Raw genomic sequence first — 114,641 nt, forward strand, 5'->3', positions numbered from 1 at the left:
TGACAAAAGGATCGCCACCGGCGTGATGCAATAGCGCGGCGCAGGTCACCGACAGATCGGTGACGCGCCAGGTGCGCACCAGATCGCCGAAGTCGATCACTCCCTGCAATTGCCAGTGCCGCTGCGCATCGCGCTGCCAGACGGCGTTGTCGTCGGTGATGTCCATGTGGATCGCCTGCACCGGCAGCTTGTCCTGCAACGGCTGCAGTCGGCGTTCGGCCTGTTCGGCGGCGTCGGCGATCAGGGCACGCTGCGATTCGTCCTTGATCACCGGCAACAAATGACTGATCAACGCACTGGCGTGGCGGGCGTCCCATTGCAGCGTACGCGCCAGCCCCGGATGGTCGAACCCGGCCAGCGCCAGATCCATCTCGCCGCAGAGCCGGCCAAACCCGGCCACCACGTCCTGCCCCAAATGATCGAGATGGGTCAGCGGCTGGCCTTCGATGTAGTCCAGCAGGCGCACATGGACCGCTTCGCCACCGGCTTCCAGCGTCAGCAGATCCTGACCGTCATTGGCTGCAATCACCCGTGGCACATTCACTGCAGAATGCGCCGCGAGGTAGTTGAGGCCGGCATGCTGCGCCTGCAACTCCACGAGGGCGTAATCGCCCCGGCAGATTTTCAGGACGAAGCGCCCGCGCGCGCTGTCCACACGAAAATTAAGATCCTGCTGGCTACCGAGGGGGTGCAGCGTACCGCTGAGCCCGTAATGGTCTGCCAGCCATTGTCGGGCCTGCTCCTGAGAAACCTGCGGGCTGGGCAGACTGGCGCGATGGATCAACGTGGCGAGCGGCATGAAACGACCCCTGAAATTTTATTAGACGCCTATATCGCCATTGCTTCGGCAGATGCGCAACCCCCGCCTTTGCGGCGAGACACAAGTACTTGCGCGGGAACACTCGCGCCCTTTGGCACTTTGCGCAAGAATGGCGCCCATTCACCCCTTTCACTGGAAAACTTCATGAATGTAATCACCACCGAACTGCCCGGTGTTCTGATCATCGAACCCAAGGTATTTGGTGACGAGCGCGGCTTTTTTTACGAGAGCTTCAATGCCAGGGCTTTCCAGGAACTGACCGGGCTGACCCGGCACTTCGTTCAGGACAACCATTCGCGCTCGGAGAAAGGCGTCCTGCGGGGCCTGCATTACCAACTGGAAAACACTCAGGGCAAACTGGTGCGGGTCACGGCCGGTGAGGTACTGGATGTTGCCGTGGACATCCGTCGCAGCTCACCGCACTTCGGCCAGTGGGTGGCGGTTCGTCTGTCTGCCGCCAACCACCGTCAGATGTGGGTGCCGGAAGGTTTTGCGCATGGCTTCGTGGTCCTGAGCGAGTTCGCCGAATTCCTCTACAAGACCACCGACTTCTACACGCCTGCGGCCGAACGAAGCATTCGCTGGGACGACCCGGACCTGGCCATCGACTGGCAACTCGACGAAGCGCCGAAACTGTCGGCCAAGGATCAGGCAGCGGTGTTCTTCAAGGACGCTGACGTCTTTTCCTGAGCGTGGGCATAATGCGCCTGTCATTACAGGCGCATCCGGCACATGAAACCATCTCTCCCCCGCAGACCCCGCTGGCGCAGCCTCGCCCTGCTGGCCCTGTGCCTGGCGCCGCTGCTGTGGCCGCTGGAGCATCTGGCCGAGCGTTACTACCGCAGCGAACTCGCCGGACAAAACCGCCAGACCCTCGACCTCTACGTCGCCAACCTGCTGGGCACCCTGCACCGCTATGAAGTGCTGCCGCAGATTCTCGGCGACCTGCCGGCCCTGCGCGCCGTACTCGGAGCGCCGGACGACGGCGTCACCCAGGGCAATGCCAATCGCCTGCTGAAAAACATCGCCGCCCAGACCGGCGCCGAAGTCATGTACCTGATGGACACCAGCGGCCAGACACTGGCGGCGTCGAACTGGGACAAGCACGACAGTTTCGTCGGGCGCAATTTCTCGTTTCGTCCGTATTTCAGCGAAGCCATGGCCGGGCGTCTCGGGCGTTTCTTCGGCCTCGGCACGACCTCGGCCAAACGTGGTTACTTCTTCGCCGCCGCCGTGCGCAACGGCGAAAAGATCATCGGCGTACTGGTGATCAAGGTCGACCTCGACCACACCGAAAGCCTCTGGGGCAAAACCCCGGAACAACTGCTGGTAACCGACCATAACGGGGTGGTCATCCTGACCTCGCGTCCTGAATGGCGCTTTCGCTCCACGCGTGTCCTGAGCGATACCGAGCGCTCGGCCATCACGGCCATTCAGCCGTACCCGACCCGCGAGCCGCGTCCGCTGAATCTCAGCCCTGACGCGTGGCTGACGCAAACCCATGACATCGCCGAAACCGGCTGGAGCGTGAGCATTCTCGCCCCGCGCACGCTGATCGACCGCCCGGTGCGCACGGTGGTCGCCATCGGGGGGGCGACGCTGTTGGTGGTGATGCTGTTGCTCGGTTTGATGATGCAACGCCGCCGGCATTATCTGGAACGCATCGCCTTCGAAGCCAAGGCCCGCCGCGAACTGGAAGGCCGGGTCGCCGAGCGCACCAGCGATCTGGAAGGCCTCAACCGCCGCCTGAAGCAGGAAGTGCTCGAGCGCGAGCAGGCGCAACAGGAATTGGTGCGTGCGCAGGACGATCTGGTCCAGGCCGGCAAACTGTCGGCGCTGGGCACGATGTCGGCGAGTATCAGCCACGAACTCAATCAACCGCTGGCGGCGATCCGCAGCTACGCCGAGAACGCCGAAGTGCTGCTCGATCATCAGCGCACCGACGATGCTCGCGGCAATCTCAAACTGATCAGCGAACTGACCGGACGCATGGCCTCGATCATCGCCCACCTGCGCGCCTTCGCCCGCCGCGACCGGCATGCCCCGGAAAGCGTGGCGCTGCAACCGGCACTGGACGATGCGCTGGCGCTACTCGCCAAACGCCGCCGAAGCATGGAAGTCGAACTGATCCGCGACCTGCCCGCCGCCACCCTGTGGGTCGAAGCCGGGGAAACCCGCCTGCGCCAGGTGCTCGGCAACCTGCTGGCCAACGCCCTCGATGCGCTGACCGAAAAAGGCCCGCCGCGCAAACTGTGGCTGAGTGCCGAATCCACCGCCGACGGCGTCAATCTGTACATTCGCGACAACGGCCCGGGGTTCTGCATGGAAGCCCTCGGTCGCGCCAGCGAGCCCTTCTACACCACCAAGACCCGCACCCAGGGCCTTGGGCTGGGGCTGGCGATCTGTGAAACCCTGATGCGCGCCTTCGGTGGTGAACTGTCGTTCGCCAACCACAAGCAAGGTGGCGCCTTGATTACCCTGCGACTGCGCGCCGGCGCACCCGGGGTCAGCCTGCAACCGTCCGAGGATCGAAGTGCATGACCATCGACAATCGCATTCAGGTGGTGTTGATCGACGACGATCCGCACTTGCGTCAGGCCCTTGGCCAGACTCTGGATCTGGCCGGCCTGAAAATCCTGCCACTGGCCGAAGCCAAAGGCCTGGCCGGGCAGCTTGAGCGCGACTGGCCTGGCGTGGTGGTCAGCGACATTCGCATGCCCGGCATGGACGGCCTGGAACTGTTGAGCCAGCTGCACGCTCAGGACCCTGAGTTACCCGTGCTGTTGATCACCGGCCACGGCGACGTGCCGTTGGCGGTGCAGGCGATGCGCGCCGGTGCCTATGATTTCCTGGAAAAACCGTTCGCCAGCGATGCGCTGCTCGACAGCGTGCGCCGCGCCCTGGCCCTGCGCCGCCTGGTGCTGGACAACCGCAGCCTGCGCCTGGCCCTCAGCGACCGCAATGAACTGAGCGCCCGACTGGTCGGCCACTCGGCCCCCATGTTGCGCCTGCGCGAACAGATCGGCGCACTGGCCGCAACCAAGGCCGACGTGCTGATTCTCGGCGAAACCGGCGCCGGCAAAGAAGTCGTCGCCCGTGCGTTGCACGACCTGTCGAGCCGGCGCAACGGCCCGTTCGTGGCGATCAATGCCGGGGCACTGGCCGAGTCGGTGGTCGAGAGCGAACTGTTCGGCCACGAACCCGGTGCGTTCACTGGCGCGCAGAAACGCCGGATCGGCAAATTCGAATTCGCCAACGGCGGCACGCTGTTCCTCGATGAAATCGAAAGCATGAGCATGGATGTGCAGGTGAAGTTACTGCGCATGCTGCAAGAGCGCGTGGTCGAACGCCTGGGCGGCAATCAGTTGATCCCGCTGGACATCCGCGTCATCGCCGCGACCAAGGAAGACCTGCGCCAGGCCGCTGATCAGGGGCGATTCCGCGCCGACTTGTATTACCGCCTCAACGTCGCACCGCTGCGCATTCCGCCATTGCGCGAACGCGGTGAAGACGCGCTGGTGCTGTTCCAGCATTACGCCGATGAAGCCAGCGCCCGCCACGGTCTGCCACCCCACGAACTGCAGCCGGCACAACGTGCCTTGCTGCTGCGGCACACCTGGCCGGGCAACGTCCGTGAATTGCAGAACGCTGCCGAACGTTTCGCCCTCGGCCTGGAGCTGGCGCTGGACAACGGTGGCACCGATGGCGGTGGCAGCGCCGTGGAGGTCATCAGCGGTGGCCTGAGCGAGCAAGTGGAAAACTTCGAGAAGTCGTTGATCGCCGCTGAGCTGGCCCGCGCTCACAGTTCGGTGCGCAGCCTCGCCGAAGCCCTGGGCATTCCGCGCAAGACCCTGCACGACAAACTGCGCAAGCACGGGTTGAATTTCGCCGACAGTAATGCCCACGGAGACGAAGCCGAATGAACCGCGACAGCCGCTATCTGGAATCGGTGCTGCATCACGACATTCCGCTGACCCGCGAGATGGGCCTCAAGGTCCTTGACTGGCGCGAGCAACAGTTGAGTCTGCACTTGCCGCTGGAGCCGAACGTCAATCACAAGAGCACCATGTTCGGCGGCAGCCTCTACTGCGGCGCGGTGCTGGCGGGCTGGGGCTGGCTGCATTTGCGCCTGAAGGAGGAAGGCATCGAAGACGGGCACATCGTGATTCAGGAAGGCCAGATCAGTTATCCACTGCCGGTCACCGGTGATGCCACGGCGATTTGCCCGGCACCGGAAGCACTGGTCTGGAAGAGGTTTCTGGCGATGTATCAGCGTTATGGGCGCGCACGGTTGACGCTCAATACGCGGATCGTCAACGCGGGAAGTGATGAGGATGCTGTGACATTTACCGGGCAGTACGTTTTGCACCGTTAAAGATCAAAATCCCCTCACCCTGGCCCTCTCCCGGAGGGAGAGGGGACTGACCGAGAGGTCTTGCGTCAGACATCGACCTGAAAGATCGGCAGCGATTATGGATTCAGTAAAGCTGGCTCAAGCCGGTGAATCTCTCCAGCATCCCCCAATCGGCCCCCTCTCCCTCCGGGAGAGGGCTGGGATGAGGTGTCTTGCGTCAGACATCAAGCTGAAAGATCGGCAGCGATTATGGATTCAGTAAAGCTGGTTCAAGTCGGTGAATCTCTCCAGCATCCCCCAATCGGCCCCCTCTCCCTCCGGGAGAGGGCTGGGATGAGGTGTCTTGCGTCAGACATCAAGCTGAAAGATCGGCAGCGATTATGGATTCAGTAAAACTGGCTCAAGCCGGTGAACCTCTCCAACATCCCCCAATCGGCCCCCTCTCCCTCCGGGAGAGGGCTGGGATGAGGTGTCTTGCGTCAGACATCAAGCTGAAAGATCGGCAGCGATTATGGATTCAGTAAAGCTGGTTCAAGCCAGTGAATCTCTCCAGCATCCCCCAATCGGCCACCTCTCCCTCCGGGAGAGGGCTGGGGTGAGGTGTCTTGCGTCAGACATCGACCTGAAAGATCGGCAGCGATTATGGATTCAGTAAAGCCGGTTCAAGTCGGTGAATCTCTCCAACATCCCCCAATCGGCCCCCTCTCCCTCCGGGAGAGGGCTGGGGTGAGGGGAATCGAGAGTCCGCCCACTTACCCCCGAGCCAGCTCCAGCAATCTGGAACGCCACGCCGCTTTCGCCGGCAGCGCCAGAAAGAATTCATTGAGCAGCGATTCCCGCGCGGGATAACAGAACGCTTCGCCCTGCAGATCCAGCACCTCGCCGCCGGCACCCTCAAGCACGCCCTGTGCCGCTGCGGTGTCCCATTGCGACGTCGGCGCCAGGCGCGGGTAGCAATCCGCCGCGCCTTCGGCCAGCAGGCAAAACTTCAACGAACTGCCGATATTCGCCAGTTGCAGCTCGCCCAGGCTCGCACTCAACCCGGCCAGCAACCGCTCTTGCTCAGGGCTCGAATGCCGACGACTGGCGACCACCGTAAAGGCCTCACCCGGCCCTGGTACGTCGCGCACCTGAATCGACACCGGCGTCCCGTCCTTGTCGCAACGCCAGGCACCCAGCCCGGCGCCGCCGACGTAGAAGCGACCATTGGTCGGCATCGACACCACGCCAAACACCACGCGACCGTTTTCGATCAGCGCGATGTTGACGGTGAATTCTTCGCTGCCGCTGATGAACTCCTTGGTCCCATCCAGCGGATCGACCAGCCACCAGCGCTGCCATCCGGCACGCACGGCTTGCGGAATATCGGCGTCCTCTTCGGACAACACCGGAATGTCCGGATCGAGCGCCGTCAGCCCGGCGACGATCAGATGATGCGCCGCCAGATCCGCAGCGGTCACCGGCGAATCATCGGACTTGGCACTGACTTCAACGCCGACGCGCCAGAACGGCAAAATCGCCTCGCCGGCCTGCAAGGCGAGTTCGACCACCGGCGCCATCAATGGATGGGGAAAATTCATCGACACCTCACTCATGACGTAAAGTACCCGCGCTGCGTCAGCAGATCACGAGTCAGATAAAGCGCGGCCAGTGCGCGGCCTTCGGAGAATTGCGGGTTTTGCGCCAGCGCCGACAGTTCACGCAGGTTGATCTTGTCGACGCGCATCGGCTCGGGCTCATCACCCTCCAGACGCTCTTCGTACAGATCGGTGGCAAGCACCACCTGGATTTTCTGGCTCATGTAACCGGGCGACAATGACAGCTCGGTCAGGTGCTCCAGTTGGCGTGCGCCGAAACCGGCCTCTTCCTTGAGCTCACGCTCGGCCGCCGCCAGCACATCCTCACCCGGTTCGATCAAGCCTTTGGGCAGCGACAATTCGTATTCGTCAGTGCCGCCGCAATATTCTTCGACCAGCACCGCGTGTTCGGCATCGAGCATCGCCACAATCATCACCGCGCCGTAGCCCGCACCTTTGCCGACCAAACGCTCGTAGGTACGCTCCACACCATTGGAGAAACGCAGCTTCAGTTCTTCGACACAAAACAGGCGACTGGTGGCGACGATCTCGCGGGCAAGTACGGTGGGTTTCTGGCGCATGCAAAGCTCCTTGGCGTGAACGCGCTACTATAACGCGGCTTTCCCGATTGTTTATGTCGGATATCTTTCTACCGCTCGAGACGTTGCCATGCCTTCTTTACCGTGGTCTGACATTGATACCGTTCTGCTGGACATGGACGGTACGTTGCTGGATCTGCACTTCGACAATCATTTCTGGCTGGAACACCTGCCCCAGCGTTACGCCGACCTGCACGGGGTGAGCCGGACGATGGCCGAGATGGAATTGCAGCCGCTGTTCGAACGCCACGCCGGCCAGTTGCAATGGTATTGCCTGGATTTCTGGAGTGCCGAGCTGAAACTATCGGTGCGTGAACTGAAGTTGGAAACCGCGCATTTGATCGCGTTGCGCCCGGATGCCGACACCTTTCTGCATGCGATCAAAAACGCTGGCAAGCGGGTGATCATGATCACCAACGCCCACCGTGATTCGCTGTCGCTGAAACTGGAACGGATCGAGCTGGCGCCGTATTTCGAACGGCTGATCAGCTCCCACGACTACGGTTTCCCCAAGGAAAATCCGCAGTTCTGGGATGCCTTGCAGGCAGATATCGACTTTGATCCGGCACGCAGCCTGTTTATCGACGATACGTTGCCGATTCTGCGCAGTGCGCGGCGTTTTGGCGTGGCGCATCTGCTGGCGGTCAAGGAGCCGGACAGCCGCAAAGGGCCGAAGGACACCGCCGAGTTTGCGGCGGTCGAGGATTACCGCGACCTGATCTCAGGCTTGTAAATCCATTGTGCCGAGGAAGCTTGCTCCCTCTGGGGGCCGTTGCGCGGCCCAACGGGAGCAAGCGTCCTCGCCACAAAGGTTTGGCTTTACTTCGGAATACGAAGCTTCTGCCCTGGATAAATCTTGTTCACATCCTTGAGCATCGGTTTGTTGGCTTCGAAGATTTTCTGGTATTGGTTGGCGTTGCCGTAAACCCGCAACGAGATTGCACTGAGCGTGTCCCCGGCCTTCACTTCGACAAACTCGGCGGCCACGACCACCGGCCCGGTCACGGTGATCTTGTCCTCCACACTGCCGATACCGGCAATGTTACCCACGGCCAGCAAAATCTTTTCCTTTTCCTCCTGGCTCGCCACTTCACCGGTGACCGTGACCTTGTCACCGTCGACGGTGGCCTGCACATTCGGATTGCCCAGCCCGACCTTGCTGATGTGTTCCTTCAACTGCTCGCTGGCATTGGCATTACCCGGGGTCAGCAGATCAATCAGCTTCTCGCCGGCTTCTTTCACAAAGCTCAACAGACTCATAGCGCACACTCCTTGATTGGGGATCCAGACGTTCAAGCCTAGACCACATCAGCCACACCCGGTTCCAGGCCGACCAATGACCCTGGCCCCGCGCAAGCGCTAGAATCGCCACCCCTGCCAACACTCACCGGAGCGAAGATGGACATCAAACAGCTGAAATTCCTCATCGCCCTCGACGAAACCCGCCACTTCGGCCAGGCCGCCGCCCGCTGCCACATCACGCAACCGACGTTGTCGATGCGTCTACGCAGCCTTGAAGAAGAGCTCGACCTGCCGCTGGTCAATCGCGGTCAGCGCTTTGAGGGTTTTACCGCGCCGGGCGAGCGCGTGCTGGCGTGGGCGCGTTCCGTGATGGCCGCTTACGACGGACTGCAGGCGGAAGCGGCGGCGTGTCGCGGCAACCTCATCGGCACGTTGCGGCTGGGTGTCGTGCCGCTGTCGAGTTTTGATCCGCTGCCACTGATGCAACGTTTGCATGCGGCGCACCCGAACCTGCGTTTCGAAATGTCGGCGCTGAGTTCCGAGCAGATCCTCGAACACCTGGCGAACAACCGCATCGACCTCGGTGTGTCCTACCTCGATCGCCTGGATCATGAACGTTTCGAATCACTGGCTTTCAGCGAGACCCGCATGGGGCTGCTGTATGACCAGCGCAGTTTTTCCTTCGGCGAGGCAGCGTTGAGCTGGGAAGCGCTGATCGAACTGCCGCTGGGCATGCTGACCAGCGGGATGCATTTTCGTCAGTCCATCGACCACAATTTCCACAGCCGTGGCCTGACCCCGCAGCCACTGTTACAAACCGATGCCGTCCATCAATTGTTACAGGCTGTGCACGGCGGCTTTTGCTGCGCGATCATGCCGCTGGACGGTGGCCTGGAAAAACTCACCGATCACCTGCGCCTGCAACCGATCGAAAACGCCCAGACCCTCGCCCCAATGGGCCTGATCATGCGCCGTGGCGCCCCGCGTTCAGCGCTGGCCGAGGCCTGTTTCGCGCTGTATCAGAAATCACCGGCAAGCACTTGATCGACGACATCTATCAATAGATCGACAGTAGCGATTAGACGCGACAAGTTGCCGCGCCTAGTCTTAACGTTGATCAATCCGTTGGTGATGCCATGAACGCCAAGCGCCCAGCCTGCGCGGCGCCTGCTCTCGAAACGCCCGCGCCCGCCGCCAGCCAGACGTACAGTTACAGCGATCTACCCCTTGTGGAATCGGCCAGCACCGCGCTGGCCGAGGAAGTCGCGTTGGCGATCGCCTACAACGGCATCAGCCAGGCGGTGATGCTGGTGACACCGACGGATCTGGAAGACTTCATCGTCGGCTTCAGCCTCGGCAGCGGCATCATCGAGGACGCCAGCGATATCTATGACCTGCAACTGAGCGGCGCCGGCTCGGCGCAATATGCGCAAGTGACCATTGCCAACCGCGCCTTCTGGAACCTCAAGCAACAGCGTCGGCAACTGGCCGGTACCAGCGGTTGCGGGCTCTGCGGCGTTGAAGCGGTCGAGCAGGCCTTGCCCGACCTGAAGGTCCTGCCCGGTGCACCGCTGCCACCCATTGAATGGCTCGACGGCTTGCGTCAGCGCATCAGTGCGTTTCAACCGTTGGGCCAGCACTGCGGCGCCGTGCACGCGGCGGTGTTCATGAATGCCAGCGGCGAATTGCTGCTCGGCCGTGAAGACATCGGCCGGCACAACGCCCTCGACAAATTGATCGGCGGCTTGATCCGCCAGAAGTTATCCACAGACGGCGGCCTGGCGATCGTCACCAGCCGTTGCAGCCTCGAATTGATCCAGAAAGTTTTGCGCGCCGGCATCCAGACCCTGGTCAGCCTGTCCGCACCCACGGGCCTCGCCGTGCAATGGGCCCGTCGACATAACCTCAATCTCATCCACCTGCCGCAGAAAAGTGCGCCGCGGGTGTATAGCCCCGCGATGGAGAATCAAGCGTGAGCCAACATCATCAAGCCGACCAGAAACCTGTCCCGCGCTACAAACCTTATAAAGGTGCCGCCGGCGGCTGGGGTGCCCTGATCAGTGTGGCCCAGGCCTGGTTGACCAGCGACAACGCGCTGAAAAACCTGCGCATGATGCTCAAAACCAACCAGAACGGCGGTTTCGACTGCCCGGGCTGCGCCTGGGGCGATTCGCCGGAAAGCGGCATGGTCAAGTTCTGCGAGAACGGCGCCAAAGCGGTGAACTGGGAAGCGACCAAGCGTCGCGTGGATGCGAAGTTCTTCGCCAAACACAGCGTGACCTCGCTGCTGGAACAGAGTGACTACTGGCTGGAGTATCAGGGTCGCCTGACCGAACCGATGGTCTACGACGCCGAGACCGATCGCTACAAGCCGATCAGCTGGGACGACGCCTACGCGCTGATTGCCAAACACCTGCAAGGCTTGCCGAGCCCGGATCTGGCCGAGTTCTACACCTCCGGTCGCGCCAGCAACGAAGCGGCGTATCTGTACCAGCTGTTCGTGCGCGCCTACGGCACCAACAACTTCCCCGACTGTTCGAACATGTGCCACGAGGCCAGCGGTGTGGCACTGGCGCAAAGCGTTGGCGTCGGTAAAGGCACCGTGACCTTCGACGACTTCGAACACGCCGACGCGATTTTCGTCTGGGGCCAGAACCCCGGCACCAACCACCCGCGTATGCTCGAACCGCTGCGTGAAGCGGTGAAACGGGGCGCACAGGTGGTCTGCATCAATCCGCTGAAAGAGCGCGGTCTGGAGCGTTTCCAGCACCCGCAGCATCCGCTCGAAATGCTCACCAACGGCGACAAGCCGACCAACACCGCGTATTTCCGTCCGGCGCTGGGCGGTGACATGGCGGTCCTGCGCGGCATGGCCAAATTCCTCCTGCAGTGGGAACGCGACGCACAGAAAACCGGCGCGCCGGCGGTGTTCGACCATGACTTCCTCAACGCCCACAGTGCCAACGTGCTGGAGTATCTCGGGGTCGTCGATGACACGCCGTGGGAACAGATCGTCGCGCAATCCGGCCTGACCCTGGTCGAGATCGAGCAAGCCGCACGCATGTATGCCAAAGGCAAGAACGTGATCATGTGCTGGGCAATGGGTATCACCCAGCATCGCCATTCGGTGCCGACCATCCAGGAAATCGCCAACCTGATGCTGCTGCGCGGCAACATCGGCAAACCGGGTGCCGGCCTGTGCCCGGTGCGTGGCCACAGCAACGTGCAGGGCGACCGCACGATGGGTATCAATGAACGGCCACCGGTGGCGTTCCTCGATTCACTGGAGCGGCGTTTCCAGTTCAAGGTGCCGCGCCACAACGGGCACAACGTGGTCGAGGCGATCCATGCGATGGCCGAAGGCCGCGCGAAAGTCTTCATCGGTCTGGGCGGCAACTTTGCCCAGGCGACGCCGGACAACCCGCGCACGTTCCAGGCGCTGAGCAATTGCGACCTGACCGTGCAGATCAGCACCAAACTCAATCGCAGCCACCTGGCCCACGGCAAGGACGCGCTGATCCTGCCGTGCCTCGGTCGTACCGACATCGACATCCAGACCGAAGGGCCGCAAGCGGTCACCGTGGAAGACTCATTCAGCATGGTCCACGCCTCCAATGGCCAGTTGCAGCCGCTGTCGAACCAGATGCGTTCGGAGCCGGCGATCATTGCCGGCATTGCCGCCGCCACACTGGGCAGCAAACCGGTGGACTGGCACTGGCTGGCGGCCGACTACGGGCGTATCCGCGAGCTGATCGCCGACACCATCCCGAACTTCAAAGACTTCAATGAGAAGATCAAGAACCCGGGGGGGTTCTACCTTGGCAACAGCGCCGGCGCGCGCAAGTGGAACACACCGTCGGGCCGCGCCAACTTCCGCGCGAACCTGCTGCCGAAAGACCTTGTCCACGAACGCACTCGTGCCACCGGGCAACTGCCGGACCTGATCCTGCAGTCGATGCGCTCTCACGACCAGTACAACACCACGATTTATGGTCTCGACGACCGTTATCGCGGGGTCAAAGGCCAGCGTGATGTGCTGTTCGTCAACGAGGCCGACATCATTCGCCTGGGCTTCCGTCCGGGGCAGAAAGCCGACATCGTCTCGCTGTGGGACGACGGTCGCGAGCGCCGGGTGAAGGGCTTCACCTTACTGGCGTTTGATATTCCTGCGGGTCAGGCGGCGGCTTACTATCCGGAAGTGAATCCGCTGGTGCCGCTGGAAAGCACCGGGGATGGCAGCCATACACCGACGTCGAAATTCATTGCGATCCGGCTGGAAGCGGCGAGTGAGAGCGGGTTGATCATGGCCAAGTCCGCTTGATGCGGGGTCAGCACCATTGCTATCGCGAGCAGGCTCACTCCTACAGTTGAACGTGTTCTATCTCTAGGAACTCGGTCACCGCAGGAGTGAGCCTGCTCGCGATAGTGGTCGTCGATTCAATGCAATTCTTTGTACTGTGCACTTTTCAAACGCCCACAAAAAAGGCCGCTTTTTCACAAAAGCGGCCTGTCCGAAGTAGCTAAAGACCGGCAAAAATCGCTTAAGTTCCGCATACAAAACAGTAACTTGCATAATTGTATACAAGTCGTGTTATTCGTCGGATTTCGATTGTCAGCCTTGTTACACAGCCTCAGGATCGGCGCCGTCATCCCTTTGAGGCTCCTCTATGAAGTTCTCCTCGATTCTCTTGTTGTCCCTTGGCCTGGTCAGTGGCTTCGCTTCTGCCGGAGGCACCACCGAAGCAGGTGTGGGCGGCGCATTGGGCGGGGTTCTTGGCTCGGTCGTCGGTCAGTCTTTAGGCGGCAGCACAGGTTCAACCATTGGCGCAGCCTTGGGCGGCGCGGGTGGCAGTGCGGTCGGCGCCGACAAACGCAGCCGTGGCGAAGCCGCCATTGGCGGTGCGTTGGGCGCGGCCGGCGGTAACGTGGTCGGCCGCAGCATGGGCGGCACCACCGGCAGCCTGATCGGCGCCGCAGCAGGTGGCGGCGCCGGTGGCGCGCTGGGCAACTACATGGGCAACAAGAGCGATGACGACGATCGTCGTTACGACCGTCGCCATGATGATCGTCGCTACTATCGTGACGACCACCGTGGTCGCGGCCATGCCTACGGCCACCGCAAGCATCACAAGTACTATCGCCACCGTTAAGGCGAATGCTTGAACAAAAATCGCAGCCCGAGGGCTGCGATTTTTTTTTGCCGTTTACACCACCAGGTATTCCAGTGCCTGCCGCAGTTCAGCGGGAATCGGCACAGGCTGGTTGCTCGAACGGTCGACGAACACATGCACGAAGCGCCCGGCCGCGCAGGCCTCGATTTCGCCGACCTTGAACACCGCCAGCTCGTATTGCACCGAACTGTTGCCCAGCTTGCCGACTCGCAGACCGACTTCGATCAGATCGGGAAACGCGATCGAGGCAAAGTAATCACACGCCGAACTGACCACAAACCCCACCACCTCGCCATCATGAATATCCAGGCCACCGACCTGAATCAGGTAGGTATTCACGGCTGTGTCGAAGAAGCTGTAGTAGGTCACGTTGTTGACGTGACCGTAAGCGTCGTTGTCGTGCCAGCGTGTGGTGATGGGCTGGAAGTGTGGGTAGTCGGTGCGTTGAGGGGTGGACATGGTTGGGCTGACTCTCCTGTTTTTTCAGTGAGGCCGCTTGCCCTCACCCTAGCCCTCTCCCAGAGGGAGAGGGGACTGACCGAGGTGTTTTCTCGAAATACACCGACCTGAACTGTCGAGTCGAACTCGAATGCTGAAACCCACGCAGATCGGCTCCCTTCACCCTCGCACCCCTTGGGGGAGAGGGCTGGGGTGAGGGGGACCGATTTTCGCCGTAACACTAAGCTTGAGCAAACCCCTTGCCCTGCGCGGCCAACTCGCCAATCAACCGCGCCGGTTTCCACTGATCGCCCTGACGCGTCTCCAGCGCCAGCAAGCGCTGATGAATGTCCGCCAGCCCCTGCTGATCCGCCCAGGCCATCGGGCCGCCCTTGTCTGCCGGGAAGCCGTAGCCGTTCAGGTACACCAAATCAATGTCGTGTGCCGATTGGGCGATGCCTTCCTGCAAAATCTTTGCACCCTCGTTGACCAATGCCAGAAGACTGCGCTCCAGGATCTCCTCCGGGCCGATCTCGCGGCGCTGGAAGCCCAACCCTTCGCTGACCTGCAACACCAACGCATCGACCTCAGGATCATGCTCGGCCTGACGACTGCCCGGCTCGTAGTGGTAGTAACCGTTGCCGGACTTCTGTCCAAACCGGCCCAGCTCGCACAAGCGGTTATCCACCTGAACCTCTGGCGCATCCTGGCCTTCGCCGGCCAACTCGCGGGCACGCCACTCCAGATCGATGCCGACCACGTCGTACATGCGGAACGGCCCCATGGCAAAACCGAAACCCTGCAACGCCGCATCCACCTGCTGTGGATAAGCGCCTTCGAGGAGCATCTTGCGTGCCTCCAGCACATACGGATGCAGCATGCGATTGCCGATAAAGCCGTGGCAGTTGCCCGACACCACACTGACCTTGCCCATGCGCTTGCCCAGGGCCAGTGCGGCCTCCAGGACCGTCGGCGAAGTCTGCGCACCTCGCACGATCTCCAGCAATTTCATGATGTGTGCCGGACTGAAAAAGTGCAGGCCCAGCACCTGAGCCGGGCGTCGGGTTACCTCGGCAATCGCGTCGATATCCAGCGCCGAGGTATTGCTCGCCAACAATGCTTTGGGTTTCAACAAGCCATCGAGTTCGCGAAAGATCTTCTGCTTGAGCTCAAGGTTCTCGTACACCGCTTCAATCACCAGATCGACATTACGGATCGCCGCGTAATCCGCCGCTGCACTGACCCGGGCGAGGCGTGCATCGGCTTCAGCCTGATCAATCCGCCCCTGCCGCACGTTGTGTGCGTAAGTGTCGGCTACTGCGGCCAGTGCCTGCTCAAGCATCTGTGGATTGTTATCCACCCATTGCACTGCAACGCCGGCATTAGCCAGGCACATGACAATGCCGCGCCCCATAGTGCCCGCGCCGATCACGGCAGCCTGCTGAATATCGAAGGATGTCTGGCTCATGTTGTTCTCTTGTTGGCGATCCGAAGACAGCCTTCACCATAGTCAGCCAATCAAGCTTTTTGAAGTTTATTACCGTGATGATCGACATTCAGCGGATGGATAAACCCCACTCGCGCCAGCGCCTACACAACGATCAGAGGTGTTCCTCAACCCAGCGGCGCACGTCGGCGTAGGGATATTCCTCGAGCGCCGCATACCCGGAGATCGTCCGCGCCTTGAGCCTGGTAAACAGCGGCACACTGATCCCGCACAGAAACCGTGTCAGCCGCTCCGCCGTCGGAACACTGCCTGCATGCTGTTCATGCTTGTGGATAAAATCACCGCACAGCGCCGGGAAACTTTTATCCACAAGCGACGGCAACTGCGGTGGTGCCGGCAGACGCGCGATGTGGCCATGACACACTGAGCAATGCCCGCACCGCTCGGGCGCCTGGTGATCACCGAAGTACTCGGCCAGGCGATGCCCCAGGCAACGCTCGGTCGAGAACAGTTCAAGCATCGCGTGTATCCGCGCCACTTCGGCTTGTTCGTGGCGAGTGAAGTAAGCATGCAGCTCACCGCTCAAAACAGCGCTGTCGAAGTCACTCTGCAGCACGCTGTAGACCTCGGTCATCTGCTTGCTTTCAAGTTCGATCCAGCCCTTTTCCTGAAAGTAATCCAGGGCCTTCACCACCCGACTGCGCTCAGCGGAATACTGCGTGTACATTGCCTCGAAATTCACGGTCGCCCAGGTACGTGCACGGTTTGAGGTGTGGATGATCGCCGCGACAAAGTCCCTGCGCTCGCCCTCGAAGCGCTCGAGCAATGCCTCAGGCTCCAGCAGGTATTTGAAACGGTACTCGGCGTAATAGGCGTAGCGCGGAGCGATCAACCCGCGCAGCTCCAGCTGCACCAGCAAAGTCTTGAGCGGCAACGCGCGGATGTTGCTCTGATCCGCCAGCGGTCCGAGCAGAAATTCCCATTGCCCCTCAGGCACCGATGCGTGCAATTCATCGAGCACATACCGAATACCGTCACGCTCCGGCGTGTCGCCGTAAACGAAGTTTTCCAGCACGTTGAGGCTGTCGCGATTGGCCAGCACCAGACAATCCGAGGGCTGCCCGTCGCGCCCTGCCCGACCGATTTCCTGGCTGTAGTTTTCGATGGATTTGGGCAAGTCGAAATGCACCACCTGGCGGATGTCGCTCTTGTCGATGCCCATGCCGAACGCAATGGTCGCGACAATGCAATTGGACTGCCCGGCCATGAAGCGTTTCTGGATGGCTTCACGCTGATCATTGGGCAACCCGGCGTGATAGGCCTCGGCCTGTATGCCATTTCGTACAAGGTGTTCGGCGACGTGCTCGGCGGTTTTCTGCAGGGTGACGTAAACGATGCCCGGCTGCCCCTGCCGCTCGGTCATCCATTCCACCAGGCGCCGGCGCTTGTCCTGAGCGCGCACCGGTTCCACCAGCAGGTTGAGATTGGGCCGATAGAAACCGGTGGTCACCACGTCCTCGGCGGCAATGGCGAATCTGGCCTGCATGTCGGCGATGACTTTCGGCGTAGCGGTGGCCGTCAGCAGCAGGGCTTGGGGAATGTTGAACTGGCGCTGATAGTCCGGCAGCTTGAGGTAGTCGGGACGGAAATTGTGGCCCCATTCCGAGATGCAGTGCGCCTCGTCCACCACCAGCAACGAGATCGGCACCTGCTGCAGGAAGTTGCGAAATCGCTCGTTTTTCAGGCGCTCGACCGAGACCATCAGAATCTTCAGCTCACCGGAGCGAGCACGAGCCATGACGTCATTGGCGTCGTCGCGGCTCTGTGCCGAATCGATGCTGCCTGCCGGGATGCCGTGGCGTTGCAGGAACGCCAGTTGATCCTGCATCAGCGCCAGCAACGGTGAAACCACCAGCGTCAGATGCGGCAGCAGCACTGCCGACACTTGATAACACAGGGATTTGCCCGAGCCGGTGGGGAAAATCGCCGCCGCCGAGCGCCCGGCCAATACAGCGCTGATGGCCTGCTCCTGACCGGGTCGAAACTGTGGATAACCGAAAACCTGTTCCAGGGTGTTGTGCATTCGCTGTCACTCCTTTGACCGCTGCCATGCCAACAGCCTAGCGGGCGATCGCAGCGAGTCGAGAAAAGGTCGGGGGGCAAACCAATACGGAATGATACAGCCCCGGACGCCCGGTCACAGACTGAAACAAACGGCCCGATTTGTTTATCGCGGTGTTTTCCGGCACCGCGCTAACGTGCCCGCTTCACTCTCCACATAACGCCAGGACGGCGATATGTACGCAACCTCACAAAGGAATGACCATGTCGAACACACTGAAATTGCCCCTCGCCCTCTTCATCGCGTCGCTGTTGCTGAGCGGATGCATGCCGTTTCCCGGTGACACTCCGGAACTCGCCATTTTCGTGGCAAAGGATGGCGCGTCCCTGGGCTGATTGAGTCAGGGCCGCAACACCGCCACACGCAACTGCTCGTTCAGGATCTGCTCATGCACACGCTGACTGTTGCTCACCCACAGTGTATGGGCAGGGCTGATATCGCCGGTGAACGCTGCCGCCAGTTGCCGCAAGTCCGCGACGCTGCGCACCCTTGGACAAAACACTTGCTCGTCGCAATCGAGGCTGGCAGTGCGATAGGTACTCAGCAAGCGATCCCACAAGCCGTCGCGCACCCGTCTGATCGATTTGAGCTGCACCTGCGCCACACCCAGCCGCTGCTTGAGCCCTGACTCGTCCAGAGCCTCGCTGGCCAGCAACGCCTTGCCGAACATCAGCACTTCGGCACGCGAGGCTGTGTCGACATTCGCCTGACTGGTGAGGGCATCCGGCCAACCGGTTCGATCCAGCTGACTCGACACTGGAGAATTGCCCAACTCAGCGGCAATCACCAAGTGAAAACCACTGACCCACAGCCATACGATCGAGGCCACTCGTAGCCACTGCATACCTAATTCCCTTTAAGCGCGTATCGGACGTTTGGAAATGTCCTACAGATTCTGGCGCGCACCTTACAGCGCTTTTTGGCGAAGTGCCTGAGAAAACCGTAGGAAAATTCTCGCCTAAGGGTTTTGCATTGAGAACCCCATGAAAATGCGTAGGGCAAATGCCCAAACCTCGGAAAAACCCCTACGAAACCTGTCCATTTTGGCCGTCTTGTTTCGCTCTAGGGCGCCCTTCTATAGTGGTCACAGAGGCTGAAGCTACCGATCGGCCGACCTGAGCGAGCCTGTTCAAATATCAGGCGAAGCAACGGTGAAAAGCCTGTCAACGCTTCATCCGGTTCCTGCAAAACACAACGCTATGTCGCCTTTCGCACCAGGGTTGCTCATACCTATAGTCGTGACGGTCGCTGCCAAATCAGCGGCTCGGGCCTGGTCACTCGAATGGAACGTGCATAAGCGTCCGCTGTATGTCGCCGGTATTCAATTGCCTGCAGTTTTATGGCGGCTTTGTTTGGGACACCTTCATTTGAGGATCAAGAACATTGAAAACATGGAATCAATTCACGACCGATCGCTTCCGTCCGCTCGAATCCAACCTCACCGACACCAAGCCTCTGGTCATCGACACAGCCGCCAATCCACAAGACATCCTCGAATGCGCCGTGCAGCGCCTGCGTGCTTCAAGCGACCTGCTACGCACCCTCTACTGCCTCAACTTCAAACAGGCCGATGTCGAAGACATCCCGCACATCACCCACGCTCTATATCTGCTGACGCAGGATGGCTGTGACCTGCTGCAGGTTGCGCAACAGCAAATGCTCAACTGGAAGGCTCCGGCCTGATAACAGTCATTAGTCAGGCTCCCCCCTGAAGCAGCAACTGATCTCGACGAGTTGTTCGAATCAAAGGGAAATTCGCCGCCAACGACCGCCCCTGTACAGAAGAGGCAGAATCGAAGTAACACGAGGAATGGCTGCGGCCTCCGACTACAGCATCGTCCACGCGATCAAAGACCGATGCGTAGAAATGCTGCGAATAATCCAGGCCCGGCAGCAATGGGCCGTGAAAGCTGGGGGTACTGAGAATGCCCCGCCACTCAAGTGGCTTTATTCTGGCTGTTCAGCTCGAATTCTGCGGGAATAATGGCAGTCCACCTGTGAGCACTTTCCACTCGCCCACAAAAAAGCCGCCCCAAGAGGCGGCTTTCTCATCGCTGCAAACCGATCTTACAACTTAGGACCGGCAGCCTTGATCGCGTCGCTCACTTCGAACTTCTTGAAGTTCTCGATGAACAGACCGGCCAGTGCTTTGGCAGCCTCGTCGTACGCAGCCTTGTCAGCCCAGGTGTTGCGTGGGTTGAGCAGGTTGGTTTCAACGCCCGGTACGGCCAGTGGCACGTCGAGGTTGATGGTGTCCAGGTGCTCGGTGGCTGCACCGATCAGTGCGCCGCTCTGGATCGCGGCGATCACTGCGCGGGTGGTCGGGATGTTGAAGCGTTTGCCGACGCCGTAGCCACCGCCGGTCCAGCCGGTGTTGACCAGGTAGACCTTGGAGCCGAAGCCGCGGATACGTTTGATCAGCAGCTCGGCGTATTCGCCAGCCGGACGCGGGAAGAACGGCGCGCCGAAGCAGGTGGAGAAGGTCGACTTGATGCCGCTGCCCGAACCCATTTCAGTCGAGCCCACCAGAGCGGTGTAGCCGGACAGGAAGTGGTAGGCCGCTTGTTCTTCGTTGAGGATCGACACTGGCGGCAGGACGCCGGTCAGGTCGCAGGTCAGGAAGATCACAGCGTTTGGCTCGCCGCCCAGGTTCTTCTCGGAACGCTTGGCAACGTGCTCCAGCGGGTAGGCCGCGCGGCTGTTCTGGGTCAGGCTGACATCGGCGTAGTCGGCGTGCTTGGCGTCGTCGATAACAACGTTTTCCAGCACAGCGCCGTGCTTGATGGCTTTCCAGATGACCGGCTCGTTCTTCTCGGACAGGTCGATGCACTTGGCATAGCAGCCGCCTTCGATGTTGAAGACAACGCCTTCGCCCCAACCGTGTTCGTCGTCACCGATCAGGTAACGGCTTTCGTCGGCCGACAGGGTGGTTTTACCGGTGCCCGACAGACCGAAGAACAGGGTCACGTCGCCTTCTTCGCCGATGTTGGCAGCGCAGTGCATTGGCAGCACGTCAGCGGCCGGCAGCAGGAAGTTCTGCACGGAGAACATGGCTTTCTTCATCTCACCGGCGTAACGCATGCCGGCGATCAGCACTTTCTTCTGTGCGAAGTTGAGGATCACGCAACCGTCGGAGTTGGTGCCGTCACGCTCAGGCACGCACTCGAAGTTGGCCACGTTGAGCACTTGCCACTCTTCACGACCGGCCGGGTTGTACTGCGCCGGGTTGATGAACAGGCAACGACCGAACAGGTTCTGCCAGGCAGTCTGAGTGGTCATTTTCACGGCCAGGTAGTGATCTTCGGCCGCGCCTACATGCACGTGGGAAACGAAATGCTCTTGCGCGTTGTTGAATGCTTCTACGCGAGCCCACAGCGCGTCGAACTTGTCGGCCGGGAACTTGCGGTTGATCGGGCCCCAGGCGATAGCGGCCTGGGTGGAAGGCTCTTCAACGATGAAACGGTCAACCGGCGAACGACCGGTGCGGTGACCAGTGCGAACAACCAGAGCGCCGGTATCGGCAAGCTCGCCCTCACCGCGGTTCAGGGCTTCTTTAACCAGATCATCAACACTCAGATCGGTGTACACGGCGTTATTGGCTTGCGTCATGAGGTTCCCCGTCGGCCAGTGGCCGAGTGTGCTCCAAACGTTTTGTAGTAGAAAGTCGTGCACTACTACCGCGAAAAAAGTGGGCCGGATTATGCCAGAAAAGCCCAAAAAGAGTAGGGTCCTCCCGTCGTAACGGCGAAATTCCGTCGTTACGCAGTGAATTTACCTGCGCTGAACCGTTTTAGTGCCGGGTATCTGACGGCGTGTCGACGCCTGCGCCAGCGAACAATTGAGCGATATCGGCTGCGTCGAACAGGTACTGCTGATTGCAGAACTGGCAATCGATCTCGATATTGCCGCCGTTCTCTTGAACCAACTGCTGCGCATCCTCAAGACCCAGACTGACCAGCGCGTTGCCCGAACGCTCGCGTGAGCAGGTGCAACGGAAGCGCAGTTTCTGCACATCGAACAGGCGCACCTGCTCTTCATGGTAGAGGCGATGCAACACGGTTTCGTTGTCCAGGCTCAACAATTCATCGGCGGTCAGCGTGCTCGCCAGTGCGGTGATGTGCTGCCAGCTGGCGGCGCGCTCTTCTTCGTCTTTCAGACGGTCGGCCGGCAGCTGTTGCAGCAGCATCCCGCGCGCACGACGGCCGTCGGCGAACAGCTTGAAGCGCGTGCCGACCTGTTGCGACATGACGAAATAATTGGTGAAGCACTCAGACAGGTTGTCGCCGTCAAGGTCGACGATGCCTTGGTAACGCTGGCCGATCGTCGGGTCGACGGTCAGGGTCAGGTCGCCGCCCGGCATCAGGTCGGCAAGGGTGGCGTCCGGCGCGATCTGCTCGGCGTTGTAACGCGCCAAGCCACGGATCTCGCGCTCGCTGGAGCATTCGATCATCAGCAGCGGAATCGGCCCTTCGGAACGCGCCTGCAAAATCAGCAAGCCGTCGAATTTCAGGGTGCCCACCAGCAACGAGGCGGCCGCCATCAATTCGCCAAGCAGCTGCGCCACCGGCTCCGGGTACGGGTGCTTGGCGAGGACTTCGGCGTAGCTGCGTTCCAGCGCAACCAGTTCGCCGCGCGTGTCGCTGTCATCGAAGATGAAGCGTTGGGTGTAATCGGTATCCGGTAGGTCGGTCATAGGTCTGGGTATCTGAATGTGATGACAAAATGGTTACAAAACGTGAAAATTTCGTTTCTTGGCACTTTTTTTGGTGCCGATGCTTAGCCATGGGAGGCATTTTATGAACAATCCGGGTTTGTTCCAATCAAGGTGGAACCTCGGCCGGCTGGTTCTGTGTAACGTGGTGCCATTGGCACTACTGGCTTTCTGGTTATGGCCTACGGGCCAGATGCTGTGTGTGATTTTCGACGAGTGGCTGTTCCGCTCGCTCAATGCACCGCTGGCCAGCAACCCGATATGGCTCCACATCTGGGCAATTGCAAGCCTGCGCCCGTTTGACATCGTCGTCGGGATCATTCTGCTGACGTTGTTGATCAAGGGTGACTGGGTATTCAAGGCGATTGATGTGCGTCGCGCGTTCTTTGGTTTTTTCTCGATCCTGCTGCTGATGGTGCTCATCCGCGCGCTGTTTTCCAAGTTTGCCGACCACATGGACTGGCAGCACAGCAGCCCGTCGATGGTGCTTGAAGGCGCAGTGCACATCAGCGACTACTTCCCGCATATGGAAAAAACCTGGGAGCTGAAGGACCGTTCGAGCCAGAGCTTTCCCGGTGACCATGCTTCGGTACTGTTGATCTGGGCCCTGTTCATGGGCGTGTTCAGTCGTACGGTTGGCCAGTTCCTGACCATCTGGGGCCTGGCGCTGTTGTTCATGCTGCCACGCCTGGTAGCGGGCGCGCATTGGGGCCAGGACGATTACATCGGCGGTTTACTGCTGGCGGTGTGGGCATTGGGCTGGGGTTATTACACGCCGTTTGCCTGGCACGCGTCGAATTTCTGGCTGAAGGTGACAGCGCCGATCTTCGCGCTGCTGGGCAAGTTGCCGATGGTTTCGCGGATGAGTGTGGTATCCGCAGCAAACTGACAGTTTTGCGCACTGCCTTGGGCGAGGGAGGAAGCTTGCTCCCTCGCCACAATCATGCGTCGTTACTGTTCCCACGAAATTTAAACAGGTCCCGCCGCTGCTTCTTGCTCGGCTTGCCGTCGGTGCTCACACCCAGAGAACCGGCCTTGCGCATCGCCGCCGCGGCTTCGCGCTTGGCACTACTCGCCTCGGTCTCTGCGTACAGCGTCTGCGCTTCCGGCGCGCCACGACGCACGATCGACAACGCTTCGACCCGAACCGTGCGCACTTCGAACCCGGTGCGGATCTCGAACTCATCGCCGATTCGCGGCTCCTTGCCCGGTTTGCACCGCTCGCCCCGACAATGCACCTTGCCACTCTCGATCGCCGCTTTGGCCAAGGCACGGGTTTTGTAAAACCGCGCGGCCCACAGCCATTTATCGAGACGAACCTTGTCGTCCTCTTCCTGTTTTTGCGCCATATGAATTCCTCGTTCAGCCAGTAGTCGGAACTGTACTACCGATTCTGTCGGGCGCAAGAACCCAGCCCTCCAGATAAACTGAGATCCTGGCCGGTTGACCGGCATGGAGTGATCAAGTGACCAGACTCCCGTCTTCGTTGACCTCGCCCAAAGCGGGTTGCCAGGGTTGCCGGCACAGCGAGCCGCTGGGCTTCGATTTTGCCTTTGCCTATCAGCCCATCGTGGACCTGCGCGAACAGACGGTCTTCGCCCACGAGGCGCTGGTCCGAGGGACGGCCGGTGAAGGCGCGTTGACGGTGTTAGATCAAGTTACAGAAGACAACCGTTACCGTTTCGATCAGCTCTGCCGGACCCGCGCCATCGAAGGTGCGGCCAGTCTTAATATGCAGACACACTTGTCGATCAACTTCATGCCCAACGCCGTCTATCGTCCAGAGTCATGCATACGCAGCACGCTGGAAGCGGCAAAGAAACACAATTTCCCGATCGACCGGCTGATTTTCGAAACCCTGGAAAGCGAGCACGTAGATAACTATCGCCATTTGACCAATATTCTGCGTGAATACCGCGAATTCGGCTTCAAGACGGCCATCGACGATTTCGGTGCCGGTTTTTCGGGGCTGAATCTGCTGGCTGATTTTCAACCGGATCTGATCAAACTCGACATGGCGCTGATTCGCGATGTCGATCAAGACCGTGTCCGTCAGGCTATCGTTCGGGGGATTGTCACAATCTGTGCGGAGTTGGACGTTACAGTCATTGCCGAAGGCATAGAGCGCGCCGGCGAGCGGGACTTCCTGGCGGATTGCGGAATATTTCTGATGCAGGGGTTCTGGTTCGCCAAGCCTGCATTCAAAGCGTTGGCCCAGGTATCACCTGAGGCGTGGACGCGTTAATTGTTGGTTTTTTCCATTGAAGACATTTGACCATTTGACCGTTGTCGGTCTGCGCGAGTGGGTGGCGCTCCCGGATCTGGGAGTTGCGGGCCTGCGCGCAAAAATCGACACCGGTGCCAGCACCTCCAGCCTGCACGCCACAGACATCGAACCGTTCGAACGCGACGGCGAGAAGTGGGTGCGCTTCACCGCGCACCTCGGCACGGTGGTGCAGTTGCGTCACCGGCGTTGCGAAGCACCGCTGGTCACGCGCAAAACCATTAAAAGCTCCAATGGCCATGCCCAGGTGCGCTACGTGATCAGCACCACCCTGGCCTTGGGCGATCGGGTCTGGCCGGTCGAGTTCACCCTCGCCTGCCGCAAGTCCATGCGCTATCGCCTGTTGCTCGGTTCCAAAGCCCTGATCGATGGCCAGCTGGTGGTCAATCCGGGCATCAAATATGTACAAGACAAGCCGGTGTTCCCGGTATCTACCTCCTCCACAGGTGTTGCATGAAGATCGCTGTGCTGTCGCGGAACCCGCGTCTGTATTCCACCCGCCGTCTGGTCGAAGCCGGAACCGAGCGCGGGCATGAAATGGTCGTGATCGACACCTTGCGCGCCTATATGAACATCGCCAGTCACAAGCCGCAGATCCACTATCGCGGCAAACCGCTGGAAGGCTTCGATGCGGTGATTCCGCGGATCGGGGCGTCGGTGACGTTTTATGGTTGTGCGGTGTTGCGCCAGTTCGAAATGATGGGCGTGTTCCCGCTGAACGAGTCGGTGGCCATCGCCCGTTCGCGGGACAAACTGCGCTCGCTGCAACTGCTGTCACGGCGAGGCATCGGCTTGCCGGTCACCGGGTTTGCTCACTCGCCGGATGACATTCCCGACCTGATCGACATGGTCAACGGCGCGCCACTGGTGATCAAGGTGCTGGAAGGCACCCAGGGCATCGGCGTGGTGCTGTGCGAAACCGCGACGGCGGCGGAGTCGGTGATCGAAGCATTCATGGGCCTGAAGCAGAACATCATGGTCCAGGAATACATCAAGGAAGCCGGCGGTGCGGACATCCGCTGCTTCGTGGTCGGCGACAAGGTGATCGCGGCCATGAAGCGTCAGGCCAAGCCGGGGGAATTCCGCTCCAACCTGCATCGCGGCGGCAGCGCCAGCCTGATCAAGATCACTCCGGAAGAACGCATGACCGCCTTGCGTGCAGCCAAGGTCATGGGCCTGGCGGTGGCGGGTGTGGATATTCTGCGTTCCAATCACGGGCCGCTGGTGATGGAGGTGAACTCCTCGCCTGGACTGGAAGGGATCGAGACCACCACGGGCAAGAACGTGGCGGGGATCATCATCGAGCACCTTGAGAAGAACGGCGGGCCGAACATGACCCGCACCAAAGGCAAGGGCTGAAAAGCAGCTTCGAGCGGCAAGTTTCAAGCGACAAGTAAAAAAACACTTTTGCTTGCCGCTTGAAACTCGCCGCTGCTCCTATACCGCATCCCGAGGAAGCATCAACCCCAACGGCAAGCGTACTCGCGCTTCCAGTCCTCCCCCGGAGCGATTGCGCAGCTCGACATTGCCGCCATGCATCGAAGCAATCCGCTTCACAATCGCCAGGCCCAGCCCGGTGCCTTTGCCGCCACGGGCGCGGTCGCCACGGGTGAACGGGTTAAAGATGGCTTCAAGCTCCGCAGGGTCGATGCCCGCGCCACGATCCATCACGCTCAGGACCACGTACGGCGCGCTGGTGTCGCCGGACACATACGCCGCCACCTCAACACTGCCGCCCGCATGGTTCAAGGCGTTGCCGATCAGATTGTTCAGCAGGCGCTTCATCGAAACCCGCCGCAGCGGGAATGGCTGGATCGGCTCCAGACGCAAACGCACCTTCTCTTCATTCTGGTTGTAAGGTGCTGCCACCTCACGCACCAGATCGCTGAGATCCACCTCCTCCACTGACTCATCGCGGCCATCACGAATGAACGCAAGGAACTGGTCGAGAATCGCGTCCATGTCTTCGATGTCGCGCACCATGTCGTCGGTCAGGTCGTTATGATCCCCCATCAACTCCAGCGACAGGCGCAGGCGCGTCAGCGGCGTGCGCAAGTCGTGAGAGACACCGGCCAGCATCAGTTCACGCTCACGTCCCGCCTGTTCGACGTCTTCGGCCATCTGGTTGAAGGCGCGATACACCTCAGTCATTTCACTCGGCGTGTCGCTGATCGGCAGACGCACGCTGCGACCCTGGCCCAGTTGCCGGGCGGCGTACACCAGGCGCTTCAACGGCTGATTGAGCTGGCTGACGAAAATCCACGCCGAGGCGGTCGACAACAAACCGATGGCAAGGAACCAGCCGAGCACGTTCCAGATTTTCTGACCACGCAGCGGGTGTGGATACAACGGCACTTTCAGCCAGCCATCACCGAGGCTCGGCGCACGCACCCACAGCGCTGGCGGCGAGTGCATGCGTAAACGCACTTCGGTGTCGGCACCGAGCTCAGCCTGCATCTGGCGCTGGTAGATCTCGCTGTACGGCCAGTGCTGTTCGCCTTCCGGCACACCGGCACCGACCACCCGGATCAAGGTCGCGGCATCGGCGATTTTTGCGCGGTTTTCCTCGTCAGCCGCCCAATAGGCGCGCAGCGTCAGGGCGACGCCGTGGCTGTATTGGCGATCCACCAGCACGTCCTCGTTCATCAGCAGATAAACCAGGGTCAGCGCCTTGGAAAACAGCACGACGATGAGCACCAGCCAAAGGGTGCGGGAGAAGAAACTTTGGGGGAACCAGACAGGGGTTTTCATCAATAACCGCTACACACTTGCAGGAGCGAGCAATGCTCGCATATTGCGGATTGCGAGTCTGCGGGAATGGCCGTTCGACCCGCCCCCGGCAGACCCGCTCCTACAAATCACCGATCACTTGGTGGCGGCACCATCCGGCACAAACACGTAACCCACGCCCCAGACCGTCTGGATGTAGCGAGGCTTGGACGGATCGGGTTCGATCATCCGGCGCAGACGGGAGATCTGCACGTCGATGGAACGCTCCAGCGCATCCCACTCGCGGCCACGGGCCAGGTTCATCAGTTTGTCGCGGGTCAGTGGCTGACGTGCGTTCATCACCAGCGCCTTGAGTACTGCAAACTCACCGGTGGTGAGCATGTGCACTTCATCGCCGCGTTTCAGTTCGCGGGTAGCCAGCGACAACACGTAATCACCGAAGGTGACATTTTCATCTTCGCTGCCCGGTGCGCCCGGGACCGGTGCGGCCTGGCGGCGCAACACCGCTTTGACGCGCGCCATCAGCTCGTCCGGGTTGAACGGCTTGGCCAGGTAATCGTCGGCGCCCAGTTCCAGGCCCTTGATACGGCTCATCTCATCGCCTTTGGCGGTGAGCATGATGATCGGAATCTGGTTGTTCGCGGCCCGCAGACGGCGGCACGCGGTCAGGCCGTCTTCGCCCGGCAGCATCAGGTCGAGGACCACCAGATTGAAGACTTCACGCGACAGCAGACGATCCATCTGCTCGGTGTTCGGTACGGTACGGGCGCGGTAGCCCTTGCTGACGAAAAAACGTTCCAGCAGGCTGCTCAGACCCGGATCGTCGTCAACAATAAGAATTTTTTCGCCTTCAGCATTATTTACAGTGCTGCTCATTGGATGCTCCTTTTAGCTCGGCGCGCATTATGGCGTAGCTGCCGTTATACGCACCGTGTGCATTGTTAGCAGATTTTTCCTTCACTGCCAGAAAACCGGGGTTTATGCCTACAGACTGCTACACCCCCGAATGACAGAACGCTGGTTATAATGCGCGGCGTTTTGTGCCAGGCAACGTCTGAATCGTTACCGCAGGTGGCCGCGATTTTTTCCGGACCGGCGCAGTAATTGTTCGATTTCACGGGTCAATGGGGAGCCTTTTGACCCAGGCAGCGGCAATTTTCTAGCCGCTCAACCAGACTCCGGGCCTTTATTTCCGTGCCTGCGAGCCTGCTTTCACACTATGTCAGGTGGTTTTATGGACAGCATCAACAGCCGCATCGCCGAGGAACTCGGCGTACGCCCGCAACAGGTCGAAGCGGCCGTCGCGCTACTCGATGAAGGCTCTACCGTTCCCTTCATCGCCCGTTACCGGAAAGAAGTCACCGGCAGCCTCGATGACACCCAGCTGCGTCATCTGGAAGAGCGACTGCGCTACCTGCGAGAACTCGACGAACGGCGCATCAGCATCCTCGCCAGCATCGAGGAGCAAGGCAAACTCACCCCGGCCCTCGAACGCGATATCAAACTCGCCGACACCAAGACCCGCCTCGAAGACTTGTACCTGCCGTACAAGCAAAAGCGCCGCACCAAGGGCCAGATCGCCCTGGAAGCCGGCCTCGGCGAGCTGGCCGACGGCCTGTTCAACGACCCGAATCTGTCCCCGGAAGCCGAAGCCGCACGTTTTGTCGATGCCGAAAAAGGCGTGGCCGATGTGAAGGCAGCGCTCGAAGGCGCCAAGTACATCCTGATGGAGCGCTTCGCCGAAGACGCCAGCCTGCTGGAAAAACTGCGCAACTACCTCAAGCAGGAAGCGACTATCAGCGCTCGCGTGATTGCCGGCAAGGAAGAAGAAGGCGCCAAGTTCCGCGACTACTTCGAGCACGACGAACCGCTGAAAAGCATGCCGTCGCACCGTGCACTGGCGATTTTCCGTGGCCGCAACGAAGGCATTCTCAGCTCCGCGCTGAAAGTCGGCGACGAACTGCCGGGCACCATGCACCCGTGCGAGGGCATGATCGGCCAGCAATTCGGTATCCAGAACCAGAACCGCCCGGCCGACAAATGGCTCGGTGAAGTGGTGCGCTGGACCTGGAAGGTCAAGCTCTACACCCACCTGGAAACCGACCTGCTGGGCGAACTGCGCGACGGCGCCGAAACCGAGGCGATCAACGTCTTCGCCCACAACCTGCACGACCTGCTGCTGGCCGCGCCGGCCGGCCCGCGCGCCACGCTGGGCCTCGACCCGGGCCTGCGTACCGGTTGCAAGGTCGCCGTGGTCGACTCCACCGGCAAGCTGCTCGACCACGCCACGGTTTACCCGCACGTGCCGCACAACAAGTGGGATCAGACCATCGCCATTCTGGCCGCGCTGTGCGCCAAGCACTCGGTGGACCTGATCGCCATCGGCAACGGCACCGCCAGCCGCGAAACCGACAAACTGGCGATCGAGCTGATCAAAAAATATCCAGCCATGAAGATGACCAAGGTCATGGTCTCCGAGGCCGGCGCATCGGTGTACTCGGCGTCGGAACTGGCGGCCAAGGAATTCCCGGATCTCGACGTGTCGATCCGTGGTGCAGTATCCATCGCCCGCCGTCTCCAGGATCCACTGGCAGAGCTGGTGAAGATCGACCCGAAATCCATCGGTGTCGGCCAATACCAGCACGACGTCTCGCAACTGAAACTGGCGCGCGGGCTGGATGCGGTGGTCGAGGACTGTGTGAACGCCGTTGGTGTCGACGTGAACACCGCCTCGGTGGCACTGTTGGCGCGGATCTCCGGCCTCAACGCGACCCTGGCGCAGAACATCGTTGCCCACCGTGACGAACACGGCGCATTCAAAACCCGCGCTGCACTGAAGAAAGTCGCACGTCTGGGCGAAAAAACCTTCGAACAGGCGGCCGGCTTCCTGCGCGTGATGAACGGTGACAACCCGCTGGATTCCTCGGCGGTTCACCCGGAAGCCTATCCGCTGGTGCAACGCATTGCCGCTGAAACCGACCGCGACATTCGCTCGCTGATTGGCGATGCCGCGTTCCTCAAGCGTCTGGATCCGAAGAAATTCACCGACGAAACCTTCGGTCTGCCAACCGTCACCGACATCCTGCAAGAACTGGAAAAACCGGGTCGCGACCCGCGTCCGGAATTCAAGACTGCCGAGTTCCAGGAAGGCGTCGAAGACCTGAAAGACCTGCAACTGGGGATGATCCTCGAGGGCGTCGTGACCAACGTGACCGCGTTCGGCGCATTCGTCGACATCGGCGTGCATCAGGACGGTCTGGTGCACATCTCGGCTCTGTCGGAGAAATTCATCAAGGACCCACGCGAAGCGGTGAAGGCCGGTGACGTGGTGAAAGTGAAGGTCATGGAAGTCGACATCCCGCGCAAACGCGTCGGCCTGTCGATGCGCATGAGCGACACCCCGGGCGAGAAGATCGACGGTGCCCGTGGTTCGCGTCCGGGCTCGGCGCCGCGCCAGTCTTCGGGCAACGCGCCACGCAAGGAATCCGCTCCTGCCACGCCGGTGAACAATGCGATGGCCTCGCTGTTCGCCAACGCCAAGCAGTTGAAGAAACGCTGATGGAGATTCCGTCCGGGCTCGTCGAGAGCGCGTTTTTCAAGCTGTTGGGCTGCCGCCTGCACAGCCTGGAAACCGGGGTGGTGCAAGTCGCCCTGGTGCTGGAACCGGAACTGCGCAACCGCGGCGGCAAGTTGCACGGTGGCGCGCTGTTCAGTCTGGTCGACATCGCCATGGGGCTGGCCTGTTCCAGCACCCACGGCTTCGATCAGCAGAGCGCGACCATCGAGTGCAAGATCAACTACATCCGCGCCGTATCCGACGGCGAGGTGCTGTGCACGGCCCGGGTGATCCACCCGGGTCGCCGCACATTGGTGGTCGAAGCCGACGTGATGCAGGCCGACAAACTGGTCGCAAAAGCGCAAGGCACGTTCGCTGTCCTGTAGCTACTGGTCATCAATTTGAGTTAATTTCGGCGCTGTGTCTGCGGCGTCGAACTTTTCCGCACGCGCAATAGCCAGATTCAAGGAGTGAAGTTGGCGATCGGCACGGGCCTTTACGGCTCAAAAACCAGGCGAAAACGCCAGTTTCAACTTCACCCTTGTAGACCGTCCTGCCCACCCCCATATTGGGGCGACTGACGCGTGAAGGAATCCAAATTGAGCGAACTTCTCAACCGCCGCCTGGCTCTGCTCGGCGAGCGCGCCAACCTCTCTCTGCTCGAACAGTGCCTTCACGGTATCGAACGTGAATGCCTGCGCGTGACCAGCGAAGGTCGACTGGCGCAAACGCCGCACCCGGAAGCCTTGGGTTCCGCGCTGACCAATGAACAGATCACCACCGACTACTCCGAGTCGCTGCTGGAATTCATCACGCCCGCCCTGCCCGACCCGGCAGACACCCTGGCGAGCCTGGACAAGATTCATCGCTTTGCCTACAGCAAGCTCGGCAACGAGTACCTGTGGAGTCCGTCGATGCCGTGCCCGTTGCCGGCCGAGGAAGACATCCCGATCGCCTATTACGGCACCTCCAACATCGGGCAGCTCAAGTACGTCTATCGCAAGGGCCTGGCCCTGCGCTACGGCAAGACCATGCAGTGCATTGCCGGGATCCACTACAATTTTTCCCTGCCGGAAAAGCTCTGGCCGCTGCTGCGCGAAGCCGAAGGTTTCGTCGGCACCGACCGCGATTTCCAGTCATCGTCCTACATCGCGCTGATCCGCAACTTCCGTCGCTACAGCTGGCTGCTGATGTACCTGTTCGGTGCCTCGCCGGCGCTGGATGCAGGTTTCCTGCGCGGTCGTTCGCACCAGTTGGAACAACTGGACCCGGACACCCTGTACCTGCCGTACGCCACCAGCCTGCGCATGAGCGACCTCGGTTACCAGAGCAACGCCCAGGCCGGCCTGACGCCGTGCTACAACGATCTGTCGAGCTACACCGACAGCCTGCGCAAGGCCGTGGCCACGCCGTACCCGCCGTACGTTGAAGTCGGCACGCACAAGGATGGCGAGTGGGTGCAGCTCAACACCAACATCCTGCAGATCGAAAACGAGTACTACTCCAACATCCGCCCGAAACGCGTGACCTACACCGGCGAACGGCCGATCCAGGCGCTGATGGCCCGTGGCATCCAGTACGTCGAAGTGCGTTGCCTGGACATCAACCCGTTCCTGCCGATGGGCATCGACGTCACCGAGTCGCGCTTCCTCGACGCGTTCCTGCTGTATTGCGCACTGAACGACAGCCCGTTGCTGACCAACACCTCGTGCGGCAATGCCACTTCGAACTTCCTCAGCGTGGTCAAGGAAGGTCGCCGACCGGGCCTGCAATTGCAGCGCGACGGACAGCCGGTCGAGCTGAAGACCTGGGCCGCCGAGTTGCTGGAACAGATCGCGCCGCTGGCCGCCCTGCTCGATCAGAGCCACGGCGGCGATGCGCACAGCAAGGCACTGGATGCGCAACTGGCCAAGGTCAGCGACCCGTCCTTGACCCCGTCGGCGCAGGTGCTGGCGGCGATGGCCGAGCACAAGGAAAGCTTCGCGCAGTTCTCCCTGCGTCAGAGCCAGGCCCATGCCGAGTTCTTCCGCAGCGAGCCGTTGGCGGCGGAAGATCAAGCGAAGTTTGAGGAGCTCGCGCGTTCGTCGCTGGCGGCGCAGGCTGAGCTGGAGCAGAACGAGGTGGGGGATTTCGACGTGTTCGTCGGTTCGTATCAGGCGAGCATTCTGGCGATCAGCAATTAAAAGCCCCTCACCCTAGCCCTCTCCCAGAGGGAGAGGGGACTGACCGGGTTGTTGATGCGAAATACGCCGACCTACGATACCGAGTCGAACTCAGGTCCTGAACATCCCCCAATCTGCTCCCTTTCCCCTCGCCCCCTTGGGGGAGAGGGCTGGGGTGAGGGGGCAAAGATCTAATGCCGAACGAATAACTCCGAAACGCCCACAAACTCCCTCGCTCTTAGATTTTTCCGCTCATAAGCTCATTCTAAAAAGTTATTTATTTTTAGATTCTTAGATCATTTAGTCTCCTTTCACGCCGAACCTCGGTAGCCTGATATGGAGCACTCCCCATGAAACTGAATTTCCCGCTGCGCCTGCTGGCCGTGGCCTCTCTGGCTGCCGCGAGCTTTCTGGCGCAGGCTGCCGACCTCACCGTCGCTTACCAGACCACCGTTGACCCGGCAAAAGTTGCCCAGGCCGACGGTGCTTACGAAAAGGCCACCAAGGCCGACATCAGCTGGCGCAAGTTCGACAACGGCGCCGACATCATCGCCGCCATCGCCTCCGGTGACGTGCAGATCGGTTACCTCGGTTCCAGCCCGCTGACTGCAGCGATCACCCGCAAGGTCCCGGTGGAAACCTTCCTCATCGCCACCCAGATCGGCGCCGCCGAAGCGCTGGTCGCCCGCGACGGTTCCGGCATCAAGAGCCCGCAGGATCTGGTCGGCAAGAAAATCGCCGTGCCGTTCGTGTCCACCGGTCACTACAGCCTGCTCGCGGCGCTCAAGCACTGGAACATCGACCCGTCGAAAGTCACCGTACTCAACCTCGCGCCACCAGCGATCATTGCTGCGTGGAAACGCGGTGACATTGACGCCACTTACGTTTGGGACCCGGCACTCGGCGTCGCCAAGGAAAACGGCAAGGTGCTGATCACCTCCGGCGAACTGGCCAAGTTCGGCGCGCCAACCTTCGATGCGTGGATCGTGCGCAAAGACTTCGCCGAGAAGCACCCGGAAATCGTCAGCGCATTCGCCAAGGTTACCCTCGACGCCTACGCCGACTATCGCAAGGATCCGCAAGCCTGGCTCGCCAACCAGAGCAATGTCGACAAACTGGTGAAGCTCTCCGGCGCCAAGGCCAGCGACATTCCGCTGCTGCTGCAAGGCAACGTCTACCCGCTGGCGGCTGATCAGGTGATCACCCTCGGCGCGCCGACCACCAAGGCCATCACCGACACCGCCGCGTTCCTCAAGGAGCAAGGCAAGGTTGAAGCCGTGCTGCCGGACTACGCGCCGTACGTCAGCGCCAAATACATCACCCACTGATCGGGAGTTAACTGCGATGGCCTTGCTACAGCTGGAGCGCATCAGCGCACAGTATCCCGGCAGCCCGGACCCGGTGCTGGCGGACATTTCCCTGACCCTCGGGCCTCAGCAGTTGCTGGTCGCCCTCGGCCCGTCCGGCAGTGGCAAGACTTCGCTGTTGAACCTGATTGCCGGTTTCGTCGAGCCCAGCGCCGGGCGCATCACCCTCGACGGCGTGCCGGTCAAAGGCCCGAGCGCCGAACGCGGCGTGGTGTTCCAGGACGACGCCCTGCTGCCCTGGCAGGACGTGTTGGCCAACGTCGCTTTTGGTCTGGAACTGGCCGGCGTCGCCAGAGACAAACGCGAAAAGATTGCCCGTGAAATGCTGACGCTGGTCGATCTCACAGGGTTTGATAGCCGCCGTATCTGGCAACTCTCCGGTGGGCAGAAACAGCGCGTTGGCCTGGCCCGCGCCCTCGCTGCTGACCCGCGTGTGTTGCTGATGGACGAACCCTTCGGTGCCCTCGACGCCTTCACCCGCGAACAGATGCAGGAGCTGTTGCTGCAAGTCTGGCAGCGCACCGCCAAACCGGTATTCCTGATTACCCACGACATCGAAGAAGCGGTGTTCCTCGCCACTGACCTGATTCTGCTCGCGCCGAATCCGGGGCAGATCGTCGAACGTCTGCACCTGGATTTCGGCCAGCGTTACGCCGCTGGTGAGTCCGCCCGAGCGATCAAATCCGACCCGCGTTTTATCGAAACCCGCGAGCACGTGCTGAGCAAAGTGTTCTCGCAACGCAGCGCCGTTCAGCGGCAGGAGCGCGCATGAGCAGTTACGACGTTTCCGCTGCGGCGGTGAAACCCCCTTCGGTGGCGATTCCCGTGCGGCGCAGCCTCAGCACGCGCTGGATCAGCCTGCTGACCTTGTTCGCCTTGCTGGTGCTCTGGTGGGCGGTGACCGCCAGCGGTTTGATCGAACCGCTGTTCCTCCCACCACCGTCCGCCGTGCTGCAAAAAGGCTGGCTGCTGGCGACCACCGGCTACATGGATTCAACCCTGTGGCAGCACTTGGGCGCGAGCCTGAGCCGCATTGGCCTGGGCCTCGGTTTTGCGATTCTGACCGCAGTGCCGGTGGGCATTGCCATCGGCGCCAACCGTATCGCCCGTGGTGTGCTCGATCCGCTGATCGAGTTCTACCGACCGATTCCGCCACTGGCTTATCTGCCGCTGATCGTGATTTGGTGCGGCATTGGCGAGTTGTCGAAAGTGCTGCTGATCTACCTGGCGATTTTCGCCCCGATTGCCATCGCGACTGCGACCGGCGTGCGCACTGTCGATCCGGCGAAACTGCGTGCCGCGCAGTCGCTCGGCGCCACTCGCGCACAACTGATTCGCCACGTGATTTTGCCCAGCGCCCTGCCGGACATTCTTACCGGTGTGCGCATCGGTCTGGGCGTCGGCTGGTCGACACTGGTCGCCGCCGAATTGATCGCCGCCACCAGTGGTTTGGGCTTCATGGTGCAGTCTGCTGCGCAATTCCTGGTCACCGATGTGGTGGTGCTGGGGATTCTGGTGATCGCCCTGATCGCGTTCGCCATGGAACTGAGCCTGCGCGCCCTGCAACGTAAACTGGTGCCGTGGCACGGCCAGGCGCACTGAAGTCGCCCTTTTAAATCCTTGCAGGAGGGATCCTGCTCGCGATTGCGGAGTGTCAGGCTATGGCTGTTGTGAATGACAAACCGCTTTCGCGAGCAGGCCCGCTCCTACAAAAAAGCTCTATCCCCCGAATTCGAAGAGTAAGACCATGAGCAGCCTGACCATCACCCCCTTAAGCTCGGCCCTCGGCGCACAGATCAGCGGCGTCGATGTCAGCCAGCCGTTGAACCTGGAACAGCGCGACGCCATCGAGCAGGCGCTGCTCCAGTATCAAGTGCTGTTCTTCCGCAACCAGCCGATCGAGCCGCCGCAACAGGCACGCTTCGCCGCGTACTTCGGTGATCTGCACATTCATCCGATCTACCCGAACGTGCCGGAGCAGCCGGAAGTGCTGATCCTCGACACCGCCGTCACCGACGTGCGCGACAACGCGATCTGGCACACCGACGTAACCTTCCTGCCGACCCCGGCGATGGGCGCGGTACTCAGCGCCAAGCTGTTGCCGGCGTTTGGCGGCGACACTTTGTGGGCCAGCGGAATTGCCGCGTACGAAGCACTCTCGGCGCCGATGAAAAGCCTGCTAGAAGGGCTGACCGCCACTCACGACTTCACCCGTTCGTTTCCGCTGGAGCGCTACGGCAACACGCCGCAAGCGCTGGCGCAGTGGGAAGAGGCGCGCCGCAAGAACCCGCCGCTGTCGCACCCGGTGATCCGCACCCATCCGGTGAGTGGACGCCGTTCGTTGTTCGTCAACGAAGGCTTCACCTCGAAGATCAACGAGCTGTCGGAAACCGAGAGCGAGGCGATTCTGAAGTACCTGTTCGCCCACGCGACGCGGCCGGAATTCACCATTCGCTGGCGTTGGCAGAAGGACGACATTGCGTTCTGGGACAACCGCGTGACGCAGCATTACGCGGTAGACGATTACCGCCCGGCGCGGCGGGTGATGCAGCGGGCGACGGTGTTGGGGGATGTGCCGTTTTTTCGCTGAGCCGTTTTAACAGCCAAAAGCCCCTCACCCTCACCATGACCCTCTCCCGGAGGGAGAGGGTCAGGGTGAGGGGCTTTAGAGGTACGCCGACCTGATATTGCTTTGCTGAATCCACAGTCGAAGCAGTTTTTCAGGTCGATGTATGGCTACAGACACCTCGGTCGGCGCCCTCTCTCTCTGCGAGAGCGCTGATGTGAGGGTGACTCACTCCGCCGTCGAAGGCTTCTCCCAAAGATTGATCCCGCCCTCCTGGGCAAACCGGTCAATCTCCGCCAGCTCTTCAGCACTGAAGCTCAGGTTCTTCAACGCCCCGACGTTCTCGATGATCTGCTCTGGCCGGCTCGCACCGATCAGTGCCGAGGTCACCCGCGGATCACGCAGGGTCCACGCCAGCGCCAGTTGCGCCAGGCTCTGACCGCGACGCTTGGCAATCTCGTTCAGTGCGCGCACGTGCGCGATGTTCGCCTCGGACAAGTGCGAGGCCTGCAGCGAACCACCACCCGGCCGATTGACCCGCGCATCTTCCGGCACGCCGTTGAGGTACTTGTCGGTCAGCAGACCTTGGGCCAGCGGGGTGAAAGCGATCACGCCGGTACCCAGTTCGTCGGTGGTGTCGAGCAGATCCTTTTCGACCCAGCGATTAAGCAGGTTGTACGCCGGCTGATGAATCAGCAGCGGTACTTTCCACTCTTTGAGCAGCGCGGCGATCTCGCGGGTTTTCACCCCCGAGTACGACGAGATGCCGATGTACAACGCCTTGCCCTGCTGCACGGCAGTGGCGAGGGCGCTGGCGGTTTCTTCCAGCGGGGTGTCCGGGTCGAAACGGTGCGAATAGAAGATATCCACATAATCCAGGCCCAGGCGCTGCAGGCTCTGATCGAGGCTGGCCAGCACGTATTTGCGCGAACCGCCGCCCTGACCATATGGCCCTGGCCACATGTCCCAACCGGCCTTGCTGGAGATGATCAGCTCGTCGCGATACTGCTTGAAATCTTCACGCAGCAGGCGCCCGAAATTGATCTCGGCGCTACCGTACGGCGGGCCGTAGTTGTTGGCGAGGTCGAAGTGGTTGATCCCCAGGTCGAACGCGGTGCGCAGCAAGGCGCGCTGGGTGTCGATCGGCGTGCTGTCGCCAAAGTTGTGCCACAGGCCCAGCGACAACGCCGGCAGCACCAGACCGCTGCGCCCGACGCGGCGGTAAGGGATGGAGTCATAGCGGTTTTCGGCAGCGGTGTAAGTCATCGAATCCTCTCTTGTCTGTCTTGAATGGGTGTCGACTTCTTCGCGAGCAAGCTCGCTCCCACAGGTAAATGCATTCCAGATGTGGGAGCGAGCTTGCTCGCGAAGGGTGCTACACAAATCTATTGCCGGGTCGGGCAAGGCCCAGGTTCTGGCGCAAGGTCCGGCCCTCATACTCGGTTCTGAACAGGCCACGCCGCTGCAGTTCCGGAACCACGCCATGGGCAAAGTCTTCCAGCCCGCCCGGCAGGTGCGGCACCAGCACATTGAAGCCATCCGCCGCGCCCTGCTCGAACCATTCCTGCAAGCGGTCGGCAATCTGCGCCGGCGTGCCCACCAGGCTGTAATGCCCGCGCCCGCCAGCAATTTTGCGACCGAGTTCGGCGAGGCTCAGGTTCTCCCGACCTGCCAGTTCAGTGAGCAATTTCTGCCGGCTCTGCTGACCGCTTTCCGTCAGTGGCAATTCCGGCAGCGGGCCGTCCAACGGGTACTTCGACAAATCGAAGTTGCCCAGCATACGCCCAAGCAAGGCGACGCCAACCTCCGGTTCGACCAATTGCTGAAACGTTTCACACTTTTCCTGCGCTTCGGCTTCCGTTTGCCCGACGACGACAAAGACCCCCGGCATGATTTTCAGCGAATCGGCACTGCGCCCGTACTTCGCCAAACGGCCTTTGAGGTCGGCGTAAAACGCTTGCGCGCCGGCCAGCGAGGTCTGCGCGGTGAATACCACCTCAGCAGTCTGTGCCGCCAGTTCACGCCCGGTCTCGGAAGAGCCGGCCTGCACGATCACCGGTTGCCCCTGTGGCGAACGCGCCACGTTCAGCGGGCCTTTGACCCGAAAGTGCTCGCCGACGTGCTCCAGCACATGCAGCTTCGCAGGGTCGTAATACTCACCGCTGGCCTTGTCGCGGTGAAAGGCGTCGTCCTCCCAACTGTCCCAAAGCCCGGTGACCACTTGATGAAATTCCCGCGCGCGGCTGTAGCGCTCGGCGTGGCCGATGTGTGCGTCACGCCCGAAGTTCAGCGCTTCGGCGGCGTTGTCCGAGGTCACCAGATTCCACCCCGCACGTCCGCCGGACAGGTGATCGAGCGAAGCGAATTTACGCGCCACGTGGTACGGCTCGTTGTAGCTGGTGGTCGCTGTGGCGATCAGGCCGATGTGTTCGGTCACCGCACTGAGGGCCGAGAGCAGTGTCAGCGGTTCAAAGTGATCGGAGCGGGCCATGCGACTGGCGATGTTTTGAGTCGGCGCGGCAACGCTGTCGGCAACGAACAACGTGTCGAATCTGGCCGCCTCGGCAATCTGCGCCAGACGCTTGTAGTGAGCGAAATCCAGACCGGCATTGGCCGGCACCTGCGGGTGACGCCACGCGGCGACGTGGTGCCCGGTGGCCATGAGAAACGCGCCGAGTTTCAACTGTCTGCTCATCTCAGAAATCCTTGCGCAGTTGCACGCCGAAGTAGCGCTCGTCATCCCGTGGCACAGCGCGATAGATGTAGCTGCCGCCGCTGGCCAGCAGCGGTGAGTAGGACTTGTCGGCGAGGTTCTTGCCCAGCAGCGCCACGCGCCAGCCATTGCTGTAATCGGCCAACGCGACGCTGGCGTTCCAGAGGCCGTAGGCGCCCTGTTTGGTGTCGGCGTTCTGGCTGATGTCGTACTGCACCTCGCTCTGCCAGCTATAGTCGGTGCCGAGTTCGATATCCAGACCGTTTTCCAGTGGAATGGTGTAATCGGCGCGCACGTAACTTTTCCAGTCGGGGCTGAATGGCAGCGGCTTGCCATTGACGTTGCAAGTTGCCGCCGCACCGGCCGGGCAGCTGAACTGGTCGATGCGCGCGCGGGTGTAGGCCAGTGCCCCGGAGAACTTCAATTGCTGGGTTGCCTGTAAGGCGTAATCGAGCTCGACGCCTTCGGTGCTGACACTGCCGGCGTTGATCAGACGCGTCACCACTTGCCCGGCAACGGTGTCGAAAAAGTTCGCCTGGTAGTTGTCGTAGTCGCTGTGGAACACGGCGAGGTTGGTGGTCAGGCGGTTGTTCCAGCTCGTGGCTTTGATACCCGCCTCCCAGGTGTTCGAGGTTTCCGGTTTCAGTGCCTCGGTGTCACGCGGCTGCATGTTGAAGAACACGTTGTACGCCGGGCCTTTGTAGCCGCGCGAGTAGGTCAGGTAGGTGGTGACGGCATCGCTGAGGTCGTACTGCACGCCAAGCCGACCGGACCAGCCGTCCTCGTCCACCGAACCTGAACTGCGGGTGGCCGGTTGAATGCCGCTGACCGTGTTCGCCGAGGTGGAGACGCGGCGGTGAGCGTATTCCAGCTCATCGTGGGTGTAGCGCAGGCCGGCGATGCCACGGAAGTCGGAAGTGAAGTTCAGCGTGGTTTCGCCGAATGCGGCGTAGCTGTCGCTGGTGGTGCTGTAGTCGGCAACGCCTCGGTCGGTGCGCGTGGTGGTGGTCAGTGTGCGCTGATAGGTCTCGTCATCCTTGCCATGCATGTAGAACAGGCCGCCGACGTATTCGAGGAATTCGCCCTTCGGCGAGGCCAGGCGCAACTCCTGCGAGTACTGATCGAAGGCCAGGTCGCCCTTGTCGGCGGTGCCGGGAAACGCTGCGGTGATCGTGCTCAGCCGATCGCCGTCCTGATACTGGGTGTTGTCCCAGCCGCGCCACGCGGTGATCGACGTCAGGGTGTAATCGCCCAGTTGCCAGTCGAGCTGGCCGGACAGGCCTTTGTTGGTGTCCTCGACGTGGCTGCGGGTATCGGTGCTGATGTCACGGTTATGATTGCTGGCCTCGACCGGGCGCAGTGCATTGGCGAACGCCGGGGTCAGCGACTTGCTGACCACGCCGTTGGGGCCGTCGTCGTGGGCCTGCATGTAGTCGGCGATCAGGGTGAAGGTGACGTCATCGTTCGGGGTGAACTCGAGTTTGCCGCGCACCCCGCGATGGTTGTAGCCGTTGACCTCCTGCCCGTTGTGCTTGTTGTCGACGTTGCCGTCGTAAGTCCCGAACAAGGTGCTGATCGAGCCTTTGAGCGTGTCCGGAATCAGGCTGCCGCCAATGCCGAAACGGGTGCGGCTTTCGTTGCCGCTGTAGTAGGACTGGTCGATGTAGCCGTGGGTCTCGCTGGTCGGCGCCTTGCTGGTGATGTTGAGCACGCCGGCCGAGGCATTCTTGCCGAACAGCGTGCCCTGCGGGCCGCGTAGCACTTCGACGCGTTCCAGATCCAGCAGATCAAGGGTCGATTGACCAGGACGCGCATAGACCACGCCGTCGATCACCGTGGCCACCGTTGGCTCGACGCCGGGCGAGGTGGAAATCGTGCCCACCCCGCGCACGAACAGCGAGGTGTCCTTGTTCGACGCGCCGGTACGGAAATTCAGCGACGGCACTTGCTGGACGATGCTCGCCACACCGTTGCGGTTATCGCGCTCCAGCTGTTCGCCGTCGATCACCGAGACCGCTACCGGGACCTTTTGCAGCGATTCTTCGCGGCGAGTGGCGGTGACCGTCACCGACTTGAGGGTTGGCTCTTGATCGCTGTCTGCAGCCAGCGCATCGGCCAGCGGCAACGCCGCCAACCCGGTGAAAATCCAGCCTGCAGCGCGAACAGATTGCGCCAGTGTGTGTGTCGCCCCAGGAATGTTGTGCATGGTTGCCCGCTCGAAATTAGCCCTGAACCGCTGCCGTTCTGCGACGACAGCGCCTGAATCGGTGTCTTGGGCATTCGCTCGAGCGAGTAGCAGACAGCGCGCCTTGTTAGCGCTACCATCGCCAGTATTGGCAAGCCACACATAGAGCGTCCAATACTGAAAAATTACTTTTATATGCGTTTTGGTTTTTAAGAAGGATCGAGCCTTGAACCAGGAAAAGCCCCGCAAACGCCGTGGCGCCGGACGCGTGACCCTCAATGCAGTGGCACGTGAGGCCGGTGTGTCGGCGATCACCGTGTCGCGCTATTTCAATCAACCGGAATCGGTCTCGCCCGAGCGCCGCGAACGGATTGCGGCGGTGGTTGCCGAGTTGGGTTATGTGCCGAACCTGGTGGCCGGCGGATTGGCTTCAGCGCGGGGGAAAATCGTCGGCATGGTGATCCCGAACATCTCCGGGCCGATCTTTGCCAACACCATTCAGGGCTTCAGCGACACCCTCAGCCGCCATGGTTATCAGTTGTTGCTGGCGTCGAGTTACTTCAGCACCGAACAGGAAGAAAACGCAGTGCGCGCGTTTCTCGGCTGGTCGCCGGCGGCGTTGGTGCTGACCAGTCACTTCCATAGTGCGGGCACTGAAAAGATGATCGCCGAGGCGGACATTCCGGTGATCGAAACCTGGGATTACCAGCCGGATCGCGAACCGATGCAGATCGGCTTTTCGCATTTTGAAGTCGGAGTGACCGCAGCTCGTTATCTGCACGACAAAGGCTATCGCCGCATTGCCTTCGTGCAGAACAGCGCCCCCGGTGACCTCAGCGCACTGGAACGCCGCGACGGTTACGCCGCCACCGTGCGCGAGTCCGGCCTGGAACCCTGGGTATTCGCCCCCGACGCCGACCGCGCGCCGTTCGAGGCCGGCAAACAGGCAATGGAGGCACTGATGAACGCCGCTCCCCGCCCCGACGCCATCATTTTCGCCAACGACAACCTCGCCGCCGGCGGCCTGCTCGCCGGGCAACGCGCCGGCCTCAAGATCCCCGAAGACTGCGCTGTACTCGGCTTCGGTGATTACCCGTTCGCCGAGATGCTGTTGCCGAGCCTGAGCACGATCAAACCGCCGGCACTGGAAATCGGCGTGCTGGCGGCAACGCGGGTATTGGAAAGCCTGGGGGTGTTGCCGAGTGATGATGTGCAGCGCCTGAATTTATTGCAGTGCAAGGTGATCGAGCGCGAGAGCACCTGATGAAGTTGGCGGGGGCTGGATTGGCTATGCTCTAAAGGGCACCGAGGTGGCCCTGTCGCGAGCAGGCTCACTCCTACAAGGAATGCGGTTGGCCACAGGATTTGTGCGCAGCCGCGTTCACTGCAGGAGTGAGCCTGCTCGCGATAGAGGTCCATCAGGCGAAATCCATCTACCAGGCAGAACCCGCCATGCACACCGCCATCATCATTTTCTTCGGCCTGGTCCTGCTCGCCCTGATGCTCTACATCGGCGAGCGTGTTGGCTTCAGTCGGCAGACCATGGCCTACGGCTTCGCCGCGCTGTGGCTGGCGTTGACGGTGATCAATGGCGCAGTGGGGGTGGTGCATGCCGGGCAGTCGCCGGGGTCGGAAATAGCGATTGGCAGTGCGGTGTTCGGGGTGCCGATGGCGGCGATGGTGTTGTTCATGGTGCTGAGCGCCGGGTCGTAAACGTCCCGGCGCTCGGCTCACGATCAACGCACCAGATGCAGGAACTGCATGTGGCGTTCGTACTGGTCGAGGATGTCGTTGATGATCTGCTCCTTGGTGTAACCCACCAGATCATAGTCCTGACTGCCCTCGCTCAGGTGCACTTCAGCGCGGTAGTAGCGGCGGTTGTTGAGTTGCTTGGACCCCATGCCACCGCGCGCAAACGACGGCGTGAAATAGCCGCGCATCTGCACTTGATAGATGAACGGATGCAACTCGCCATGGCCGATTTCCAGGCTGACGTTGTCATGCGCCGGATCTGGCTGAGTGACCACGTTCAGGCCTTTTTCGACAAACACCGCCGTCACCTCCTCAATCGCCGGGCGCACCGTGGTGTCCATGAAACGGTACACCTCGTCGCGTGACGGGAAGTGCACAGCCTGGCTCAGGCGCTGACGCCAGCCACCCTTGCCACGCCGCGAACCGGACACCGGGGCCAGCGAATGCAGTTGCGCGATCTGTTTCTGCGACTCCAGATAGAACGCCTTGTGCAGGCCCCACATCATCAGCAGCAGGATCAACGAGAACGGCAACGAGGTCAGCACCACCGCCGACTTCAGCGCATCAATGCTGCCGGAGAACAGCAGCGCACTGGTGATCAGCGCTGTCATCGCGCCCCAGAACACCCGCAGCCATTTCGGCCCGTCTTCATCGGGGTTACCGCCCTTGGCCGACAGGGTCGAGAGCACCACAGTGCCGGAGTCGGCCGAAGTGACGAAGAACACAAAGCTGATGAACACCGTCACGGCGATGACGGTCTTGCTCCACGGGTAGGTTTCCAGCAGCAGGTACAGGGTCATCGACGGGTTGTCGATGGCCGACATGCCCAGCGCACTCATGCCGTGATTAAGCACCTGATCCAGCGCGCTGTTGCCGAAGATCGACATCCACGCCAGGGTGAAACCGAGCGGAATCAGCAGCACGCCGAAGACGAATTCACGGATGGTCCGGCCACGGGAAATCCGCGCGATGAACAGGCCCACGAACGGCGACCACGCGATCCACCAGGCCCAGTAGAACACGGTCCAGCCGCCGAGCCAGTCGCTTGGTTTGTCGTAGGCGTAGAGGTCGAAACTCTTCATCGGCAAGGCGCCGAGGTAATCGCCGAGGTTCTGGATCAGGGTGTTGAGCAGGTGCTGGGTAGGGCCGGCGAACAACACGAACAGCAGCAGCGCACAGGCCAGCAGCATGTTGATGTCGGACATGACCCGCACGCCTTTATCGACACCGGAAACGGCAACGATGATCGCCGCGCCCATCATCAGTGTGATCAGGCCGACCTGAATCCACTGGGTATGGGCGATGCCGAACAGGTAGTCCAGTCCGGAGTTGAGGTGCAGCACACCAAAACCCATGTCGGCACCCAGGCCGAACACCGTGGCGATGATGCCGAAGCCATCCACCGCATAGCCGATGGGGCCGTTGATGCGTTTGCCGATCAGCGGGTACAACGCCGAGCGCAGCGCCAGCGGCAGGTTATGCCGGTAGGCAAAGTAAGCCAGGGCCATGCCGACGAAGGCAAACACGCCCCAGCCATGCAGGCCCCAGTGCAGAAACAGAATCTGCATCGCCTGCCGCGCCGCTTCGGCGGTGCCGGCCTCGCCTTGTGGCGGTTGCAGCATGTGGGTCAGCGGTTCGGAGACGCAAAAGAAAAACAGCGTGATGCTGATCCCGGCAGCGAACAGCATGCCGGCCCAGGACAGGTAACTGAATTCGGGCTCGTCGTGGTCGGCACCGAGTTTGATCTTGCCGTAGCCGGATAACGCGGTGACCACCACGAAGACCAGATACAGCGTCATCGCGAGCATGTAATACCAGCCGACCGTATTGGCCGCCCAGTTTTGTGCCGCCAGCAACCAGGCTCCAGCCTGCTCCGGCATGGCAATGACAACGAGACCAAACAGCAGAATGACCGTCGCGGCGAAGTAGAACACCGGCGGATTCATGCGTACCAGACCGCTGGCGGGGGTGGACGATGCACTCATGAACGGTGCACCTCGAGGGGTTGAAACGTGGCTGAAATGATCGGACTCAGCAAAGGCAAGCCTCCTGTTGTGAGCGGGCAGCGAACCACCGGTTTAACTTGAATGAACGTTCAAGTTAAACATGGATAGGGCGCTAAGGACTAATCGCACGGCCAAGCGGTAGTTTTCCTACGCTAGCTCAAGGAGAGGTATGACGCTGGTTTGAGGGGATTCGTTCACTGGAGAATTGGCTGAATGCCATTATCCCGGTTCGGTCTGAAAACCATTCGCGAGCAAGCTCGCTCCCACATTCGAATTGCATTCCATTGTGGGAGCGAGCTTGCTCGCGAAGAGCTCAGCAACCGCGAAGCAAATTCCAGAAGCCTACTTCTGCGTCCCGTCATCATGCTGCAGATTGGCCTGGGTCAGATTGCACCCCGCCGGCACACTGCGGGTCAGCCAGACGTTGCCGCCGATGGTCGAGCCCTTGCCAATGGTGATCCGCCCGAGAATCGTCGCCCCGGCGTAAATCACCACGTCGTCCTCGACAATCGGATGGCGTGGATGGCCCTTCTGCAACTGCCCGTCTTCATCTGCCGGGAAGCGCTTGGCGCCCAGGGTCACCGCCTGATAGATCCGCACGCGTTCGCCAATGATCGCGGTCTCGCCGATCACCACACCCGTGCCGTGGTCGATGAAGAAACTGCGGCCAATCTGCGCGCCCGGGTGAATGTCGATACCCGTCGCTGAATGCGCGATTTCCGCACTGATCCGCGCCAGCAGCGGCAGCCCGGCGCGATACAAATGGTGCGCCAGACGATGGTGGATCACCGCCAGAATTCCCGGATAGCACAGCAGCACTTCATCGACGCTGCGCGCCGCCGGGTCGCCGTGATAGGCCGCCAATACGTCGGTGTCGAGCAACGCGCGCAGGTCCGGCAAGGCCAGGGCGAAGTCCTGAATAATGCGGATCGCCTGCTGCTCCACGTCGCGGTCATCCTGCGCGCTGTGCCGGGCGACGTAGCGCAACTCCAGCCGGGCTTGCGCCAACAGCGCATTCAGCGCCGTGTCGAGGGTGTGACCGACGTAGAAGTCTTCACTCTCCTCACGCAAATCCACCGGCCCCAGGCGCATCGGGAACAATGCGCCACACAGCGCCTCGAGAATCTCCGCCATCGCCGCGCGAGACGGCAACTCGCGGCCACCCTGCTCGCCGGAGGCCCGGCCATTTTGTGCACGCCACTGATCCCGCGCACTGCGCAGTTGGCTGACGATGGTCTGCAGTTGCCAATGGCTGGAACGCTCGCTCACGGTAAAGACTCCTCACGGGCGGCCGGACGGTCTGGCCGCGTTAACGGCGACTACTTTACGGCAAGGCCACGATAACGAATTAAGAACCGATAGTGCTGGCCTAAGCACGTTTGGCTATAAGCGATTGGCGGTTGCCCCGGTAAAACCGCGTGCCTATAGTCCTTCCATCTTCCTCCGCCAGTACGGAACCATGTCCACACAACCGATCAAACACCAGCTGGAACGCTTCAACCGCCTCGACCTGCTCGGTCAACCGACCCCACTGGAAAAACTCGAACGCCTGTCCGCCTGGCTCGGGCGCGACGTGTACATCAAGCGCGATGATTTGACGCCGCTGGCCATGGGCGGCAACAAGCTGCGCAAACTCGAATACCTCGCCGCCGATGCCCTCGCCCAAGGCGCCGACACGCTGATCACCGCGGGCGCCCTGCAATCGAACCACGTGCGCCAGACTGCGGCGCTGGCGGCGAAACTCGGCCTCGGTTGCGTGGCCCTGCTGGAAAATCCGCTGGGCACCGACGACGGCAACTACACCGGCAACGGCAATCGCCTGCTGCTGGATCTGTTCGACACCAAGGTCGAGTTGGTCGACAACCTCGACAACGCCGACGAACAACTGGCCGCCCTCGCGGTGCGCCTGCGCAGCAACGGCAAGAAACCATATCTGGTGCCAATCGGCGGCTCCAATGCCCTCGGTGCGCTGGGCTACGTGCGTGCCGGCCTGGAACTGGCCGAACAGATCAAGGACACCGGCCTCGATTTCGCCGCCGTGGTGCTGGCCTCGGGCAGCGCCGGAACTCATAGCGGGCTGGCGCTGGCATTGAGCGAAGCCTTGCCGCAACTGCCGGTAATCGGCGTGACCGTTTCGCGCAGCGAAGAAGATCAACGCCCGAAAGTGCAGGGGCTGGCCGAGCGCACGGCGGACCTGTTAGGCGTGAAATTGCCAGAGAACTTCAAGGTCGAGTTGTGGGACGAATACTTCGGCCCGCGTTATGGCGAGCCAAACGCCGGGACCTTGTCGGCGGTGAAGCTGCTGGCAAGCCAGGAAGGCCTGCTGCTCGACCCGGTATACACCGGCAAAGCCATGGCCGGTTTACTGGACGGCATCGGCCGCCAGCGTTTCAACGATGGCCCGATCATATTCCTGCACACCGGCGGCGCCCCGGCATTGTTTGCCTATAAGGATTTTCTGTAACGGAAAGATCAAAAGATCGCAGCCACAGCAGCTCCAAAAGGAATAAGCCCCCCACCGAAGCCTGCCCCCCCACAAGGACCGAACCACCCAATAGGCCGAGTGTCAGCTCGCCTGCTCTTGATCTTGATCTTCAGGCCCCTTCGGCAGGCTGAGTGGAGGGATTCATCCGGGGGGCAGGCGCGCAGCGCCGTGCGGCGAAGCCGCATACATCGAGAGGAGGTGCAGCGAAGCAAACCGGAGGCGATGCCCCCGGATGGATCCCGGAGCGAAGGAACCCCGAGCCTTAGCGAGCGGGCCGAACGCTGGGGCAAGCCTTTTTTTGCTTACTTTTTTGAGGCGTTTGTCAAAAAAGTGAGTCGCCGTAAGGGCGAAACCGCCAGCCGCCCCCCCAAAAAAAACGGATATACACCCAAACCCCAAAAACATGGTCGGCCCAGAGGCCGCCAAGCCCCAAAACCAATATTCGATTAAGGAATAACAATTTATATATTAAGTATTTTCAAGTCTAAACAAACCATCATATAGTCTCGCCGCAGGCGAATTTCGCCAGAGACGCATAAGCTGCTTTAGGGCACGATACCGCAGTCGCTCGAATCACAAATTCGCCAACTTTCCTTAAGCGTCTTCCATAAGAAAACACAGGGGCTTGTCATGAATTTTTCCGCACTACGTCGCAATCTGCTGGTAGGTTCGCTGGGCCTTGCACTGAGCGCCGGCCTGATCAGCCAGGCAACAGCCGGTGAACAGCTGCAGCAGATCAAGGACAAAGGCGTTATCAACGTCGGCCTGGAAGGCACTTACCCACCGTTCAGCTTCGTCGACGAGAACGGCAAGCTCTCCGGTTTCGAAGTCGAACTCTCCGAGGCACTGGCGCAGAAGCTGGGCGTCAAAGCCAAGATTCAACCGACCAAGTGGGACGGCATCCTTGCCGCACTGGAGTCCAAGCGCCTGGACGTAGTGGTCAACCAAGTGACCATCTCCGACGAGCGCAAGAAGAAGTATGACTTCTCCGAGCCGTACACCGTTTCCGGGATTCAGGCATTGGTCCTGAAGGACAAGGAAGCTGCACTGAACATCAAGACCGCCGCCGACCTGAAAGGCAAAAAAGTCGGCGTCGGCCTGGGCACCAACTATGAACAGTGGGTCCGCGCCAACGTGCCGGGCGCTGATGTGCGCACCTATGACGATGATCCGACCAAGTTCGCCGACCTGAACAACGGTCGCACCGACGCCATCCTGATCGACCGTCTGGCCGCACTGGAATACGCCAAGAAAGCCCCGAAAACCGTCGCCGCAGGTGAAGCCTTCTCCCGTCAGGAGTCCGGCATTGCCCTGCGCAAAGGCGAGCCGGAACTGCTGGCAGCGGTGAACAAGGCCCTCGACGATCTGCGTGCCGACGGCACCCTGAAGAAACTGTCCGAGAAATACTTCAACGCTGACGTCACGAAATAATGGAAGAAGCTTTCCAACTCGCACTGGATTCCGCGCCCTTCCTGCTCAAGGGCGCGTACTACACAGTCATCCTCAGCCTGGGCGGCATGTTCTTCGGCTTGCTGCTGGGCTTTGGCCTGGCGTTGATGCGCCTGTCGCGCTTCAAACTGGTGAGCTGGATTGCCCGCATCTACGTGTCGTTCTTTCGTGGCACGCCGTTGCTGGTGCAATTGTTCGTGATCTATTACGGCTTGCCGCAAATGGGTCTGGAACTGGATCCGCTGCCGGCGGCCCTGATCGGCTTCTCGCTGAACATGGCCGCTTACGCCTGTGAAATCCTGCGCGCCGCGATCGGTTCGATCGAACGCGGCCAATGGGAAGCGGCTGCGAGCATCGGCATGACCCGTGCACAGACCCTGCGCCGGGCCATCCTGCCGCAAGCGATGCGCACGGCCTTGCCGCCGCTGGGCAACAGCTTTATCTCACTGGTCAAGGACACGGCACTGGCCGCCACCATTCAGGTGCCGGAGCTGTTCCGTCAGGCGCAGCTGATTACCGCCCGGACGTTCGAAGTCTTCACCATGTATCTTGCCGCCGCGCTGATCTACTGGATTCTGGCCACGGTGCTGTCGCACCTGCAGAACAAGCTGGAAGAGCGGGCCAATCGGCACGACCAGGAGTCCTGACCTCATGATTGTCGTAGAGAAACTGACAAAGCAGTTCAAGGGTCAAGAGGTGCTCAAGGGCATCGATCTTGAGGTCAAGGAAGGCGAAGTCGTGGCCATCATCGGCCCCAGCGGTTCGGGGAAAACCACGTTTCTGCGCTGCCTGAACTTCCTTGAGGAACCCACCAGCGGCCGGATCAAGGTCGGCGCTATCGAAGTCGATACCAGCCGCCCGCTGAGCCAGCAGCAAAGCCTGGTGCGCACCCTGCGCCAGCACGTGGGCTTCGTGTTCCAGAACTTCAACTTGTTCCCCCATCGCACCGCTCTGGAAAACGTCATCGAAGGGCCGATCGTGGTCAAGAAGATGCCGCGCGAGCAAGCCATTGCCCTGGGCATGAAGCTGCTGGCCAAAGTCGGTCTCTCCGGTAAGGAAGACGCTTACCCGCGTCGCCTGTCCGGCGGCCAGCAACAGCGCGTGGCAATTGCCCGGGCGCTGGCGATGGAGCCGGAAGTGATCCTGTTCGACGAGCCGACCTCGGCCCTCGATCCGGAACTGGTCGGTGAAGTACTGGCGACCATCCGCGGCCTTGCCGAGGAAAAACGCACCATGGTGATTGTCACCCATGAAATGGGCTTCGCCCGTGATGTGGCCAACCGTGTGGTGTTTTTCGACAAGGGTGTGATCGTCGAACAGGGTGAAGCCAAAGCGCTGTTTGCCAACCCGAAAGAACAACGCACCCAACAGTTCCTCAGCAAGTTCCTCAATCACGCCTGATAACTTTCAACGCATGATTCTTAAACTTCCACGGATGGAAGTTACCTTTACCCCGCCCCCAACAACTTCAAAAACCTTATAAATCCCGCCTGCCATACGCGGCCTGCTTATATGTTCTGCAAACATTATTGTTCGCGTTCACGCCACTCTTCGCCGAAGGACAACGTTCGAATAAACCTGCGGCAAAACCGGCAGAAACTCCTTGGTTCTGTGGCCCTATTCACTATCGAACCTAGGCATAGGGATTCGTCAGCGTAGGAAATTTCTGAATAATCGGTAATTCACGAATTAACTAACTCACTCTATTGACACCCCCTCCAGCACGTTCTTATCTAGTCACCAATCAGCCTCACTTAGTTAAATAACCCCGTATTCAAACTGAACAAAAGCGCACCGCTTTATTGCCAGTTGATTCACGCTTTTTTGTTCTTTCAGAAACGGACTTCGCTGCAGGATTTCAAGGAGAGAAAACGATGACCCGCACTTCGCATACCCCCGAACTGGCAGCCCCGATTCTGGCGCCAGCGCAAAAAACCGGCATCAATCTGGCTGCAGCGGCCCACCTGCTGGTCAATGTGTCGCCCTACCCCGACATGGATTGCGGCGATCTGATCGAGTTGTTCTGGAACAAATGCTATGTCGCCTCGAAGGTGCTGACCGGCGAAGACGTCGGTGCCGTGGTCAGCCTGCGGGTGCCGGAGAGTTTCATTGCCAATGGCATCGCACGCATTCACTACCGGGTAATGCAGGTCGGCCAGGGGCCGGCGTTGTCGGCGCCGACCCGGGTGCAGGTCAAGCTCGACTGCCCGGGCGGCGAGCCTTCGACGCTGTGCGGCGACGAAAACCAGCAACTGGCACCGGTGACGATCCCCGACACCATTCGCCGCCAAGGCGTGAACCCGAATCAGATCAAACGCGGTGTGCCGCTGACCATCGAGCCTTACCTGAACATGGCCGAGGACGATGCCATCACCTTGCGCTGGGGGGATGTGCGCATGGATCTGGCACCGATTACCACAGCGGATGTCGGGCTGCCGATTCAGGTCTGGGTGCCGCCGGCGGTGATCGTTGAAGCCGGGGAAGATCTGCGGCTGGATGTGACGTATTGCATCCTTGACCGGGTCGGCAACAACTCACGCTGGGCGCCGCCACGGACGTTAAAGATCGGCTGCGTGAATCCTTATCTGAAGGTGCCTCTCAACCCGGAACTCAAGGTCGCCGAATCGCGCACAGACTGAACACAGCCCTTGTGGCGAGGGCGCTTGCTCCCGCTCGGCTGCGCAGCAGGCGCAAAACCGACACGACGGTTTAGCTGAAGGGAACAGCTGTGCAGGTTTCAGGGGCGCTTCGCAGCCCAGCGCGAGCAAGCTCCCCTGCCACAGAATCGCTCAGCCTCGAAAACCCGTTAACCAATCCGACCATCACCCCTTCTATGCATATTCCTAAAAGTTAGTTTATTTAATATTTATACACGCTTAGGGTATATGAACCGGACCACCGGACATTCTTTCGTTCGCCGCACTTTTGCGGCGTTTTTCATGAGATGTGAGGTAGGTAGTATGGTCCGGAACACAATCACCCCAGTGCAGATCGCCAGGGCATTGCGTGCAGCCAAGGAGCGGCACTGATGTCCAGTCTGGCAGACGCAAACGTCCAGTCGGATCTGGACATCGCCCCGTTGTTGTTGCCCGCGCAGGTCTTGCGCAACGACGCCCAAGCCATCAAGGCCGCCCATGAGCTGGCGCAAGTCGCCCGTGTGCAGGCCGCCAGGCGCGACCGCCAGCGCAAGCTGCCGTGGTCGGAAATCGAACAGTTCACCCGCAGCGGCCTGGGCAGCATCGCCATCCCGCGTGAGTACGGTGGCCCGCAAGTTTCGTTCGTTACCCTGGCCGAAGTGTTCGCGATCATTTCCGCCGCCGATCCGGCGCTGGGACAGATTCCGCAGAACCAGTTCGGCATCCTCAACCTGGTGCTCGGCAGCGCCACTGAGGCGCAGAAAAAGCAGCTGTTCCAGAGCGTTCTGGAAGGCTGGCGCATCGGCAATGCTGGCCCCGAGCGCGGTACGAAAAACACCCTGGAATTGAAGGCGCGCATCACCGCCGATGGCGATGACTACGTGATCAACGGCCAGAAGTTCTATTCCACTGGCGCGCTGTTCGCGCACTGGGTCGCCGTCAAGGCACTCAACGATGACGGCAAGCAAGTGCTGGCCTTCGTCCGTCGTGGCACGCCGGGATTGCGCATCGTTGATGACTGGTCGGGCTTCGGTCAGCGCACCACCGCCAGCGGCACGATCCTGCTGAACAACGTGCGTGTCGAGTCGAGCCTGGTGGTCGACAACTGGAAGATCAACGAAACCCCGAATACTCAAGGCGCCGTCTCGCAGCTCATTCAGGCGGCCATCGACGCCGGCATCGCCCGTGGTGCCATCGACGACGCCATCGAGTTTGTCAAAACCCGTGCCCGGCCGTGGATCGACGCCAAGGTCGAGCGCGCCAGCGATGACCTCTACGTGATCGCCGACATCGGCAAACTGAAAATCGAACTGCACGCCGCCGAAGCGCTGCTGCGCAAGGCCGGGCAGGTACTCGATCAGGTGCACGCTGCGCCACTGACCGCCGAGTCCGCCGCCCGCGCCTCGATTGCCGTGGCCGAAGCCAAAGTGCTGACCACCGAGATCTCGCTGCTGGCCAGTGAAAAACTTTTCGAACTGGCCGGCAGCCGCGCGACCCTCGCCGAATTCAACCTCGACCGCCACTGGCGCAACGCCCGGGTGCACACCCTGCATGACCCGGTGCGCTGGAAGTATCACGCGGTCGGCGCCTATCGCCTGAACGGTACTTTGCCGGCTCGTCACTCCTGGATTTAACGACCGCACACTTTTGACCAGATCTCTGGAGAAACACATGACTTATTCTCACTCCGTCGCGGTCATCACCAGCGATGAGCAAGCCCTGATCGTCGCCAGCGACCTGGCCGAAGATTTCAAACGCGACAGCGCCGTGCGCGACCGTGAACGGCGTCTGCCGCTGCCGGAACTCGACGTGTTTTCCCGCTCCGGCCTCTGGGGCATCAGCGTGCCCAAGGAATACGGCGGCGCCGGCGTATCCAACGTGACCCTGGCCAAAGTCATCGCCCTGATCGCTCAGGCTGACGGCTCGCTCGGGCAGATTCCGCAGAATCATTTCTACGCACTCGAAGTGCTGCGGGTGAACGGCAGTCACGCGCAGAAACAACGGCTGTACGCCGAAGTGCTCGCCGGCCAGCGCTTCGGTAACGCACTGGCGGAACTGGGCACCAAAACCGCCCACGACCGCGTCACCAGCCTCAAGCGCGACGGTGACGGCTATCGCATCAATGGCCGCAAGTTCTACTCGACCGGGGCGATTTACGCCCAGCGTATTCCGACTTCCGTGGTCGATGAAAACGGCGTGCAACAACTGGCATTCGTCCCGCGTGACAGCCAGGGCCTGACCGTGATCGACGACTGGAGCGGCTTCGGCCAGCGCACCACCGGCAGCGGTTCGGTGGTGTTCGAAGACGTCTACGTCGCCGCCGAAGACGTGATCCCGTTCCAGAGTGCCTTCGAGCGTCCGACCACGGTCGGCCCGCTGGCGCAGATCCTTCACGCCGCCATCGACACCGGCATCGCCCGTGCCGCGTATGAGGACGCGCTGCACTTCGTGCGCAGCAAAACTCGTCCGTGGATCGACTCCGGCAACGACAAGGCTACCGAAGACCCGCTGACCCTCAAGAGTTTCGGCCACTTGAGTATTCGCCTGCACGCCACCGAAGCCTTGCTCGAACGCTCCGGCGAATTCCTCGACATCGCGCAGGCCGAGACCACCGCCGAGACCGTCGCGGCGGCGTCGATCGCCGTTGCAGAAGCACGCGCCATCAGCACCGAGATCTCCCTGGCCGCCGGCAGCACCCTGTTCGAACTGGCCGGCAGTCAGGCCACCCTGATCGAGCACGGCCTCGACCGTCACTGGCGCAACGCTCGGGTGCACACCCTGCACGACCCGGTGCGCTGGAAGTATCACGCGGTGGGTAATTACTACCTCAACGATGAAAAGCCGCCGCTGCGGGGCACTATCTGATGAGCAAGAAAAAGATCCTGCTCAACGCGTTCAACATGAACTGCATCGGCCACATCAACCACGGTTTGTGGACGCATCCGCGCGACACCTCGACCCGGTTCAACAGCATTGAATACTGGACCGAACTGGCGCAGTTGCTGGAACGCGGGCTGTTCGACGGGTTGTTCATCGCCGACATCGTCGGGGTGTACGACGTCTATCAGAACTCGGTGGACGTCACGCTCAAAGAGTCGATCCAGCTACCGGTCAACGATCCGCTGCTGCTGGTCTCGGCCATGGCTGCTGTCACCAAAAACCTCGGTTTCGGCCTGACCGCCAACCTCACCTACGAACCGCCGTACCTGTTCGCCCGGCGCATGTCGACGCTCGATCATTTGAGCCGTGGTCGCGTGGGTTGGAACATCGTCACCGGTTACCTCGACAGCGCCGCCAAGGCCATGGGCCTGCGCGAGCAAGTCGAGCATGACCGGCGCTACGACCAGGCCGACGAGTACCTGGAGGTGCTCTACAAACTCTGGGAAGGCAGTTGGGAAAACGGCGCGGTGCTCAATGACCGTGCGCAGCGGATCTACGCCAACCCGGAAAAAGTGCACAAGGTCGAGCACAAGGGCGAGTTCTATCAGGTCGAGGGTTATCACCTCTGCGAGCCATCGCCGCAGCGCACACCGGTGCTGTTCCAGGCTGGAAGTTCCGATCGCGGCTTGCTGTTCGCCGGGCGTCACGCCGAGTGCGTGTTCATCAGCGGCCAGAACAAGCCGTCGACCAAGGTGCAAGTCGACAAGGTTCGCGCCAGCGCGGTCGAGGCCGGGCGCAATCCCGAGGACATCAAGGTGTTCATGGGCCTCAACGTGATCGTCGGCGCCACCGAAGAAGCCGCTTGGGCCAAGCACGCCGAGTACCTGAGTTATGCCAGTGCCGAGGCTGGCGTGGCGCACTTTTCAGCGTCTACCGGCATCGACTTTTCCCAGTACGAAATCGACGAACCGATCCAGTACGTGAAAAGCAACGCCATCCAGTCCGCGACCAAGAACCTGCAGAACAACGACTGGACCCGGCGCAAATTGCTCGACCAGCACGCCCTCGGTGGCCGCTACATCACCGTGGTCGGCTCGCCCGAGCAAGTGGCGGATGAACTGGAGTCGTGGATCGCCGAAACCGGCCTCGACGGCTTCAACCTGACCCGCATCGTCACCCCGGAAAGCTATGTCGATTTCATCGAGCTGGTGATTCCGGAGTTGCAGCGGCGTGGGTCGTACAAGACTGCGTATGACAGCGGCAGCCTGCGCGAGAAGTTGTTTCACGGCGAGGCGCAACTCCCCGAGCAACACACCGCTGCTGCGTACCGGCATTAAAAGCTTCGCGAGCAAGCTCGCTCCCCCATTTGGAATGCATTTCCCTGTGGGAGCGAGCTTGCTCGCGAAGAGGCCCGACCCAACACCACATAATCAATGCACTGACTGGAAAACCATCATGACCAAGAAACGCCTGACCCACCCAGTCAAAGCACTGGCCCTGGCCTTCGGCCTGTTCAGTTCGGCGGTGTTCGCTGCCGACGCTCCACTGAAAATCGGCACCACCGCCGCCTTCGCCATCCCGCTGGAAGCCGCCGTCGAAGAGGCTTCCAGGCAAGGCCTGAAAGTCGAGCTGGTGGAGTTCACCGACTGGATCGCGCCGAACGTCAGCCTCGCCGCGGGCGACATCGACGTGAACTACTTCCAGCACATCCCGTTCCTCGAAAACGCCAAGGCCGCTTCCGGTTTTGACCTGGTGCCGTTCGCCCCGGGGATCATCAACAACGTTGGCCTTTACTCGAAGAAATACAAAAGCTTCGACGAGTTGCCCGAGGGCGCCAGCGTCGCCATCGCCAACGACCCGATCAACAGCGGGCGCGGCCTGCAACTGCTGGCCAAGGCCGGTTCGATCAGCCTGAAACCGGGCGTCGGCTACAAGGCCACCGAAGACGACATCGTCGCCAACCCGAAGAAAATCAAAATCCTCCAGGTCGAAGCCGTGCAACTGGTGCGTGCCTATGACGACGCCGATCTGGTCCAGGGCTACCCTGCCTACATCCGTCTGGCGAAGACCTTCGATGCCGGCTCCGCGCTGCTGTTCGACGGCCTCGACCACAAGGAATACGTGATCCAGTTCGTGATCCAGCCGAAGAGCAAAGATGATCCGCGCCTGATCAAGTTCGTCGATATCTACCAGCACTCGCCAGCCGTGCGCGCCGCGCTGGATAAGGCTCACGGCAAGTTGTACCAGGCCGGTTGGGAAAGCTGAGCATGACGGCCGCGATCCAACGGCGACTGGAAACTCCAGAGCCCAAACATGCTGAAAGAACCGAACTGCACCCCGAGTTGAACCACGCCCACGTACGCTTCATCGGCCTGGGTAAAACCTACGACGGCCGGCAAGGCCCGGTCGCTGCGCTGCAGGGCATTGATCTGGCGATTCAGCGCGGTGAAGTGTTTGGCATCATCGGCCGCAGCGGCGCCGGCAAGTCATCGTTGATCCGCACGATCAATCGTCTGGAGCAGCCGACGTCGGGGCGGGTACTGATCGACCAGGTCGATATCGGCGAGTTCGATGAGGATCGCCTGGTCAACCTGCGCCGACGCATCGGCATGATCTTCCAGCACTTCAACCTGATGTCGGCCAAGACCGTCTGGCAGAACGTCGAACTGCCGCTGAAAGTCGCTGGCGTGCCAAAAGCACAGCGCGAGCAGAAAGTCCGCGAATTGCTTGAACTGGTCGGCCTGCAAGCCAAGCACAAGAGCTACCCGGCGCAGCTGTCCGGCGGACAGAAACAGCGCGTCGGCATCGCCCGGGCGTTGGTGCATGACCCGGATATTCTGCTCTGCGACGAAGCCACTTCCGCGCTCGATCCGGAGACCACCCAGTCGATCCTCGGCCTGCTGCGCGAGATCAACCAGCGCCTGGGCCTGACCATCGTATTGATCACCCACGAAATGGCAGTGATCCGCGAAATCTGCGACCGCGTGGTGGTGCTGGAGCACGGGCGCGTCGTCGAACAAGGCCCGGTCTGGGAAGTGTTCGGCAATCCGCAGCACGAGGTCAGCCAGACCTTGCTCGCGCCGCTGCAACACGCCTTGCCGGAAGAACTGCAAAGCCGTCTGCATGCCTCGCCACCCTCTGGCGACGCGGCAGTGGTGCTGCGCCTGCAATTGACCGGCGCTGCCCGCGACGAGCCGGATCTGGCGGCGTTGTTCGCCGCGCTCGGTGGTCGGGTGAAGTTGTTGCAGGGCGGCGTGGAGCGGATTCAGGGCCATGCGCTGGGGCAATTGCTGCTGGCCGTCAGCAGTTCCGCGGCGAGCGCCGAGCAATTGCGCGAACGTGCCGGGCAATGGGCGCAACGGGTGGAGGTGCTGGGTTATGTGGTTTGATCGCTTGCTGCAGGGTTTTATCGACACTTTCCTGATGGTCGGTGTGTCGTCGCTGATCGCGCTGCTGGTGGGGATTCCCATGGCGGTGATTCTGGTCACCAGCGACAAGGGCGGGATTTACGAAGCACCGGTGTTGAATCGCGCACTCGGGGCGTTTGTGAACCTGTTTCGCTCGATTCCGTTTCTGATTCTGATGGTCGCACTGATTCCATTCACCCGGCTGATCGTCGGCACCACCTACGGTGTGTGGGCGGCCGTGGTGCCGCTGACCATTGCCGCGACGCCGTTCTTTGCGCGGATTGCCGAGGTGAGTCTGCGCGAGGTTGATCATGGTTTGATCGAAGCGGCGCAGGCGATGGGATGCCGGCGCTGGCATATCGTCTGGCATGTGCTGTTGCCCGAAGCGCTGCCGGGGATTGTCGGCGGTTTCACCATTACCCTGGTAACGATGATCAACTCGTCAGCCATGGCCGGGGCGATTGGTGCCGGCGGCTTGGGGGACATCGCCTATCGCTACGGCTATCAGCGCTTTGACAGCCAGATCATGTTGACGGTGATTGTGTTGCTGGTGGCATTGGTGGCGGTGATTCAGTTGGGTGGAGACCGCTTGGCGCGGGGATTGAACAAGCGCTGAGTCTGGCCGGGCTCATGCAGCGACTTCACAAACGCTATCGCGAGCAGGCTCACGCCTACAGGGGAATGCATTTCAAATGCAGGAGTGAGCCTGCTCGCGATGGGCTGCGCAGCCGCCCCGCTTCATGGCGTATATTCGGCGAATCCCAACTGCCCGCGTATCCCGACCATGAAGCAGACCCCCAGCGATCTCGAACAGATCACCGCCACCACCCTCGGCCATTACAACTCGGTGGCCGAAGACTTCCGCGAAGGCACCCGCGATCACGACGTCAGCCAGAACATCAATGCGTTGCTGCGGCATATTCAAGGCACGGCGCCGTTCACGGTTCTGGACTTTGGCTGTGGCCCCGGACGGGATTTGCAGACGTTCACGCGCATGGGGCACATCGCCGTCGGGCTGGATGGTTCGCAAGAATTTGCGCGAATGGCCCGCGAGGACAGTGGCTGTGAAGTGTTGCAGCAGGACTTTCTGAAGCTCGATCTGCCGGCTGAGCGCTTCGACGGGATCTTTGCCAATGCGGTGCTTTTTCATGTGCCGTTGCAGGAATTGCCACGGGTATTGAAGCAATTGCACAGCACGTTGAAACCGGGTGGCGTGTTGTTCAGCTCCAATCCGCGCGGGGATAACCAGGAGGGCTGGAACGGGCCGCGGTATGGCTCGTATCACGATCTTGAGGCGTGGCAAGGGTTGCTGACGGCGGCGGGGTTTGTCGAGCTTGAGCATTACTACCGCCCGGCGGGATTACCGCGTGAGCAGCAGCCTTGGTTAGCAAGCGTTTGGCGTAAGGCTTGAGTTGAGTCAGCCCCCCTCACCCTGACCCTCTCCCTTTGGGAGAGGGTCAGGGTGAGGGCCGCTGTTGACTCAATCCTTCTTCGGTTCGCGAATCTTGTACCAGGCCACATACAGCGCCGGCAGGAACAGCAGCGTCAGCAGCGTCGCCACCACAATCCCGCCGATCATCGCGTACGCCATCGGCCCCCAGAACACTTCCCGGGCAATCGGGATCATGCCCATGCTCGCCGCCGCTGCAGTCAGCAGGATCGGCCGGCGCCGGTGCTCGGTCGCTTCCACCACCGCATCCCACGGCGCAGAGCCGTTTCGCTCGAACTCGTCGATCTGCGTTACCAGGATCACCGAGTTACGGATGATGATGCCGATCAGCGCCAGAATCCCCAGGATCGCCACGAAGCCCATCGGCGTGCCCGTCGGCACCAGCGCCAGCACCACGCCGATCAGCCCCAGCGGCGCGACACTCGCCACCAGGAACATCTTCTGTACGCTGTGCAACTGGATCATCAGGAATGTCGCCATCAGGAACAGCATCAATGGCAGCACCTTGGCAATCGGCCCCTGAGCCTTGCCGCTCTCCTCGACCGTACCGCCGGTGGCGACTTTGTAACCGACCGGCAGTTTCTCCGCGAAGGCATCAATCGACGGCTTGAGGAGTTTCACCAGGTCGGTCGGCTGGATCTCGTCGCGCACCGATGCCTTGATGGTGATGGTCGGCAAGCGGTCACGGCGCCATACCAACGGCTGTTCCAGCTCATAACGCACGGTGGCGAACGCGAGTAGCGGAATCGACGTGCCGTTCGGTGTGACGATCTGCAAATTCTGCAGGGTTTCCGGCGTGCCGCGCTCGGAGCTCACCGCACGGCCGACCACGTTGATCAAGTAAATATCGTCGTTGACCTGGGTCAGCGGCGCGCCACTGACAATGCTGTTCATCAGGTTCGCCACGTCTTCGGACGACAGCCCGAGCTGGCGTGCCTTGTCCTGGGCGATGTCGATGCGCAGGACTTTGCCCGGCTCGTTCCAGTCGTAAATGATCTCGCCGATGTGCGGGTTCTTGTCCAGTTCGGTGGCCAGGTCGATGGCGTGCCTGCGCACCTGATCAATGTCCTTGCCGCTGATCCGGTACTGGATCGGCCGCCCCACCGGCGGGCCCATTTCCAGCGCCTGCACGTAACTGCCGATGCCGACGAAATCCTTGTGCAGGCGTTCGCGCAGGCGCTGACTCAGCGCTTCGCGGGCCTCGAAGTCTTTGCTGACGATGACCAGTTGCGCGTAGTACGGGTTCTGCAATTGCTGGTCGAGGGGCAGGTAGAAACGGATTGCACCCTGACCGATGTAGGTGCTCCAGCGCACGATGTCCGGGTCGCCCTTGAGCGTGGCTTCGAGTTTGTCGACGGCGTTGCGGGTTTCGTCGATGGAGGCGTTTTGTGGCAAGTTCAGGTCGACCAGAATTTCCGGGCGATCCGAGGACGGGAAAAACTGGTTCTGCACGAAGCGCATGCAGAACACGGCCAGCACAAACAGCAGCACGGTAATGCCGATCGCCCACCAGCGATTGCGCATGCACCACAGCAAACCGCCATTGAAGGCCCGACCGACGCGACCCGGCTCGGCTTCATGGGGTTTCACATTGGTGCTGAGAATGTGCACGCCGATCACCGGGGCAAAGAACACCGCCACCACCCACGACACGATCATCGCCACGGCAATCACGGCGAACAGGGTGAAGGTGTACTCACCCGCAGAACTGGCGTTGAGGCCGATGGGCACGAAACCGGCCACCGTCACCAGCGTACCGGTGAGCATCGGAAACGCCGTGGAGGTGTAGGCGAACGTGGCCGCCTGCTCCTTGCTTTCGCCCATTTCCAGGCGCGTGACCATCATTTCCACCGTGATCATCGCATCGTCCACCAACAGGCCGAGGGCAATGATCAACGCGCCGAGGGAAATCCGTTGCATGGTGATGCCGCTGTATTCCATGAACACAAACACCATTGCCAGCACCAGCGGGATCGAACAGGCCACCACCAAGCCGGCGCGCACGCCGAGGCTGATGAAGCTCACCACCAGTACGATGATCACCGCCTCAAACAGCGCGCTGGTGAAGCCACCGACGGCCTCTTCCACCACCACCGCCTGATCGGACACGGTGTGCACGCCGACGCCGACCGGCAGATCGGCCGTCAGCTCGTCGATGCGCTGGTGCAGGGCCTTGCCGAACTCCTGAACGTTGCCGCCCTTCTGCATGGCAATCGCCAGACCGATCGCCGGTTTGCCGTCAAAGCGAAATTCAGGCGTGGCCGGATCGACGTAACCCCGGCTGATGTCGGCGATGTCGGCCAGGCGATAGAAACGGTCGTTGAGCTTGAGATTGACCTCGGCCAGATCTTTCTCCGAAGCGAACTGGCCCGAGGTGCGCACGGATATGCGCTCCGGCCCGGCCTCGATGACACCGGCTGGGGTCACGGCGTTCTGCGATTGCAGGCTCTGCACCACCTGACGCTGATCGATGCCTAACGCTGCGAGTTTTCGGGTGGAGAAATTCAGGTAAATCACTTCGTCCTGCTGGCCGATCATTTCAATCTTGCCCAGCCCCGGCACATTGCGGATCTCGGCCCGCGCCTGTTCCACGTAGTCGCGTAACTGGCGCATGGTCAGGCCGTCGGCGGTGAACGCATACACCGAACCGAACACATCACCGAATTCGTCGTTGAACCCCGGCCCTTGAATGCCCTTGGGAAACTGCCCGCGAATGTCATCTATTTTCTTGCGCACCTGGTACCAGATTTCCGGGATGTCCTTGGCGCTGGTGGTGTCGCGCAAGTACACGTACACCGTCGATTCGCCGGGGCGCGTGTAGCTTTTCACGTAGTCGAGGGAGTCGAGTTCTTCGAGTTTTTTCTCGATGCGGTCGGTGACCTGCTTGAGGGTTTCCTCCTGGGTCGCACCCGGCCATTTGGTCTGGATCACCATGGTCTTGATGGTGAACGACGGGTCTTCCTCGCGCCCCAGATTGAAGTACGAGAACACCCCCATCAACAACGCGACGAACATCAGATACCAGACGAAAGACTGATGCTTGAGGGCCCATTCGGAGAGGTTGAAAGAGCCTTTCATTGACTGTCCTCGTCAAGTTTCACGGATTGTCCGGGTTTGAGACTGTTGACGCCGGCGCTGACCACGCGCTCACCGTTCTTCACGCCGCCCGCGAGCACCACGCTGCCGTCGGTGCGGCTGATCACGCTGACGTCGCGCGGGCTGACGGTTTTGCTTTGGGTGTCGATGACCCAGATACGGGATTTGCCATCGACTTCCTGCAGCGCGGTGGCGGGCAATTCGATGCGCGGTTTGATCGCCGAACTGAGGGTCACGCTGATCGCCGTACCGAGACGGAAACCGTCCGGGGTGTCGGCCAGGGTCAGCCGTGCGCGACGGGTGCGGGTAGCGCTTTGTGCCTGCGGCTCGATCTCGCGAAGGGTCGCCGTGGTGTTGATGCTCGGGTCGAGTTGCCCGGCCACCAGAAACACCACATCGGAAGGGATCTCATCGACCAAGGTGTCCGGCAGGTCGATCACCGCTTCCTTGATATCCGGTTGCGCCAGGGTCACCACTTGCTGCCCCGCCGTCACCACTTGCCCGGCCTCGGCGTTCCACGCGGTGACCACCGCTTTGTGGTCTGAACGCAGTTCGGTGTAGCCGAGCTGATCCTTGCTTTGATTGACCGCCGCGCGCGCCTGATCCAGTGAGGCCTGGGTGGTTTTCAGGTCGGTGGTGGCAATGTCCAGCTGCGCCTGCGCGCCCACGCCGCGATCAAACAGCGCCTGCTGCCGGCGGGCGTTGGCCTGGGCGTTGATCAGTTGTGCCTGGACCTTGGCCAGATCGCCCTGGGCCGAACGCAACTGGTTCTGCTGATCGGACGGGTCGAGAGTGGCGAGCAGCGTGCCCTTTTGCACCTCGGCACCGACATCGACGTTACGGCTGGCGATACGTCCACCCACGCGAAAGCCAGTGTTGCTCTCGTAACGCGCCTGAATGCTGCCGGCGAAACGGCCGAGGGTTTCCTCGTTCAGCGCCTGCACCTTGATCGACAGCACCGGCCGCACCGGCTCCGGTGGCGGCTCGTGTTTCGAACAGGCGGCCAGCAATACGCCGATGGATAACAGCCCCAGTCGCTTCATGGCTGTGCTCCCGGCTGCAGACTTTTGTAGGTGTTTTCGGCAATCTCGACTTTCATCCCCGGATGCAACAACTGGCCACCGGCGACAATGACTTTTTCCCCACCCTTGAGGCCATCGCTGATGACGACCTTGCCGATCAGGTAGCGGCCAACTGTCACGCTGTGCAACTGCGCCTCACCTTTTTCGTCGACCATCCACACCGCCGGATCGCTGATGTTTTTGGTCAGCGCCGACCACGGCAATTCCACCGCCGACTTGCCGCTGCCCTTGGCGGTGGCGCTGACCACCGAGCCCAGTTGCATGCCCTGTGGCAGGCTGTCGAGGGTGACTTTGACTTGCACCGTGCCGGACTGCGCCGACACCGCCGGGGTGATTTCACGCACCGTGCCGGTGGTCTTGATCGCGGGGTTGTCGAGCAGGCTGACGACAATCGAACGGTCCGCCGGGCGCTCGGCCAGCAGCGATTCGTAGACATTGAATACCGCATCGCGGGCGCCGTCGCGGGCCAGCGAGAAAATCGGCGCGGTGGCCTGCACCACTTGCCCGACTTCAGCCTGACGTTCGGTGATCACTCCCGGTGCATCGGCGATCAGCGCGGTATAACTCAACTGATCTTTGGCGTTAGCCAATTGCGCCTGCGCCGCGCTCAATGCGCTCTGGCTGCTGCGCAACGCCGCCTGGGCGGAATCGTATTCGCTCTGGCTGGTGTAACCCTTGGGCAGAAGTTTTTGCTGGCGCACGAACGCCGCCGCGCTCTGCTTGACCCGCGCCTGCTCGGCGATGACCTGGGCTTGTGCGGAATCGACGTTGGTCTGCAGGTCCTTGGGATCGAGTTTGGCCAACACCTGTTTGGCGCTGACCCGGTCGCCCACATCCACCATGCGCTGGATGATCTTGCCGCCGACCCGGAACGACAGTTCGGTCTGCACCCGGGCCTGAACGTCGCCGGTGAGGGTCACGGCTGGCGCGTAGTCAGCGGGTTTCACTTCTTGCACAAAGACCCGCGGCAGGTACTGCGCCGGGGCTTCTTCTTTGCCGCAAGCGGTCAGCAACGTAAGCAGGCTCAGCACGACAACTGTTTTCAATCCGGGACTCGCCATGCAGACTCCTTCCTGTGTACGAACGTGCAAGTGACGATACGACTGTGAGCTTAGAACAGGGTTCAACGTTCGCTCGCGGGAACAACGCATTTTCAAAATGATTTTTGCGGCGAGATGGCTTGCTCCCGCTCGACTGCACAACAGTCGCAAAACCGCTCGAATCGGGAGTTGGGCCAGCTTCGCAGCCCGGCGGGCTCAAGCTCCCTCGCCACAGGGCTGCAGGCACGGCACACTAACGGTTCCGGCAAAGGAAACGCCCATGCTCAAAACCCTGGCGGTGGCCAATTACCGCTCGATCAATAAATTGGTGATTCCGCTGGGCCGGCTGAACCTGATCACCGGCCCCAACGGCAGTGGCAAGTCCAACCTGTACCGCGCGCTGCGCCTGCTGGCGGAGACCGCTCAGGGCGGCGTGGTCAATGCGCTGGCGCGTGAAGGCGGGCTGGAGTCGACGTTCTGGGCCGGACCGGAAACCCTCACCCGGCGCATGCACAACGGCGATGTGGCGATTGAGGGCAGTGTGCGCCAGTCGCCGATGCGCCTGCGCATGGGATTTGCCGGGGAGGAGTTCAGTTATTCGATCGCCTTGGGTCTGCCCGCCCCGACCCGCTCGTTCTTTTCCCTCGACCCAGAGATCAAGCGCGAATGCATCTGGGCCGGGCCACTGTATCGCCCCGCCAGTCTGCTGGTGGACCGCAATGGTCCGATGATCCGCGCTCGCGAGGGTCGAGGCTGGGACGTGCTGGCGCAGCACACGCCGAACTTCGACAGCCTGTTCGATCAGGTCGGCAGCCTGCGTAGCTCGCCAGAAGTGTTCCAGATGCGCGAGTTCATCCGCCGCTGGCGCTTCTACGATCACTTTCGCAGCGATGCCGACGCCCCGGTGCGCCAACCGCAACTGGGCACCCGCACGCCAGTGCTGCATCACGATGGCCGTGACCTGGCGGCAGCCTTGCAGACCATCATCGAAATCGGCGATCCGGAAGCATTGCACGCAGCAATCAGCGATGCGTTCCCCGGCGCCCGCCTGAATGTCACCCCCGCCGGCGGTGGACGCTTTGCCATCGAGCTTTATCAGGAAGGCTTGCTGCGGCCACTGTCGGCGGCAGAGCTGTCGGACGGAACATTGCGTTATCTGCTGCTGATCGCCGCGTTGCTGACGCCACGACCACCGTCGTTGATGGTGCTGAACGAACCGGAAACCAGCCTGCATCCGGACCTGTTGCCGGCGCTGGCGCGATTGATCATCCGTGCATCGCAGCAGTGTCAGGTGTGGGTCGTGTCCCATGCGCGACGGTTGATTTCGGCGCTGCAGGAAGACCCGGAGTGCAATTGCATTGTGCTGGAGAAAACCCTGGGGCAGACCGGGATTGTCGGGCAGCGAGTGCTGGATGAACCGGCGTGGAACTGGCCGGATTAAAAGCCCCTCACCCTAACCCTCTCCCGGAGGGAGAGGGGACTGATTGGGGGATGCTGGTGAATTACGCCGACCTGAAAATGCTTCTGTGAATCCATAATCGACTCGGTTTGTCAGGTCGATGCCTAATGCAGGACACCTCGGTCGGCTCCCTCTCCCGGAGGGAGAGGGGACTGATTGGGGGATGCTGGTGAATTACGCCGACCTGAAAATGCTTCTGTGAATCCATAATCGACCCGGTTTGTCAGGTCGATGTCTAAGCAGGACACCTCGGTCGGCTCCCTCTCCCTCCGGGAGAGGGCTGGGGTGAGGGGCAGGCCTCACCACGACTCAACAGACAATCACCCCTGCCACTTGCCACCCTCGACAATCACGCTCTCAGGCTTGGTGTCATCGCTCAGTTCCTTACGCACATATTGGTCGTACAGTTTGAGCAGATACTTCTCCTCGCCCAGCTTGGTCAGCTCGCTATTCACCCAGTCACGCAGCTCGATATTGCCCTTCTTCACCGCCGGCGCAATCGGTGCTTCTGCACCGAGTTTTTCGTCCAGCACGCGGTAGCCCGGGTTCTGCTTGGCCCAGCTGAACAGCACCAGATTGTCCTGCGCATACGCATCGCCACGGCCATTGGCCAGGGCTTGCAGCGACTCGGTGTTTTTCTCGAACTTGAGCAGTTTCCAGTCCGGATGATTTTTGGTCAGCCAGATGTCCGCCGTGGTGCCGGTGGTCACGATGGTGGTGCGGGTGGCCAGGTCATCGAGGCTTTTCACCGAACTGCTTTGCGGCACCAGCGCCTGCACCGCGACCTTGAGGTTCGGGTTAGTGAATTCCACCGCGTCCTTGCGCTCCGGGGTCACGGTCATGTTGGCGAGGATCAGGTCGACCTTGTCGCTTTGCAGGAACGGAATGCGGCTCGCCGGCTCCACGGCAACGAACTCGACCTTGTTCTCGTCACCGAGCAGATCCTTGGCGAAACGCCGACCGATGTCGGTGTCGAAGCCGACGTAGCGCCCGGCCTCATCGACAAAACCGAACGGTGGCTTGTCGGTGAAGACGCCGACGATCAGTTTGTCGCGGGCCTTGATCTTGTCCAGATAACCGGCCGGCGCGGTGCTTTCGCTGGCGACTTTCGGCTTCGGCGGTTCTTCGGTTTTGCTGCAACCGGCAAGTAAGGCGAGGCTCAGCAGGGGCAGTAAAAAAGCGGCAGTTTTCATAACGGTTCCAGTTCCTTTGTCGGATTCGTTTTTGGCAGTGTTGCAACGAAGGAGAACTTCTCCAGAAACTGCTGCGCGCGTGCGGTTTGCGGGTTCGTAAAGAAAATCTCGGGCGGGTTCTGTTCAAGGATGCGCCCGGCATCCATGAACACGATGCGGTCGGCCACCGCGCGGGCGAAGGCCATTTCGTGGGTGACGATCAGCAGGGTCATGCCCTCGCGGGCCAGGCCCTGAATCACTTGCAGCACTTCCTTGACCATTTCCGGGTCAAGGGCCGCGGTGACTTCATCGAAGAGCATGACCCGCGGGTTCATGCACAACGAACGGACGATGGCGATGCGTTGCTGCTGGCCGCCGGAGAGCTGGCGTGGAAACGCATCGCGCTTGTCCGCCAGGCCCACCCGTTCGAGCAGGGCTTCGGCCTGCTGCTGCGCTTCGCGGCGCTGACGTTTCTGCACCTTGAGCGGGCCGAGCAGCAAATTGTCGAGCACGCTCATGTGCGGGAACAGGTGATAACTCTGGAACACCATGCCGATCTGCTGACGGATTTCACGCCAGTCAGTGGCCTTGTCCAGCAGCTCGCGGCCGACAAATTTCAGGCTGCCGCTGTGGGCCTGTTCCAGACCATTGAGACAACGCAGCAAGGTGCTTTTGCCGCAGCCGCTGAGGCCGAGGATGACGATCACTTCGCCGCTGCGCACTTGCAGGTCGATGCCGTTGAGCACCTGCTGCTCGCCGTAGAATTTGTTGAAGCCGTGAAACTCGATCAATGCGCTCATGCTTGCGTCCAGCGCCGCTCCAGCACGCGCGAGGCGGCCGACAGCGGGTAGCAGATGAAAAAGAAAAACAGGAACAGCGCACCGTAGATCAACACCGATTCGTAGGTGCGCTCGATGATCTGCTGGCCGACCTTGATGACGTCGACCACGCCGATCAGCACCGCCAGCGAACTGGTCTTGATGATCCGCGTGTAGACGTTGATGGTCGGCGGCGTCATGCGTTTCAGCGCTTGCGGCAACAGCACGTAGCCGTAGAGCTGCGCAGCGTTCAGGCCGATCGACAGCCCTGCTTCACGCTGCCCGCGCGGTAACGAATGCAACGCCCCACGCGCCACCTCGCCGACCTCGCTGGCGCCCCACAGCGACAGCACCAGCACCGCACACCAGAAACTGGGCAGGCTCAGGCCGAAGAAAATCGGCAGGCCGAAAAACAGCAGGTACAACCAGACCAGCACCGGGATCGCCCGGAACAGCTCCAGATACACTCGCAGGATTGCGTTCAGCCACGTCACGTTGAGCGTGCGCAACACGCCGTAGAGCACACCGCCGACGGTGCTGATAGCAATGCTCAGGAACGAGATCGACAAGGTTTGCCCGGCGCCTTTTGCCAGTTGTGGCAACGACACCCAGAGCAGTTCAAGACCCGAACTGGCCATGCTGGAGCCTCCTTTCCAGACGGCTGAGCAGCAGCGACAGCGGCAAGAACAGCAGCACGCAAATCAGCGTCAACACGGCGAGCATTTCGTAGGTTTTGTAGTAGAGCGCGATGTAGCTCTTGGTGGTGTAGAGGATTTCCGGCACGGCCACCGCCGAGACCACGGTGGTTTCCTTGAGCAGGAAAATGAAATTGGCGAACAGCGACGGCAGGCTGAGGATCCCCGCTTGCGGCAGGATCACGTAGCGCAGCAACTGGCCGTGGGACAGGCCGATGGAGCGCCCCGATTCCAGCTGCGCCTGCGGTACGGCATCGACGCCGGCACGCAGCACTTCGGTGAGGTAGGCGCCACCGAGAAACGTCATGGTGATGATCGCGGCAGTGAAACCGGACACCTTGATGCCGATGGCCGGCAAGGCGAAGTAGACGAAGAACAGCTGAATCAGCAGCGGCGTGTTGCGCGCCAGTTCCACGTACAGGCCGACGGCGCGCTGCAGGTAAGGCGTGCGGAACACCAGAATCGTCGCATTGAGCAACGCCACCAGCAGCGAGGTGCCGATGGCGATGAAACCGACCTGCAGCGTCACGCCCACGGCTTTGAGAAACGCCGGCAGCGTGCTGAGGATGAACGCGTAATCGAGAGTCATGAAACGTCCTGGACGCCGCTTGATAAGCGACGGTAGTGCAGTCCATGGGCAGCGGGTGGCTGTCCGGCAGGAGGTGACTTTATAGGTATAAAAAAAAGAATTTAAATACCGTTAAAGCATATTGATATCACCCAAAAAACTATCTTGTGGGTTTGCCGGGAAGGAATAAGAAGGCTATTTTCCTTTGCGCTGTAGGAAGGATCTTTTTTGCACGAAAGCCCTCCAAGGACGAACAGCTTTTGGCCAGACTCCCCGGCCAAACCCTTACAAGGAAGACAACATGGACGTAAAAGTGCCGCAGCGACTGGATCCGCAGGACATTGTGAAATTGCTCGTGGCGTTGAGGCGGGCGTTGAAGGCCCAAGTGGCCTGAGATCAAGAGCACCCTCACCCCAACCCTCTCCCAGAGGGAGAGGGCGCTGACCGAGGTGTCTGGCGTCATACATCGACCTGAAAGACCGAGTCGATTATGGATTCGGCAGAGATCTTTCACGTCGGCGAACCTCTACAACATCCCCCAATCAGTCCCCTCTCCCTCCGAGAGAGGGAGCCTACCGAGGTGTCTTGCGTCAAACATCGACCTGAAAAATCGAGTCGATTATGGATTCAGCAGAGATCTTTCACGTCGGCGTACCTCTACAACATCCCCCAATCAGTCCCCTCTCCCTCCGAGAGAGGAAGCCTACCGAGGTGTCTTGCGTCATACATCGACCTGAAAAATCGAGTCGATTATGGATTCAGCAGAGATCTTTCACGCCGGCGTACCTCTACAACATCCCCCAATCAGTCCCCTCTCCCTCCGAGAGAGGAAGCCTACCGAGGAGTCTTGCGTCAAACATCGACCTGAAAAATCGAGTCGATTATGGATTCAGCAGAGATCTTTCACGTCGGCGTACCTCTACAACATCCCCGAATCAGTCCCCTCTCCCTCCGGGAGAGGGTTAGGGTGAGGGGCTTTTCAACGCACACACAAAAACGCCGATGACTATCGCTAGCCATCGGCGTTTTCACACCTTGAAGGGGTTCACTCAAGCGTCAGATCAGAACGCCGGCAATACCGCGCCGTTGTACTTCTTCTCGATAAACGCTTTGACTTCCGGGCTGGTCAGGGCAGCGGCCAGTTTCTTGATGGCGTCGCTGTTCTTGTTGTCCTCACGGGCCACCAGGAAGTTCACGTAAGGCGAATCGGCGCCCTCGATCACCAACGCATCCTTGGTCGGATTCAGCTTGGCTTCCAGCGCGTAGTTGGTGTTGATCATGTCCAGATCAACTTCCTTCAGCACACGTGGCAGCAGGGCCGATTCCAGTTCCTTGAACTTGAAGTTGTGCGGGTTCTTGGCGATGTCTTTCGGGGTCGCCAGGGCGTTTTTCGGATCTTTCAGCTCGATCAGGCCAGCCTTTTGCAGCAGGATCAGGGCGCGACCGCTGTTGCTGCCTTCGTTAGGGATCGCGATGGTCGCGCCGTCAGGCAGTTCAGCCAAGGTCTTGTACTTGCTCGAGTAGCCACCGAACGGTTCAACGTGCACGCCTTGCACAGTGACCAGGTACTTGGACTTGTCATCCTTGTATTTGCCAGCGTTGAAGCTGTCCAGGTACGGCTTGGTCTGGAAGTAGTTGGCGTCCAGGCGCTTTTCGCCCACTTGCACGTTCGGCTGCACGTAGTCGGTGAAGACTTTGATTTCCAGATCCACGCCTTCTTTGGCCAGGGTCGGCTTGATCAGCTCGAGGATTTCGGCGTGCGGCACCGGGGTCGCCGCGACCACCAGTTTCTCGCCAGCGTTGGCCAGGGAAGCAGTCAGAGCAGCCGCCAGTGCGGTAAACAACAGAACCTTTTTCATGCAGTGTCCTTATCGAAAATCACGGTCGCAGAGGGCGACGGCTATTTAATACGTGTGCCAGTGAAGTGCTATCTCTGGCGTGAAGCGGACAATACCGGGATTTTTTATTCCCGGACAATAACGTTTATTCACTTTGATATTCCATTTTGCTCATACAGGACAAAACGGTCACAAGCGCTGACTCAAACCAATCAGCAAATCTTTCAACGCCTTACGCTCGTCAACGCTGCCGCCGATGTTGATCTGCGTGACCAGTCGTTCGATCTGCAGGTGCGGGCCAGAAGCGTCGGGCAGGTTCAGGTGTTCCGGGAGAATTTCCTCCCCAGTGCTGACCAACAGCGCAAAGTGAATGACGTTTTCCAGCTCGCGGGTGTTGCCCGGCCAGCTGTGGCGCTCCAGCAGATGTTGCGCCGCTTCGCTGATCAACGGCACCGGCAGGTCGAGACGCTGGCTGTAGATGCCGAGAAAATATTCGGCCAATGACAGGATGTCGCCGATTCGCTCGCGCAGCGCCGGCAGTTCCAGTTGCCCTTCGCTGAGGTAGTGATAGAGCCGTTCGTGGAATTTCCCCGCGTCCACCGCTTGCGCCAGATCGATGCTGGTCGCCGCCACCAGGCGCACGTCCACCGGACTCGGCTGATGGGCGCCGACGCGGGTGACTTCGTGGTTTTCCAGAGCGGCGAGCAATTTGATCTGGATCGGCAGCGGCAGGTCGCCGATTTCATCCAGGTACAAGGTGCCGCCATTGGCCGAACCGAACCAGCCGGCACGGCTGCTGGCCGAACCGGCGTAACTGCCGGCGGCATAGCCGAACAGCTCGGCATCGGCGTAGGTCGGGCTGATCGCGCCGCAATTGACCGAAACGAACAGACCGCTGCGATCACTGGCGCGGTGGATGTGGCGGGCGAGCAGTTCTTTACCCGTACCGGTCTCACCGCGAATCAGCACCGAGATCGAACGCGGGGCCAGTTGCTCCAGCTCTTCACGCAACTGACGCGAGCGCGGATCGACAAACACCAACGCCTTGGCGCGGATGCTCAGGGGACTTTTTTCCGCATCGGGAAAGGTCAGCAACGGCTGACCGAACGTTTCAAAACTCATGGCAGACTCCCGCCCACAACCGCCGGGAGACGGGGGCGATCAAAAAGAAAATGTACGACTCAGGCGCGACGCCGCGCGTGATGTTCCAGGCGGTTTTGCAGGCGATAGAGGTAGGCGAAACCCTGCTCCCAGCGCTGATGCCCGGACTTGACGTTGATATGCCCGGCCCCGGAAAGAATCCCCGCTTCGGCGCCCCAGTTACGCGCCAGCTCCAGCGCACGCGGAGCGCTGACAGCGGCGTCGTTGTCGGAGGCGACCACCTGGCTCGGAAACGGCAATAAATCCGTCGGGATCGGCGCGAAATTACGCAGCGCCGGCGCACAGGTCGGGCGCTCGACATCCGCCGGCGCAACGAGCAAGGCACCGCGGACCTGACGCAGGTACTGCACAGGCGCAGTGGCCGCCCAATGCGCAACGGTGACGCAGCCCAGGCTATGAGCGATGAGGATCACCGGGGTGCTGTCGGCGGCAATGGCTTCGGCCAGTGCGGCAACCCAATCTTCCCGGCGCGGCGTCAGCCAATCGGCCTGCTCGACCCGCGCGCTGTTCGGCAGGCTGTTCTGCCAGTGGGTTTGCCAATGATCTTCTGGCGATCCTTGCCAGCCCGGCACAATCAGGTAGCGGATTGATTCGTTGCGCATGGGGAGCTCTCCTGCGGCGTGTCTGTTCCTGATCGAGTATAAGGAGGGGATTTATATTCGTTAAGGAATAAGAAGCTATTTATTAAGACCTGAAATGAATATGCGATGTGTGCATGGCTTGAAATCTTTTCCCCCTCACCCCAACCCTCTCCCCAAGGGGGCGAGGGGGAAGGGAGCCGATCTTCATGCCGTTCAAATCTTGAGTTCGGCTCGAAATATCAGGTCGGCGTACCTCGAACAAAAACCTCGGTCAGTCCCCTCTCCCTCTGGGAGAGGGGTGCCAGGAATAAAAAAAGGGCCGCACCCTGCCAAGGAGACGGCCCCGGAAAAACGTTGAATCTGTTACCGCGCGGTGATCACCGACAATTTGGTAATTCCCGCCCGCTCGATCGAAGCCATGGCTCGCGCCACTTCGCCGTAGTTCACCCCGTCGTCGGCCTGCAGTTGCACGCGCACTTGCGGGTCTTTCGCCTTGGCCGACTTGAGGTTGAATTCCAGCACGTCCGGCTGAATCTCATCCTTGTTGATAAACAGCTTGCCGGCGCCGTCGATGCTCACCACCAGCGGGTCTTTCTGCTCGACCGGCGCCACCGCCTCGGTCTTCGGCAAGTTGATCGGAATCGCGTTGGTCAGCAGTGGCGCGGTCACGATGAACACCACCAGCAGCACCAGCATTACGTCCACCAGCGGCGTCACGTTGATCTCGCTGAGCACCTCGTCACTGTCTTGCGTGGAGAAGGCCATATCAGGACGCCTCCTTCACTTTTGCCGCACTGCCCGGGGCTGCAACCTTGTGCGCGGTCGGGTGAATCAGGACGCGGAACGCACTCTTCTGCGCCAGGCTGTAGAAGTCGTGGGCGAAGTCATCCAGATCCGCGGCGGTCAGTTTCAGACGCCGCAAAAAGTAGTTGTAAACCAGCACCGCCGGCACCGCGACGGCGATTCCCACCCCGGTGGCGACCAGTGCCGCGCCAATCGGGCCGGCCACGGTTTCCAGGCTGGCGGAACCGGCGGCGCTGATACCTTTCAACGCTTCCATGATTCCCCACACCGTGCCGAACAAACCAATGAACGGCGAGGTGCTGCCGATACTCGCGAGCACCGCCAGACCGGTTTCCAGCGAACGGCGCTCACGGACGATCTGCTGACGCAAGGCACGTTCGAGTCGATCCTGATGGTTGATCGCCTGGCTCAGGTCATTGGCCTGCGGCGCCTCGCCCACCTGAATCGCCGCGTAACCCGCCTGGGCTACCCGGGCGGCAGCGCCGGGTTGGGTCTCGCTCAACTCGGCGGCAGCATCCAGACTCGACGCCGCCCAGAAGCGCTTATGAAACTTGCGATCCTGCGCCTTCAGACGACCGAACTGCACAGCCTTGAGCAGCGCCAGCCCCCAGGTCGCGACGGAAAAAACCACCAGCAGCCAGATCACCGCGCTTTCGATGGATTCCAGTGGAGATGCCAGTAACGTCATGATGTGTTCCCTCGTGTAAACATTTCGCGCGAATTTGGTTTCGGTTTAGTGAATCTTGAAGTCGATGGGCACGCTGACCCAGCCGTCCTGGGCGACATCACCCTGCTTGGCCGGGACGAAACTCCAACGTTTCACCGCGTTCAACGCGGCGTCGTCGAGTGGTTGCCGGCCACTGCTTTTCTGAATCTGGATCTCACCCGGTTTGCCGCTGGCCAACACATGCACGCGCAGCAATACAGTGCCCTCCCAACCGCGACGCTGAGCCAGCGACGGATATTCCGGCGCCGGGTTCTTCAGGTACGCGGCGTTCGCTGATGCCGGCGTTACCGGGGCCGGTGCGGGTGGAGCCAGTGGTGCAGGCGCTGCCACCGGTGCTGCCGGTTGTGGTGGCGCGGGCGGTTGCGCGACGGCTTTGGGCGCGGGCTTCGGCGCGGGTTTCACCACCGGCCTGGGTTTGGGGACCGGTTTCGGTGGCGGCGGTTTAACGGCCAGCTCGTCCTCCACCGGCGGCGGTGGCTCGACTACCGGCGCCGGTGGCGGCGGCTCGACCACTGGCGGCGCGGGAGGCGCCGGGCGCGAAAACTCGATGGTCATCGGCGGAATTTCCGGCGGCACAATCGGCAATGCCGGTGTCGGATGCTGATTGATCCAGTAGATCACCGCGCCATGCGCCAGCAGCGCCAGCACACCGAGCAGAAGCTTTTCGCGCCGGCTCGGGATGCCCTTGGGCGCACGCTGCAAACGCAACTGCCCCAACGGCACGCGATGGGGCCGGCCGAGATCGACCAGTTCACCACTCGGCGTCTGACGCCACAGCAATTCCTGTGCGCTCGCGGCGGTCTGGACATTGCCCATTGATTCACTCCCTGCGGTCTTTTTGCGTGCTCTACAAAAATGGCCGACCCACCGTTTATTGAACCCCCACGGTGCATCGCTGGGTGAATCATTGGGCCTGGTGCTTATCTCCGAAAGTAATCTTTAATATTATGGATAGGCTTTTATGGAATATAGAAACTGATCAATTTCGCCAAAGCCCCGCGCCATAAGGGCTGCAGCGATGCAGCAAAAACCGCATGCCTTTCAGGCATTAAAAGTATTCCTGCAACGCATCAAATTCAGTTGACGCGGTTTCACGGGACAACTCATAAAAAATAGAGCGTTGATTATTAATATTCCCCAAAACAAAAAAGGCCGATGCACTTTCGTGCACCGGCCTTTCAATCAAATCAACCATTATTGCTTGATAAACTCTCCTGCCAGCCCCACAACGTCGCCATCAAAGTTGTTACGTGAACCCACCGCACGAACTTTAGAGTAGTTGTGATCCGGTGAGAACAGTGTCCACGACTGATAGCCTGTACCGTCATTCAGTGCGGTGAACGTGATGATCGTCGGCTGCCCGGTGCTGTTCTGAAAATGATAATGCCCGTAAGCGATGTCGTAATTCACGCCATTCTGGCTGAACTTGCCGCTGAAGGTACCGTTGGAGTCGTTGCCATCGGTAATCGTCAGTTTGGCGCCAGCGTTAGCGTTTACATAACTGCCATTAATGCTCGACATAACGAGATTTCCTTTATCGTTGGATAAGTGTCTTCCGATGAGAGCAAGTTTCCTCCTGGAAACTCACGACAGTCAGAATGGTTCGACATTCGTATATTGTCCAAGCCACTGACTAATGAATTTGCAATAAGCCCCCCTCATTAAGCTCATAACTTATCGCCATTCCGTCGAGCATTAATTCCATTTCTACTAACGGCTCGCGCTGGCTTGTTGCACGCCAATGGCAGGGGCAATCACTGCGGTCTCGGAACGTGGCGTTCCAAGCGGCACCCAGTCATAACTCACAGGCAGCGCCCGATACACCCAGTTGCTGATCGCATCGCTGCCCGGCGCCTTGCCCAGGTACGGGCTGACGTATTCCCAGACGTTTTCACCGCTCGCCGTGACCTGGAAAAACCGCCCGTTCATGCCTTCGTCGATCAGCGTATTGCCGTTGGGCAGACGTCGCGCACTGCTGATGAACGAACTGTAGAACGCCCATCCCGGCTGCTTCGAATTGGCCGCACTGTACTGCCAGACGATTTCGTTTTTCTGCGGATCGATTTCCAGCACCCGCGAGCCGGAAATCAGCCCGAGGGGGACGTTCGGATATCCCGCCGAACCCTGATTGTCGAATACCAGCAGGTTGCCGGCACCAGGCAGCCCGGCCGGGATGATGTGCGCGTCATGCTGGCCGACAAACTGGTCCACCGGGCGCGGCAGTTTTTGCGCGGTTTTTGGGTTGATCAGCGGCAAGTTCGGGCCGAGGCGCCAGACCACTTTGCCGGTCTTTTTGTCGATGATTGCAATGAAGTTGGCGTTGCGCGAATCGAGCAGCAGATTGTCCGGATTGAAGCGCTTGTCACCGGCATCGAACCACTTGTTTGGCCCGACCACACTGAGGTTGTTGATATGCAGGTAATCCGGGTTGTCGCTGGCGCGCACCTGTTTCAATTGCTCGGGGGTAAAGCCGAATTCGTTGAGGTGCTCCGAGGCCAGCCACTGCCATTTCACCTCACCGCCGGGGCTGACTTCATAGATCGCATCATCAATCACCTCGGGCGCTTTGAAGCCTTTGATCGTGTGCACCTTGTTCGCCAGCACCACCGTGTTGCCGTTGCTCAAACGGCGCTGATCATGGTGCTGTTGCGCCGCGCCACCGGGCGCCTTGTCGCCCCACTGCCAGACCACTGTGCCGTTCCAGTCGAGCTCGCCAACACTCTGGTTGCCCAGCCCGTTACCGGCCGAACCGAGTTTGCCCGGCTCCTTCGCACTCAGTTGCAGCAGCACATGCCCGCGCTCACCGCCAACCAGTTTCGGGTCGATGATGGCCGACGGAAAACCTTCCTGGGGCCAGGTTTTCACCTCATTGCCATTCATGTCGATCAGGTGCGTCTGCTTGTCGGCGCCACTGAAGATCACGTACTGATTGAACGCCTTGTCCGGGTCGTACCGGGTCACTCCGGTCGGGTACACGCTGGGCGCGGCGAACGCGCCGGCACTGAAGACCGCGCCTGACAGCAATACCGGTAAAGCGGTTTTGATGCGCAACATTGTGCAGCTCCTTGAATGACGGATCAGAAGTCGTAGCGACCGGTAACCCCAAGGGTGCGCGGTGTGCCGAGCAAGCCTTCATAGCCGCCGTTGCCGCCGGTCCACAGGGTGGTGTAATAGGTCTTGTCGAAGGCGTTTTTCAGCCACAGCGAAACGTCCCACTGGCCCTGGTTGAAGTCGCCGCGCAGACCGGTGGAAAAGTTGACCACCGCGTAGCTCGGGATCTGCCCGTAGTCGGAATCCTCGACCGTGCCCACCGCCTTGGAGCGGAACGCGTAGCTGGCAGTGACGTAGGGTTCGAAACCGTTAGCCAGGTTCCACTTATATTCGCCGTTGGCGTTGCCGATCCATTTCGACGCGCCGACCACTTGATGCCCGGTAAGGTCGCAGGAGGCCGGAGCGCCCGGTGCGAGACTGACTTCCGGCGGGCACGGCGCATCTTTGTAGGAGAGATAGCTGACGTCGTTGTACGAGCCGTTGATGTTCAGGGTCAGGCCGCGCAGCGGGATCACGGTGCTTTCGAATTCGACGCCGCGCGACCGGACCGAGCCGGCGTTGGTCAGGTATTGCACGCGGTTGTCGGCGTCATAGGCGTTGGTCTGGTAAGCGTTGACCTGGGTCCAGAATACGTTGGCGTTGAGCTGCAAACGGTGATCCCACAGTGTGCTCTTGAACCCGAGTTCGGCGTTGTTCGCGCGTTCGGTGCCAATCAGCAACGACTCGGCCCCGGCCGTTGGCGCCGAGCCCACCGCCAGGTTGACCCCGCCGGATTTCTCGCCGTGGGAGAGCGTGGCATAGCCCAGCACGTCGTCGGTGATGCGGTAACTGAGGTTGAGCAGACCGGACGGGCTGGAACCGTACTGGTTTAAATCGCCGGAATCGTAGGCCCCGGCTCGCCCGCGACGCGCCGTGGCCGCCGCGCCGGTCACAGCAGCCCCGCCGAGCGGTGCATCACGGGTGACCCAGGCGGATTTCTCTTCGTAAGTGCCGCGTACCCCGGCGGTGAAATCCAGGCGCTCGGTCAGATGCCAGGTGCCTTGGGCAAACAGCGCAAAACTGTCGGTCTTGATATGGCCGTTGCCGATGCTGGTGACATTGGCCAGCGCCCCGCGCGGCGTGCCATTCCAGATGTCGGCCTGGGGGCCGTAATAAGCGAAGGATTTGTTGTCCAGGTCCGAGCCAAAGTAATAAGCACCGACCACGTAATCGAAGAACTCGCCCTTGGGCGAGGCCAGACGAAATTCCTGCGAATACTGTTTGTCTTCCACCGAAACCCCGGCGTTGTAACTCGCCGGAACGTTGAGGCCATCGTCGTTACGCGGGGTGAAATTCCAGAAGCGATAGGCGCTGATCGAGGTCAGCGTGAAGTCGCTCGGCAAGGTCCAGTTGGCTTCAACCGAGGTGCCGCCCTGATGCACGGTGACGTGCTGATCGTTGTCCAGATTCACCTTGCGGTGCGCACCGTTGACCAGCGTCGCGCCCGCCGCATTGGCCCGCGCCTGATAGAGATTGACGCCGTTGATGGTCGGCCCGGTGTTGTACAACACGCGGGTGCCGGCGCTGGAATCCTCTTCGTTGTAGTCACCGATCCAGCGCAGGTTGAAATCGTCATTGGGCTTGAACAGCAACTGTGCACGGAAGCCGTCGCGCGAGCCGCCATTCAGATCATGGCCGTCGTATTCGTTCTTGATATCGCCGTCGCTGCGCGTGCGGTAGGCCGAAAAGCGTCCGGCCAGTTGATCGTTGAGCGGCCCGGAAATCGTGCCCTTGGTCTGGAAATAACCGTCCTCGCCCACCGAGGTTTCGATGCTGCGCTCCGGCGTGAACGTCGGGGCGCGGGTGCTGATATTGATCACCCCGGCGGTGGTGTTTTTACCGAACAGCGTGCCCTGCGGTCCGCGCAGGACTTCCAGCTGTTCGATGTCCATCAAATCGAACACCGCCATCCCCGGACGCCCCAGATAAACGTTGTCGATGTACAGCCCGACGCTGCCTTCCAGGCCGTCACTGGCCGGGTTGTTGCCCAGGCCCCGAATCGACACGCTGGACTGACGTGCGTGCATGTAGGCGACGTTGACGCTGGGCACCAGTTGCTGCAAATCCTGAATCCGGTAGACCCGCTGTGTCTCCAGATTCTGGCCGCTGACCACGCTCATCGGCGTCGGCACATCCTGCGAGCTTTCTTCGCGGCGGCGAGTGGTGACGGTCACGGTTTCCAGCTGCGAACTGTTGACGACCGGCTTGTCGGCCGGAGCCGGTGACGGGGTTTGCGTCTCGGCGGCGTAACCATGAGTCCAGCTCGCACTCCCTGCCAGCAGCAGGGCCAGAGGCAGGCGTTTGAGCCGTCGTGGTGTTAAGGGTGACGCAAGGTTCAACGGACTCATGGCGCGGCTCCTGGTCAAAAAACACACAGACATCTTCAGCGCTGCATATTCTTTTAAGTTATTTATTTATGGATTTACAAATATTTACTGCATAAGAGATTGCCTTTATAAGGAGTCGACCTAATGCATATCCAATGCATTTCCCGGATATTTTTTATGTGAAAAATGCATATCGACTTGCGCCAGCTCCGCCACTTCATCGCCCTCGCCGAACAACGCAGCTTTGTCGCTGGCGCGCAGGCGGTGAACCTGTCGCAGTCGGCGTTCAGCCGCAGCATTCAGGCGCTGGAACACAGCGTTGGCTGCCAGTTGGTTGATCGCGGGCGCAAGGATCTGCCACCAACCAAACAGGGCCAGGTGCTGCTCGAACATGCGCGGCGACTGGTCAGCGGCGCGCAGCAGATGGCCAACGAGATCAGTCAGTTCAATGGGCTGGAGGCGGGGGAATTGCGCTTCGGTTGCGGGCCGGCGCCGGCAGCCGGATTGATCCCGCGCGCGATCGGCGCATTCATCGGGCGCTACCCGAAGGCGCGAGTACAGTTTCAAGTCGATGACTGGCAGAGCCTGAGCAAACGCCTGCTCAGCGAGGAGTTCGAATTCTTCGTCGCCGACACCCGGCACTTCGAGGCCGACCCGGATTACCTCACCTACCGATTGCGTCCGCGCAAATGGCATTTCTGTTGTCGTGCGGGGCATCCGCTGGCCGCTTTGGAACGGGTCACGGCCGAGCAACTGATGAGTTATCCACTGGCAGTGAGCATCCGCCCGCCAAACCTGCGCAAGGTCATCGTCGACCTAAGCGGTCGCCCGGATTTCACGCCGAATGTGGAGTGTGAAAACAGTGCGAGCCTGCTGAGTGTGGTGCTGCGTTCGGAGGCGATCGGGATTGTCGGCGCGTACTCTGATGCGCTGCATCAGGCCAAGGGTGAACTGGTGTGTTTGCGTATTGAAGGCTTGGCCGATGATCTTGAAGAGTTGTACACCCGCTACGGGATTGTCAGCCGCGCGGGGTATCGGTTGTCGCCGCTGGCGGAGGCGATGATTGAGCAGATCAAGGCGGTTGATGCGGTGGATGAGGAGGTGTGTTCGCTGGATCGACTCGCTGTCTGATCCACCGCTATCGCTGGCAAGCCAGCTCCCACACGTTCCGGGTGTTCACATCATCTGTATCTGGCGCAAATCCTGTGGGAGCTGGCTTGCCAGCGATAGCGTCGCCACTCGCACCGATGCATTCCCTGCATAAAACCCATTCCCCAAATGCACTTGCCGAACACCCCCACCGAAAGCGACAACCCTTGCCTGTCTCTCTGACCGGTGAACCCCATGTCCAACCCGCAAAACCCCGTGCGCAATGTGCTGTACATCATGTGCGATCAACTGCGCCGCGATTACCTGTCCTGCTACGGCCACCCGCATCTGCACACGCCGAACATTGATCGACTGGCCGCCGCCGGCGTGCGTTTCGGCCGCGCCTACACCCAAGGCACGATCTGCGGGCCGTCGAGAATGTCGGCCTACACCGGGCGTTACGTCAGCAGCCATCAAGTGGCGTGGAACGCGGTGCCGCTGCCGCTGGAGGAACTGACCATCGGCGACTACCTGCGCCCCCACGGCATCCGTACCGCGCTGGTCGGCAAGACCCACGCCACGGCCAATGTCGATGCCTTGCAGCGTCTGGCGATCAACCCCGACAGCGCGCAGGCCGAGGCGCTCAACGAGGTCGGCTTCGAACCGTACTTTCGCCACGACGGGATCTTCCCCGACGACCCGCTGTTCGACGACAAACGCGAATCCGCGCCTTACACCCATTACCTGCGCGAGCAGGGTTTCGACGGGCGCAACCCCTGGCACGACTGGGCCAATGCCGCCGAAGGCGAGCACGGCGAAATCCTCAGCGGCTGGAAAATGCGTCATGCGAATTTGCCAGCACGAATTCCCGAGCAACACTCAGAGACTGTCTACACTACAAATCGAGCGATCGACTTCATCACCGAACAAGGTGAGAAATCGTGGTGTTTACACCTCTCCTACATCAAACCGCACTGGCCCTATATCGTACCGTCGCCATACCACGCCTTGTACAGTACGAAATCGGTTCTCGACGCGGTCCGCGCGACGCCCTCCGAAGCCAGCAAACACCCCGTATACACGGCGTTCCGTCAGCATGAGGAAAGCCTCAACTTCTCTCGCGATTCAGTACGATTGACTGTAATCCCCACCTACATGGGCCTGATCAAGCAAGTGGATGATCAGCTCGGGCGGCTGTTTGATTTCCTGCAGAGCAATGGACGTTGGGATGACACCTTGATCGTGTTCACCAGCGATCACGGCGACTTTCTCGGCGATCACTGGCTGGGCGAGAAGGAGTTTTTGCTGGAACAAGCGGTGGGCGTGCCACTGATCGTGCGTGACCCGCGCGCGGCGGCAGATGCCACGCGGGGAACGGTGGAGGAGCGACTGGCGGAAACCATCGACGCATTGCCGACGTTTTTGCAGGCACTGGGCTTGCCGGGGGCCGAGCATCGGCTCGAAGGACGCTCGCTGATCCCGTTGTTGCACGGTGAAAATCCTGAGTGGCGCCGCTATGCCATCAGCGAATACGACTACGCCTTCCAGGCGCCGGCGCGCGAGCGTCTCGGCCAGCCGATCGACCGCTGCCGCATGACCATGGTGCGCAGCGAGCGCTGGAAATACCTGGCGTACGACGGCTTCCGGCCACAGTTGTTTGATCTGCTGAACGATCCGCAGGAGCTGCGTGATTTGGGTGAAGATCCGGCATTCGCGGCGGTGCGCGAGGAGCATGCGGGGTATTTGTTTGAGTGGGTGCGGGGGTTGAAGCGGCGGACGACCATCAGTCATCAGGAGATTGATTCGCGCGGGCAGCGGTTTCGCTATGGCGAGCCGGAGACAGAGAAGGTTGTTCAGATTGGGGTTTGGTAGTTTTAAGAGCCCCTCACCCTAACCCTCTCCCAGAGGGAGAGGGGACTGACCGAGTCGTTTTTTAGCTCTACGCCAACCTGAAATATCAAGGTTGAACTCAGGCTCGAAAAGCCCACAATCGGCGCCCTCTCCTTCTGGGAGAGGGCTGGGCGGGCGGCGTTCCGATGAGGGGTTTTTGATCTTCAATCACGACCCTTGATGGTCTGGCTACGCTGCCCAGAAGCCCCAATCGGCACCTCACCTTTCAACGTCACCCGCCGCACCACCCGATCCTGAGTCCCGTAATCATCAATCGCATAATGCTGCGTCGAGCGGTTATCCCAGATCGCCACATCGCCGGCCTTCCAGCGCCAGCGCACGGTGTTTTCCTGACGGATCACATGGCTCTGCAACAGGCCGAACAGATGCGCCGAATCCGCCTGCGAGTAACCCTTGATGCGCTTGACGAAATGCCCCAGCAGCAAGCTCTTCTCGCCGCTGATCGGGTGCACACGCACCACCGGGTGCTCGGTCTCGTAGACCGTCGAGGTGAAAACCTTGCGATAGCGCTCGAGCTTCTCCGCCGAGACGTCAGGCTTGGCCCCGGCGTAGTCGTATTCGTTGCTGTGCACGGCGACCAGTTTGTCCGCCAGCTCACGCAGCTCGGTGGGCAGTTCGTTGTACGCGGTCGCGGTATTGGCCCACAGGGTGTCGCCACCGAAGGCCGGGGCCACCACCGAACGCAGGATCGAGGCTTTCGGATAGGCGTCGATGAACGTTACGTCGGTGTGCCAGGAGTTGGCGCGCTGGCCTTCGGCACCGTCCAGTTCCAGCAGGTAACGCGTGCCCTCACGCACTGGCACGGTCGGGTGCGCCACGGGTTCGCCGAGCAGATGGGCGAAGGCTTCCTGGCGCTGATCGTCGAGTTGGGTCTGCTCGCGGAAGAACACGACCTTGTACTGGATCAGCGCCTGCTGAATGGCTTCGATCGTGGCAGCGTCCAGTTCACCGGACAGGTGCACGCCGCGAATTTCGGCGCCGATACGACCGGCCACCGGATGGATTTCCAGCGCGTGGACAGCGGGTTTTACAGCGAGTGCGGCATTGCTCATGGGTAGACCCTCATCGACTGCTTGCGGTTGGGCGGCAGCGAAACATCGCTCTATCTATATTCCATTTACATCTAATAGATATTCACATGCTTCGTTGACGGAATAAGAGCTTGCATTTAAAACCTCAAGCAACCCTCGTCGCAAATGCCTTCGAGCTATTTTTAGGATGCCGGAAAAGCATATGGATCTTCGCCAGTTGCGCTACTTCATCGCCCTCAACGAACACCGCAGTTTTGTCCGTGCGGCGGATGCGATGGGCATCACCCAACCAGCGTTCAGCCGCAGCATTCAAGGGCTGGAGCAGGAGTTCGGCTGCGTGCTGGTGGATCGCGGCAACAAGGATCTGCGCCCCACGCCCGAGGGTCAGGTGGTGCTGCAACACGCCCTGAGCCTGGTGCAAGGTGCAGCGCTGCTCAGCGCCGAAGTGACGCAGATGACCAAGCTTGATGCCGGTGAAGTGCACTTCGGTTGCGGCCCGGCGCCGGCGGTGAAACTGGTGCCGGATGCGGTGGCGCAATTCATCAACGCGCACCCGAAAGTGCGCACCTGTTTTCAGGTGGACAACTGGGAAAAACTCAGCCGTGCGCTGAGCCGCGAGGAGATCGAATTCTTTATCGCCGACATCCGTCATTTCGAAGCCGATCCGAACTTCCAGACCCAGGCCCTGACGCCCAAGCGCGGGGTGTTTTTCTGCCGGCCGGGGCACCCGTTGCTGGCCAAGGAAAGCCTGTCGACCAACGACATGTTCGACTACCCGCTGGCGACCACACTGATCCCGCCGGGGATCCGCAAACTGCTGGCGAACCTCAGCGGCCGGATCGATTTTTCCCCGACCATCGAGACCGAGCATTTTCCGGCACTGGTGAAAGTGGTGCTGCAATCGAATGCGATTGGCGTGGGCACGGAAGAGGCGTTCGTCGAGGACATCGCCAAGGGTTCGCTGGTGTTATTGCAGTGGCGCAATCTGCCGCAAAACCTGGAGAGCATGAATGCGCGCTGCGGGATTGTCAGTCGCACCGGGTTCCGGTTGTCGCCGGCAGCAAGAGCGATGATCGAAACGTTGGTGGCGGTGGATAAACAGCAGATCAGCGTCGCGGTTTGAGGGTCATTCCCACGCTCTGCGCGGGAATGACCGCATGACTCAGAGCTTCGCGGCCGCCAGCTCAGGCGCCACCCACTCGTTCACCTTGAACGGCTTGCGAATCAGCTTCTGCTGCGCCGCCAGATCCACCTTGCCCTGCAGGTTTTCGAGGAACAGCGGATCCAGTGACGACGGGAACACTTCGCTCAGATTCTGATCCTTCAGATCCTGGGTCAGGATCACCGGCGGATAGCTCGCGAGCCCCGAAACCAGTTGCACGTAAGCGTCCTTGTTGCTGTCCTGAGTCAGCCACTCCACTGCCTGCTGCTGCGCCTTGAGCAGCTTCGCCACGGTTTCCGGATGTCCGTCGACAAACTTGCCGGTGCCCACCAGCACCGACTGCACACTGCCGGCGCCACCGAGGTCCTTGGTGTTCAATGGCAGCTCAGCCAGGCCTTTAGCCTGCAATGCGGTCAGCCCGGAGCTGCCCCACGACGCATCGATCTGCTTCGCCGCCAGCGCCGCAACCGCTGCGTTGAAATCGAGGTTGATCACCTTCACGTCCTTCTCGCTCAGGCCCACGCTGGCCAGCGCCGCATCGAACGACAACTGGGTCGCAGTGCCCCGGAAGATCGCCACGCGCTTGCCTTTGAGATCCTGCAGCGTCTTGATCCCCGAACCCGGCACCACGCCCAGGTATTGCTTCACACCCCGGGCGCTGGCGCTGAGCAGGCGCGTATCCAGTCCGTTGGATTTGCCGATGATGGCCGCCAGGTCTCCGAGATAGGCCAGGTCCACTTGGCCATTGGCGAACGCCTCGTTGATCACAGGTCCGGCGCCCTTGAAGAAGCTCCACTGAATCTTGATGCCCTGATCGGCGAAGGCCTTTTCGAAGATCTGCTGATCGCGCAGCACGTCCACGATGCCCCCGCCGCTGTGCTGGGTGCCGGCGCTCAGATCAGGCACGGCAATCCTGATTTCCTTGAGCTCGTCGGCCTGGGCAGCGAACGCCAGCAGACCCGCCAGTGCCGGCGCGGCAAACAGACTGATGACACGTTTGAAGGGAAGGTTCATGGGTGCGGCTCCTGATCACGACGGCATTGAGGAGCCGAAAGTAGGCGCAATCCGCATCAGCGCTTAAATACTTAAAAAGCACATTTTTATAATTTTTCACGCTAAGCCAGCAAAGTCGGGACATGCAGAGCGGTATGCATGGAGAGCATCGAAAATATTCTTCGAATGCATTGGATGCGTGCAGGGCTGGAGGCCTTAAATGGCGCTGCTTATCTCCAAAATGATTATTTTCTAACCTACTTATAACTATTGGTTTTTAGCTAATTCCGCTGACTCGATCCAACCCGACAACGGAGGTCACCATGGCCCGTGAATCCCTGCTCAGCCTGCCACTGGCCGCACCGCCGTTGAAAAGCCGGCGTACCTGGCCAAGCCTGAGCCACCGCGTTTTACCCTGGATATTACCGCTCGGACTGTTCGCCCTGTGGTGGCTGGCGGCGCGCAATCAATGGATGAGCGAACAGATTCTGCCGGCGCCATCGCTGGTGTGGAACAGCGCGATCGAGTTGTCCCAGGGCGAGTTATGGAGCCATTTGTGGATCAGTCTGCAACGGTTGTTCTGGGGCCTGCTGGCGGGCGTTACCGCCGGCGCGGTACTCGGTGCGGCGCTGGGTTTCAGCCGTCGTCTCGAACGCCTGATCTTCCCGACATTCGCCGGCCTGGCACAGGTGCCGACACTGGCGTGGATTCCGCTGTTCATGGTGTTTTTCGGCATCGGCGAAGTACTGAAACTGGTGGTGCTGATCAAGGCCATCGTGGTCCCCGTGACCCTGCACACACTGGTGGGCGTGCGTGATGCGCAACCGAAACTGCGCGAAGCCGCTGCCGTCTTGCGCCTGCCGCCGTACCTGCTGATCCGGCGCCTGGTGCTGCCCGCTGCACTGCCGGCGTTCATGGCCGGTGTGCGTCTGGCCCTGGCCGCTGGCTGGACTTCCTTGCTGGCAGTGGAGTTGCTGGCCTCCAGCGAAGGCATCGGCTATCTGATGGTCTGGGCGCGGCAACTGTTCATGCTCGACATCGTGTTCGTGTGCATTGTGGTCATCGGGGTGCTCGGGGTTGCGATGGATCGCGGTATCGGCTGGCTCGACCGCAAACTGGTGCACTGGCCGCACCCGGCTACCGCCGAAATCCGCCGTGGCCCGCGCTATGAAGGCTGGCAGCGGCTGCAACCGTGGCTGTTGCCGCTGGGCCTGATCGGCTTGTGGCAAGTGGCGAGCGATCAGCAGTGGGTCGATGCGAACATTCTGGTCAGCCCGCTGGCGGTGCTGGAAACGACCAGAAACGGTCTGTTCGACGGCACGCTGATCAGCGGCATGGCCTTGAGTCTCGGCCGCACCGTGGGCGGTTTGTTGTTGGGTGGCGGACTGGGTTTCGCCCTCGGCCTGCTGTTGGGCCTGTCGCGCACCAGCGAACGGCTGCTCGGACCGACCCTCGCCGCCATTCGCCAGATCGCGATTTTCGCCTGGGTGCCGCTGCTCACCGCGTGGTTCGGCCTCGGTGAACTGGCGAAGTGGGTGTTCGTTGCCCTCGCCGCGTTTTTCCCACTGTTCATCGCCACCCACCGCAGCGTCGCCAACCTCTCGCCACAACTCAACGAAGCCGCGCAAGTGCTGCGCCTGAGCCTCGGCCAGCGCCTGCGCCGCCTGGTATTGCCGGGGGCAGCACCGGGGATATTCGCCGGGCTCAGGCTGAGCCTGATCTACGCCTGGCTCGGCACCATCGGCGCCGAATATTTCATGCCGTCGAACGGTGGCATCGGCAGCCAGATGATCGGCGCGCAACAGTTGCTGCGCATGGACCTGATCATGGCCGGGATGCTGCTGGTCGGCCTCACCGGCGCCCTGCTCAACCTCATCGGCCAACGCCTGGAAATTCGCGCCACTCGCTGGAGACACGCATGAACGCACCGATTGTCAGCTTCACCCACGTAGGCAAATCCTTCGACGTCGACGGTTTCGAACTGGAGGCGATTCGTGAATTCAACCTGGACATCGCCGAGGGCGAGTTTGTCGCCATCGTCGGTTCCAGCGGCTGCGGCAAATCCACCTTGCTGCGCCTGCTGGTCGGCCTCGACACGCAATTTCGCGGGCAGATTACGGTGGATGGCAAAGCCGTCAGCGGCATCGGCGGCGAACGCGGCATCGTCTTTCAGGAGCACCGTTTGTTTCCGTGGCTGACGGTGGCCGACAACATCGCACTCGGCCTGGTCAACGAGCCCTTGAGCGCCGCCGAAAAGCAGCAGCGCATCAACGATTTCATCGAGCTGGTCGGCCTGCGCGACTTTACTCGCGCCTATCCGCACCAGCTCTCCGGCGGCATGGCCCAGCGCGTGGCGATTGCTCGCGGGTTGGTTGCCAGCCCACGGATTCTGCTGCTCGACGAGCCTTTCGGCGCCCTCGATGCACTGACTCGCCAACAGATGCAGGACGAGCTGCTGGCGATTCGTGACCGGGCGAAAATCACCACGATTCTGGTCACCCACGACGTCGAGGAAGCGATCTTTCTCGCCGACCGCGTGGTGGTGATGGAACCGCGTCCGGGTCGGATCAAGCAAGTGGTCGACATTGCCCTGCCGCATCCGCGCCAGCGCAGCAGTTTCGACTTCCATCAGTTGCGTGAAGAGCTGCTGCACGAACTGACCAGTGACGACCATTACCAACCGAGCCTGCCGGTGCAGATCCGCGATCTGCCGCTGTCGTTCATTGCCTGCTGAGAGGAGCTTTTCGATGCCGCAACGCCCCAACTTTCTGGTGATCCTGGCCGATGATCTCGGCTTCTCCGACCTCGGCGCCTTCGGTGGCGAAATCGCCACGCCGAACCTCGATGCCCTGGCCAGCAACGGCCTGCGTCTGACCGACTTCCACACCGCACCGACCTGCTCGCCAACCCGTTCGATGCTGTTGACCGGCACCGACCACCACATCGCCGGCATCGGCACCATGGCCGAGACCCTGACCCCGGAGCTGATCGGCAAACCGGGTTACGAGGGCTACTTGAATGACCGCGTCGTCGCCCTGCCCGAGTTGCTGCGCGAGGCCGGTTACCAGACATTGATGAGCGGTAAATGGCACCTGGGCCTGAAGGCTGAGCAAGCACCGCAGGCGCGGGGTTTCGAGCGGTCGTTCTCGCTGTTACCGGGAGCGGCCAACCACTATGGTTTCGAGCCGACTTACGACGAGCACACCCCGGGCCTGCTGAAGTCGACCCCGGCGCTGTACATCGAGGACGACACCTTCCTCGACGAATTGCCCAAGGATTTCTATTCGTCCGATGCCTTCGGCGACAAGCTGCTGCAGTACCTCAAGGAGCGCGATCAGAGCCGGCCGTTCTTCGCTTATCTACCGTTTTCCGCACCGCACTGGCCGTTGCAGGCGCCGGCTGACATCGTCGAAAAATACCGTGGGCGTTACGACGCCGGTCCCGAGGTGCTGCGTCTGGAACGCCTAGAAAAACTCAAGGCACTGGGCCTGATCGAACCCGACGTTGAACCACACCCGCTGATCCAGCTGAGCGCGCAGTGGGATGCACTGAGCGATGAGCAACGACAGATTTCCGCACGGGCGATGGAGGTCTATGCGGCAATGGTCGAGCGCATGGACTGGAACATCGGCCGGGTGGTCGATTACCTGCGCCAGCAGGGGCAACTCGACAATACCTTCATCCTGTTCATGTCCGACAACGGTGCCGAAGGGGCGCTGCTGGAAGCCTTCCCCAAGTTCGGCCCGGAGTTGATGACCTATCTGAACCAGCACTACGACAACAGCCTCGACAATATTGGCCGGGGCAATTCCTACGTCTGGTACGGACCGAACTGGGCGCAGGTGGCGACGGCGCCGTCGCGACTGTTCAAGGCCTTTACCACCGAGGGCGGGATTCGTGTGCCGGCGCTGCTGCACTACCCGCAACTGCCGATCAAAGGGCAGATCAGCCATGGCTTTGGCACGGTGATGGACATCACCCCGACCATTCTCGATCTGGCTGGCGTACGTCATCCGGGCAAGCAATGGCACGGCAAACCGGTGGCGCCGTTGCGGGGTAAATCGTGGCTGGGCTTTTTGTCCGGCGAGACGGCGCAGGTGCATGACGAACACACCGTCACCGGTTGGGAGTTGTTCGGGCGGCGGGCGATTCGCCAGGGGTCGTGGAAAGCAGTGTGGATCCCCGGTCCGGTGGGGCCGGCCACCTGGCAGTTGTATGATCTGGCCAGTGATCCGGGGGAGATTCATGATCTGGCGTTGAGTCAGCCGGACAAGCTCAGCGCGTTGATCGGGCATTGGCAGCAGTATGTGGAGGAGACCGGGGTGATCTTGAGTGCTTCGCCGTTTCAGCCGGATTGAGGGGAAGATCAAAAACCCCTCATCGGAACGCCGCCCGCCCAGCCCTCTCCCAGAGGGAGAGGGCGCTGACCGAGGTGTCTTACGTTAAATATCAACCTGTGAAAATGAGTCGATTATGGATTCACCGAAGCACTTTCACGTCGGCGTAACTCTTCGATATCCCCCAATCGGTCCCCTCTCCCTCTGGGAGAGGGTTAGGGTGAGGGCAGCTTGTCAGGCCTCCACCGCCTCCCCAGACACCGCGATTTCATCCCGACGAACAAACCGGTTCGCCCGCCCGAACGTGCCGAAATCATTGAACCGCACCCCCATCTCGCGCATCACTTTGTGCGCCACCGGCACGGTCATCTGGCGAATGTAGAACGGCTCTTTCACCACAAAATGGTGGATCCCGTGACTGCTGCCGAAGTTGAAGCAGAACGCCTGCAACGGCCACAACCACCACGGGTTCAGCACCTGGCATTGCTGCAGCACATTGCCCGGCTCGACATCACCGTAGTAATGCATGTTCGAACTGATGAAGTGCAGGCAAAACGTGCGCAGCACGTTCGGGCCGATGATCACCACGGCCGCGATGTCGATCACCTGCATCACCGACAGCGTAGTCGCCGACCACTCGATCGGCGCCCCCATGAGGTAGGCGACGCCATTCGCCGCGTGGAAGCCGAGAAACACGTACCACGCGCCCCAATGCACCAGCGCCAGCGGCGCGTAGACCTTCAACGAGCGTTTGATGATGCTGATTTTGTGCGCCCGGGTTTTCGCCCGCAGCATACGAATGAACGCCGACATTACGTTGTCGCCGACCATCAGCAGCCGCGCGAAACCCCACGGTTCGCCGTTGGTGATCGCGCGTTCTTCCATGTCGGTTTCGGTGCCGGACACCTTGTGATGGTTGAGGTGCAGATGACGGCGAATCCACGGGTTGATGGTGCTCGGCCGCGCCAGCCACACCAGGCCCATCATCAGGTTGTGCGGCACGCGCTGCTTGCGAAAGTACATGCTGTGGATCAGGTCGTGTTCCAGTTCATGGGTCAAGGACGCAAAAAACGCGTTGAGCAGCAGGCACACCCACCACGCCATGTGACCCGTGATGTACAGCGCCGCCGAGCCGATCATCCCCGCCAGAGCAAAGGCCAGAATGCCAGCGCCGAGGGCGTCCTGATGCCGGAGAATCGGGTAGCGCTCACGCAGTTCGACGCCTTTGGCCAGCACCACTTCGCGAATATGCGCTGATCGCTGGGCAGCATTGTGTCGCTGGGGACTTGCAGAAGTACGGTCCATGCTTCCATCCTCTGGTTATTGATGTTCGCATCCTGCCCTGCGCGGTTGCAGAACACGCTAGCCGAGAACGCCAACCTGTTGACCGGAAGCGCCAATCAGCATGAAGGAACCGACCTCCCTTGCCAGTTGGACCCGTGCCTTGCGCAAGCAACTCGATGCGCTGGGCCTGGACAGCATTGCCCTGTGCCAGCAGGCCGGCCTCGATCCGCAGCTGATGGACGACCCGAATGCGCGCTATCCACTGTCCGGCACCACGCGCCTGTGGGAGCTGGCGGTGCAGGCCAGCGGCGATCCGGCGATCGGTCTGCGGGTGTCGCGCTTCGTCAGCCCGACCACCTTTCATGCGCTCGGTTATGCGCTGGTGGCCAGCGGCAGCCTGCGCGAGGTGTTCGAGCGCATCGTGCGTTATCACCCGGTGGTCAGCGATGCGCTGGAGCTGGAACTGAGCCGCGGCGACGAGCGTTATCTGTTCCGTCTGAAAATTCCGTCAGGCAATCCGGCGCCGGCCTTCGAAGCCATTGATGCGTTTGCCGCGATTTACGTGCGCACCTGCCGCAATCGCCTGGGCCGCGACTACGCACCGCTTGCGGTGTATCTGCGCCGTCCGGAACCGGTCGACGCGCACCGGTGGCACAAGGTGTTCCGCGCCCCGGTGCACTTCTCCTGCGCCGAGGATCGCCTGGAGTTCGCCCTCGCCGACTTCGACAGCCACCTCGACGATGCCAACCCGGAACTGGCCGAACACAACGAAGCGGTACTCGAGCGCACCCTGGCCCAGCTCAAGCCGCTGACCTGGGAGCGCAAGGTGCGCGACGCCATCGAAGAACAACTGCCCGAAGGCGAACCCGGCGCCGAACGCATCGCCCAGGCCTTGCACCTGAGCCTGCGCAGCCTGCAACGGCATCTGGCGGATGAAGGCTGTCGCTTCGACACGCTGCTTAACGAGAGCCGCGAGAATCTCGCGCTGCTGCACCTGCGCGATCCACAGTGTTCGTTGAGTGAAGTGAGTTATCTGTTGGGGTTTGCCGACACCAGCAGTTTCAGCCGGGCGTTCAAGCGCTGGACGGGGATGACGCCGGGGCAGTTTCGTGATCAGTTGCGCTGATTGATCCGAAATGTGGGGTGAATCGACTGGCCTCTTCGCGAGCAAGCTCGCTCCCACAGTGATCAAGGTGTGACACAGCTTTTTGTACACCCCAAACCCTGTGGGAGCGAGCTTGCTCGCGAAGAGGCCTGTCAGATCAACTCAAAGCCCAACTCAAACACTGTGCCACTCGCATCACTGCTCACCCGCACCCGCCCGCCATGCAACTGCATGATCGACTGCACGATCGCCAGCCCCAGCCCACCCGAATCCCCCGGCTCCGCCCGTGACGGATCGACGCGATAAAAGCGATCGAACAATTTGCCCAGATGCTGCGGTGCAATGGCCGGGCCGTGGTTATGCACCTGCAACCAGCACACGCCCGGCTCATCGCAGCGCCGCAGGCTGATCAGCGTGCCTGCATCGGCGTGGCGCACCGCGTTGGCCAGCAGATTACCGAGGGCGCGCTGCAGCAATTGCTGGTCGGCCAACAGTTCGCCGTGCAGCTGGTTTTCCAGGCGCAACTCGCGGTCATCCGCCAAGGCTTCGAAGTAATCGCACAGTTCGCCGCCGAGGCTATGCAGATCCAGCGTCTGCAAGTCGAGCGCCCGCTCCGCCTGCTCGGCGCGAGCGAGGAACATCAGATTTTCGGCCATGCGCTTGAGGCGTTCGAATTCTTCCATGTTCGACGCCAGCAACTCCTGATACTCCGCCGTGCTGCGCGGGTGATTCAGCGCTTGCCCGTTGCTCGCCAGCAAGGTGTGCAGTGGCGTGCGGATTTCGTGCGCGAGGTCGGCGGAAAACTGCGACAGCCGCTGCACGCTGTCGTCCAGCCGCGCGAGCATGCCGTTGAGCGCCTGCACCGGTTCGAGCAGCTCGGCCGGCGTACCGCTCGCCGACAACCGTTGATCGAGGCTGCGCAGGTCGATTCCGCGCACCGCTTCGCTCAATTGGCGCAACGGTTGCAGGCCACGGCGCAACAACACCAGGCCCAACGCGAACGCCAGCAATGCGCCGAGCCCGACCGCCAGATACAGACGCATGCGATAACGGCCGAGCATCTGCTCGCGCTCACTGAGCACCTTGCCGGCGATCACCGTCAGCGGTTCGCCGTTCGGCCCTCGGGCTTCACCGGACAACAGCGCCAGTTCGGCACCGTCCGGTGCCTGCCAGGTCAGCACGTCGCGGCGCTGCGGCGTCTGCTCGCGAGGGATCGCCTTGAGCGGCGGCAATGCGCGCTGCCGAGGGTTGATGCCGATCACGCTCGATCCGTCGGCGCGCCGCACCAGCAACAGGCTGTCGAGGTTACCGAGCATGTTTTGATAGAGCCGCGGCCGCGCCTGCAAGGCGTCGAGGCTGTCGCTGTCCGCGAGCAACGCGCGCACCTGCTCGAGTCGACCGAGCAAGGCCAGGTCATCGCGGTAAGCGATCTCCGACGCCAGCGAGCGGTAGAGAAACACGCCAATCGCACTGAGCACCAACGCGCAGACCACAGCGAACGCCAGCGCCAGCCGCCAGGCGATCGACCTAGCGCGCATCGTCGGGCGCTTCCAGCTGATAGCCGACGCCGCGCACGGTGTGGATCAGTTTCGGCATGTACGGGTCATCGACCTTGGCCCGCAAGCGACGCACCGCGACTTCGACCATGTTGGTGTCGCTGTCGAAATTCAGGTTCCACACCTGCGAGGCGATCAGCGTGCGCGACAGCACCTCGCCCTGACGGCTGGCGAGCAGTTGCAGCAGGGCAAATTCCTTGTTGGTCAGGGCAATGCGCTGGCCGCCGCGACTGACCCGGCGGCGCAGCACATCAATTTCGAGGTCGGCGATGCTGTAGGACTCGGCCTCGCGCATCGGCCCGCGTCGCAGCAACGTGCGCACCCGCGCGAGCAATTCGGCGAACGCGAAGGGCTTGAGCAAGTAATCGTCGGCGCCCAGTTCAAGGCCGCGCACGCGGTCTTCGATGGCATCCTTGGCGGTGAGGAACAACACCGGCGTGGCGCCGCGCTGGCGGATCAGTTGCAGCAGTTGCCAGCCATTGAGGCCCGGCAGCATCACGTCGAGGATGATCAGGTCGTACTCCTGTTGCTCGATGAAGTAGCGCCCGTCGAGGCCATTGAGTGCCACGTCCACAGCAAAACCCGATTCACCCAGGCCTTTGGCCAGGAAATTCGCGGTTTTGGCTTCATCTTCTACGACCAGCAAACGCATGGCACACCTCGATTGATCAGGCATACAGGCTAGGCGCCTTCGGCGCGATTGCCCATTACAAACTTGTAATCCGACTGACGGGGTTCTGACGAAGACCGGCGGCTAAGGTGAGGTCCTTCGCTTTCGGAGCCTGCTCATGACCTTCAAATACCTTGCCGCGAGCCTCGCCATCGGCCTGAGCGCCAGCGCCTTCGCTGGCCCTGACCTGCCGCGTCACGCCGACCTTGATCTGAAAACCGCACGCCTGCTGGCCGATACGGCAATGAGTAACTGCACAGGCACGGTGTCGGTGCTCGACCGTGGCGGCAACCTGCTGGTGACCTTGCGCGGCGATGGCATCGGCCCGCACAACACCGCCGCCAGCCAGCGTAAGGCGTACACCGCGCTGTCGACGAAAACCCCGACCCGGCTGTTCGCCGAGCGCGCCCGCAGCAACCCGGACACCGCCAACCTCAACACCCTCGACGAGTTGCTGTTGCTCGGCGGCGGCATCCCGTTATTTGCCGGCAGTGAACTGGTCGGCGCCATGGGCGTGGCCGGCTCCGGTGGTGGCGAGCAAGACGAAAGCTGTGCCATCAAGGCCGCCGAACAGGCCGGCCTGACCCTCACCCGTTCCCAATAAGGAGTCTGACCATGACCACCCTGCGCATGACCTTCGCCGCACTCGGCCTGAGCGCCGTTTCCAGCCTGGCGCTGGCCGCCGGCAATCCACTGAGCGTGCACGTGCTTAATCTGGAAAACGGCCTGCCGTCCCCCGGCATCAACGTGACCCTGGAAAAACACGTCGGCCGGAACTGGCAGCCGCTGGCTCAGGGCACCACCAACGAACAGGGGCGCATCGCCGAACTGTTCCCGGCCAAACAGCCTTTCGAGGCGGGCGAGTACCGGGTGGTGTTCAAGACTGGCGAGTATTTCGAAAAGGCCAAACGCGAGACGTTTTTCCCGGAGATTCCGGTGATTTTCCAGGTTAAGCAGACTGACCAGCACTACCACATCCCGTTGCTGCTCAGCCCGTATGGTTTCTCGACCTATCGCGGTTCGTAAGCCACGCACGTTGCCCCTGTAGGAGTGAGTCTGCTCGCGATAACGGTCAATCAGTTCATGATGTGTTGGCTGACACACCGCTATCGCGAGCAGGCTCACTCCTACAATGGATCGCTGCCAGATTTTAGAGTGTGGCCAGTGCCCGCAATCGCGCGGCATCGAGGATCTCGATCTCGCCGTAACCCAGTCCGATAATCCCCTGAGCCTGCAAATCCTTAAGGATCTGGTTGGTGGTCTGCCGTGACAGCGACAGCATCGACGCCAGTTGTTCCTGGGGCAGTTGCAGCATCCGCCGGGGCGGGTCGAGTTCGCCGTAGCCTTCGGCGATCAGCAGCAGACGATGGGCCAGACGCGCCGGGGCCGGCAGCAGGCTCAGCTGTTCGAGGTTAATGAAGGTCAGGCGCAATTTCTGGCTCATCAGCAGCGCCAGATGCCGCCAGTACAGCGGGTGCTCGTCGAGAATTTTCAGCAAAGTGGTCTGGGGAATGTTCACCAGGGTGCACGGCCCGACGGCGTAAGCATCATGGGTGCGCGGCTGACCGTCGAACAGGCAGATTTCGCCGAACCAGTGCGGCGCTTCCACCAGGCTCAGCAACGCCTCCTTGCCCTGCTCGCTGACCGCGCCGATGCGGATCGCGCCGTCGAGCACCGCGTACAACCCGCACGGCGCATCGCCGCGCTGGAACAGGCGCTGCCCCGCCGTCAGCCGCCGCTCCCGGGCTGCCGCCAGCAGACTATCCTGAAAGGATGCCGGCAGATGACTGAACCATTGCCCGGTCATCAACTGTGAACGCTTATCCATGATCACTCCCAATTGTCGCCTGCCTGACAGAGCGAACGCCGAACCCGGGGCATGCTGCGCTCACCCTACAGGAGGAACAACAATGAAAAGCCTCGTCGATCATCTGAGTCAATACGCCGCGTACCACCGTGACCCACGCAACATCGCCAGCCACTTTATCGGCATTCCGCTGATTGTGGTGGCGGGGGCGGTGCTGTTGTCGCGACCAGAGTGGTCACTGGGCGGCTTGTGGCTATCGCCGGCGGTGCTGCTGGCACTGGCTTCGGCGTGGTTCTACCTGCGCCTGGAACTGAAGCTTGGCGCTCTGATGACGCTGTTGATGGGCCTGTCGGTCTGGGCCGGGCACGCGCTGGCGCAGCAGAGCACCATGGTCTGGCTCAGCAGCGGGCTGGCGATGTTTGTGATCGGCTGGGTGATCCAGTTTGTCGGCCATCACTATGAAGGGCGCAAACCGGCGTTTGTCGATGACGTCAGCGGGCTGATTGTCGGGCCGTTGTTTGTCGTCGCCGAACTGGCGTTCATGCTCGGCATGCGCCATGAACTGAAAGAGCAGATCGAAGCGCGGGCGGGGGTGGTGCGAGTCAATCCGAATCGTGCGGCTGTGTAGATCCCTTTCGCGAGCAAGCTCGCTCCCACAGTGGACGGGTGCTGAACACAAACTTCATGTCCGACCGAGTTCCCTGTGGGAGCGAGCTTGCTCGCGAAGCTTTTGATCTTAGAGGTTAGCGACTTTCTGCCAGACCTTCGGTTTGAAGAACAGGGTTTCACCCTTGGCCAGGCCGATCAGGCTGTCATGGTCTTTCACCACTTCGGCCTCGATCAGATCCGTCTGCCCTTCCACCTTCAACGTCACCCGCGTGGTCGCGCCTAACGGGCGGATATCGCGCACTTCAGCGGCATGGTGATCTTCCAGCTCATGTTTGGACAACGACACTTCGTGCGGGCGGAACAGCACGTGGTTGTCGTCGCTGAGCAGCAAGCGGTTCGAATCGCCGAGGAAGTGATAAACGAAGTCGCTGGCCGGGTTTTCGTAAACGTCACCCGGTGAGCCGATCTGCTCGATCACGCCCTTGTTCATCACCACGATACGGTCGGCGACTTCCATCGCTTCTTCCTGATCGTGGGTCACGAAAACGGAAGTGAGGTTGATGTCTTCGTGCAAACGCGCGAGCCAGCGGCGCAGCTCTTTGCGCACCTTGGCGTCGAGGGCGCCAAACGGTTCATCCAGCAACAACACTTTCGGCTCCACCGCCAAGGCGCGGGCCAGGGCGATACGTTGACGCTGACCACCGGACAGTTGCTCCGGGTAGCGATCCGCCAACCAGTCGAGTTGCACCATGTTCAGCAGTTCGTGGACCTTGGTCGCGATCTGGCTTTCGCTCGGGCGCTGGTTTTTCGGTTTCATGCGCAGGCCGAACGCGACGTTGTCGAACACCGTCATGTGGCGGAACAGCGCGTAGTGCTGGAACACGAAACCGACGTTGCGATCACGCACGTCGTGGCCAGAGACGTCTTCACCGTGGAAAACGATGTTGCCATTATCCGGGGTTTCCAGGCCGGCGATGATCCGCAGCAGCGTGGTCTTGCCGCAGCCGGACGGACCGAGCAATGCCACCAGCTCACCGCTGTGAATGTCCAGGCTGATGTTGTCCAGCGCCTTGAACGCATTGAAATTCTTGCTGACGTTACGCACTTCGATCGACATGAATTATTCCTCCGCGGCGCTGGCGCGCAGGCGGTTGATACGGTTTTCGCTCCACTGCTTGAGCAGCAGGATGAAGAGCGCCAGGATCAGCAACAGGCTCGCCACGGCGAACGCGGCCACGTGGTTGTATTCGTTGTAGAGGATCTCGACGTGCAGCGGCAAGGTGTTGGTCACCCCGCGAATGTGCCCGGAGACCACCGACACCGCACCGAACTCACCCATGGCCCGTGCGGTACACAGGACCACGCCATAGATCAGGCCCCATTTGATGTTGGGCACGGTGACATGCCAGAACATTTGCCAGCCGTTGGCGCCGAGCAGCCGCGCAGCCTCCTCTTCCTGAGTGCCTTGTTCCTGCATCAGCGGGATCAGCTCACGGGCCACGAACGGCACGGTGACGAAGATCGTCGCCAGCACGATGCCCGGCAGGGCGAACACGATCTGGATGTCGTGATCCTGCAGCCACGGCCCGAACAGGCCCTGGGCGCCGAACATCAGCACATAGACCAGACCGGCGATCACCGGCGATACCGAGAACGGCAGGTCGATCAGCGTTACCAGCATGCTCTTGCCACGGAACGAGTATTTGCTCACGCACCACGCGGCACTGACGCCGAACACCAGGTTCAGCGGCACCGAAATCAGCACGGCGATCACCGTGAGTTTCAGCGCCGACAAGGCGTCCGGTTCAAAGATCGCAGTGAAGAACGCGCCAAGGCCGTTCTTCAAACCTTGCGACACCACGATGAACAGCGGCAACACCAGAAACAGGAAAAAGATCAGCCAGCCTAGACCGATCAGGATTCTGCGCGAAGTGGCACTGCCACGGCGCGCAGCGTTGGCCGAGGACGCGGCCGCAATAGACGATTGGGACATGGTTCGCGCCTCCTTATGGGGTTTCGATACGCCGCTGCAGCAAGTTGATCAGCAGCAACAGGACGAAGGAAACCACCAGCATCAGCACGCCGATGGAAGTGGCGCCGGTGTAATCGTATTGGTCGAGCTTGACCATGATCAGCAGTGGCAGGATCTCGGTTTTCATCGGCATGTTACCGGCAATGAAAATCACCGAACCGTACTCGCCGACACCACGAGCGAAGGCCAGGGCAAAACCGGTCAGCCAGGCGGGCAACAGCGCTGGCAGGAGGATATGACGGAACACTTGCAGCGGTTTCGCGCCGAGGCAGGCAGCAGCTTCTTCGACTTCACGGGGAATATCGGCGAGCACCGGCTGCACCGTGCGCACCACGAACGGCAGGGTCACGAAGGTCAGCGCGAGGGTGATGCCCAACGGCGTGTAGGCGATCTTGAAACCGAGGTCGGCGGCGAACTGCCCGACCAGTCCGGTCGGGGTGTACAACGCGGTCAGGGCGATACCGGCCACGGCCGTCGGCAGGGCGAACGGCAGGTCGATCATCGCGTCGATCACCTTGCGCCCCGGGAAGGTGTAGCGCACCAGCACCCAGGCCAGCAGCGTACCGATGATGCCGTTGATGATCGCCGCACACAGGGCGGTGCCGAAGCTCAGCTTCAGAGCGGCCAGCACGCGCGGGGCGGAGATGATCGTCCAGAACTGATCCCAGGTGAGTTGGGCGGCGTGGACGAACATCGCCGCCAGCGGGATGAGCACAATCAGGCTGAGGTACACCAAGGTGTAACCCAGCGTCAGCCCGAAGCCGGGTATGACGGGGGAGATACGACGCGACATAAAAGTCCTTGGTTAAAAACGCATCAATGTGGGAGCGGGCTCTGTGGCGAGGGGATTTATCCCCGATGGGCAGCGTAGCTGCCCCAAAACCATCGCATGCGGTGTGTCTGGTTTCCCGCATTTGCCGATTTCGGGGCTACTGCGTAGCCCGACGGGGATGAATCCCCTCGCCACAAAAGCCCGCTCCCACATGGTTTCGTGCCTGAGCATCAGGCTCATTGTGGGTCAGATTACTGCGCCTGATAGATCTGGTCGAACACGCCACCGTCATTGAAGAATTTCGGTTGCGCGGTTTTCCAGCCGCCGAAGTCCTTGTCGATGGTCACCAGTTCCAGTTTCGGGAACTGCTGGGCGTACTTCGCCGCCACGTCCTTGTCACGCGGACGGTAGAAGTTTTTCGCGGCGATCTCCTGACCGGCCGGGCTGTACAGGTGTTTCAAATAGGCTTCGGCGATCTGCTCGTTGCCTTTCTTCTCGGCGTTCTTGTCGACCACCGCCACCGGCGGTTCGGCGAGAATCGACAGCGACGGCACGACGATGTCGAACTTGTCCGCGCCGCCGTCTTCTTTCAGCGCCAGGAACGCTTCGTTTTCCCAGGCCAGCAACACGTCACCCTGACCGTTGTTGACAAAAGTGATGGTCGAACCGCGAGCACCGGTATCGAGTACGGGCACGTGCTTGAACAGGGTCTGTACGTACTCTTTGGCTTTTTCTTCACTGCCGCCGTTGGCTTTCAGGCCGTAGGCCCACGCGGCGAGGAAGTTCCAGCGCGCACCGCCGGAGGTTTTCGGGTTCGGGGTGATCACCGAGACGTCGTTCTTGATCAGGTCGCCCCAGTCCTTGATGCCTTTCGGGTTGCCCTTGCGCACCAGGAACACGATGGTCGAGGTGTACGGGGTGCTGGCGTCCGGCAGACGCTTCTGCCAGTCGGCCGGCAGGGTCTTGCCGAGCTTGGCGATTTCGTCGATGTCGCCGGCCAGGGCCAGGGTCACAACGTCGGCGCGCAGACCGTCGATCACCGCACGGCCCTGCTTGCCCGAACCGCCGTGGGATTGCTGGATTTTCACGGTGTCGCCGGCATGGTCCTTCTGCCAGAACTTGATGAATTCAGCGTTGTAGTCCTGATACAGCTCGCGCGTCGGGTCATACGACACGTTGAGCAGTTCGTAATCCTTGGCAACGGCGGAACCGGCAAACACAGCGCTGGCCAGGGCGGCCAAAGCGTAACGGCGAATCGACGACATGGTGAAAGCTCCTGGAATTCTCGGTGGTGGCTTTTTCTTATGTATTTCGGAAAGCGTGGTGCCGGTTCAAAAGATCGCAGCCTTCGGCAGCGTCTGCGCACAATCCCCTGCAGGCGCTGCCGCAGGCTGCGATCCTTGGCTCTTCAAATCAGCCCGGTTGTTTACCGGGTTGCTGCAAGCGGAATTTCTCTTTGCGCTCGATCTGCACGACCTGGGCGTTGTGCACAGTGATCTCCACCGCGCCGAACCGCAGATCGCGCAGGGCGCTCTGGATTTCACGCAAGATGGTGGTTTCGTCCTGACCGTCAACGCTGCGAAGGGATGCGCTCATGGTGCTGCTCCTTTGAATGGGATATGCCTGGCAGTGGGCGGCACTGCGTTCGGCGTGGGAGCAATATAAGAGAGGCGCAGATATTCTTAAAAAGACTATTTAAGAATGTTTATATAACTGAAAAACATTATCTGACGGGACAAGGGTTTGCGCGCTTTCCCGGTACTCAAGAACACCGCAACCCCTGTGGCGAGGGCGCTTGCTCGCGCCGGGCTGCGCAGCAGACCCAAAAAACCGAGCGCTTCGTACTCGAGCGGGAGCAAGCTCCCCCGCCACAAGATCGGATTCAACCGATAACAGGCGTGCGCGCCCAATCAATCTCCGCCGCCGGCACCGGCCGCCCAAACCAGTAGCCCTGGCCCAGGTCGCACTCCTGCGCCAGCAGAAACGCCGCCTGCTCGACCTGTTCGATGCCCTCGGCATGCACTTGCATCCCCATGCTGCGAGCCAGCGCGATGATCACCCGGGCAATCGCCGCATCGTCCTCGTCCCACGGCAGACCGGCGACGAAACCCTGATCAATCTTCAACTTCTGCACCGGCAAACGTTTGAGCCGCAACAGCGACGAATAGCCAGTGCCGAAGTCATCAATGGCCAGGCGAATGCCCAGCTCACGCAAACGGTGCATCTGTTCCAGCGCGACTTCCGGGTCGTCCATCACCGCACTTTCGGTGACTTCCAGCTCCAGACAAGCCGGATTCAGCCCGGTGTCGTGCAGCACTTGCGCCACCTGTTGATACAACTCGCGACGGGCAAACAGCCGCGACGACACATTCACCGCGACAAACGACAACACCACGCCCGCCTGCTGCCACGCGCACATCTGCCGGCACGCCTGCTGCATCACCCAGTCGTCGATTTCGGCGATCAAGCCGGTGCGTTCGGCAATCGGAATGAACTCCGCCGGCGACACCAGGCCACGCTGCGGATGCTGCCAGCGCACCAGCGCTTCGACGCCGATCAGGCGACCGGTTTTCAGGTCATGCACCGGCTGGTAGTAAACCCGCAACTCCTGCTGCTCCAGGGCGCGGCGCAACTCGAACGCGATTTCGACCCGTTGCTGGGCGTGGGCGGTGAGTTCTTCGGTATACAGGGCATAACCGTTGCGGCCGCTGCTCTTGGCCTTGAACAACGCAGCATCGGCGTTGCGCAACAATTGGTCGGCGCTCAACGCATCGCTGGGAAACAGGCTGATGCCGATGCTGATGTTGATAAATAACTCATGGCTTTCAAGGCGAAACGGCTCCTTGAGCGCGTCGAGAATACGTTGGGCCAATGCCGCCGCCTGCCCCGGTTGTGGACAACTTTCCACCAGCACGGCGAATTCGTCGCCCCCCAGTCGCGCCAGGGTGATGCCGGGGCCGAACAGCGCCTGCAAGCGCGCCGACACCGCTTTGAGCAAGCGATCGCCGACGTTATGGCCGAGGCTGTCATTGATCATCTTGAAATGGTCCAGATCGAGCATCAGCAACGCGCAACCGCGCTTGTGCGCCTGCGCCGACGCCAGCGCCTGCTCGGCACGGTCGCTGAACAGCAGACGGTTGGGCAGATCCGTGAGCGGATCGTGGTGCGCGAGGTGTTTGAGTTCGTGCTCGGAATCCTTGATCGCACTGATGTCGGAAAACACCGCGACGTAATGGCTGAGCCGGCTCTGGTCATCATGAATGACGCGGATGGTTTGCCACTGTGGATAAATCTCGCCGCTTTTTCGACGGTTCCAGATCTCGCCACTCCACTCGCCTTTGGCCTCCAGCGTGGCGAACATCGCCTGATAGAAGCCCGGCGGATGATGACCGGACTTGAACAGACTGGGCTGCTGACCGATGACTTCTTCGCGCTGATATCCGGTGATCTCGATGAACGCCCGGTTGACGTGCACGATCAGGCCCTGGCGATCAGTGACCAACACGCCTTCGCGCGTGCAGTCGAATACGGCCGCCGCCTGCCGCAGGCGCTCGCGATCGGCATGGCGTTCACGCAAACGCGCACCGATACCGAGAAACTCGCACAAACGCGCCCTCGCCAGAAAAATCAGCCCGGCACTGACTGCCGCAAAGACGTAACCGTTGATCAGTTGCCAATGGGCAAGATCGACGGCGTTATCGAAGAAACTGTTTAATAAATGATCAGTGCCCAGCAGCCAGAGGACGGCAAGCACGAGATAGAGCAGCGCTGCACGCAAAGCATCGCGATAAATGGCAGGCATTCGGCTATCCATGTCCCTACAAAAAAGGTTGGAATTATAGGTCAAGAAACATCCAGCGACTCTTATCTAAAAGGGCGACTGGTTTTATCTGTGTGCTTGGTGATAATGCAACGGCTGTTTTTATCTTTATCGAGGGCCCTATAGCCTATGTGGTACGAAGGTTTTCTTGGCTTGTCCGCCTGGTCACTGGTCGCAGTCACCCTGCTGATGACCCACGTGACGATTGTTGCCGTCACGGTCTATCTGCACCGATATTCGGCCCATCGCTCGCTTGAGCTGCATGCCGGCCTGAAACACTTTTTCCGCTTCTGGCTGTGGCTGACCACGGCGCAGAACACCCGCGAGTGGACGGCCATCCACCGTAAACACCACGCCAAATGCGAAACCGAAGACGACCCGCACAGTCCGGTCGTCAAGGGGCTGTCCACCGTACTGCGCAAAGGCGCCGAACTGTATCGCGCCGAAGCCGAGAATCCGGAGACCCTGCGCATCTACGGCAAGAACTGCCCCGAAGACTGGATCGAACGCAACCTCTACAGCCGCTACCCGCTGTTGGGCGTGGCGATCATGGGCGTCATCGACCTGCTGCTGTTCGGCACCATCGGCATCACCATCTGGGCGATCCAGATGATGTGGATCCCGGTATGGGCCGCCGGTGTGGTCAATGGCCTGGGCCATGCCATCGGCTACCGCAACTTCGAATGCCGCGACGCGGCGACCAATCTGGTGCCGTGGGGCATCCTGATCGGCGGCGAAGAGCTGCACAATAACCATCACACCTACCCTAACTCGGCCAAGCTGTCGGTGAAGAAGTGGGAGTTCGACCTCGGCTGGGCGTGGATCAAGGTCTTCTGCTTCCTGCGTCTGGCCAAGGTCCAGCGTGTGGCACCGATCGCCCACCGCGTCGAAGGCAAGGGCAATCTGGACATGGACACCGCCATGGCGATCCTCAACAACCGCTTCCAGATCATGGCCCAGTACCGCAAGTTGGTGATCGGTCCGCTGGTCAAGCAGGAGCTGGCCAAGGTCGATCATTCGGTACGCCACCAGTTCCACCGCGCCAAACGCTTGCTGTCGCGGGAAACCAGTCTGCTGGAAGAGCGTCATCACTTGCGCATCCAGAACATGCTCGAGCACAGCCAGGCGCTGAAGGTAATTTACGAAAAACGTCTGGCCCTGCAGCAGATCTGGGTCAAGACCAGCGCAAATGGCCACGACATGCTCGCCGCCATCAAGGACTGGATTCACGAGGCCGAGGCCAGCGGCATTCAGTCCCTGCGCGAATTTGCCGACCAGTTGAAAACCTACTCGTTGCGCCCTGCAGCGGTCTGATTTTGGTGAATGATCCCCTGTGGCGAGGGGATTCATCTCCGATCGGTAGCGAAACGAGCGAAAACCTGACGACGCGTTCTCATCGATGAAACGCGTCGCCACGACCGCCCGGCGGGAGCAACCTCCCTCGCCACAAATGCGCGGAACTTAGCACCAAAAGCCCTATCTCAAAGACACTTCGCCACCCCGGCGGGCTGTACTGTGGCCGCTGTCGAAATGCGGCACGCCCTTTGAGATCTGTGCCGATGGTCAACAACAACCAAAAAGACTCATCCTTCCCGCAATGGCCCGAGGCCGCGCAAACCCTGATGGCGTTGATGCACGCCCAAGGCGAAGTCGCCCGGCTGAGCGAGCGCGAACAGCTGTTCAGCTCGCTGCTGGTAAGCGTCAACGCCGTGCTCTGGGCCTTCAACTGGGAAACCCGACAGGTGCTGTACGTCAGTCCCGCCTATGAACGGATTTTCGGCCGCTCGGCCGGTTTGCTGCTGGCCGACTACAACCAGTGGCGCGACAGCATCTATCCCGACGATCTGGAATACGCCGAACGCAGCCTCGCCGAAGTCCTGCACAAAGGCGCCGTGGAAGATCGCGAGTACCGGATCATCGCGGCCGACGGCTCGGTGCGCTGGCTCAGCGACAAATGCTTTATCAACCGTCAGGACGAACCCGGGCAACCGGTGATCATCGTCGGCATCGCCGAGGACATCACCGACAAGAAGCAGATGGAAACCGAGCTGCAACGCCTGGCCACCACCGACGTGCTGACCCAAAGCAGCAACCGCCGCCATTTCTTCGAATGCGCCAACCGCGAATTCAGCGCGGCACGCCTGCAAGGCTCGCAGATGGGGTTTCTGTTGCTGGATATAGATGACTTCAAAGTGATCAACGATACCTACGGCCACCCTGAAGGCGACAACGTATTGCAACGCATTGCCGAGTGCGGGCGAGGGTCGTTACGTCGAGGCGATCTGTTCGGACGGATTGGTGGAGAAGAGTTTGCGGCAGTATTTCCGGGCTGTGCGCCGGACATGGCCATGCAAGTGGCCCAGCGCCTGCAACAGGAAATTCAGCGCTTGAGCTTCAGCCATGACGGTCAGAGCTTCGGCATCACCGTCAGTCAGGGCCTGACCAGTCTCACGGAGAACGACGACAGCCTCGACAGCCTCTTCGCCCGGGCGGATGCGGCGATGTACGAAGCCAAGCGCCAGGGCAAGAACCGCATCATCTCTGCATAGCCGCTGTTTGAATTCACCAAAAAACCTGTGGAAGCGGGCTGGCCAGCGCACCCAGACAAAGATGTTGTCTGCGCCGACGCCATCGCCGGCCAGCCCGCGCCCACAGTGATTGGTAGTAAGTCAGGTTATTTACGCATCCGCATCAACTCCGGCAGCCCGATCTTCAGCAACCGCGCGGTACGACTCTTGGCCAGTTCCTCGACGCCCTCATGCTCGGTCAGGCGGGCCATCTGCGCGGCCATGTTCATCACCAGCGCCTCACGGGAGTAAACCCCGCCACCGAGCTGGTAGGCCGACGCAATCAACTCACGCAGCTCCAGCGGCAAGCGCCAGCGGGTGCGCAACGCCGAACCGTAAGCCGCGCCAAACGCCTCGAGCGCGTCGCCCACCTCCGTCCACTCATCCAGTTCGCCGCCGGCCTGCTTCCACTCCTGCAAACAACGCAACAACGCCAGATCGCCGAGGCGATGCAACATGCCTGCGCAATAGCAGCGCTCCTGATCCAGGTCGAGCAGGCGCGCCAGCGTGCGAGCGTATTCAGCCGTGTGCAGCGACAGCCCCCAATAACGCTCGGCGTAATCGGCCAGACACGGATCACTGAGTCTGGCGCTGCGCTTGAGCGCCAGGCCGAGAATCAGGTTCATGCTCTGCCCGGTACCCAGCCTATGCAGCGCTTGCGCCAGGGTCTGCACGGGCGCGCCATAGTGCTGCGCCGCGCTGTTGGCCGCCGCAATCAACACTGCGGTGATCTGCGGATCGGTTTTGATCTCTTCTTCCAGCAACTTCAGATCGAGGCCGTTCGGGTTCAGGCTGCGTTTGACTGCCACCTGCACATCCGTCATCAATGGCGCGCCATCGGCCTGCTCGCGGCGGCGCTCGAGGAACACCGACAAGGTCATGCCCGGCGCCAGGACGGGCACTTCACAGAACACTTCTTCCCCGGCATTGAGCAGCAAGCCCTGCAGACGCTCGGTCAGGCTTTCCATGTTCAGGGGTTTGGTCAGGTAGGCCGTGGGGGCCAGCGGCAACGCTTCGCGCACACTGGCGCTGTCGTTGCGGCTGCTCATCAGAATGAACGGCAACGGCGGATTGCGTTTGCGCTGGCGCACGCTGCGCAACACGTTCAAACCGTCGACACCGGGCAACTCCCAGTCGACGATCGCCAGGTCGTACGGCACCTCGCTGAGCAATGAAATGGCTTGCTGGCCGTCGGCACACAGGTCCAGCCGTGCATCACAACGGACGTTGAGCAGCACTTGTTTAAGCAGGTCCCGGGACCACGGATCGGCCTCGGCAATCAGCACTCGGGGTACGGCGGGTAAATCAACGGCAGTCATGCGCGCTCTCCCTTGCAATGCCTGAACCTTAGCCAATGCTGGCCATTCGATACAGCGCAAAAGCGATAGATCTGTTTCAGGGGCGTAAAAAACCCGCCGAAGCGGGTTTTTTGTCGAGCTGATCACACAGTGCCAGGGCTTACAGCTCCGAGAAGCACTCTTCGATGATCGCCAGACCTTTGTCCAGTTGCTCGTCCGGCGAAGTCAGCGGTACCAGGACGCGCAGAACGTTGCCGTAGGTGCCGCAGGACAGCAGGATCAGGCCCTTGTCACGCGCCTTGGCCACGACAGCCGCAACAGCAGTCGGGTTTGGCTTGTGGCTGTCGCCGTTTTCGAACAGCTCGACCGCGATCATCGCGCCCAGGGCACGCACTTCGCCGATCACCGGGTATTTGGCCTGGATGGCCTTCAGGCCGGTAACCAGACGCTCGCCGACTGCCTTGCAGCGGTCCAGCAGGTGCTCTTCTTCGAACACTTCCATCACGGCCAGGGCCGCGGCGCAAGCGATCGGGCTACCGGCGTAGGTGCCGCCCAGACCGCCTGGGGCGATGGCGTCCATGTATTCGGCCTTGCCGCAGACACCGGCCAGCGGGAAACCGCCGGCGATGGATTTGGCGAAAGTGGTCAGGTCGGCCGCAACGCCCATCTGTTCCATGGCGAAGAAAGTGCCGGTACGGCCAGCGCCCGTCTGTACTTCGTCAGCGATCAGCAGGATGCCGTGCTGGTCGCACAGCGCGCGCAGACGCTTCATGAATTCTTTCGGCGCGACGTAGAAACCACCTTCACCCTGCACAGGCTCGATGATGATCGCGGCGATGTCTTTCGGCTCGGCGTCGTTCTTGAAGATGCGTTCGATGGAAGCGATCGAGTCGTCGATGCTCACGCCATGCAGTTCGTTCGGGTACAGCGCGCGGAAGATGCCGCCTGGCATCAGGCCCATGCCGGCCGAGTAAGGCACGACTTTACCGGTCAGGCCCAGGGTCATCATGGTGCGACCGTGGTAGGCGCCGGTGAAGGCGATCACGCCGGCACGGCCAGTGGCGGCGCGGGCGATTTTCACGGCGTTTTCCACCGCTTCGGAACCGGTGGTCACCAGCAGGGTTTTCTTGGCGAAATCACCTGGCACCTTGGCGTTGATCTTTTCGCACAGCTCAACGTACGGCTCGTAGGCCAGTACCTGGAAGCAGGTGTGAGTCAGCTTGTTCAGCTGTTCGGTCACGGCAGCGATGATTTTCGGGTGCACGTGGCCGGTATTCAGTACAGCGATACCGCCGGCGAAGTCGATAAACTCACGACCTTCAACGTCAGTCACGGTCGCGTTCTTCGCCGACTCAGCGAAGATCGGGTGAATCTGGCCAACACCACGTGGAACAGCTGCGGTACGGCGGGCCATCAGTTCAGCGTTAGTCTTGCTCATTACAGTCCTCATTCGCCGCTCATCGGGCGGCGTGGTTCAAGGATTAAGCGGGAGAAATCGACGGTGGCAGCATGCGATGATCGACTGCCACGGCGTTCCTGGCCGCAGAGAAAATTCCGGTTTGAAACGACGCAAAGGGACAGCGCTCTCGTGCCCTTTGCGTTTGCAGCGATCCCTTTCTCGGCTTAGATGCCCAGGCAGAGGTATTTGATTTCCAGGTAATCTTCGATGCCGTACTTGGAGCCTTCACGGCCCAGGCCCGAGGCCTTGATGCCGCCGAATGGCGCGACTTCGTTGGAGATCAGCCCGGTGTTGACGCCGACCATGCCGTATTCCAGCGCTTCAGCCACACGGAATACACGGCCCAGGTCGCGAGCGTAAAAGTAGGAAGCCAGACCGAACTCGGTGTCGTTGGACATCGCGATCACTTCGGCTTCGTCTTTGAAGCGGAACAGCGGCGCCAACGGGCCGAAGGTTTCTTCCTTGGCCACGGCAGCGTCTTTCGGCACGTTGGTCAGGATGGTCGGCTCGAAGAAGTTGCCTTGCATCGGCTTGCCACCGGCCAGAACGGTGGCGCCTTTGGCCACGGCGTCAGCAATGTGCTCTTGCACCTTGGCCACGGCTTTTTCGTCGATCAGCGGGCCAGTGGTGGTGCCTTCTTCCAGACCGTTGCCGATCTTCAGCTTGGCGACTGCGACTTTCAGCTTCTCGGCGAACGCGTCATACACCGAATCCTGAATGTACAGACGGTTGGCGCAGACGCAGGTCTGGCCGTTGTTGCGGTACTTGGAAATGATCGCGCCTTCGACGGCCTTATCCAGGTCCGCGTCGTCGAACACGATGAACGGCGCGTTACCGCCCAGTTCCAGCGAGACTTTCTTGATGTCCTTGGCGCATTCCGACATCAGCTGGCGACCGATTTCAGTCGAGCCGGTGAAGGACAGTTTGCGCACGATCGGGTTGCTGGTCAGCTCGCTGCCGATATCGCCGGCGCTGCCGGAGACCACGCTGAACACGCCTTTTGGAATGCCGGCACGCTGGGCCAGTTCAGCCAGAGCGAACGCGGAGAACGGGGTTTGCGACGCCGGCTTGAGCACCATGGTGCAACCGGCGGCCAGTGCCGGGCCGGCCTTACGGGTGATCATCGCGGCCGGGAAGTTCCACGGGGTAATGGCGGCGGTGACGCCGATCGGTTGCTTGATCACGATCAGGCGCTTGTCCGGCTGGTGGCCCGGAATCACGTCACCATAGATGCGCTTGGCTTCTTCGGCGAACCACTCGATGAACGAAGCGGCGTAAACGATTTCGCCCTTGGCTTCGGCCAGCGGCTTGCCCTGCTCGAGGGTCATCAGGCGCGCGAGGTCGTCCTGGTTCTCGATCATCAGTTCGAACCAGCGACGCAGCTTGCCTGCACGCTCCTTGGCGGTCAGTGCACGCCAGGCCGGCAGCGCTTTGTCAGCGGCTTCGATCGCGCGGCGGGTTTCAGCTGCGCCCATCTTCGGCACGGTGCCGAGGATTTCGCCGGTGGCCGGGTTGTTGACCTTGATCGTCTGACCGTTGTCCGCATCGACCCAAGCGCCATCAATGAAGGCTTGCTGGCGGAACAACAGGGTGTCTTTAAGCTGCATGTCGGCTTTCCTTAACAGCACCGCGGCCTGCGCGGAGCAAAATTATGATTGTAGAAAGGCGCCTCGCAAGGCTGCCGTCAGGGAAATCAGAGACCGGGCGTGGCGCATCAACGGTGCTCGATTCGAACCACCTGCGCTGCAACACCCTGTCCAAAGAGCGTTTGAAATCTCAAACGGATCGTAGGATCAAAGGGGTTAAAGGACAATAGGTCGTTCGAAAAAAAGAACAAAAACGCCGCTTTTGTTGGATTTTTCAGATCAACGCGTCAAAACCCCCGCCGCAGCAAAACCATAGAACAGTCCTGCCAAAGCGCCAAGCGAGCCTTTTGCAGGACGTTACAGCTTTAAGGAATGCAGCGATTTCAACGGACACGCGCCCTGACAAAACCCGCAAAATCCCGGCATGGACGCCCCGAGCCGACCTAGGTATGATGTCGCCCGCTGCACCAGTAGCTCAGCTGGATAGAGTACTGCCCTCCGAAGGCAGGGGTCGTGGGTTCGAATCCCGCCTGGTGCGCCATTGATTCAAACGAGAAAGCCCCGGACTGTGATGGTCCGGGGCTTTTTTGTGGCTGAGATTCAGCGGGTATTAATTCTCTTGATAACTGCGCTCAATCAGCACTTTGGCCATTTCCAGATCGGCCTGAGTACGCAGACTCAACTCAAGATCACCAGTACCCCAGTGACCGATATTGCGCACATCGCGACTGAATCCCTCAACAAGCTCAACCGAATCGGGATCGAGTTTGAGATAAAGCTGCAAACGCTTGGATTGCACTACCAAGCTGGCGAAGTTTTTCAATCGGCGGTAGGCGACGTAGAGCTTCAAGTGCTTTTCTTGTACGTCATCACCGAAAGAGTGCAGATAGCTGTTGGTCTGCTCGAAGAGCTCAGAGACCTCTTTCGTCGCCTGACTGAGTTGTTCCTGCCAGGTTTTGTCCTTGGCCGCAGGTGCAAATTTACTCGTATCAGCTTCTACCGACTTGCTGGTTGCTGAGGCATTACCAGTACTCACCGCATTGACCAACTCAAGCAGCAACAGATCGTCAGCAAACAACTTGTAGCGAATCAGTTCGATGTTGCGCTGAATCAGCTGCACGGCGTGCTGATCGTAGCGGGTAAAATCCGCCGCGATACACAGCAACCGCGTGCCACCCCACTCGATCTGTTCGGCAGCGTCCTTGCCTAATGTCTCCATCACGAGCCAGCGAAACTCTGCTTGGTGATCGAGTAACCAGTCGAGATAAAACAAGCCCTGATTGATCACATTTTCATTGCTGTGCCGTTTGTATTCGACGATGACCGGACAGCCATTCTCATCCAGACCCAAGGAGTCGATACGTCCCTTGTGAGTCTTGCCAGTAGCGTATTCAGAAGCGAGAAAACGTACGCCAAGAAAGGTTTCCATATGCGTTTCGAGCAGGGTTTGCAGTTGCTTTTCCACCGCGACTGCTCTGCCCGGAAGCTCACATGCACCGTTGGCCAAACCCAAACGAAAGAGCTGAATATCGCTCATTCAAATTCCTTTTCAGCGATCAGCTTTGAGGGTGAAAAACGAAATCTGCAAAAGTCTCCCTGAGAATCGCAAATCCATAGAAACCCTACTGCAAAAAATAACATTTGACGACAAAGTGTTTCGGAGCGATATTGCCTCGCCACCAATCAAGTAGCCGCGCTACTGACAAAAATTGGGGTGCGGCAGGCTGCAACCTGCCGCGAATGCATTAACTGACCGGTTAGGAGAGCCAAAGCCGTGCGACTGTATCAAATCACCTATGGCGGGGGTAAGCCGCAAGAGTGCCCACCTCTGTTCGAGCGGATCAAAGGTTATGGCACCTGGTGCCAGGCGATGGATTCCACATGGATTATCGTCACCCAGGAAACCGCAGTTCAGATCCGGGACAATCTTCGTGATGTGATGGATAGAGAGGACGGCCTGCTGGTTACTCGCCTGCACGGAGAAGCAGCCTGGAAAGGGCTGCCAACCGAAGTGACGCAGTGGCTGAAAACCTGAGCGTCATATCGCACCGTTTAAGACTGTGCGCCAAGGACGGCGATTCTACTTTGAGAGCATTATGCCAACCCGATTATGCACATTGAGTGACGTGGCGAATGTCCGATCTGGCTACACCTTCCGAGGGGCGCTGGAAAACAACCCGGACGGCGACATCAAAGTCCTGCAAATAAAAGATCTGCGCCAGCGTGCTGTGATCGACGCCAACGCACTGATCTCGGTCAGTTGGGAGGGAAGTAAAAACCCTCCATTGCTGGAAGACGGTGATATCGCCGTGGTCGCTCGGGGCGATAGCAATACCGCCGCGCTATATAAAGAAGGGCAACGGATAGTGGCGACCAGCCAATTTTTCATCGTCACCCGCAAAACGGCAGAAATCTCACCGGAATATCTGTGCTGGATGATCAACCTCCCACAAAGCCAACGAAGCCTCGAACGAAATGGCAGCAGCATTCAGGCCATCAGCAAAGCATCGCTGATGAGCATGCCGATCCCGTTACCGTCGCCGGAAACCCAGGCAAAGCTGACCAATTTGCAACGCCTCTGGGATGAAGAAGATCAATTGATCGCCCAGCTTCATACGAATCGTGAACAAATGCTCCAAGGCATTTATCAGCAACTTATTAAGGAATGACCATGAGCGGCAAAGTAAAACAGGACGACATCAACAAGGCGCTATGGGCGGCTTGCGATATCTTCCGCGGCACGATCAGCGCCGACACCTACAAAGACTTCATCCTGACCATGCTCTTCCTGAAGTACATCAGCGATGTCTGGCAGGATCATTACGACACTTACAAAAAGCAGTACGGCGATGAGCCTGAGCTGATCGAAGAGATGCTCAAGAACGAGCGCTTCGTGTTGCCGCGTGACGCCAGCTACTACGCGCTGTACGACAAGCGTCATGAACCAGGCAACGGCGAGCGAATCGACCAGGCCCTGCACGCTATC

102 protein-coding genes and 1 tRNA gene (2 of these 103 only partly in view) are annotated in these 114,641 nt (G+C 60.7%); 53 read left to right on the plus strand and 50 right to left on the minus strand.

Going from position 1 to position 114,641, the window contains the following annotated elements; translation table 11 throughout:
* A protein-coding gene (locus PseuLF5_RS19750) for an aminotransferase (RefSeq protein ID WP_340134434.1) crosses the window boundary here: on the minus strand, positions 1-799 show its beginning. It extends 2,114 nt beyond the left edge of the window; only the first 799 of its 2,913 coding nucleotides appear in the window; its start codon is at positions 797-799; its stop codon lies beyond the left edge, outside the window.
* Positions 800-964: 165 nt separating this feature from the next.
* Here PseuLF5_RS19750 and rfbC point away from each other — a divergent pair, with 165 nt between their 5' ends.
* The 4 genes from rfbC to PseuLF5_RS19770 are packed head-to-tail and all read left to right on the plus strand — an operon-like array spanning position 965 to position 5,195.
* Positions 965-1,510: a dTDP-4-dehydrorhamnose 3,5-epimerase gene (rfbC, locus tag PseuLF5_RS19755; protein ID WP_340134436.1), complete on the plus strand. Its 546-nt coding sequence runs from the start codon at positions 965-967 to the stop codon at positions 1,508-1,510.
* A 42-nt stretch (positions 1,511-1,552) separates the two neighbouring features.
* Entirely contained in the window at positions 1,553-3,361 is a 1,809-nt protein-coding gene (locus PseuLF5_RS19760; protein ID WP_128614180.1) for a sensor histidine kinase, read from the plus strand.
* Positions 3,358-4,743, plus strand: coding sequence for a sigma-54-dependent transcriptional regulator (locus PseuLF5_RS19765; RefSeq protein WP_340134438.1), 1,386 nt, complete (start codon positions 3,358-3,360; stop codon positions 4,741-4,743). The genes PseuLF5_RS19760 and PseuLF5_RS19765 overlap by 4 nt, the downstream gene beginning before the upstream one ends.
* Entirely contained in the window at positions 4,740-5,195 is a 456-nt protein-coding gene (locus PseuLF5_RS19770; RefSeq protein WP_322375375.1) for a thioesterase domain-containing protein, read from the plus strand. The genes PseuLF5_RS19765 and PseuLF5_RS19770 overlap by 4 nt, the downstream gene beginning before the upstream one ends.
* A gap of 731 nt (positions 5,196-5,926) precedes the next feature.
* On the opposite strand, the gene cysQ is transcribed toward PseuLF5_RS19770, so the two are convergent.
* Entirely contained in the window at positions 5,927-6,754 is an 828-nt protein-coding gene (cysQ, locus tag PseuLF5_RS19775) for a 3'(2'),5'-bisphosphate nucleotidase CysQ (RefSeq protein WP_123470579.1), read from the minus strand.
* A gap of 11 nt (positions 6,755-6,765) precedes the next feature.
* On the minus strand, positions 6,766-7,332 hold the full coding sequence (gene nudE / locus PseuLF5_RS19780) for an ADP compounds hydrolase NudE (RefSeq protein WP_123470577.1): 567 nt from the start codon (positions 7,330-7,332) through the stop codon (positions 6,766-6,768).
* An 88-nt stretch (positions 7,333-7,420) separates the two neighbouring features.
* Between nudE and yrfG the strand changes: the two genes are divergently transcribed.
* Positions 7,421-8,083: a GMP/IMP nucleotidase gene (yrfG, locus tag PseuLF5_RS19785; RefSeq protein WP_123470575.1), complete on the plus strand. Its 663-nt coding sequence runs from the start codon at positions 7,421-7,423 to the stop codon at positions 8,081-8,083.
* A gap of 86 nt (positions 8,084-8,169) precedes the next feature.
* On the opposite strand, the gene lysM is transcribed toward yrfG, so the two are convergent.
* Complete coding sequence (gene lysM, locus PseuLF5_RS19790) at positions 8,170-8,610, minus strand: peptidoglycan-binding protein LysM (protein ID WP_267805642.1); 441 nt, start codon at positions 8,608-8,610, stop codon at positions 8,170-8,172.
* A 138-nt stretch (positions 8,611-8,748) separates the two neighbouring features.
* Here lysM and PseuLF5_RS19795 point away from each other — a divergent pair, with 138 nt between their 5' ends.
* The 4 genes from PseuLF5_RS19795 (at position 8,749) to PseuLF5_RS19810 (ending at position 13,742) form a co-directional block, all read left to right on the plus strand.
* A complete protein-coding gene (locus PseuLF5_RS19795) occupies positions 8,749-9,636 on the plus strand; it encodes a LysR family transcriptional regulator (RefSeq protein ID WP_123470571.1) in 888 nt (295 codons plus the stop codon).
* A 92-nt stretch (positions 9,637-9,728) separates the two neighbouring features.
* Positions 9,729-10,568 (plus strand): formate dehydrogenase accessory sulfurtransferase FdhD, encoded by an 840-nt coding sequence (gene fdhD / locus PseuLF5_RS19800; protein WP_186748420.1) that lies wholly within the window; start codon positions 9,729-9,731, stop codon positions 10,566-10,568.
* Positions 10,565-12,913 carry an FdhF/YdeP family oxidoreductase gene (locus PseuLF5_RS19805; RefSeq protein WP_340134443.1) on the plus strand — a complete coding sequence of 783 codons (2,349 nt, stop codon included), beginning with the start codon at positions 10,565-10,567 and terminating at the stop codon, positions 12,911-12,913. The genes fdhD and PseuLF5_RS19805 overlap by 4 nt, the downstream gene beginning before the upstream one ends.
* Positions 12,914-13,259: 346 nt before the next feature.
* Positions 13,260-13,742 carry a YMGG-like glycine zipper-containing protein gene (locus tag PseuLF5_RS19810; RefSeq protein WP_007952660.1) on the plus strand — a complete coding sequence of 161 codons (483 nt, stop codon included), beginning with the start codon at positions 13,260-13,262 and terminating at the stop codon, positions 13,740-13,742.
* Positions 13,743-13,796: 54 nt separating this feature from the next.
* Here the strand turns inward: PseuLF5_RS19810 and PseuLF5_RS19815 are convergent, their stop codons facing one another.
* From PseuLF5_RS19815 to PseuLF5_RS19825, 3 genes are all read right to left on the minus strand, one after another.
* Positions 13,797-14,222: an acyl-CoA thioesterase gene (locus PseuLF5_RS19815; RefSeq protein WP_340134446.1), complete on the minus strand. Its 426-nt coding sequence runs from the start codon at positions 14,220-14,222 to the stop codon at positions 13,797-13,799.
* A gap of 220 nt (positions 14,223-14,442) precedes the next feature.
* Complete coding sequence (locus tag PseuLF5_RS19820) at positions 14,443-15,669, minus strand: 3-hydroxyacyl-CoA dehydrogenase (protein WP_340134448.1); 1,227 nt, start codon at positions 15,667-15,669, stop codon at positions 14,443-14,445.
* A 133-nt stretch (positions 15,670-15,802) separates the two neighbouring features.
* Positions 15,803-17,731, minus strand: a complete 1,929-nt coding sequence (locus PseuLF5_RS19825; RefSeq protein ID WP_340134450.1) for a RecQ family ATP-dependent DNA helicase — start codon at positions 17,729-17,731, stop codon at positions 15,803-15,805.
* A gap of 242 nt (positions 17,732-17,973) precedes the next feature.
* Between PseuLF5_RS19825 and PseuLF5_RS19830 the strand changes: the two genes are divergently transcribed.
* Positions 17,974-18,105 (plus strand): hypothetical protein, encoded by a 132-nt coding sequence (locus tag PseuLF5_RS19830; RefSeq protein ID WP_256591295.1) that lies wholly within the window; start codon positions 17,974-17,976, stop codon positions 18,103-18,105.
* Positions 18,106-18,110: 5 nt separating this feature from the next.
* Here the strand turns inward: PseuLF5_RS19830 and PseuLF5_RS19835 are convergent, their stop codons facing one another.
* Complete coding sequence (locus tag PseuLF5_RS19835) at positions 18,111-18,614, minus strand: polysaccharide deacetylase (RefSeq protein ID WP_322375370.1); 504 nt, start codon at positions 18,612-18,614, stop codon at positions 18,111-18,113.
* Positions 18,615-19,153: 539 nt separating this feature from the next.
* Between PseuLF5_RS19835 and PseuLF5_RS19840 the strand changes: the two genes are divergently transcribed.
* The gene (locus PseuLF5_RS19840; RefSeq protein WP_123470560.1) at positions 19,154-19,453 is read left to right on the plus strand and encodes a hypothetical protein; all 300 of its coding nucleotides are present in this window, start codon (positions 19,154-19,156) and stop codon (positions 19,451-19,453) included.
* A 384-nt stretch (positions 19,454-19,837) separates the two neighbouring features.
* Here PseuLF5_RS19840 and PseuLF5_RS19845 read toward each other — a convergent pair whose 3' ends face one another.
* On the minus strand, positions 19,838-21,379 hold the full coding sequence (locus PseuLF5_RS19845) for a phosphoenolpyruvate carboxykinase (protein ID WP_025110978.1): 1,542 nt from the start codon (positions 21,377-21,379) through the stop codon (positions 19,838-19,840).
* Between the two features lie 181 nt (positions 21,380-21,560).
* On the minus strand, positions 21,561-22,463 hold the full coding sequence (gene hslO, locus PseuLF5_RS19850; RefSeq protein WP_123470558.1) for an Hsp33 family molecular chaperone HslO: 903 nt from the start codon (positions 22,461-22,463) through the stop codon (positions 21,561-21,563).
* 103 nt (positions 22,464-22,566) lie between these two features.
* On the opposite strand from hslO, the gene PseuLF5_RS19855 reads away from it, so the two are divergent.
* Positions 22,567-23,370 carry a phosphatase PAP2 family protein gene (locus PseuLF5_RS19855; RefSeq protein ID WP_340134455.1) on the plus strand — a complete coding sequence of 268 codons (804 nt, stop codon included), beginning with the start codon at positions 22,567-22,569 and terminating at the stop codon, positions 23,368-23,370.
* 52 nt (positions 23,371-23,422) lie between these two features.
* Here PseuLF5_RS19855 and PseuLF5_RS19860 read toward each other — a convergent pair whose 3' ends face one another.
* Positions 23,423-23,830, minus strand: coding sequence for an RNA-binding S4 domain-containing protein (locus PseuLF5_RS19860; protein ID WP_123470555.1), 408 nt, complete (start codon positions 23,828-23,830; stop codon positions 23,423-23,425).
* Positions 23,831-23,946: 116 nt separating this feature from the next.
* Here PseuLF5_RS19860 and rimA point away from each other — a divergent pair, with 116 nt between their 5' ends.
* Genes rimA through rimK form a run of 3 tightly spaced genes read left to right on the plus strand, consistent with a single transcriptional unit; the run spans position 23,947 to position 26,124 of the window.
* On the plus strand, positions 23,947-24,726 hold the full coding sequence (gene rimA / locus PseuLF5_RS19865) for a S6 modification regulatory phosphodiesterase RimA (RefSeq protein ID WP_123470553.1): 780 nt from the start codon (positions 23,947-23,949) through the stop codon (positions 24,724-24,726).
* Between the two features lie 16 nt (positions 24,727-24,742).
* Positions 24,743-25,222, plus strand: coding sequence for a retropepsin-like aspartic endopeptidase RimB (gene rimB, locus PseuLF5_RS19870; RefSeq protein WP_007917936.1), 480 nt, complete (start codon positions 24,743-24,745; stop codon positions 25,220-25,222).
* Complete coding sequence (gene rimK / locus PseuLF5_RS19875; RefSeq protein WP_007949201.1) at positions 25,219-26,124, plus strand: 30S ribosomal protein S6--L-glutamate ligase; 906 nt, start codon at positions 25,219-25,221, stop codon at positions 26,122-26,124. The genes rimB and rimK overlap by 4 nt, the downstream gene beginning before the upstream one ends.
* A 78-nt stretch (positions 26,125-26,202) precedes the next feature.
* Here the strand turns inward: rimK and PseuLF5_RS19880 are convergent, their stop codons facing one another.
* Together PseuLF5_RS19880 and ompR are read right to left on the minus strand one after the other, a co-directional pair.
* Positions 26,203-27,516 carry an ATP-binding protein gene (locus tag PseuLF5_RS19880; RefSeq protein ID WP_123470551.1) on the minus strand — a complete coding sequence of 438 codons (1,314 nt, stop codon included), beginning with the start codon at positions 27,514-27,516 and terminating at the stop codon, positions 26,203-26,205.
* A 114-nt stretch (positions 27,517-27,630) separates the two neighbouring features.
* On the minus strand, positions 27,631-28,371 hold the full coding sequence (gene ompR / locus PseuLF5_RS19885) for an osmolarity response regulator transcription factor OmpR (RefSeq protein WP_123470549.1): 741 nt from the start codon (positions 28,369-28,371) through the stop codon (positions 27,631-27,633).
* Positions 28,372-28,729: 358 nt separating this feature from the next.
* On the opposite strand from ompR, the gene PseuLF5_RS19890 reads away from it, so the two are divergent.
* From PseuLF5_RS19890 to tauD, 7 genes are all read left to right on the plus strand, one after another.
* Entirely contained in the window at positions 28,730-31,054 is a 2,325-nt protein-coding gene (locus PseuLF5_RS19890; RefSeq protein ID WP_340134464.1) for a Tex family protein, read from the plus strand.
* Positions 31,054-31,437: a PaaI family thioesterase gene (locus PseuLF5_RS19895; RefSeq protein ID WP_340134466.1), complete on the plus strand. Its 384-nt coding sequence runs from the start codon at positions 31,054-31,056 to the stop codon at positions 31,435-31,437. Before PseuLF5_RS19890 ends, PseuLF5_RS19895 begins: the two co-directional genes overlap by 1 nt.
* Positions 31,438-31,650: 213 nt before the next feature.
* Positions 31,651-33,234 (plus strand): glutamate--cysteine ligase, encoded by a 1,584-nt coding sequence (gshA, locus tag PseuLF5_RS19900; RefSeq protein WP_186748679.1) that lies wholly within the window; start codon positions 31,651-31,653, stop codon positions 33,232-33,234.
* Positions 33,235-33,563: 329 nt separating this feature from the next.
* Positions 33,564-34,541 (plus strand): taurine ABC transporter substrate-binding protein, encoded by a 978-nt coding sequence (gene tauA, locus PseuLF5_RS19905; RefSeq protein ID WP_340134468.1) that lies wholly within the window; start codon positions 33,564-33,566, stop codon positions 34,539-34,541.
* Positions 34,542-34,557: 16 nt separating this feature from the next.
* On the plus strand, positions 34,558-35,352 hold the full coding sequence (gene tauB, locus PseuLF5_RS19910; protein WP_123470543.1) for a taurine ABC transporter ATP-binding subunit: 795 nt from the start codon (positions 34,558-34,560) through the stop codon (positions 35,350-35,352).
* Positions 35,349-36,182 carry a taurine ABC transporter permease TauC gene (gene tauC, locus PseuLF5_RS19915; RefSeq protein ID WP_340134471.1) on the plus strand — a complete coding sequence of 278 codons (834 nt, stop codon included), beginning with the start codon at positions 35,349-35,351 and terminating at the stop codon, positions 36,180-36,182. The genes tauB and tauC overlap by 4 nt, the downstream gene beginning before the upstream one ends.
* Before the next feature lie 145 nt (positions 36,183-36,327).
* Entirely contained in the window at positions 36,328-37,170 is an 843-nt protein-coding gene (gene tauD / locus PseuLF5_RS19920) for a taurine dioxygenase (protein WP_340134473.1), read from the plus strand.
* 204 nt (positions 37,171-37,374) lie between these two features.
* Here the strand turns inward: tauD and mgrA are convergent, their stop codons facing one another.
* The 3 genes from mgrA to PseuLF5_RS19935 all read right to left on the minus strand — a co-directional run bounded on the left by mgrA (position 37,375) and on the right by PseuLF5_RS19935 (position 42,065).
* On the minus strand, positions 37,375-38,412 hold the full coding sequence (gene mgrA / locus PseuLF5_RS19925) for an L-glyceraldehyde 3-phosphate reductase (protein ID WP_222833885.1): 1,038 nt from the start codon (positions 38,410-38,412) through the stop codon (positions 37,375-37,377).
* A 109-nt stretch (positions 38,413-38,521) separates the two neighbouring features.
* Positions 38,522-39,841, minus strand: a complete 1,320-nt coding sequence (locus tag PseuLF5_RS19930; protein ID WP_123470538.1) for an LLM class flavin-dependent oxidoreductase — start codon at positions 39,839-39,841, stop codon at positions 38,522-38,524.
* A gap of 1 nt (position 39,842) precedes the next feature.
* Positions 39,843-42,065, minus strand: coding sequence for a TonB-dependent receptor (locus PseuLF5_RS19935; RefSeq protein ID WP_340134476.1), 2,223 nt, complete (start codon positions 42,063-42,065; stop codon positions 39,843-39,845).
* Between the two features lie 205 nt (positions 42,066-42,270).
* On the opposite strand from PseuLF5_RS19935, the gene PseuLF5_RS19940 reads away from it, so the two are divergent.
* Both PseuLF5_RS19940 and PseuLF5_RS19945 read left to right on the plus strand, forming a co-directional pair.
* On the plus strand, positions 42,271-43,308 hold the full coding sequence (locus PseuLF5_RS19940) for a LacI family DNA-binding transcriptional regulator (RefSeq protein ID WP_340134478.1): 1,038 nt from the start codon (positions 42,271-42,273) through the stop codon (positions 43,306-43,308).
* 188 nt (positions 43,309-43,496) lie between these two features.
* Positions 43,497-43,757, plus strand: coding sequence for a hypothetical protein (locus PseuLF5_RS19945; protein ID WP_123470533.1), 261 nt, complete (start codon positions 43,497-43,499; stop codon positions 43,755-43,757).
* Positions 43,758-43,780: 23 nt separating this feature from the next.
* Here PseuLF5_RS19945 and betT read toward each other — a convergent pair whose 3' ends face one another.
* Both betT and epsC read right to left on the minus strand, forming a co-directional pair.
* Entirely contained in the window at positions 43,781-45,742 is a 1,962-nt protein-coding gene (gene betT / locus PseuLF5_RS19950) for a choline transporter BetT (RefSeq protein WP_177490504.1), read from the minus strand.
* A gap of 402 nt (positions 45,743-46,144) precedes the next feature.
* On the minus strand, positions 46,145-47,071 hold the full coding sequence (gene epsC, locus PseuLF5_RS19955) for a serine O-acetyltransferase EpsC (RefSeq protein ID WP_123470529.1): 927 nt from the start codon (positions 47,069-47,071) through the stop codon (positions 46,145-46,147).
* Between the two features lie 190 nt (positions 47,072-47,261).
* On the opposite strand from epsC, the gene PseuLF5_RS19960 reads away from it, so the two are divergent.
* The 12 genes from PseuLF5_RS19960 to PseuLF5_RS20015 all read left to right on the plus strand — a co-directional run bounded on the left by PseuLF5_RS19960 (position 47,262) and on the right by PseuLF5_RS20015 (position 60,070).
* Positions 47,262-48,266, plus strand: coding sequence for a D-cysteine desulfhydrase (locus PseuLF5_RS19960; protein ID WP_128614679.1), 1,005 nt, complete (start codon positions 47,262-47,264; stop codon positions 48,264-48,266).
* 651 nt (positions 48,267-48,917) lie between these two features.
* On the plus strand, positions 48,918-49,718 hold the full coding sequence (gene tcyJ, locus PseuLF5_RS19965) for a cystine ABC transporter substrate-binding protein (RefSeq protein ID WP_186748048.1): 801 nt from the start codon (positions 48,918-48,920) through the stop codon (positions 49,716-49,718).
* A complete protein-coding gene (gene tcyL, locus PseuLF5_RS19970; RefSeq protein ID WP_186748049.1) occupies positions 49,718-50,383 on the plus strand; it encodes a cystine ABC transporter permease in 666 nt (221 codons plus the stop codon). The genes tcyJ and tcyL overlap by 1 nt, the downstream gene beginning before the upstream one ends.
* 4 nt (positions 50,384-50,387) lie before the next feature.
* The gene (tcyN, locus tag PseuLF5_RS19975) at positions 50,388-51,137 is read left to right on the plus strand and encodes an L-cystine ABC transporter ATP-binding protein TcyN (protein ID WP_123470521.1); all 750 of its coding nucleotides are present in this window, start codon (positions 50,388-50,390) and stop codon (positions 51,135-51,137) included.
* Between the two features lie 473 nt (positions 51,138-51,610).
* Positions 51,611-52,375 (plus strand): hypothetical protein, encoded by a 765-nt coding sequence (locus PseuLF5_RS19980; RefSeq protein ID WP_128615941.1) that lies wholly within the window; start codon positions 51,611-51,613, stop codon positions 52,373-52,375.
* Positions 52,376-52,764: 389 nt separating this feature from the next.
* Positions 52,765-54,006, plus strand: a complete 1,242-nt coding sequence (locus PseuLF5_RS19985) for an SfnB family sulfur acquisition oxidoreductase (RefSeq protein WP_123470517.1) — start codon at positions 52,765-52,767, stop codon at positions 54,004-54,006.
* 37 nt (positions 54,007-54,043) lie between these two features.
* The gene (locus PseuLF5_RS19990; protein ID WP_123470515.1) at positions 54,044-55,237 is read left to right on the plus strand and encodes an SfnB family sulfur acquisition oxidoreductase; all 1,194 of its coding nucleotides are present in this window, start codon (positions 54,044-54,046) and stop codon (positions 55,235-55,237) included.
* On the plus strand, positions 55,237-56,589 hold the full coding sequence (locus PseuLF5_RS19995; RefSeq protein ID WP_128616558.1) for an LLM class flavin-dependent oxidoreductase: 1,353 nt from the start codon (positions 55,237-55,239) through the stop codon (positions 56,587-56,589). The genes PseuLF5_RS19990 and PseuLF5_RS19995 overlap by 1 nt, the downstream gene beginning before the upstream one ends.
* A gap of 118 nt (positions 56,590-56,707) precedes the next feature.
* Complete coding sequence (locus PseuLF5_RS20000) at positions 56,708-57,517, plus strand: MetQ/NlpA family ABC transporter substrate-binding protein (RefSeq protein WP_340134487.1); 810 nt, start codon at positions 56,708-56,710, stop codon at positions 57,515-57,517.
* Positions 57,518-57,519: 2 nt separating this feature from the next.
* Entirely contained in the window at positions 57,520-58,641 is a 1,122-nt protein-coding gene (locus tag PseuLF5_RS20005) for a methionine ABC transporter ATP-binding protein (RefSeq protein WP_340134489.1), read from the plus strand.
* Entirely contained in the window at positions 58,631-59,275 is a 645-nt protein-coding gene (locus PseuLF5_RS20010; protein ID WP_034151854.1) for a methionine ABC transporter permease, read from the plus strand. The genes PseuLF5_RS20005 and PseuLF5_RS20010 overlap by 11 nt, the downstream gene beginning before the upstream one ends.
* Positions 59,276-59,443: 168 nt before the next feature.
* Positions 59,444-60,070 (plus strand): class I SAM-dependent methyltransferase, encoded by a 627-nt coding sequence (locus PseuLF5_RS20015; protein WP_340134493.1) that lies wholly within the window; start codon positions 59,444-59,446, stop codon positions 60,068-60,070.
* 69 nt (positions 60,071-60,139) lie between these two features.
* On the opposite strand, the gene PseuLF5_RS20020 is transcribed toward PseuLF5_RS20015, so the two are convergent.
* Genes PseuLF5_RS20020 through PseuLF5_RS20030 form a run of 3 tightly spaced genes read right to left on the minus strand, consistent with a single transcriptional unit; the run spans position 60,140 to position 65,348 of the window.
* Entirely contained in the window at positions 60,140-63,187 is a 3,048-nt protein-coding gene (locus PseuLF5_RS20020) for an efflux RND transporter permease subunit (RefSeq protein ID WP_340134495.1), read from the minus strand.
* Positions 63,184-64,248: an efflux RND transporter periplasmic adaptor subunit gene (locus tag PseuLF5_RS20025; protein ID WP_128616562.1), complete on the minus strand. Its 1,065-nt coding sequence runs from the start codon at positions 64,246-64,248 to the stop codon at positions 63,184-63,186. The genes PseuLF5_RS20020 and PseuLF5_RS20025 overlap by 4 nt, the downstream gene beginning before the upstream one ends.
* Positions 64,245-65,348 carry an efflux RND transporter periplasmic adaptor subunit gene (locus PseuLF5_RS20030; protein ID WP_123470504.1) on the minus strand — a complete coding sequence of 368 codons (1,104 nt, stop codon included), beginning with the start codon at positions 65,346-65,348 and terminating at the stop codon, positions 64,245-64,247. The genes PseuLF5_RS20025 and PseuLF5_RS20030 overlap by 4 nt, the downstream gene beginning before the upstream one ends.
* Positions 65,349-65,607: 259 nt before the next feature.
* Between PseuLF5_RS20030 and PseuLF5_RS20035 the strand changes: the two genes are divergently transcribed.
* A complete protein-coding gene (locus PseuLF5_RS20035; protein ID WP_340134498.1) occupies positions 65,608-66,768 on the plus strand; it encodes an AAA family ATPase in 1,161 nt (386 codons plus the stop codon).
* A gap of 338 nt (positions 66,769-67,106) precedes the next feature.
* On the opposite strand, the gene PseuLF5_RS20040 is transcribed toward PseuLF5_RS20035, so the two are convergent.
* The 13 genes from PseuLF5_RS20040 to PseuLF5_RS20100 form a co-directional block, all read right to left on the minus strand.
* Positions 67,107-67,979 (minus strand): transporter substrate-binding domain-containing protein, encoded by an 873-nt coding sequence (locus tag PseuLF5_RS20040; protein WP_123470500.1) that lies wholly within the window; start codon positions 67,977-67,979, stop codon positions 67,107-67,109.
* Positions 67,976-68,758: an amino acid ABC transporter ATP-binding protein gene (locus PseuLF5_RS20045; protein WP_340134500.1), complete on the minus strand. Its 783-nt coding sequence runs from the start codon at positions 68,756-68,758 to the stop codon at positions 67,976-67,978. Before PseuLF5_RS20045 ends, PseuLF5_RS20040 begins: the two co-directional genes overlap by 4 nt.
* On the minus strand, positions 68,755-69,414 hold the full coding sequence (locus tag PseuLF5_RS20050) for an amino acid ABC transporter permease (RefSeq protein ID WP_047290785.1): 660 nt from the start codon (positions 69,412-69,414) through the stop codon (positions 68,755-68,757). The genes PseuLF5_RS20045 and PseuLF5_RS20050 overlap by 4 nt, the downstream gene beginning before the upstream one ends.
* Complete coding sequence (locus PseuLF5_RS20055) at positions 69,395-70,060, minus strand: amino acid ABC transporter permease (RefSeq protein WP_123470496.1); 666 nt, start codon at positions 70,058-70,060, stop codon at positions 69,395-69,397. Before PseuLF5_RS20055 ends, PseuLF5_RS20050 begins: the two co-directional genes overlap by 20 nt.
* 1,040 nt (positions 70,061-71,100) lie before the next feature.
* Positions 71,101-71,898, minus strand: a complete 798-nt coding sequence (locus PseuLF5_RS20060; protein WP_123470494.1) for a MetQ/NlpA family ABC transporter substrate-binding protein — start codon at positions 71,896-71,898, stop codon at positions 71,101-71,103.
* 168 nt (positions 71,899-72,066) lie between these two features.
* A complete protein-coding gene (locus PseuLF5_RS20065; RefSeq protein ID WP_222833897.1) occupies positions 72,067-72,999 on the minus strand; it encodes a sigma 54-interacting transcriptional regulator in 933 nt (310 codons plus the stop codon).
* A gap of 59 nt (positions 73,000-73,058) precedes the next feature.
* Positions 73,059-73,640, minus strand: coding sequence for an alpha/beta hydrolase (locus PseuLF5_RS20070; RefSeq protein WP_336348003.1), 582 nt, complete (start codon positions 73,638-73,640; stop codon positions 73,059-73,061).
* 342 nt (positions 73,641-73,982) lie between these two features.
* Positions 73,983-74,384 (minus strand): ExbD/TolR family protein, encoded by a 402-nt coding sequence (locus PseuLF5_RS20075; protein WP_123470489.1) that lies wholly within the window; start codon positions 74,382-74,384, stop codon positions 73,983-73,985.
* Position 74,385: 1 nt separating this feature from the next.
* Positions 74,386-75,111: a MotA/TolQ/ExbB proton channel family protein gene (locus PseuLF5_RS20080; protein ID WP_222833899.1), complete on the minus strand. Its 726-nt coding sequence runs from the start codon at positions 75,109-75,111 to the stop codon at positions 74,386-74,388.
* Positions 75,112-75,156: 45 nt separating this feature from the next.
* Complete coding sequence (locus PseuLF5_RS20085; protein WP_222833900.1) at positions 75,157-75,966, minus strand: energy transducer TonB; 810 nt, start codon at positions 75,964-75,966, stop codon at positions 75,157-75,159.
* A 378-nt stretch (positions 75,967-76,344) separates the two neighbouring features.
* Positions 76,345-76,671, minus strand: a complete 327-nt coding sequence (locus tag PseuLF5_RS20090; protein WP_123470484.1) for a hypothetical protein — start codon at positions 76,669-76,671, stop codon at positions 76,345-76,347.
* A gap of 189 nt (positions 76,672-76,860) precedes the next feature.
* The gene (locus PseuLF5_RS20095; protein ID WP_123470482.1) at positions 76,861-78,204 is read right to left on the minus strand and encodes an aryl-sulfate sulfotransferase; all 1,344 of its coding nucleotides are present in this window, start codon (positions 78,202-78,204) and stop codon (positions 76,861-76,863) included.
* A gap of 23 nt (positions 78,205-78,227) precedes the next feature.
* Complete coding sequence (locus tag PseuLF5_RS20100) at positions 78,228-80,588, minus strand: TonB-dependent receptor (RefSeq protein WP_340134510.1); 2,361 nt, start codon at positions 80,586-80,588, stop codon at positions 78,228-78,230.
* A gap of 165 nt (positions 80,589-80,753) precedes the next feature.
* Here PseuLF5_RS20100 and PseuLF5_RS20105 point away from each other — a divergent pair, with 165 nt between their 5' ends.
* Positions 80,754-81,698 (plus strand): LysR family transcriptional regulator, encoded by a 945-nt coding sequence (locus tag PseuLF5_RS20105; protein ID WP_123470479.1) that lies wholly within the window; start codon positions 80,754-80,756, stop codon positions 81,696-81,698.
* Positions 81,699-81,911: 213 nt separating this feature from the next.
* A complete protein-coding gene (locus PseuLF5_RS20110; RefSeq protein WP_340134512.1) occupies positions 81,912-83,528 on the plus strand; it encodes an alkaline phosphatase family protein in 1,617 nt (538 codons plus the stop codon).
* Positions 83,529-83,710: 182 nt separating this feature from the next.
* Here PseuLF5_RS20110 and PseuLF5_RS20115 read toward each other — a convergent pair whose 3' ends face one another.
* Entirely contained in the window at positions 83,711-84,619 is a 909-nt protein-coding gene (locus tag PseuLF5_RS20115; RefSeq protein WP_340134514.1) for a TauD/TfdA dioxygenase family protein, read from the minus strand.
* A gap of 181 nt (positions 84,620-84,800) precedes the next feature.
* On the opposite strand from PseuLF5_RS20115, the gene PseuLF5_RS20120 reads away from it, so the two are divergent.
* A complete protein-coding gene (locus PseuLF5_RS20120; protein ID WP_123470473.1) occupies positions 84,801-85,721 on the plus strand; it encodes a LysR family transcriptional regulator in 921 nt (306 codons plus the stop codon).
* 39 nt (positions 85,722-85,760) lie between these two features.
* Here the strand turns inward: PseuLF5_RS20120 and PseuLF5_RS20125 are convergent, their stop codons facing one another.
* Positions 85,761-86,774 carry an ABC transporter substrate-binding protein gene (locus tag PseuLF5_RS20125; protein WP_340134517.1) on the minus strand — a complete coding sequence of 338 codons (1,014 nt, stop codon included), beginning with the start codon at positions 86,772-86,774 and terminating at the stop codon, positions 85,761-85,763.
* Between the two features lie 302 nt (positions 86,775-87,076).
* On the opposite strand from PseuLF5_RS20125, the gene PseuLF5_RS20130 reads away from it, so the two are divergent.
* Genes PseuLF5_RS20130 through PseuLF5_RS20140 form a run of 3 tightly spaced genes read left to right on the plus strand, consistent with a single transcriptional unit; the run spans position 87,077 to position 91,111 of the window.
* Positions 87,077-88,675: an ABC transporter permease gene (locus PseuLF5_RS20130; protein ID WP_340134519.1), complete on the plus strand. Its 1,599-nt coding sequence runs from the start codon at positions 87,077-87,079 to the stop codon at positions 88,673-88,675.
* Complete coding sequence (locus PseuLF5_RS20135; protein WP_123470466.1) at positions 88,672-89,487, plus strand: ABC transporter ATP-binding protein; 816 nt, start codon at positions 88,672-88,674, stop codon at positions 89,485-89,487. Before PseuLF5_RS20130 ends, PseuLF5_RS20135 begins: the two co-directional genes overlap by 4 nt.
* A 13-nt stretch (positions 89,488-89,500) precedes the next feature.
* Positions 89,501-91,111, plus strand: coding sequence for an arylsulfatase (locus PseuLF5_RS20140; RefSeq protein WP_340134521.1), 1,611 nt, complete (start codon positions 89,501-89,503; stop codon positions 91,109-91,111).
* A 213-nt stretch (positions 91,112-91,324) separates the two neighbouring features.
* On the opposite strand, the gene PseuLF5_RS20145 is transcribed toward PseuLF5_RS20140, so the two are convergent.
* The gene (locus tag PseuLF5_RS20145; RefSeq protein WP_340134523.1) at positions 91,325-92,395 is read right to left on the minus strand and encodes a fatty acid desaturase; all 1,071 of its coding nucleotides are present in this window, start codon (positions 92,393-92,395) and stop codon (positions 91,325-91,327) included.
* Between the two features lie 100 nt (positions 92,396-92,495).
* On the opposite strand from PseuLF5_RS20145, the gene PseuLF5_RS20150 reads away from it, so the two are divergent.
* Complete coding sequence (locus tag PseuLF5_RS20150; RefSeq protein ID WP_340134525.1) at positions 92,496-93,500, plus strand: AraC family transcriptional regulator; 1,005 nt, start codon at positions 92,496-92,498, stop codon at positions 93,498-93,500.
* 131 nt (positions 93,501-93,631) lie between these two features.
* On the opposite strand, the gene PseuLF5_RS20155 is transcribed toward PseuLF5_RS20150, so the two are convergent.
* Together PseuLF5_RS20155 and PseuLF5_RS20160 are read right to left on the minus strand one after the other, a co-directional pair.
* Positions 93,632-95,017, minus strand: coding sequence for a heavy metal sensor histidine kinase (locus PseuLF5_RS20155; RefSeq protein WP_340134527.1), 1,386 nt, complete (start codon positions 95,015-95,017; stop codon positions 93,632-93,634).
* The gene (locus tag PseuLF5_RS20160; RefSeq protein ID WP_123470456.1) at positions 95,007-95,687 is read right to left on the minus strand and encodes a heavy metal response regulator transcription factor; all 681 of its coding nucleotides are present in this window, start codon (positions 95,685-95,687) and stop codon (positions 95,007-95,009) included. The genes PseuLF5_RS20155 and PseuLF5_RS20160 overlap by 11 nt, the downstream gene beginning before the upstream one ends.
* Before the next feature lie 136 nt (positions 95,688-95,823).
* Here PseuLF5_RS20160 and PseuLF5_RS20165 point away from each other — a divergent pair, with 136 nt between their 5' ends.
* Entirely contained in the window at positions 95,824-96,309 is a 486-nt protein-coding gene (locus PseuLF5_RS20165) for a GlcG/HbpS family heme-binding protein (RefSeq protein ID WP_123470454.1), read from the plus strand.
* Positions 96,310-96,320: 11 nt separating this feature from the next.
* Complete coding sequence (uraH, locus tag PseuLF5_RS20170; RefSeq protein WP_340134530.1) at positions 96,321-96,731, plus strand: hydroxyisourate hydrolase; 411 nt, start codon at positions 96,321-96,323, stop codon at positions 96,729-96,731.
* A gap of 124 nt (positions 96,732-96,855) precedes the next feature.
* Here the strand turns inward: uraH and PseuLF5_RS20175 are convergent, their stop codons facing one another.
* Positions 96,856-97,533, minus strand: a complete 678-nt coding sequence (locus tag PseuLF5_RS20175; RefSeq protein WP_123470450.1) for a Crp/Fnr family transcriptional regulator — start codon at positions 97,531-97,533, stop codon at positions 96,856-96,858.
* Between the two features lie 82 nt (positions 97,534-97,615).
* Here PseuLF5_RS20175 and PseuLF5_RS20180 point away from each other — a divergent pair, with 82 nt between their 5' ends.
* Positions 97,616-98,140 carry an Mpo1 family 2-hydroxy fatty acid dioxygenase gene (locus tag PseuLF5_RS20180; protein WP_340134532.1) on the plus strand — a complete coding sequence of 175 codons (525 nt, stop codon included), beginning with the start codon at positions 97,616-97,618 and terminating at the stop codon, positions 98,138-98,140.
* Between the two features lie 108 nt (positions 98,141-98,248).
* Here PseuLF5_RS20180 and PseuLF5_RS20185 read toward each other — a convergent pair whose 3' ends face one another.
* From PseuLF5_RS20185 to dibA, 6 genes are all read right to left on the minus strand, one after another.
* Positions 98,249-99,238 (minus strand): sulfate/molybdate ABC transporter ATP-binding protein, encoded by a 990-nt coding sequence (locus PseuLF5_RS20185; protein ID WP_322375326.1) that lies wholly within the window; start codon positions 99,236-99,238, stop codon positions 98,249-98,251.
* 3 nt (positions 99,239-99,241) lie between these two features.
* A complete protein-coding gene (gene cysW / locus PseuLF5_RS20190) occupies positions 99,242-100,114 on the minus strand; it encodes a sulfate ABC transporter permease subunit CysW (RefSeq protein ID WP_007952817.1) in 873 nt (290 codons plus the stop codon).
* 13 nt (positions 100,115-100,127) lie between these two features.
* Positions 100,128-100,946, minus strand: coding sequence for a sulfate ABC transporter permease subunit CysT (gene cysT, locus PseuLF5_RS20195; RefSeq protein WP_007952818.1), 819 nt, complete (start codon positions 100,944-100,946; stop codon positions 100,128-100,130).
* 230 nt (positions 100,947-101,176) lie between these two features.
* Entirely contained in the window at positions 101,177-102,190 is a 1,014-nt protein-coding gene (locus PseuLF5_RS20200; RefSeq protein ID WP_095137855.1) for a sulfate ABC transporter substrate-binding protein, read from the minus strand.
* 148 nt (positions 102,191-102,338) lie between these two features.
* Positions 102,339-102,521 (minus strand): sulfur starvation response protein OscA, encoded by a 183-nt coding sequence (gene oscA, locus PseuLF5_RS20205; RefSeq protein WP_034151822.1) that lies wholly within the window; start codon positions 102,519-102,521, stop codon positions 102,339-102,341.
* 286 nt (positions 102,522-102,807) lie between these two features.
* Positions 102,808-104,727: a phosphodiesterase DibA gene (dibA, locus tag PseuLF5_RS20210; protein WP_340134537.1), complete on the minus strand. Its 1,920-nt coding sequence runs from the start codon at positions 104,725-104,727 to the stop codon at positions 102,808-102,810.
* Between the two features lie 147 nt (positions 104,728-104,874).
* On the opposite strand from dibA, the gene desA reads away from it, so the two are divergent.
* Positions 104,875-106,059, plus strand: coding sequence for a delta-9 fatty acid desaturase DesA (gene desA / locus PseuLF5_RS20215; RefSeq protein WP_123470438.1), 1,185 nt, complete (start codon positions 104,875-104,877; stop codon positions 106,057-106,059).
* 245 nt (positions 106,060-106,304) lie between these two features.
* Positions 106,305-107,294 carry a GGDEF domain-containing protein gene (locus PseuLF5_RS20220; RefSeq protein ID WP_123470436.1) on the plus strand — a complete coding sequence of 330 codons (990 nt, stop codon included), beginning with the start codon at positions 106,305-106,307 and terminating at the stop codon, positions 107,292-107,294.
* Positions 107,295-107,419: 125 nt separating this feature from the next.
* Here PseuLF5_RS20220 and PseuLF5_RS20225 read toward each other — a convergent pair whose 3' ends face one another.
* The 3 genes from PseuLF5_RS20225 to gabD all read right to left on the minus strand — a co-directional run bounded on the left by PseuLF5_RS20225 (position 107,420) and on the right by gabD (position 111,676).
* Positions 107,420-108,631: a response regulator gene (locus PseuLF5_RS20225; protein ID WP_123470434.1), complete on the minus strand. Its 1,212-nt coding sequence runs from the start codon at positions 108,629-108,631 to the stop codon at positions 107,420-107,422.
* A gap of 139 nt (positions 108,632-108,770) precedes the next feature.
* Entirely contained in the window at positions 108,771-110,048 is a 1,278-nt protein-coding gene (gene gabT, locus PseuLF5_RS20230; protein WP_123470432.1) for a 4-aminobutyrate--2-oxoglutarate transaminase, read from the minus strand.
* Positions 110,049-110,233: 185 nt separating this feature from the next.
* On the minus strand, positions 110,234-111,676 hold the full coding sequence (gabD, locus tag PseuLF5_RS20235; RefSeq protein WP_336347995.1) for an NADP-dependent succinate-semialdehyde dehydrogenase: 1,443 nt from the start codon (positions 111,674-111,676) through the stop codon (positions 110,234-110,236).
* 443 nt (positions 111,677-112,119) lie between these two features.
* On the opposite strand from gabD, the gene PseuLF5_RS20240 reads away from it, so the two are divergent.
* Positions 112,120-112,196: transfer RNA gene (locus PseuLF5_RS20240), tRNA-Arg, on the plus strand.
* Positions 112,197-112,265: 69 nt separating this feature from the next.
* Here the strand turns inward: PseuLF5_RS20240 and PseuLF5_RS20245 are convergent.
* On the minus strand, positions 112,266-113,192 hold the full coding sequence (locus PseuLF5_RS20245) for a DUF5655 domain-containing protein (RefSeq protein ID WP_340134541.1): 927 nt from the start codon (positions 113,190-113,192) through the stop codon (positions 112,266-112,268).
* Positions 113,193-113,429: 237 nt separating this feature from the next.
* Between PseuLF5_RS20245 and PseuLF5_RS20250 the strand changes: the two genes are divergently transcribed.
* The 3 genes from PseuLF5_RS20250 to PseuLF5_RS20260 all read left to right on the plus strand — a co-directional run.
* Positions 113,430-113,690 carry a hypothetical protein gene (locus PseuLF5_RS20250; protein ID WP_340134543.1) on the plus strand — a complete coding sequence of 87 codons (261 nt, stop codon included), beginning with the start codon at positions 113,430-113,432 and terminating at the stop codon, positions 113,688-113,690.
* 91 nt (positions 113,691-113,781) lie between these two features.
* Positions 113,782-114,324 (plus strand): restriction endonuclease subunit S, encoded by a 543-nt coding sequence (locus PseuLF5_RS20255; protein ID WP_340134610.1) that lies wholly within the window; start codon positions 113,782-113,784, stop codon positions 114,322-114,324.
* Between the two features lie 2 nt (positions 114,325-114,326).
* Positions 114,327-114,641, plus strand: the beginning of a protein-coding gene (locus PseuLF5_RS20260) for a type I restriction-modification system subunit M (RefSeq protein WP_340134545.1). It continues 1,209 nt past the right edge of the window; only the first 315 of its 1,524 coding nucleotides appear in the window; it begins with the start codon at positions 114,327-114,329; its stop codon lies beyond the right edge, outside the window.

It is taken from the genome of Pseudomonas sp. LF-5 (genome assembly GCF_037626295.1).
Lineage (GTDB): Bacteria > Pseudomonadota > Gammaproteobacteria > Pseudomonadales > Pseudomonadaceae > Aquipseudomonas > Aquipseudomonas monsensis.

Excerpts from the sequence above, each read along its gene's own strand:
- PseuLF5_RS20025 (WP_128616562.1), bottom strand. The coding sequence starts at position 64,248 with ATGAAGCGACTGGGGCTGTTATCCATCGGCGTATTGCTGGCCGCCTGT.
- PseuLF5_RS20165 (WP_123470454.1), top strand. The coding sequence starts at position 95,824 with ATGACCTTCAAATACCTTGCCGCGAGCCTCGCCATCGGCCTGAGCGCC.
- PseuLF5_RS20075 (WP_123470489.1), bottom strand. The coding sequence starts at position 74,384 with ATGGCCTTCTCCACGCAAGACAGTGACGAGGTGCTCAGCGAGATCAAC.
- PseuLF5_RS20040 (WP_123470500.1), bottom strand. The coding sequence starts at position 67,979 with ATGAAAACTGCCGCTTTTTTACTGCCCCTGCTGAGCCTCGCCTTACTT.
- oscA (WP_034151822.1), bottom strand. The coding sequence starts at position 102,521 with ATGAGCGCATCCCTTCGCAGCGTTGACGGTCAGGACGAAACCACCATC.
- PseuLF5_RS20125 (WP_340134517.1), bottom strand. The coding sequence starts at position 86,774 with ATGAACCTTCCCTTCAAACGTGTCATCAGTCTGTTTGCCGCGCCGGCA.
- PseuLF5_RS19980 (WP_128615941.1), top strand. The coding sequence starts at position 51,611 with ATGACCCGCACTTCGCATACCCCCGAACTGGCAGCCCCGATTCTGGCG.
- PseuLF5_RS19815 (WP_340134446.1), bottom strand. The coding sequence starts at position 14,222 with ATGTCCACCCCTCAACGCACCGACTACCCACACTTCCAGCCCATCACC.
- PseuLF5_RS20115 (WP_340134514.1), bottom strand. The coding sequence starts at position 84,619 with ATGAGCAATGCCGCACTCGCTGTAAAACCCGCTGTCCACGCGCTGGAA.
- tauA (WP_340134468.1), top strand. The coding sequence starts at position 33,564 with ATGAAACTGAATTTCCCGCTGCGCCTGCTGGCCGTGGCCTCTCTGGCT.
- PseuLF5_RS20085 (WP_222833900.1), bottom strand. The coding sequence starts at position 75,966 with ATGGGCAATGTCCAGACCGCCGCGAGCGCACAGGAATTGCTGTGGCGT.
- PseuLF5_RS19995 (WP_128616558.1), top strand. The coding sequence starts at position 55,237 with ATGAGCAAGAAAAAGATCCTGCTCAACGCGTTCAACATGAACTGCATC.
- PseuLF5_RS19990 (WP_123470515.1), top strand. The coding sequence starts at position 54,044 with ATGACTTATTCTCACTCCGTCGCGGTCATCACCAGCGATGAGCAAGCC.
- dibA (WP_340134537.1), bottom strand. The coding sequence starts at position 104,727 with ATGCCTGCCATTTATCGCGATGCTTTGCGTGCAGCGCTGCTCTATCTC.
- betT (WP_177490504.1), bottom strand. The coding sequence starts at position 45,742 with ATGAATCCGCCGGTGTTCTACTTCGCCGCGACGGTCATTCTGCTGTTT.
- PseuLF5_RS19835 (WP_322375370.1), bottom strand. The coding sequence starts at position 18,614 with ATGCAGTGGCTACGAGTGGCCTCGATCGTATGGCTGTGGGTCAGTGGT.
- PseuLF5_RS20015 (WP_340134493.1), top strand. The coding sequence starts at position 59,444 with ATGAAGCAGACCCCCAGCGATCTCGAACAGATCACCGCCACCACCCTC.
- PseuLF5_RS20225 (WP_123470434.1), bottom strand. The coding sequence starts at position 108,631 with ATGACTGCCGTTGATTTACCCGCCGTACCCCGAGTGCTGATTGCCGAG.
- PseuLF5_RS19960 (WP_128614679.1), top strand. The coding sequence starts at position 47,262 with ATGTCCACACAACCGATCAAACACCAGCTGGAACGCTTCAACCGCCTC.
- PseuLF5_RS20120 (WP_123470473.1), top strand. The coding sequence starts at position 84,801 with ATGGATCTTCGCCAGTTGCGCTACTTCATCGCCCTCAACGAACACCGC.
- PseuLF5_RS20155 (WP_340134527.1), bottom strand. The coding sequence starts at position 95,017 with ATGCGCGCTAGGTCGATCGCCTGGCGGCTGGCGCTGGCGTTCGCTGTG.
- tauB (WP_123470543.1), top strand. The coding sequence starts at position 34,558 with ATGGCCTTGCTACAGCTGGAGCGCATCAGCGCACAGTATCCCGGCAGC.
- tauD (WP_340134473.1), top strand. The coding sequence starts at position 36,328 with ATGAGCAGCCTGACCATCACCCCCTTAAGCTCGGCCCTCGGCGCACAG.
- PseuLF5_RS20145 (WP_340134523.1), bottom strand. The coding sequence starts at position 92,395 with ATGGACCGTACTTCTGCAAGTCCCCAGCGACACAATGCTGCCCAGCGA.
- gabD (WP_336347995.1), bottom strand. The coding sequence starts at position 111,676 with ATGCAGCTTAAAGACACCCTGTTGTTCCGCCAGCAAGCCTTCATTGAT.
- desA (WP_123470438.1), top strand. The coding sequence starts at position 104,875 with ATGTGGTACGAAGGTTTTCTTGGCTTGTCCGCCTGGTCACTGGTCGCA.
- PseuLF5_RS19810 (WP_007952660.1), top strand. The coding sequence starts at position 13,260 with ATGAAGTTCTCCTCGATTCTCTTGTTGTCCCTTGGCCTGGTCAGTGGC.
- PseuLF5_RS19765 (WP_340134438.1), top strand. The coding sequence starts at position 3,358 with ATGACCATCGACAATCGCATTCAGGTGGTGTTGATCGACGACGATCCG.
- mgrA (WP_222833885.1), bottom strand. The coding sequence starts at position 38,412 with ATGACTTACACCGCTGCCGAAAACCGCTATGACTCCATCCCTTACCGC.
- ompR (WP_123470549.1), bottom strand. The coding sequence starts at position 28,371 with ATGAGCAGCACTGTAAATAATGCTGAAGGCGAAAAAATTCTTATTGTT.
- PseuLF5_RS19880 (WP_123470551.1), bottom strand. The coding sequence starts at position 27,516 with ATGAAAACCCCTGTCTGGTTCCCCCAAAGTTTCTTCTCCCGCACCCTT.
- PseuLF5_RS20090 (WP_123470484.1), bottom strand. The coding sequence starts at position 76,671 with ATGTCGAGCATTAATGGCAGTTATGTAAACGCTAACGCTGGCGCCAAA.
- PseuLF5_RS20105 (WP_123470479.1), top strand. The coding sequence starts at position 80,754 with ATGCATATCGACTTGCGCCAGCTCCGCCACTTCATCGCCCTCGCCGAA.
- PseuLF5_RS19890 (WP_340134464.1), top strand. The coding sequence starts at position 28,730 with ATGGACAGCATCAACAGCCGCATCGCCGAGGAACTCGGCGTACGCCCG.
- PseuLF5_RS20185 (WP_322375326.1), bottom strand. The coding sequence starts at position 99,238 with ATGTCGATCGAAGTGCGTAACGTCAGCAAGAATTTCAATGCGTTCAAG.
- PseuLF5_RS19770 (WP_322375375.1), top strand. The coding sequence starts at position 4,740 with ATGAACCGCGACAGCCGCTATCTGGAATCGGTGCTGCATCACGACATT.
- PseuLF5_RS20020 (WP_340134495.1), bottom strand. The coding sequence starts at position 63,187 with ATGAAAGGCTCTTTCAACCTCTCCGAATGGGCCCTCAAGCATCAGTCT.
- gabT (WP_123470432.1), bottom strand. The coding sequence starts at position 110,048 with ATGAGCAAGACTAACGCTGAACTGATGGCCCGCCGTACCGCAGCTGTT.
- PseuLF5_RS20245 (WP_340134541.1), bottom strand. The coding sequence starts at position 113,192 with ATGAGCGATATTCAGCTCTTTCGTTTGGGTTTGGCCAACGGTGCATGT.
- PseuLF5_RS19830 (WP_256591295.1), top strand. The coding sequence starts at position 17,974 with ATGTCGAACACACTGAAATTGCCCCTCGCCCTCTTCATCGCGTCGCTG.
- PseuLF5_RS20045 (WP_340134500.1), bottom strand. The coding sequence starts at position 68,758 with ATGAGCGCATTGATCGAGTTTCACGGCTTCAACAAATTCTACGGCGAG.
- PseuLF5_RS20180 (WP_340134532.1), top strand. The coding sequence starts at position 97,616 with ATGAAAAGCCTCGTCGATCATCTGAGTCAATACGCCGCGTACCACCGT.
- cysW (WP_007952817.1), bottom strand. The coding sequence starts at position 100,114 with ATGTCCCAATCGTCTATTGCGGCCGCGTCCTCGGCCAACGCTGCGCGC.
- nudE (WP_123470577.1), bottom strand. The coding sequence starts at position 7,332 with ATGCGCCAGAAACCCACCGTACTTGCCCGCGAGATCGTCGCCACCAGT.
- PseuLF5_RS20200 (WP_095137855.1), bottom strand. The coding sequence starts at position 102,190 with ATGTCGTCGATTCGCCGTTACGCTTTGGCCGCCCTGGCCAGCGCTGTG.
- uraH (WP_340134530.1), top strand. The coding sequence starts at position 96,321 with ATGACCACCCTGCGCATGACCTTCGCCGCACTCGGCCTGAGCGCCGTT.
- lysM (WP_267805642.1), bottom strand. The coding sequence starts at position 8,610 with ATGAGTCTGTTGAGCTTTGTGAAAGAAGCCGGCGAGAAGCTGATTGAT.
- PseuLF5_RS20150 (WP_340134525.1), top strand. The coding sequence starts at position 92,496 with ATGAAGGAACCGACCTCCCTTGCCAGTTGGACCCGTGCCTTGCGCAAG.
- rfbC (WP_340134436.1), top strand. The coding sequence starts at position 965 with ATGAATGTAATCACCACCGAACTGCCCGGTGTTCTGATCATCGAACCC.
- PseuLF5_RS20030 (WP_123470504.1), bottom strand. The coding sequence starts at position 65,348 with ATGGCGAGTCCCGGATTGAAAACAGTTGTCGTGCTGAGCCTGCTTACG.
- rimK (WP_007949201.1), top strand. The coding sequence starts at position 25,219 with ATGAAGATCGCTGTGCTGTCGCGGAACCCGCGTCTGTATTCCACCCGC.
- PseuLF5_RS19945 (WP_123470533.1), top strand. The coding sequence starts at position 43,497 with ATGCACACCGCCATCATCATTTTCTTCGGCCTGGTCCTGCTCGCCCTG.
- PseuLF5_RS20065 (WP_222833897.1), bottom strand. The coding sequence starts at position 72,999 with ATGAGTTTTGAAACGTTCGGTCAGCCGTTGCTGACCTTTCCCGATGCG.
- PseuLF5_RS20050 (WP_047290785.1), bottom strand. The coding sequence starts at position 69,414 with ATGGCCAGTTCGGGTCTTGAACTGCTCTGGGTGTCGTTGCCACAACTG.
- PseuLF5_RS20055 (WP_123470496.1), bottom strand. The coding sequence starts at position 70,060 with ATGACTCTCGATTACGCGTTCATCCTCAGCACGCTGCCGGCGTTTCTC.
- PseuLF5_RS20160 (WP_123470456.1), bottom strand. The coding sequence starts at position 95,687 with ATGCGTTTGCTGGTCGTAGAAGATGAAGCCAAAACCGCGAATTTCCTG.
- tcyN (WP_123470521.1), top strand. The coding sequence starts at position 50,388 with ATGATTGTCGTAGAGAAACTGACAAAGCAGTTCAAGGGTCAAGAGGTG.
- PseuLF5_RS19845 (WP_025110978.1), bottom strand. The coding sequence starts at position 21,379 with ATGACGCAAGCCAATAACGCCGTGTACACCGATCTGAGTGTTGATGAT.
- yrfG (WP_123470575.1), top strand. The coding sequence starts at position 7,421 with ATGCCTTCTTTACCGTGGTCTGACATTGATACCGTTCTGCTGGACATG.
- PseuLF5_RS19825 (WP_340134450.1), bottom strand. The coding sequence starts at position 17,731 with ATGCACAACACCCTGGAACAGGTTTTCGGTTATCCACAGTTTCGACCC.
- PseuLF5_RS20070 (WP_336348003.1), bottom strand. The coding sequence starts at position 73,640 with ATGCGCAACGAATCAATCCGCTACCTGATTGTGCCGGGCTGGCAAGGA.
- PseuLF5_RS20035 (WP_340134498.1), top strand. The coding sequence starts at position 65,608 with ATGCTCAAAACCCTGGCGGTGGCCAATTACCGCTCGATCAATAAATTG.
- tcyL (WP_186748049.1), top strand. The coding sequence starts at position 49,718 with ATGGAAGAAGCTTTCCAACTCGCACTGGATTCCGCGCCCTTCCTGCTC.
- PseuLF5_RS19935 (WP_340134476.1), bottom strand. The coding sequence starts at position 42,065 with ATGCACAACATTCCTGGGGCGACACACACACTGGCGCAATCTGTTCGC.
- PseuLF5_RS20100 (WP_340134510.1), bottom strand. The coding sequence starts at position 80,588 with ATGAGTCCGTTGAACCTTGCGTCACCCTTAACACCACGACGGCTCAAA.
- PseuLF5_RS19895 (WP_340134466.1), top strand. The coding sequence starts at position 31,054 with ATGGAGATTCCGTCCGGGCTCGTCGAGAGCGCGTTTTTCAAGCTGTTG.
- PseuLF5_RS20140 (WP_340134521.1), top strand. The coding sequence starts at position 89,501 with ATGCCGCAACGCCCCAACTTTCTGGTGATCCTGGCCGATGATCTCGGC.
- PseuLF5_RS20060 (WP_123470494.1), bottom strand. The coding sequence starts at position 71,898 with ATGAAAAAGGTTCTGTTGTTTACCGCACTGGCGGCTGCTCTGACTGCT.
- PseuLF5_RS19985 (WP_123470517.1), top strand. The coding sequence starts at position 52,765 with ATGTCCAGTCTGGCAGACGCAAACGTCCAGTCGGATCTGGACATCGCC.
- tcyJ (WP_186748048.1), top strand. The coding sequence starts at position 48,918 with ATGAATTTTTCCGCACTACGTCGCAATCTGCTGGTAGGTTCGCTGGGC.
- PseuLF5_RS19930 (WP_123470538.1), bottom strand. The coding sequence starts at position 39,841 with ATGAGCAGACAGTTGAAACTCGGCGCGTTTCTCATGGCCACCGGGCAC.
- cysQ (WP_123470579.1), bottom strand. The coding sequence starts at position 6,754 with ATGAATTTTCCCCATCCATTGATGGCGCCGGTGGTCGAACTCGCCTTG.
- PseuLF5_RS20175 (WP_123470450.1), bottom strand. The coding sequence starts at position 97,533 with ATGGATAAGCGTTCACAGTTGATGACCGGGCAATGGTTCAGTCATCTG.
- PseuLF5_RS20010 (WP_034151854.1), top strand. The coding sequence starts at position 58,631 with ATGTGGTTTGATCGCTTGCTGCAGGGTTTTATCGACACTTTCCTGATG.
- PseuLF5_RS20110 (WP_340134512.1), top strand. The coding sequence starts at position 81,912 with ATGTCCAACCCGCAAAACCCCGTGCGCAATGTGCTGTACATCATGTGC.
- hslO (WP_123470558.1), bottom strand. The coding sequence starts at position 22,463 with ATGACCGACCTACCGGATACCGATTACACCCAACGCTTCATCTTCGAT.
- PseuLF5_RS19795 (WP_123470571.1), top strand. The coding sequence starts at position 8,749 with ATGGACATCAAACAGCTGAAATTCCTCATCGCCCTCGACGAAACCCGC.
- PseuLF5_RS20130 (WP_340134519.1), top strand. The coding sequence starts at position 87,077 with ATGGCCCGTGAATCCCTGCTCAGCCTGCCACTGGCCGCACCGCCGTTG.
- PseuLF5_RS20000 (WP_340134487.1), top strand. The coding sequence starts at position 56,708 with ATGACCAAGAAACGCCTGACCCACCCAGTCAAAGCACTGGCCCTGGCC.
- PseuLF5_RS20005 (WP_340134489.1), top strand. The coding sequence starts at position 57,520 with ATGACGGCCGCGATCCAACGGCGACTGGAAACTCCAGAGCCCAAACAT.
- PseuLF5_RS19760 (WP_128614180.1), top strand. The coding sequence starts at position 1,553 with ATGAAACCATCTCTCCCCCGCAGACCCCGCTGGCGCAGCCTCGCCCTG.
- PseuLF5_RS19860 (WP_123470555.1), bottom strand. The coding sequence starts at position 23,830 with ATGGCGCAAAAACAGGAAGAGGACGACAAGGTTCGTCTCGATAAATGG.
- PseuLF5_RS20095 (WP_123470482.1), bottom strand. The coding sequence starts at position 78,204 with ATGTTGCGCATCAAAACCGCTTTACCGGTATTGCTGTCAGGCGCGGTC.
- tauC (WP_340134471.1), top strand. The coding sequence starts at position 35,349 with ATGAGCAGTTACGACGTTTCCGCTGCGGCGGTGAAACCCCCTTCGGTG.
- PseuLF5_RS19820 (WP_340134448.1), bottom strand. The coding sequence starts at position 15,669 with ATGAGCCAGACATCCTTCGATATTCAGCAGGCTGCCGTGATCGGCGCG.
- fdhD (WP_186748420.1), top strand. The coding sequence starts at position 9,729 with ATGAACGCCAAGCGCCCAGCCTGCGCGGCGCCTGCTCTCGAAACGCCC.
- PseuLF5_RS19855 (WP_340134455.1), top strand. The coding sequence starts at position 22,567 with ATGAACAATCCGGGTTTGTTCCAATCAAGGTGGAACCTCGGCCGGCTG.
- PseuLF5_RS20080 (WP_222833899.1), bottom strand. The coding sequence starts at position 75,111 with ATGACGTTACTGGCATCTCCACTGGAATCCATCGAAAGCGCGGTGATC.
- cysT (WP_007952818.1), bottom strand. The coding sequence starts at position 100,946 with ATGTCGCGTCGTATCTCCCCCGTCATACCCGGCTTCGGGCTGACGCTG.
- PseuLF5_RS20220 (WP_123470436.1), top strand. The coding sequence starts at position 106,305 with ATGGTCAACAACAACCAAAAAGACTCATCCTTCCCGCAATGGCCCGAG.
- PseuLF5_RS20135 (WP_123470466.1), top strand. The coding sequence starts at position 88,672 with ATGAACGCACCGATTGTCAGCTTCACCCACGTAGGCAAATCCTTCGAC.